Raw genomic sequence first — 110,163 nt, 5'->3', positions numbered from 1 at the left:
GCCTTGTTCATCGCTACCGGGCCGGCGTTCGTGCGCGGCAAGCGGATCGGCGATTTCGATAATGTCGCGGTGGCACCGCTGCTGCGCGACCTATTGGGTCTGCCCGCCGGTGCGGGGTTGGACGGCGACGATCGGCCGTTTCGTGGTGTGCTGAGGCGGTAGCAGGCTGCTGACTAAGGCAGCCGCCCGGCTTGCCGCTCACGATTGAAGACAGCGCTCGAGTTGACTGATTGGAGGTTGAGCTTGTCTGGCGACTGCTCAACCACCGCGACCACGCCGGGGACGATCGTTACCGTTCTGCATGACCGAACGCCGATGAAGCAAAGCGGTTACCCACCGCTCCGCCTTGGCCGTTCTCAGCGCGGATTGGGTCCGCGCCCACCGCGGAAGCCACCACCGCCGCCGCGTCCGCGGAAGCCGTCGCCGCGACCGCCGGGCCGGAAGGCACCTTCGGGCCGCGGGGTGCGAACGCCCTCGGCGCGGTTCTGACGGCGCAGGTCGCGATAGTCTTGGCGCACGTCGCCGCGATACTCGCGCCGCGCGTCCCGACGGCCCTGCTGGAACTGGTCGCGCGTGATCGTGCCGTTGCGATAGGCTTGGCGATTGTCGCGCATGTCGCCGCGATAATCGCGCCGCTCGTTGCGCACGTCGCGGCGGAAATCGCCCCAGTTCTGCCGCACCTGCTGGTTGCCGCGTCGGCCTTCCCAATAGCGGCGCTGGCTGTCATTCCAGCGATACGGACGGCGATAGCGGTCGTAGACGAACGCGCCGGTGCCGGGATAATAATAATTGTTGTACCAGCCGAAGTAGCTCGGGGCAAAGCCACCGCCGAACCCGCCGCCGTAATAGGGATCGCCATAGTAGCCGACGCCGCCGTAGCCGCCGTCGTAATAACCATTGCCGTAATAGCCGCTGCCGACACCGACGTTGACGCCGCTATAGCCGTATCCGTCGGTGCACGCGCCCAGTCCGAGGCCGAGGCCGCCCAGGATCGCCACCAGACCCAATCGCTTGAAGATCATCTGCTCACTCCCGTACGCAGGATAGCGGCAGGTACGCGCCGCCGTTCATCGTAGAACGGAGGCGGGACATCGAAGTTCCTTAATGGCCCGGGAACGAAACCAGCGCGTCCACCTGGATGTCCTCGGCGCGCAGCGCGTCGGCGCCGCCCAGGTCGGGCAGGTCGACCAGGAACTGCGCCTGGGTCACGCTCGCGCCGGCCTTGCGCAGCAGGCGGACGGCAGCACGCGCCGTGCCACCGGTCGCGATCAGATCGTCGACCAGCAGCACGCGCGCGCCGGGCGCGCAGGCGTCGGCGTGGATCGCGATCCGGTCCTGCCCGTATTCGAGCGCGTAATCCTCCGCGATCGTCGCGCCCGGCAGCTTGCCGTCCTTGCGGATCAGCAACACGCCCGCGTTCAGCGGCACCGCCAGTGCAGCGGCGAACAGGAACCCGCGCGCCTCGATCCCTGCAACCAGGTCGACCGGGCTGTGCGTGGCGGCGACCATCCGCTCGACCGCCGTGGCGACGCCGGTCGGCGAGAGCAGCAGCGTCGTGATGTCGCGGAACTGGATGTCGGGTTTGGGGAAGTTCGGGATGGTGCGGATCAGCGCCTTGAGGTCGTCATTTGCCATGCGCGCGCTTGTCGGCGGTGCGGCGGGTGGGTGCAAGGGGTAGCGGGGTCGAACGGATACGGAAGGTAACGGACCTTCTCCCGTTCCTGACAACCGAGGGGTCAGGGGTGGGTTGGCCTACACGGAGCGCTTCGTGCCCAGGCGGCCTAACCCCCAGCCCTTGCCTTGTCAGGGAGGGGAGCGGTTGCGCGTTCGGGTGGGTTCCGGACGTGAATTGACCTTACCCGGCCCCTTCTCGTCACCCCGGCCTTGAGCCGAGGTCCCGCTTCTTCTTGCAGCGGCCGAGATTAGCGGGGGTCCCGGGTTAAGCCCGGGATGACGGTGGTGGGAGCGTGGCGGGTGGTGTCGGGCGGTCGCGCACCACCTGCCCCACAAGCGACAACGGCCGGAGCGTTAGCGCCGGCCGTTGTTCGTTGTCTCTGCCGGGAGCGCCGCGGGCAAAGCCCGCGTCGTCGGTCGGCGCTGTAGCGCCGCCGGCCGATCGAGCGCGAGTGGCGGGCGGCAGCTATGCTGCCGACATGCCGCGCTCGATCAGTGCTCCACCCCCCTCCAAACGTTCTGATACGCACCCCAGGTCAGGAACACGAAGATCACCAGGAAGATCACCGCAGCGAGCCCTGCGGCATGGCGCGCCTCCAGATTGGGCTCGGCAGTCCAGGTCAGGAATGCCGCGACGTCGCGTGCCATCTGATCCTTCGTTGCGCGGGTGCCGTCCGAGTAGGTCACCTGCCCATCCGCGGTCAGCGGCGGCGGCATCGCGATGTTGAGGTTCGCGAAATACGGGTTGTAGTGCAGCCCCGGCGGCGTCTTGGCACCCGGGAACTCCTTCAAGAGCTCGGCCGGCTGGTTGCGGTAACCGGTCAGCAGCGCGTGGACGTAATTGTCGCCGTCCTCGCGTGCCTTGGTGATCAGCGACAGGTCGGGCGGCAGCGCGTTGTTGTTGGCGGCGCGCGCGGCGACCTCGTTCGCGAACGGCGACGGGAAGACGTCGGACGGCAGGTTCTTGCGCGTCGCAGGCTCACCTGTTTCCGGGTTCACGCTCGGCTGCTCGATCACCCACTGATTGGCGATCGCCTTCACCTCGGCCTCGGAATAGCCGATCTTCTGTAGGTCGCGGAATGCGACATACTTGAGCGAGTGGCAGGCGGCACAGACTTCCTTGTACACCGCGAAGCCGCGCTGGACCTGCTGGCGGTCGAACTTGCCGAACAGGCCGGCCGAGGGCAGCCCGATCCGCTCCGGGTGGAGGTGGAAGACGTGTTCCGCGCTCTCGGGCGCGGGATCGGTGATCGCGGTCCTCGCGGTGCCGATCAACGCGATCGCCAGCACGAAAACGAACGCCGCGCCGATCACGATCGAAATGAGACGAGCCATTGTGTTCTTTATCCCCTTTTCGTCGCTGCTCGGCTCAGCTCGCCATCGCGGTCTTGGCGGGCGAGGTACCGGCGTGCTTCTCCAGCACCGCCTCGGTGATCGAGTTCGGCAGCGGGCGCGGACGCTCCGACGCCGAGACCAGCGGCAGGATGATGAGGAAGTGCGCGAAATAATAACCCGCGGCGATCTGCCCGAGAATCACGTTGCGCGCATTCGCCTCCGCACCGCCGACGTAGCCGAGCACCAGGATGTCGAGCAGCAGCACGACCAGGAAGCAGCGATAGGTCGGACGGTAGTTGGCCGAGCGCACCGGCGACGAGTCGATCCACGGCAGGAAGAACAGCAGCAGGATCGAGCCGAACATCGCGAGCACGCCCCACAGCTTCGCCGGCAGCAGGAAGTCGGCGGTGAAGCTCTTCAGGATCGCGTAGAACGGCAGGAAGTACCATTCGGGCACGATGTGCGCCGGCGTCGAGAGCGGGTTCGCCTCGATGTAATTGTCCGGGTGGCCGAGCAGATTGGGCGAGAAGAAGATGAGTGCGGCGAAGATCAGAAAGAACACCGCGACGCCGACGCCGTCCTTGGCCGTGTAATAGGGGTGGAACGGCACCGTATCCTGCTCGCCCTTCACGTCGACGCCGGTGGGGTTGTTCGACCCCGGAATGTGCAGCGCCCAGATGTGCAGGATGATGACGCCCGCGGTCACGAACGGCAGCAGATAGTGAAGCGAGAAGAAGCGGTTGAGCGTCGCATTGTCGGGCGCGAACCCGCCGAGCAGCCACACGCGGATCGACTCGCCGACCAGCGGCAGCGCCGAGAAGAAGCCGGTGATGACCTGCGCCCCCCAGAAGCTCATCTGCCCCCAGGGAAGCACGTAGCCCATGAAGGCGGTCGCCATCATCAGCAGGAAGATCGTGACGCCCAACAGCCACACCATCTCGCGCGGCGCCTTGTACGAGCCGTAATAAAGCCCGCGACCGATGTGGATGTAGACCACCGCCAGGAACATCGACGCGCCGTTCGCGTGCGCGTAGCGCAGGAACCAGCCCGCGTTGACGTCGCGCATGATGCTCTCGACCGAGCCGAACGCGACCGCGCCGTTGGCGGCATAATGCATGGCGAGCACGACGCCCGTCACGATCTGACACACCAAGGCCGCGCCCGCGAGCACGCCGAAATTCCAGAAATAGTTGAGATTGCGCGGCACGGGATAACCCGCACCGATCGCGTTGTAGACGAGGCGCGGCAGCGGCAGCTTCTCGTCCACCCACCGCATCAGCGGCTGCTTCGGCTCATAATGCTTGGCCCAGGGAAAGCTCATCTGCTGCTACCTCAACCCACCGTCACGACGGTGTCGGAATTGAATGCATATTCGGGGACGACCAAATTCTTCGGCGCTGGACCCTGACGGATGCGACCCGCGGTGTCATAGGCCGAGCCGTGGCACGGGCAGAAATAGCCGCCGAACGGGCCCTTGTTCTCGCCCTCGCCCGCGCCCAGCGGCACGCAGCCCAGGTGCGTGCAGACGCCCAGCGTGATCAGCCAGTTCTTCTTGCCCGCCTTGGTACGCTCTTCCAGCGTCTGCGGATCGCGCAGTTCGGAGATGCCGACCGCGTCGGCGGCGGCGATCTCGGCCGGGGTCAGGTTGCGCACGAACAGCGGCTGCTTGCGGAAGCTCGCCTTGATCGCCTGTCCGGGCTCGATCTTCGAGATGTCGAGCTCGGTCGTCGACAGCGCGAGCACGTCGGCCGATGGGTTCATCTGGTTGATCAGCGGCAGCACGATCGCGAGCGCGCCGACCCCGGCGAACGAGACGGCGGCGATGTTGATGAAGTCGCGACGGCGGGGATCATGGAAGGTGTCGTCCGCGAGGAGCGCGGGGTCCTCACCCGGAGGAAGCCGATCGTCGACAGTCGCCATTCACACGCGCCCTTGCATTGCCCTGCGGGGCACGTGGCGAGCCTGACACGCCCGCGTACCCCCCTTGTCGGCCGGCCATCCCCCGACCGATCCCTTGATCGCCTGATAGCCAAGCCGCCGTCGCTTTGCCAATCCCATTTTGCAGATGCGTAACGAGCCGGTAAGGCTCCGCCCATGCGTATTGCGCTGTTTCAACCCGATATCGCGGGCAATGTCGGTACCATGTTGCGGCTGGCGGCGTGCATGGGCGTGGGCGTCGACCTGATCGAGCCGATGGGCTTTCCGTGGAGCGACCGCGCGCTGGCGCGGGCGGGCATGGATTACGCCGCGGCGGCGAGCGTGACGCGCCACGTCGACTGGGAGGCGTTCGTTGCCACCGCGAGGGGCCGGCTGGTGCTGGCGACGACCAGCGGCGCGGTGCCCTACACGCAAGCGGCGTATGCGGCGGACGACGTGCTGCTGTTCGGCTCGGAAAGCGCGGGCGTGCCGGCCGACGTGCACGCGCGCGCCGACCTGCGCGTGCGCGTGCCGATGCGTAGCGGCATGCGCTCGTTGAACGTTGCGGTGTCGTGCGCGATGATCCTGGGCGAGGCGCTCAGGCAGACGGACGCGTGGCCCTAGAGTCGAGCAACGTGAGACATTCTGCCGCCTCGACGCGGGGGCCCCTCGCCCGCTAAGCGCAGCCCCATGTTCCAGCTCGACGACCAACAGACCCAAGCCCGCTCCTGGTTCGAGCATCTGCGCGACCTGATCTGCGCCGAGTTCGAGGCGATCGAGCGCGAGGCGGGGTCGGATGCGACGTTCGACTATCTCGCCTGGGACCGCGCCGACCCGTCGGGCGATCCCGGCGGCGGGGGCGTACGCGGCGTGATGAAGGGCCGCGTGTTCGAGAAGGTCGGCGTCAACGTCTCCACAGTCGGCGGCACGTTCGAGGGCGAGTTCGGGCGCACGATCCACGGCGCGGGCGAGGACCCGCGCTTCTTCGCGACCGGCATCAGCCTCGTCGCGCACATGGCCAACCCGCACGTCCCCGCGGTGCACATGAACACGCGCTTCCTGCGTACCACCAAGCAGTGGTTCGGCGGCGGCGCGGACCTCAACCCGCCGCTGCCGGTGGCGGAGGATACCGCGGACTTCCACGCGACGCTGAGGGCCGCGTGCGAGCGCCACGACGCGGGTTACTACCCGCGGTTCAAGGAGTGGGCGGACGAATATTTCTACATCCCCCACCGCAAGGTGCATCGCGGCGTCGGCGGCATCTTCTACGATCACCTCGAGAGCGACTTCGCCCGCGATCTGGCGTTCACCAAGGATGTCGGGCGCGCGTTCCTCGACACGTATCCACGGATCGTCAGACGGCGCATGAACGACGCCTTCACCGCTGACGATCTGGCCGAGCAGCGCCGCTGGCGCGGGCGCTATGCCGAGTTCAACCTCGTCTACGATCGCGGCACGTTGTTCGGGTTGAAGACCGGCGGCAATATTGACGCGATCCTGATGAGCCTGCCCCCGGTCGCGAATTGGGACTGAGGCGAAGTGGCGCTGATCCCGGTCGCGGACGGTGAGCTGGCGACGATCGTCACCACGCTGGAGATGGTGCGGCGCCCGCCGCTGCGCCCCACGCCCTCCTCGCCGCTCCGGCTCGTGCGCTGGGCCGAGCCCGCGCCGGACAAGTATCGCGAACTGTTCCGCCGCGTCGGCGCGCGCTGGCTGTGGTTTTCGCGGCTGGTGATGGACGATGCGGCGCTCCTCGCAATTATCCATGATCCGCGCGTACAGGTGTTCGCCGCGGTGGACCCGGCGGGGATCGAGGTCGGCATGGTCGAGCTCGACTTCCGCCACGATGGTCAGTGCGAGATCGGCTATTTCGCGCTGGTGCCCGAGTTGACCAACAAGGGGCTGGGCCGCTGGCTCATGGCGGAAACGCTGGCGCGCGCCTGGGTGCCGGGCGTGGCCCGTGTCGCGCTCAACACCTGCACGCTCGACCATCCGTCGGCGCTCAACTTCTACCGCGCGCAAGGGTTCGTCGCGGTCAGGCGCACGATCGAGACCTTCACCGATCCGCGCGCGCTCGGACTGCTACCTGAGGATGCCGCGCTTCAGGTACCGCGCCTCGCCAGCCGCAGATAGGCGGCGACGCCGATCATCAGCACCGCGACGTGATACGCGCCGCCGAGCAGCGCCACCGCCGCGTTCACCAAGCTCAGCACCAGCGGATTGTCATTGCCGGGTTGGCGCAGCCACTCGTCGGCCGACAGCAGCGGCACGATCGCGAGCCATTGCAGCAGGAACACCGACACCACCGCGCCCGCTAGCGCGAAGCCTGCGCCGCGCGTCGCGCGCCAGCTGACGCGCACCGCCTGCGCGGCATTCGGCCGCGTCGCGCGCGCGAGCAGCGGGAACGCCGCCGCCAGCCGCCCTTGCACCCACAAGCCCGGCAGCACGAAGAACCACATGCCGAGCCCGACGGGGATCGCGACCAACAGACTGGCGACCGCGAAGGGCACGAACCGCCGCGCGGCGGTGCGAAGCGCGTCCGCCACCACCGGGCGATCGGGGTCGAGCAGCAGGATCGCGATCGCGGCCAGCCCGAACACGCCGATCGCGTCGGCGAGCAGGTACCAGATCGCGTTCGCCTGTCCCCACATTCCGACCTGCGCGATCCACGCTTCCAGCATCGGCTGGTCGCGCGGCGCGGGCGGCAGCGGCGGCAAGGGATCGCACAACAATTGCACCGCAAAGGCGGGGAACACGACCAAGGGCAGCGCGAGCCGCCCGATCAAATCGGCCTCGCGCCGGAACAGGGTCCAGGCGTCGGCGAGCAGGCGCGAAAAGGTGAGCGTCATGGAATGCGGATCATGTCAGGGGATGCGCGTCCGTCGCGGCACCTGCTGCCCCTATGCCAGCTGCCGGCGCCTCGCGCTCGCACGCAGCGACGTAGAAGCGGGTGTAGAACACCGACTGCACGACCGTCAGCGGCGCGGTGACCGCAGACGACGCGACGCTGGTCACGAATTTGACGCTGTTGAGCGCGCCAGGGCCGAGCAGCAGCCACGCCACGGCGCCAACTACCGTGGTCACCGCTATAACGCTTACGACCACGACGATAGCATAGAGGATGACGACGCCGACCAGCCGCAGCGCCGACCCGCGCGTCAGGCGGAAGCTGCGTGCAAAGGCGCCGATCCCGCGCCGCTCGTTGACGATCACCGCTAACAGCGGCACGAGCTTGGCGGTCAGCCACAGACCTGCGATCATTGCGAGCAGCGCAGCGATGCCGGCCAGGTTGAGCGCGTCGCCGCTCGCCCGCGCGAAGCTGAAGGTGCCGTTGGTGGGATCAACGGTCGCGCCCGCTTGCACGATCAGCAGCATGATCGGGATCAGAACGGCGAACAAGGCCACGCCGATCAGCGCGATCGCGCCCAGTGCGGGCAACAACCGCGCACCCGCAATGCGGATCGCGCGCGCGGTGTCCACCGCGGGGTCGCTCGCCACCGCAGTGATCGCCAGCACGCCCGCGATCAACAGCACGCTTGCCACGATCGACACCAGCGAGGCGACGGCGGCGAGCGGCGTGGCCGGGGTCGCGAGGCTACTGACGATGGCGCTCACCACGCCGGGGACGAACAGGAACAACGCCGCCAGTTGCGCCAGGATGCCGCCGCGTCCGCGCAGCACGTCCATCGTGCGGTCCCAAACGAGCCCCATGCGCACTATCGTCACCCCCGTTCGTTCCGACACCAGCCACCGCCCGCACGGCTGCGGACACGGTCGCTTGCCTCCGGCCTAGCCGATCCGTCGCCGGCTTGCCAATGATCTGCGGTCGCGTGCGAGCCTTGCCTGTCGTGGCGGCGGGCCGAGCTGCTGGGGTGTGGGGTTTACTGAGGGACGTTCGAGAGGTCGGCACATCCACCGCGAGAACTTGAGGTTACGTGATTCTTTCACGGGCACGTGCAACGCCCGTCGCACAAACGATTTCAGGCCTGCCTCTCACTGGCAGCCCGTGTGCGCGTGCGGCTCGTTGCAGAGCCAAGCAGGTGCGCCGGACGTGACACCCGTCCCCCGCGTCGCGCGTAGCAAGCGCCCTGATGCCGACGGTAGGCCAAGGTCGTGCACGCCCGCGCGCACCACCTGCCGCACCGGTTGCGCTTCCGCGCCGCGCGTCGCATCTGGGCCGCGTGGACGGGATCGACGATATTGAATGGCGCGTGACGCCGGGGCTGACGCCGTACGACACCGCGCTGGCCGAGATGGAGGCGCGCGCGGCGGCGGTCGCTGTGGGCACGGCGCGCGAGCTGATCTGGCTGCTCGAACATCCACCGGTCTATACCGCGGGCACCAGCGCCGACCCGGCCGAGCTGGTCGATCCGCGCTTTCCCGTCATGCCGGCGGGGCGTGGCGGGCGTTATACCTATCATGGCCCCGGGCAGCGCGTCGGTTATCTCGTGCTCGATCTGAACAAGCGTGGGCGCGACGTACGCTGCTTCGTTCACGCCGTGGAAGGCTGGGTGATCGCGGCGCTCCGCCACGTCGGGATCGAGAGCTTTCGCGCGCCTGGCCGTATCGGCATCTGGGCCCACGACCTGAACGGGCAGGAGGCCAAGATCGGCGCGATCGGGATTCGCGTGCGCCGCTGGGTGACGCTGCACGGGTTCGCGGTCAATCTGGCGCCCGACCTGTCGCATTTCGGCGGGATCGTGCCGTGCGGCATCGCCGATTATCCGGTCACGAGCGCGCAAGCGCTTCAAAAGCCGGTGGATCATGCAACTTTCGACGCGGCGCTGGCGTTCACGCGACGACCTTTTCTCCAAAGCCTTTCTTGTCCCCGTGAAATCGAGGCTTGAGGGGTGGTCGCGTACCGATTACCATCAAGCCTGATTTGGGTATTTCCATGACCCCAACGGTCTCCAAATCTACAGTCTAGGGAGCAAATTCATGCGTGCCATCATCACCAAGGTTCTGACCGGCTCGACCATCGCAGCAGCTGCGCTCGCCGTTTCGGCATGCGGTTCGAAGACCGAGACCACCACCGACAACACCATGATCACCGACATGAACGCCACCGAGGGCATGGACACGATGTCCGACAACATGACCGCCGTCGACGGCAGCATGAACGGCGGCATGATGGCCAACGACACGATGGGCGCCGGCATGGGCGGCAACGACATGATGATGTCGAACACCATGTCGACCACCACGACCACCAACGCGATGTAATCTGCCGGTCACGGCGATTATCGTGTGAAAGGCCGTCCGGGCGACCGGGCGGCCTTTTTCGTGTGCGCCGCGCCTCCTCGCCCGGTTGCTGTTGCGGAGCTAGAGCGATGTTCGACCAGTTTGGCACGCGTTGCCCGGTCGCCCCGAACTCGATCCAGGATCCCGCTTCTTGGGAACAGCAGGAGGAGGTAGCAGGGTCCGGGATGACGATAAGATGAAGCACTCTGACACCGCTCTGCTAGATCCCGGTGTTCGCTCGCGGCACTCCGCTTCTTTCGGCGTTGCAGTGCCGAGATGAATGCCAGCGAGGCGGCACGTCCGCATCCTCAGATTGGAGCAGCAGATGAGCCCGCGCGCAGCGATGATCGGGCCCGGCTGACACTTGCCACATCGTTGCGTGCACGTTCCGATCGCTTCTCGCTTTTGCGATGGAACGCAGCGGAATCGTGGCAGAAAACGCTTGGGCGCGTTAACCAACGTTGGTAAAAGCGCCGATCACGGGGCACGGTCGGGGCCGCTGCGGGCGAGGAGTTACATTCATGTCGTTGGTTCGGTTCGTCGGCCTGGGCGCCGCAACCGTTTTGGCGTTGTCTAGCGTGTCGGCGTCGGCGCAATTCTACCTGAAGCACAAGGATCTGAGCGGAGCCGCGGTGACCGGGACCGAGGCCGATATCGGCCAGTTGCTGCCCGGCGCGACAACGGCGGAACAGCGCGCCAGCGTGGCGTGGAACATGCGCGCCGCGTTGAACGTCGCGGCGCTGCAATGCCAGTTCGAGCCGACGCTGCTGACGGTCGACAACTACAATGCGCTGCTGACCGACCACAAGGACGAGCTCAAGTCGTCCTACGACACGCTCACCAAATACTTCGTCCGCGTCAACAACAAGAACCCGCGCGCCAGCCAGCAGGCGCTCGACCAGTTCGGCACGCGGACCTATTCGGGTTTCGCGACGGTCAATTCGCAGTTCAACTTCTGCCGCGTGGCGGGCGACATCGGGCGCGACGCCTTGTTCCTGCCGCGCGGGCAGTTCACGCAATTGTCGCTGGATCGGATGCGCGAGCTGCGCAACAGCCTGACGCCGTGGGGTGACCAGGCGATCGTGCGCATTGGCCAGCCCAGCCCGGCGACGCTGCCGCGGTTCGAGAAAGCGTGCTGGAAGGGCAGCGAGTATAACGTCAAGCGCTGCGGCGAGCCGCTCGTCCCCTACGCCTACGCGGCGCGCTGATCGCCGAGCCCGCGCGGGTGCATCTGCGCGGGCGTTGCGTTGCGGCGTCAATGGCTGGTCGTAGTCTGGGGCACTTCTCGACCGGTTCGCCCCTCACCCTCTCGTCGGCCTGGACTTGGTCCGGGACCCCGCTTCTCTGACGAGGTCGGAGAAGGCAGCGGGATCCCGGATCAAGTCCGGGATGACGGTGAGTGGATGTCGGTGAAATCTGCCACAGCTACGCCGCACCTACGCGAGTCGCAGGACGTGCACGGCAGGAACATAGCCGGTACACCGGTCGAAGCGCGCGCAGAACGGCCACGCCGGCGACGGTTCCGCAATCACTAGATATTGCGCTTCAATCACGCACCAACACCTAGATATCGAATTTACTCACAGAAAAAGCACCCTCGCGCGACGCATGCGGGGTGGCAGCGGCTGCGCCATTCCCGTAATATGCGTCGGTGTCGAACGACGTCCACCGGACGTGTGTCGGCGCATGATCGGGAGCCGCAGGTGGTCAGCATGGACGGACGAGCGAGGGGATCGGGCACGCACGCGCCGCGTCGCCGCACGCCTTTCGCTTGCCTACGCCGGACATGGAAAGCCCCGGCGCATGCACCCGCCGGGGATGCACGAACCGGGGCTCGCTCGCGTTACCGCCTGGGCGGTGCGCGCTTACTCGGTTTCTTCGAACTGCACCGCTTCCGCGCCGTTCGCCGACAGGCGGACCTTGCCGTCCTCGACGTCGGCCACCAGGCCGAGCGAGATGTAATGGTGCTTCGCGCCCTGCCCGTCCTCGGTCTGCGGCGAGTCGTTCTTGGTCAGCTTGATACGGTCACCCTCGACCTTGTCGACGGTGCCGACATGCGTGCCGTCTGCGCCGATGATTTCGGCATGTTCCTGGATCTGGCTGGCGTCGACCATCGTGTCACTCCTTGGTTGATGGGGTCGGGTGCCGAACGCACGATCGCGCGGTTGGTCGCATCGCCCGTGGTCGAAGCGTCGTCGGTCGCACGGCCACGCGCGGCATGAGCTGGTCGGTCATCATCATGTACGCGGTCGCCGCCGTGCTCGCGCTGATCGGCGCCGGGCTGCTGCTCGCGCTCACGCGGCCGAGCGGCCCGGCCAAGGTCTATGTGTTCCGCATGGTCGGCATCATGCTGCTGGCGGGCGGCATCGTGCTGGCGATGAGCGCGACCGCGATGCGCGAGTGGAGCGCAGAAGACTCGTTAACCGCGAACGTGCAGGGCGTGGGCCGATGAGGCATCCGCTCGCCCTGTTCGCCACGGTCGCGCTGCTGGTCGCGGGCGCGCTGCTGTTCGCGCTCGGCCTCGTGCAGCTTCGCCGCCGCCACCTGCCGCGCGCGGCCCCCACCCGTGCCGCGCTCGCGGGTGCGCGCGATTGTTTCCTCGGCGCGCTGACGCTCGGCGTCGCCGGCCACCACCTCAACACCATCATCTCGGAGTAACCCCCATGTCCCTCCTTCACGCCTCCAAGCAGTACAAGCCGTTCGAATACCCCTGGGCGTTCGAGTTCTGGAAGCGCCAGCAACAGCTTCACTGGCTGCCCGAGGAAGTGCCGTTGGGCGAGGATTGCCGCGACTGGGCGCAGAAGCTGACCGATCACGAGCGCAACCTGCTGACGCAGATCTTCCGCTTCTTCACCCAGGCCGACGTCGAGGTGCAGGATTGCTACCACGAGAAATACGGCCGCGTGTTCAAGCCGACCGAGATCAAGATGATGCTGACCGCATTCAGCAACATGGAGACGGTCCACATCGCGGCGTACAGCCACCTGCTCGACACGATCGGCATGCCCGAGAGCGAGTATGGCGCGTTCCTCGAATATGCCGAGATGAAGGACAAGCATGATTACATGCAGAACTTCGGCGTCGACAGCGACGAGGATATCGCCCGCACGCTCGCGATGTTCGGCGGCTTTACCGAAGGCGTCCAGCTCTTCGCCAGCTTCGCGATGCTGATGAACTTCCCACGCTTCAACAAGATGAAGGGCATGGGGCAGATCGTCAGCTGGTCGGTGCGCGACGAGAGCCTGCACTGCGAGGGCATCATCCGCATGTTCCACGCCTTCTGCGCCGAGCGTCAGTGCCTGACCAAGGCGGTCAAGGACGACATCGCCGACGTGTGCCAGACGACGATCCGGCTGGAGGACAATTTCATCGACCTCGCGTTCGAGATGGGTCCGGTCGAGGGGATGAAGCCCAAGGACATCAAGAAGTACATCCGCTACATCGCTGACTGGCGCATGGGGCAATTGGGGCTGAAGCCGATCTACATGATCGACGAGCACCCGATCCCCTGGCTGACCCCGCTGCTGAACGGTGTCGAGCACGCCAACTTCTTCGAAACCCGCGCGACCGAATATTCGAAGGCCGCGACCAAGGGCCAGTGGAACGACGTCTGGGACGCGTTCGACAAGCGCAAGAAGGCGAAGGACGCCAAGCCCGCGAACGAGGATGTGGTGGCTGAGGCGGATATGTTTGGGGCGACGGTGGCTGCTGAATAAGGAGCCAATAAGTGCCTTGGCTCTTCGACCCTGCCAACTCGGCTGCTGTTGGAGCGTATGGACTTATACTAGGCATTATCGGCTTACCACTCACTTTGTGGGGCCTATATATTACCTTCAAACAGGCTCGGCTGGCGACTACGTCAGCCGACCTAGCCATTAATGCCGTGAAGGAATTTAAAGCGAGAGTTTCTGAGCAGGATACCTCTCGCGATATTTCAGAAGCCCTCTACGCACTAGATATCACCAAGCGTCATATCGGCAATAATGCATGGAGGGATGCGCTAGATAGCTACGAAGATGCTAGAAGAGCGTTCATCCGGATCAACTTGGCCAACGTGCCTCTTGCAAACCAAAGCCGTATAGATTTGCAAAAGGCAATAAATCAAATGAATGCTTTTTGTGACAAAGTAGAGGCTGCTCTTTCGGGGAAGTCTGATTACCCCGAGACGGTGAAGGTTTCCGCAATAATAAGAAGGAACTATGAGTTACTACTTACGGTTCAAAACGGTTTAACCGAAGGACCTGCAAATGGCTGACCACATAACTAAATATGCTACCTTGGCTCGGAAGCTATACGAGAATACTTCCAATGGTATGGTGCATTGGCAACTTACAGGCTGGCAAGAAAGCCTGCCCACCGCTCATTTGGGCGGATATATCGTTAAACTTAGTAAAAGTGAAAATGAGTTAGGTGGTCCAGTGGTGAGCGTTTCACTATTCGACAACGCGGATGAGTATGTCGATGGTTTCACCGATGAGACTTTAGTAGATCAAGAAACCAGCATATTTGGTGTTCCTAACTTTTGGCAGCTTCTAAATCAATTGTACAACGCAGCATGGCGCTACGCTAAAGGTGCTGATAAGGCATTAGACGCCGTTTTAAAGGACTTAGACGACACACCTTTTTAGCACCTGTCCTACACGCCCCTTCCCCGCATACCTCCTCGCGCTCCTCTCACACGGAGCACACACATGGCCGCCCGCCGATCCGCCGCCGCTCGTTCGCCCGAACACGACCGAACCCACGACAACGTCACCGACCTGCCGCTGCCCCCGCCCGTTCCCGTCCGCGTGCGCGCCGATGGCTGGACCGCTGAGCGGCAGCGGACCTTTCTGGTCGTACTGGCAGAGACGGGTTCGGTCAGCGCGGCGTGTCAGGAGGCGGGCGTCTCGTCGCGCTCCGCTTATCGCCTGCGCGCGCGGCCCGATGCGGAGGGCTTTGCGCGTACCTGGGATCAGGCGCTCAAGATCGCGACGGTGCGGCTGACGACACTCGCGTTCGAGCGCGCGACGCGCGGTACTGTCCGCGAGGTGTGGAAGGACGGCCAACTCGTCCAGACGACGCGCGAGCCGAGCGATCGCCTGCTCGTCTTCCTGCTCCAGCATCTATTGCCCGCGGGCAAGCCGGGCGACCGCTGGGACGGGTTCGAGGCGATGACCGATGCCGCGCGCGGCACGTTCCAACGCTCGCTCGGCACGCTCGGCGATCACGCGTGCGAGATGGTGCCGGTGATGGTGGAGGACTTCTTTCCCGAGGAGCCGAGGGACGATCGGGACGCGACGTGAGGCACCGCCGTGAAACCCGCGTCGCAGGCGACCGCCCGGAACGTCCTCGCGCGCGCGCACATGCGTAGGGGTGTGACTTTCGTGACCTTCCGCCCTGCGCCGATACCGCGAACAGGCGATGCAACCCGCGCACCGCACCGCGCGTCTGTCTCGGCAGCATCAGGGAGGATCGGTGGCGGGACGGGTGAAGCGCAAGGCGGGGTTGGCGGAGGCCGAGGCGCTGGTCGCCCGCGCGGCACCGCCGCCAGCGTGCGCCTTGTGCGGCCGGCCGCTGGGCGTGAAGGTCGAGTGGCACCATGTCGTCCCCAAGAGCGAGGGCGGCACGCATACCGAGCCGGTGCACCCGATCTGCCACCGCGCGATCCACGCCGCCGCCGACAATCGCGCGCTGGCGGTCGCGGGGACGCTGGATGCGATACGCGAGCTGCCGGTGATGCAGCGCTTCCTACGCTGGATCGCGGACAAGCCGCCCGACTTCCACGCGCCGACCAGGCGCGCGCGCTGACCCACAGCGGCGGCGCGATGGGGGTCAGCGAACAGGGTCGCCATCGACACCGCGGCGGGCACGACTGCGCTTTGACTGCGGGTGTGGGTGCGGAATCGACTCGGGTGCGGCCGCATCGCTGCCTCTCACCGCACGTTGGCGAGCAAGGCGGAACATGGCGCGGTGCGGCGGCTTTGTGGCACGGCCTCGACGGTGCGGCAGCTTTGTGGCAGCCTCGTTCATCCTCTCGCAAGAAAGCGTGTCGTTCCGGCCACAGTCGCGATTTAGTCGGCGGCGAGCGGTCGATTTGCGCAACCCTGTTCACATCCGCCGGTTACGTGGACCTCGGGTACGCTGCTGATCGGGCGGCGACCCCCGATAAACAGATAAAACTATACCGAGGTTCATCATGCGTAAGCTCGTTCTTGCGACGGCCGTTGCCGTGTCCGCTCTCGTCGCCGCCCCCGCCTTCGCGCAGGACGCGTCCTACCCGTCGACCACCGACACCACCTACGGTCAGACGACCACCACCGACACGGCGACCGCGCCCGACGGCACCAAGGCGTTCGGCTTTGACCCGTATTTCGCGATCCGCGGCGGTTGGGAGCAGTTCGACAGCGAGAGCAACTCGGCCGGCATCCCGCAGGTCGATCGTCGCAACAAGCTGAACGGTTCGCTGGTCGAGGGTCTGGTCGGCTTCAACGTGCCGCTGAACGCTTTCTTCATCGGCGCTGAGGGCAACGTCGCCAAGGGCGTGTCGGGCGACATCGATTGGCAGTACGGCGCCGCCGGCCGCTTCGGCTTCCGCGCGGGTGAGAGCGGCCTGTTCTACGGCAAGGTCGGCTACCAGTGGGTCAACTTCGACAAGCGCGTGAACACGGACCGCGACTTCGACGACGTCACCTACGGCGTCGGCTTCGAAGTCGGCCCGAAGGACATCGGCCTGGGCGGCCTGACCGGCAACGCGGGCTTCCGCCTGCGCGGCGAAGTGTCGTCGTTCGGCTGGGTGCACAGCTTCCGCCCGACGCTGGGCATCGTGACGCACTTCTGATCACCTGATCGAAGACCCGCGCCGGTTGTGTAGCGCGCGAACATAAGGGGGAGCGGAGCCATTAGGGTCCGCTCCCCCTCGTCGTATCCGGCGCCCCGCTCCTCCTGCTTTCGGGTCAAGAAAGCGGGATCCCGGATCAGGTTCGGGATGACGAGGGATGCGCTCAGGCGCGCGGCAGCCAGTCGGCGAGGATCGCGTTGACCGCCTCGGGCGCTTCCTGCTGCACCCAATGCGACACGCCGGGCAACCGTCGGATCGTCAGGTCGGATACGAACCGCTCGGTGCCGTTCAGCGTCTCCAGCCCGAGTGCGCTGTCCTCCTCACCCCAGACGATCAGCGTGGGCACCTCGACCCGCCCGCCGTTGCGCAGCTTCATCGCGTCGCGGTGGCGCGCGGCGGCACGGTACCAGTTGATCATCGCGGTGGCAGCACCCGGGGCTTGCGCCGCCGCCGCATAGACGTCGAGCACCTCGTCGGGAAAGCGCGCCTTGTCGACCGCCATGCCGCGAAACGCGTGCCGAACCGCGGCGGCATCTTTGGCGGTCATCGCTCGTTCGGGCAGCCACGGCAGCTGAAACGCCGCCATGTACCAGCTGCGCCGCCGCTGCGGCCAATGCTTCAACGCTTCGGCAAAGCAGATCGGGTGCGGCAGGTTCATTACCACCAATCGCTCCACCGGCCGCACCCGATTGATCGCGAACATCCAAGCGATCGCCCCACCCCAGTCATGCGCCACCAGCGTCAGCTTGGCCGCGCCGCTCGCGTCGAACAGCGCGGCGGCGTCGGCGACGATGCGATCGGCGCTGTACTGCTCGACACCTTCCAGTCGCGACGACGCGCCATAGCCGCGCTGGTTGGGTGCCCAGACGCGGTAGCCCATCTCTGCCAAGAGCGGCATCTGGTAGCGCCACGAGAAGTTGAGCTCGGGAAAGCCGTGGAGGCAGAGCGCGAGGTGATCGCCCTCGCCCGCCTCCGCCACTTCGAACGTCAGCCCATTCGCGGCGACGTCGTGGACCGTGATCCCGCTATCGGCGGGTGGCGACCATGCGGGGATCACGCCCGACGGCTGAGCTGGAATGTCGGTGTCACGCCGCAGAAGTTCGGGATGTCGGCGTTGACCTCGGCCGAGCGCGGGTTCGCCATCGCCTGCTGGAACGCTTCCATCGACGCGAACTCGACCTGCGCGATGGTCGAAAAGGCCGGCTCGCCCGACAGCCCGGCAAGCGCGTGATAGACGGTGGTGCCCGTCACCGCGTCGCCCCAGATCTCCTTCACCAGCGGCATGTGGTGGCTGGCGTAATAGGCCTCGTCGAACGGCTTGTCGGCGTCATAGGGATAGACGACGGTCATGGTCACCATATAGCGCGCTCCTTTGGCTGGCCGATCATCTACGCGCTCGGCGGCGTGACGGCTCCGAGCGGTGTCGTAACCTTTTGGAGGCGCAAGCGGCAAGGGAGCGCGAACGGGCCATGATGCTCGCGCGCCCTTACGTCATCCCGGCCTTGAGCCAGAATTCCGCTATTTATCTACCGGCACAAGGAAGCGGGACCCCGGATCAAGTCCGGGGTGACGTGGAGGTGTCCTATCCGCGGCGACGGCGCTTGGCCGGCGGCACCTGCTCCTGCAACGCCGCGAGCAGGGCGGCGGCGGCGGCGGTCTCCGCCTCCTGCTTGCTCGCGCCAACCGCGCTGGTCTCGTCCTTGCCGACCGCGACGCGCACGGTGAAGCGCGGCGCGTGGCCTGGACCCGAGCGGTCGGTCACCTCGTACGCCGGGGTCGCACGGCGGTTGGCGGCGGCCCATTCCTGCAGCGCGGACTTGGGATGCTGCGGCGCGGCGGCACCGGCGTGGATGCGGTCGGCCCAGAGACGGCGGACGACGTCGCGCGCGGCATCCAGCCCGCGCTCGCGGTAGAGCGCGCCGAGCAGCGCCTCCATCACGTCGCCCAGCACATTGTCGCTGCCCGCCGCGCCGTCGTCGCGCGCCTGCTTGCCGAGCCGCAGGTAGGGCGCGACACCCAGGTCGCGCACCACCGCGGCGCAGACCGAGCCGGTGACGAGCGCGTTGAACCGCTTCGACAAATTACCCTCGGGCTCGTCGGGGAACGTTTCGTACAGCCACTCCGCCATGATCAGGCCGAGCACGCGGTCGCCGAGGAATTCCTGCCGCTCGTAACTGTCGCCGGCGTGGCTCGAGTGCGTCAGCGCTCGCTCAAATGGCGCGATCTCGAGCGGGCGATAGCCGAGCCGCGCCTCGATCCAATCGGCGAGGTCGCTCAAAAGCCCTCCCCGATGCGGCTCCACCGCGCCGCCGACACCCAGGTCCACGGCTTGATCCACTCGGCCGAGCCGTCGGTCGACCAGAAATTGACGATCGCCTTGCCCTCGATCCGCTCCATCGGAATGTAGCCCATCCCCTCGGGTGGCGCGAAGCGGCTGTCGGCGCTGTCGTCGCGGTTGTCGCCCATCAGGAACACGTTGCCCGCGGGTACGCGGTAAACCGGCGTGTCGTCGGCGATCGCGATATATTCCTGGTCGAGCACGCGGTAGCTGCGGCCGCCGGGCAGCGTTTCACGGAACTGCGGGTAGCGGCAGATCGGCTGATTGTCCGCGCTGACGTCCTGGAATTGCGTGCCGCACTTGTCCTCGGTGAAATTGGGCGTGATCGGCACGATGAAATCGGCGATGCGCTGTTTCGGGATGGCCTTGCCGTTGAGAAACAGCTGCCCGCGGCGCATCTGGATCGTGTCGCCAGGCAGGCCGATCACGCGCTTGATCACGTCGTGGTCGTCGGGCTCCATGCTGCGAAACACCACCGTATCGCCGCGCGTCGGGTCGGACGCGAAGATGCGCCCCGGGATCAAGGGCAAACCGAACGGCAGCGACCAGCGCGAATAGCCGTAATTCCACTTTGACACGAACAGGTAATCGCCAATCAGCAGGCGTGGCAGCATCGATTCCGAGGGAATCGAGAAAGGCGCGAAGATGAACGAGCGCAGGATGAAGACGAACAACGCGAGCTTGAGCAGGAAGCGTAGCGTTTCCTTGGTCTCGGACGCTGCGGTCTTGCCCGCGGGGGTGCTGGTGGCCATGACTGCCCGGTCGCGCAAGCGGCGGTGCGCGTCAAGCGGCGGTTTCGGGACGACTGTTCCAGGCGCCGGACCCTTGGCGCGGCTCGCCCGTTCGGGCGCACGACGGATGATCGAAGTGGGATGAGAGACAATGGCTGACTGGTCAACGATCGAGGCACTGCCGCAGGAACGGCTGGAGGCGCTATTCGCCGCCGATCCGGCGCGGTTGAAGCGGCTGACGCTCGACGTCGCGGGCATCCACTTCGACTGGGCGAAGACGCATCTGACGCCCGAGATGATCGCCGCTTTCGAGCAGCTCGCCAAGGAGAGCGATCTGGCGGGCAAGCGCGAGGCGATGTTCTCCGGCGCGCACGTCAACGTGACCGAGGACCGCCCGGTCGAGCACACCGCAGAGCGCGGTGAGGGCAACCCGGACTCGGTCGCGCGCGCCGGCGCCTATCACGCGCGGATGCGCGCGCTGATCGACGCGATCGAGGCGGAAGCGTTCGGGCCGGTCAACCACATCCTTCACGTCGGGATCGGCGGATCGGCGCTGGGGCCGCACCTGCTGGTCGACGCGCTCGGGCGCGACTTCGATCGCTACGACGTGGCGATCGTCTCGAACGTCGATGGCATGGCGCTCGACGACGTGTTCGAGCGCTTCGATCCGGCGACGACGCTGCTGGTGGTCGCGTCCAAGACCTTCACTACCACCGAGACGATGATGAACGCAGAGAGCGTCATCGCCTGGATGGAGGGCGCGGGCGTCGAGGATCCGTACGGCCGCGTCGTCGCGGTCACCGCCGCGCCCGACAAGGCGATCGAATGGGGCGTCGACGAGACGCGCGTGGTGCCGTTCGGCGAGGGGGTCGGCGGGCGCTATTCGCTGTGGTCGTCGATCGGCTTTCCCGCCGCGATCAAGCTCGGCTGGGACCAGTTCGAGGAACTGCTGGAAGGCGCGGCCGAGATGGACCGCCATTTCCGCCTGTCCGCGCTGCACGAGAACGCGCCCGCGCTCGGCGCCTTCGCCGACCTTTACTACACGCAGGTGCGCCACGCCGAGACGCGCGCGCCCTTCGCCTATGACGAGCGGCTGCGGCTGCTGCCGAGCTACCTCCAGCAGCTAGAGATGGAGTCGAACGGCAAGGGTGTGACGATCGACGGCAAGCCGGTCGGGCGCCCGACCGCGCCGATCACCTGGGGCGGCGTCGGCACCGACGCGCAGCACGCGGTATTCCAGCTGCTTCACCAGGGCACGCATCTGGTACCCGTCGAGTTCCTGGCGGTGATCGAGGCGGGCGATACCTTGCCGGAGGATCATCACAAGAACCTGCTGCTCAACGCCTTCGCGCAGGGTGCCGCGCTGATGAAGGGGCGCGCCAACCCCGACGATCCCGCGCGCGCCTATCCCGGCGATCGGCCGTCGTCGACGTTGCTGCTCGACCGGTTGGATGCACGTACGCTCGGCGCGCTGATCGCCTTCTACGAGCACCGCGTGTTCGTGAACGGTGTGCTGCTGGGCATCAACTCGTTCGACCAGTTCGGCGTCGAGCTGGGCAAGGAAATGGCCAAGGCGGCGGCGAAGGGTGGCGGGGACTTCGACCCCTCAACCGACGATCTGATCAAGCGCGCGTTCGGCGGCGACGACGACGAGGCATGATCGTCGCGCTCGCCGTGGCGGCCGCGGGCGTGCCGAGCGTTGCCGAGATGAAGTGGCAGCGCCGGGTGCTCGTGGTCGCCGCGCCGAGTGGGGGCGATCCGGCGTTGGCGGCACAGCGCAACGCGCTGCGTGGCTGGCCGCGCGGCGCGGAGGATCGCGACGTGCAGGTGGTCGAGGTGATCGGCGACCGCGTGACGGGTGCGCGCGACGCGGCAACGGCGTTGCGTGCTCGATTGCGCCTGCCTGCGACACGCTTCGCGCTGGTGCTGATCGGCAAGGACGGTCACGTCGCGCTGCGCTCGGGCGAGCCGGTGCTCGCCGAGACGCTGCAAGGCCGGATCGATGCGATGCCGATGCGGCGTGCGGGGCAGCGCTGATTGCGGCAAGGCTGCCGCAACGCTATGTGTAATTTCTGACGGAGCTATACACATGCGCACCAACATCGAGATCGACGACGCGTTGATGGCCGAGGCGATGGAAGCGCTCGGCGTGACCACCAAGCGCGAGGCGGTGGACAAGGCGCTGCGGCGGATCGTTCGCACCACGCGCCAGTTGAAGGCGCTCGACGGACTGCGCGGCAGTGGCTGGGACGGTGACCTCGACGCGATGCGGACCGACAAGCCACTGCCTAGCCACGGATGATCCTGCCTGACTCGAGTGTGTGGATCGACCTGCTGGCCGGGCGCGATACGCCGCAGGCTAATCTTCTACGACGATTGCTCGATGACAATTTCGTGATTGCAGTCGGCGACCTGATCTTGACTGAGGTGCTGCAAGGGACGCGCAGCGAGCGGCATTATCAGGAAACCTTGGCAGTGCTGTCGGCCTTCGAGCAGGTCACGCTCGTCAATCGCGACATCGCCATCGAAGCCGCACGCAATTACCAGCACCTGCGCGGCCTCGGCATCACCATACGCAAGACGATTGATACGCTGATCGCCACGCGATGCATCCACGACGCGATCCCGCTGCTGTATAGCGACCGCGATTACGATCCCTTCGTCCAGTACCTCGGCCTCAGGTCGGCGATGGACCTCGACCTCGGAGTAGCATGATGGCCGAATACGATTACGACCTGTTCGTCATTGGCGCAGGGTCCGGCGGCACACGCGCGGCGCGCGTGGCGGCGGCGCACGGCGCGCGCGTCGCGGTGGCGGAGGAGTACCGCGTGGGTGGCACCTGCGTGATCCGCGGCTGCGTGCCCAAGAAGCTGCTTGTCTATGGCGCGCATTTCGCCGAGGATCTGAAGGACGCGCAGCGCTTCGGCTGGAAGGTGCCCGACGCGCCCGAGTTCGACTGGAAGTGCCTAACCACCAACGTCTTCGCCGAGGTCGACCGGATCAACCAGGCGTACACGACGACGATCGGCAATGCCGGCGGTGAGATCATCCACCAGCGCGCGACCGTGTCGGGGCCGAACGAGGTGACGCTCGCTGATGGGACGAAGAAGACTGCGAGCACGATCCTGATCGCGGTCGGCGCGCATCCGGTGGTGCCTGAGTGTCCGGGACACGAGCATGGTATCACCTCGAACGAGGCGTTCCACCTCGACGCGGTGCCGCGCCGCATCCTGATCGCGGGCGCCGGCTATATTGCCAACGAGTTCGCGGGCATCTTCCACCAGCTCGGCAGCCACGTCATCCTGATGAACCGCAGCAAGGAGATATTGCGCGGCTACGACCTGCAGATCCGCGATCGGCTGCTCCAGATCAGCATGATGAAGGGGCTGGAGTTCCGCTTCGACGCGACGTTCCAGGGGATCGAGCGCGGCGAGGACGGCTGCCTGACCGTCAGCATGTCGAACCACGAGCCCGTCACGGTCGACACGGTGATGTTCGCGACCGGGCGGCTGCCCAACACGCGCGGGCTCGGGCTGGAGAGCGCGGGCGTCGAGGTCGACGAGCTCGGCGCGATCAAGGTCGACGCCGACAATCGCTCGACCTGCCCGTCGATCTACGCGGTGGGTGACGTCACCAACCGCATTCAGCTGACCCCGATTGCGATCCGCGAGGGACAGGCGTTCGCCGACAATCTGTACGGCGGCAAGGCGACGCGGGTCGATTACGACTGCGTGCCTTCGGCGGTGTTCAGCCACCCGCCGATCGGCGCGGTGGGCATGACCGAGGCGGAGGCGCGGCAGAAGCTCGGCTCGGTACGCGTCTATTCCTCCGATTTTCGCCCGATGAAGAACGTGCTCGCCAACCGTGACGAGCGCGCGCTGTACAAGATGGTGTGCGACGGCGAGACCGACCGCGTCGTCGGTATCCACATGATCGGCCCCGACTGCCCCGAGATCATCCAGGCGGCGGCGGTGGCGGTGAAGGCCGGGTTGACTAAGGCGCAATTCGACGCCTGCGTCGCGCTCCACCCGACGATGGCGGAGGAGCTGGTGTTGTTGAAGTGACGGGCGGAGGCGGATTGCGCCAGCAATCCGCACACACGCCACGTCGGGCAGCGGGTGAGCGCAGCTCGTCCGTCTGACGGCGTGGCGGGCAGTAAGAGGGTATGGCTCGTCAGTCCGACTATGTGGCGCGGAGATGGCACACCGTACGGCACGGTCGTCCGGACTCGGCCCGGCATCAAGCGCCTCGCCATCGCTCACGTAAACGTCGCACCTCGCATCACACCCAGCATGACGCGGCCGCACAGCCTGTCACACGCCTCATCACCGCGAAGAAAACATCCTGATCTGCATCAATTTGGCCGTTTCGAGCGTATCTGTGCGGGCTCGATGGTCGAGCCGGAGATGGATCATGCTACGCAACAAGATGCTCGGCGCGATGGCCGCCGCCACCCTGATCGTCGGAGCGCCCGCGATCGCCAAAACCAACCCGCGCGTCGGCGGCGCGGCGATGCTGCCCACCAAGACGATCGTCGAGAATGCCTCGGCCGCGAACAACCTGACGACGCTGGTCACCGCGGTGAAGGCCGCCGACCTGGTCGACACGCTGAGCGGTCCGGGTCCGTTCACCGTGTTCGCGCCCACTAACGCCGCCTTCGCGAAGCTGCCCGCGGGTACGCTCGACACGCTGACCCGGCCGGAGAACAAGTCGCAGCTGTCGAACATCCTGACCTACCACGTCGTGTCGGGCCGCATGACCGCGAAGGACATTGCGGCGGCGATCAAGGCGGGCCGCGGCACCGCGACGCTGACCACGGTGCAGGGCGAGCCGCTGACCGCGAAGATGACCGGCGGTCGCCTGATGCTGACCGATGCCAAGGGTGGCACGTCGATGGTGTCGACCAAGGACGTGATGCAGTCGAACGGCGTCGTGCACGTCATCGACACGGTGTTGATGCCCTGAACCGGTATGCGGGTGGGGGCGGCATGCCTCCCCTGCCCGCCCATATTACATCACGCCGCCACTGCGCCGCGATCGCGCGCGATCACCGCGAGCGTGAAACGCGAGATGCACACCAGCTTGCCCGCCTCGTCCTCGATCCGGATCGACCACACCTGCGTCGTGCGGCCACGCGCCTCCGGCCGAGCGGTGGCGTAGACGAAACCGTCTCCCGCGGGTCGGACGTGGTTGGCGTTGATCTCCAAACCCACAGCGCCAAACTGCGCCGGATCGACCGTCATCGCACCCGCGATCGAGCCGAGCGTCTCCGCCAGCACCACCGACGCGCCGCCGTGCAGCCGACCGTACGGCTGCTTGGTGCGATCGTTCACCGGCATCCGCGCGCGGATCCAGTCGTCGCCGACCGCGACGAACTCGATGCCGAGAAAGCCCGGCATGCTATCGGCACCTAGTGCGGTCAGTTGAGCGAGGTCGGGAAGTCCGTTGTGCCAGATCATCGCGTCTTCTCCCCGGTGCCGAACGGCAGGATCGTTTCATATTGCACCAGCGGCGGCGCGCCCGCCACCCGCGCCCCGCGACGCAGCAGGAAGGCGTGGCGGACGATCTCCGCCTGCTGCTCTAACCCGTAGCGCGCGAGCGGCCAGCCGGGCCGGACGGTGTAATCATAGCGGCAGAACGGATGCCGCGCGAGCGGGAGGTAGACCCCGCGCTGGTGCTGCCAGACGTGGCACATCTCGTGGACGAACAACCCCTGCTCGCCGAGCGGGGCGTGCGCGAAATCTTCCCGCCACAACCCGCCTTTGGGATGGAAGTGGATCGTGCCCGCGGGCGCCATCACGGTGTCGCGCGATTGAAAGAAAATCCACTTGCGGTTCGACACGCGCACCTGCGCATAGTCGATCGTATCGCCGTAGACCGAGCGCGCGAGGTTGATTTCGCCCTCGCTTAACGCGCGCGCGGCGGGATCGCCGAACATTATTCCGGCCCGCTCGCCCCCGCGCTGACTACCTTCGCCTCCGCTGCCGCGGTCTGCCCGTCGGCGAAGCGGAAGGTCATCGTCGCGGTCTTGCCCGGTGTTAGCGCAGGGGGCACGTCGAACAGCATCGCGTGCCGCCCGCCCGGCGCGAACGGCAGCGCAGCACCTGCGGGCAGGTCGACTGCCGGCGTCGCGTCCATCGTCATCATGTCGCCCACGGTCATGCGCGACAGGTGCAACTCGACCCGCGGCACGCTCGCGACGCTCACGCCCACCAGCTTCGTGTCCGCGCGGCCGCCGTGGAGCGTGAAATAACCCGCCGCCGGGCGCCCCGGCACCGCGGCCAGCCGGATCCAGGCGTCGCTCGCCGCGGGTGCCTCGACCTTCGCGCAAGCCGCCGTCGCCGCCGCGACCGCCACAACCGCCCACCAGCCCTTGCTCAAGAAATTTCTCCCCGCGTGGAACAACGCAGCCGGCCTAGTCGGCAGGAAATCTTGCGGCAAGGAGTGCGCCACCTATATCGCGGCCAGACGTAAGGGTTGCGCTGCCGTAACGGGGCGTAACTCGCATGTTTTTTCATCGTTGTAGGGGCTAGGCAAAGCACTCATGGCAAAAGTTATCGGTATCGATCTGGGCACGACCAACTCGTGCGTGTCGGTGATGGAGGGCGGCAAGCCCAAGGTGATCGAGAACGCCGAGGGCGCGCGCACCACGCCGTCGATCGTCGCCTTCGCCAAGGACGGCGAGCGGCTGGTCGGCCAGCCGGCGAAGCGCCAGGCGGTCACCAACGGCGACAACACCATTTTCGCGGTGAAGCGCCTGATCGGTCGCCGGTTCGACGATCCCGTCACCAAGAAGGACACCGAGCTGGTTCCGTACAAGATCGTGCGCGGCCAGAACGGCGACGCGTGGGTCAATGCGGGCGGCAAGGATTACTCGCCCTCGCAGATCAGCGCCTTCACGCTGCAGAAGATGAAGGAAACCGCCGAGAGCTATCTCGGTGAGACGGTGACCCAGGCGGTCATCACCGTTCCCGCCTACTTCAACGACGCGCAGCGCCAGGCGACCAAGGACGCCGGCCAGATCGCGGGCCTCGAAGTGCTGCGCATCATCAACGAGCCGACCGCCGCGGCGCTCGCTTATGGTCTCGAGAAGCAGGACGGCAAGACGATCGCGGTCTATGACCTGGGCGGCGGTACGTTCGACGTCTCGATCCTCGAGATCGGCGACGGCGTGTTCGAAGTGAAGGCCACCAACGGCGACACATTCCTGGGTGGCGAGGATTTCGATAACAAGATCGTCGATTATCTGGCGCAAGGCTTCCAGAAGGATGAGGGCATCGACCTCACCAAGGACAAGCTCGCGCTCCAGCGTCTGAAGGAAGCCGCGGAGAAGGCGAAGATCGAGCTGAGCTCGGCCGCCTCGACCGAGGTCAACCTGCCCTTCATCACCGCGGACCAGAACGGCCCGAAGCACCTGGTCAAGACGATCACGCGCGCCGATCTGGAGCGTCTGGTCGAGGATTTGATCAAGCGCACTTTGGAGCCGTGCAAGAAGGCGCTGGCCGACGCGGGCGTCAAGGCGGACGACATCAGCGAAGTCGTGCTGGTCGGCGGCATGACCCGCATGCCGCGCGTGCGCGAAGTGGTGAAGAACTTCTTCGGCAAGGACCCGCACACCGGCGTCAACCCGGACGAGGTCGTCGCGATGGGCGCTGCGATCCAGGCGGGCGTGCTGCAGGGTGACGTGAAGGACGTGCTGCTGCTCGACGTGACGCCGCTGTCGCTCGGCATCGAGACGCTGGGCGGCGTGTTCACGCGGATGATCGACCGCAACACGACGATCCCGACCAAGAAGTCGCAGACCTACTCGACCGCGGACGACAACCAGCAGGCGGTGACGATCCGCGTGTTCCAGGGCGAGCGCGAGATGGCGGCGGACAACAAGCTGCTGGGTCAGTTCGACTTGGTCGGCATCCCGTCGGCGCCGCGCGGCGTGCCGCAGATCGAGGTCACGTTCGACATCGACGCCAACGGCATCGTCAACGTCAGTGCCAAGGATAAGGGCACCGGCAAGGAGCAGCAGATCCGCATCCAGGCATCGGGCGGCCTGTCCGACGCCGACATCGACCAGATGGTGCGCGATGCGGAAAGCTTCGCGGAAGAGGACAAGAAGCGCCGTGCCGCAGCCGAGGCGAAGAACAACGCCGAGAGCCTGATCCACACGACCGAGCGCCAGTTGGCCGACAATGGCGACAAGGTCGACGCGTCGCTGAAGGGCGAGATCGAGGCGGCGATCGCCGAGGCGAAGACCGCGGTCGAGGGTAACGACCCCGACCAGATGAACGAGAAGGCGCAGGCGCTCGCTCAGGTCGCGATGAAGCTCGGCCAGGCGATCTACGAGAAGCAGGCGCAGTCCGAGGCGAGCCCGGGTGGCGACGCCGACGCGGGCGGCGCCAAGAAGGACGGCGACGACGTGGTCGACGCCGAATTCTCGGAAGTCGACGACAAGTAACCCGCGTACCCCCTCTCCCCGCTGGGGAGAGGGCCGGGGTGAGGGGTCGGTGTCTCGCAGAGCGCCCCCCTCCCTCCTCCTCTCCAAAGCGAGAGGGCCATAAGAGGCCGGCATGAGCACCACGATCGATTATTACGAACTGCTCGAATGCGAGCGCACCGCGGACGCAGGCACGATCAAGTCGTCGTACCGCAAGCTCGCGATGAAGTACCATCCCGACAAGAATGCCGGCTGCAAGGATTCCGAGGCCAAGTTCAAGGCCGTCAGCGAAGCCTATGACTGCCTCAAGGATCCGCAGAAGCGCGCGGCCTATGATCGGTTCGGCCACGCCGCGTTCCAGAACGGCGGTGGCGGCGGTGGCGCGCAGGACTTCGGCGGCTTCTCCGACATCTTCGAGAGCGTGTTCGGCGAGTTCATGGGCGGTCGCCAGCAGGGTGGACGCGCGCAGCAGCGCCGCGGCGCGGACCTGCGCTACGACATGGAGATCACGCTGGAGGAAGCGTTCCATGGCAAGCAGAGCGACATCACCGTCGACATTTCGGTCGCGTGCGACACGTGCCACGGCTCGGGCGCGAAGCCCGGCACCCACGCGCACAGTTGCAAAACCTGCGCCGGCCACGGCAAGGTTCGCGCGCAGCAGGGCTTCTTCGTGGTCGAGCGCGCCTGCCCCGCCTGCCACGGCTCGGGCGAGGTGATCGACACGCCGTGCAGCGATTGCCGCGGCGAGGGTCGCGTCGAGCAGACCAAGACGTTGAGCGTCAACGTGCCGCCCGGCGTCGACGAGGGCACGCGCGTGCGCCTGACCGGTGAGGGCGAAGCGGGTGCGCGCGGCGCGCCGCCGGGCGACCTCTACATCTTCCTGCACGTCAAACGGCACAATCTGTTTGAGCGCGAGGGCACGACGCTGTTCGCGCGCGCGCCGATCAGCTTCACCACCGCGTCGCTCGGCGGCACGATGTCGATCCCCGGCCTCGACGGCCGCGCGCACGAGATCCGCATTCCGGCGGGCATCCAGTCGGGCAAGCAACTGCGCCAGCGCGGCGCCGGAATGCCGGTGCTCCAGGGCCGCGGCCACGGCGATCTGGTGATCCAGATCGACGTCGAGACCCCGACCAAGCTGTCCACCCGACAGCGCGAGTTGCTTGAACTGTTCCGCGAAACCGAGACGGGGGAGGAATGTCCGCAATCGCAGGGCTTCTTCTCGCGCCTGAAGAATGCCATCGCCGGGGAATGAACGACATTTCGGAAGTGAGCGCGGGCAAGCAGCGCTGCGGCCTCGTCGCGGTGGTCGGCGCACCCAATGCGGGCAAGTCGACGCTGGTCAACGCGCTCGTCGGGCAGAAGGTCGCGATCGTCAGCCCCAAGGCGCAGACGACGCGCACCAAGCTGATGGGCGTTGCGATCCGTGACGAGACGCAGTTGCTGCTGGTCGACACGCCCGGCATCTTCGAGCCCAAGCGCCGCTTCGACCGCGCGATGGTGGCTGCCGCCTGGGGCGGTGCCGAAGGCGCGGACGTGATCGCGCTGGTGGTCGACGCTAAGGGCGGGCTCGGCCCCAAGGTGACCGAGATCGCCGAAGCGCTGAAAGGGCGGAGCGAACCGATCTACCTCGTACTCAACAAGGTCGACCTCGCCGACAAGCCCAAGCTGCTGCTTCACGCCGAGCGGTTGAACGCGCTGCTGCCGTTCGCCGAAACCTTCTTCATCTCCGCGCAGACCGGCGACGGGGTGCCGGAGTTCAAGAACGCGCTCGCCGCGGCCATGCCCGCGGGGCCGTGGCACTATCCGGAAGATCAGGTATCGGACGCCAGCGAGCGCGCACTCGCCGCCGAGGTGACGCGCGAGCAGCTCTACCTCCAGCTTCACGCCGAACTGCCCTATGCCAGCGTGGTCGAGACCGAGAAGTTCGAGGAACGCGAAGACGGATCGGCCGAGATCCACCAGCAGATCCTGGTCGAGCGCGTGACGCAGCGCGCGATCGTGCTCGGCAAAGGCGGCGCGCGCATCCGCGAGATTGGCGCGCGCGCGCGGGCCGAACTGGCGGTGCTGCTCGACCGCCCGGTGCACCTCTACCTTCACGTCAAGGTCAAGCCCGACTGGGACGAGGACCGCAGCGTCTACCGCGACCTGGGTCTCGACTGGGTCGACTGACTTCAAATTCGCGTCCCCGTCATCCCGGCCTCGAGCCGGGATCCCGCTCCTTCTCCTAACGACGGCCGAACGCAGCAGAACGCCGGCGCGACCGGCGGCAAAGCTCAGCCGTACCCAAGCAACTCGTCGACCCAAGCCGGCACCAGCACCCCCGCCGGCCCCAGCCGCGTTTCCTCGAACCAGTCGCTACCCGCCGATCGCTCCAGATTGAGCTCCAGCGTGCGCGCGCCGTAATGCACCGCCAATTGCACGAACCCCGCCGCCGGATAGACCGCACCCGAGGTGCCGATCGAGACGAACAGGTCGGCCTGCGCGAGCGCGCGCTCGATCCGCCCCATCTCGTACGGCATCTCGCCGAAGAACACGATGTCGGGCCTGAGCGTCGCCGCGCCGCACGCCTCGCATGTCGTGCCCGGCGGTAGCGCGCCCGCCCACGCGCGCCGCTCGCCGCACGCGGTGCAGAGCGCCGACCGCAGCTCGCCGTGCATGTGGAGCATCCGGCGCGCCCCCGCACGCTCGTGCAGGTCGTCGACGTTCTGCGTCACGATCAGCAGCTCGCCATCCCAATCCGCGTCAAGCCGTGCCAGCGCGCGGTGCGCGGCATTGGGCTCGACCCGCGCCAGTGCGGCGCGCCGCTCGTCATAGAAGCGGTGCACCAGGGCGGCATCGCGCGCTAGCGCCTCGGGCGTGCACACGTCCTCGACCCGGTGCCCTTCCCACAATCCGCCGGGTCCGCGAAAGGTCGCGATCCCGCTCTCGGCCGAGATGCCTGCGCCGGTCAGCACCACGATGTTGCGTATGTCGGTCATCGCAACAGCCTAGCGCTATTGATCGCGATGTGAACGCCTTCGTGCGCCCTCGAATCATGAACGCGACGTTGTTTCAGGTTCATGCAACCCGTGCCATCTGCATCTCGTTTCTTGATCGCAATTCAATGAAACCGGGAGAATGTAGATGCGTAACTTCATGCTCGCGCTCGGCGCCACCACGATGGTCCTGCCGACGCTGATCGCCACCACGCACGATGCCGACGCGCGCAAGCGGTCGTACCGCGAGTGGCGCGGCAACGACGGCCGCCTGCGCTGCCGCAAGCCGAACGGCACCACCGGCCTCGTCGTCGGCGGCGTCGCGGGCGCGCTGGTCGGTCGCACGATCGACACGCGCGGGGACCGCACGCTTGGCACGCTGCTCGGCGGCGCGGGCGGCGCGCTGGCTGGTCGCGAGATCGAGCGCAGCGGGGATCGCCGCTGCCGCTGATCGGTCGGTTGATCCGATAAGCGTGCAACCGAATGCGACGGGTGCGGTTCTCTCAGGCGGACCGCACCCGTTTTCTTTATCTGGATCAAGGAATCATCATGACCATTCGCTCAGCATCGGCGCGCTACGACGGCCTCGGCAAGTCGGGTAAGGGCCATGTCTCAACGCAGTCGGGCGTGTTGTCCGACAATGCGTACGGCTTCAACACCCGGTTCGAGAACGAGCCCGGCACCAATCCCGAGGAGTTGATCGCCGCCGCGCACGCGAGCTGCTTCACCATGGCGCTGAGCTTCGCCCTGGCGCAGGCCGGGCACGAGGACGGCGTGCTCGAGACGACCGCCAAGGTGTCGCTCGACAAGGACGGCGACGGGTTCAAGATCACCAAGTCGGCGCTCGACCTGACTGCGACCGTATCGGGCATCGACGCCGACGAGTTTGCGAAAATCGCCGAAGAGGCAAAGGCGAACTGCCCCGTGTCGAAGTTGTTGAATGCGGAAGTGTCGCTGACCCACACGCTGAAGACTGGGTGAACGCGCTGTAGTTTTCCGTTCACGCAACCCAAGCAGTGCGTGGCGGTTCTCATGGTCGTAACAAGGATGGAGTTGTTCGATGCGTATCGTTCTTGCCGCGGCCATCGCCGCCACCACGCTCGGGTCGGTACCCGCGCTCGCGCAGTCGCCCTACCAGGCCGGGCGCGAGTATAACCGCGACGTGCGTGACGCGCGCCGTGAATATCGCGAGGACCTGCGCGATGCCGACAGCCGCCGCGACGTGCGCAACGCCCGGCGCGAATATCGCGACAACGTGCGCGATGCGCGCCGTGACTATCGCGGCGACGTGCGCGACTGGCGGCAGAACAACCGCTACGACTATAACCGCTTCGAGCCGGGGCAGCGCGGCTATTACGCCGATCGCTACTACCGCGACGGGCGCTATTATCAGACGCGCTCGCTCGGTCGCAACGACCGCATCTATCGCGGAAGCGACAACCGTTATTACTGCCGCCGCAACGATGGCACCACGGGCTTGGTCGTCGGCGGCTTGGCCGGCGGCGCGCTGGGCAACGTGATCGCGGGCGGTGGTTCGCGCTTGCTCGGCACGCTGATCGGTGCGGGCGGTGGCGCGCTGCTCGGTCAGTCGGTCGATCGCGGCAACGTGCGCTGCCGCTGATCGCCCAAGCGGACACAAGAAGGGCTCGGCATCATGCCGGGCCCTTTCGCGTATCAGATCACGCCGCCGCCGAGCATCAGCCGCAACGAAAAGATCACGATCAGGACCAGATTGAGGTTGCGGCCTGCGTTGGACGACGACAGCGCACCGAACGCCGCGCCGACGATCGCGATCGGGATCACGAACCAGTAACCCCAGGCGAAGAACGGCAGGAACGGCACGATGCCGAACACCAATGCGACGAGGCCGATCAGGATCGAGAGGATGTTGAACATGACATCGATGTGGTCGGTGAGCAGGTGTCTTGCAAGAGTGACACACATTTTGTCACACGCTTCCTTAACTGCCCGCACGGCATGATGCGCGCCTCGTTCGTGACCCGGTGGATGTGATGACGCGGCTTCTGTTTTCCTCGCTGATCGCACTCGCACTCGCCGGTTGCGGCGACGCTTCGCCGGACGACACGATACCTGCGACCGCCACGCCGGTCGTCAGCACCGCGGCCTCCTCACCCGCCGCCGATCCGGCGCTCACCGCCGCGCTGCGCGACCAGATCATGGTCGACCCCGCGTTGGTGCAACAGGCCAATGCCGATGTGGTCCGCCCACCCACGCAACCGCAGAGCGGTGCCGTGCCGCCGAGCGACATCGCCGCGGCGGCCCACGCGCAGCCCGCCGCGCTCTCCGCTACGTCGGGTGAGACGCTGCGCAGCGCCCCTGCCGCGACCGGCAATTGTCGCCAATGCGCGATCGCGCGCCAGGCGCTCACCCTCGGCGCGCTCGCCGCGGCGCAGGGTGGTCGCGCGGGTCAATGCGCCGCCAACGTCGACTATTCCGCGGGTTGGGCCAACCGCCTGCCGCGCGGGGTGCCGCTCTACCCCGACGCACGCGTTGCCGAGGCGGCGGGAGCGGACGGCGCGGGTTGCGCACTCCGCGTCGTCAGCTTCGCCAGCGCAGCGCCGATGCAGCGCCTGCTCGACTATTATTACACCAAGGCGTCGGACGCGGGCTACACCGCGGAACACCATGCTGCGGGCACCGAGCACGTGCTGGCGGGCAATCGACGCGGCGGCGGCACCTTCATGGCAACGATGCGGGCGCGAGCCGATGGCGGCACCGACGTCGACCTGATGGCGGACGGCGGCTGATCGGCCTGCGTCCGCCAGACTAATCAATAGCGACCCTAACTCGTCACCCCGGACTTGATCCAGGGCCCCGCTTCTTTCCGTCCCGCGAGAAGAAGCGGGATCCCGGGTCAAACCCGTAATGACGGGACGAGTGCAGCTCACCCGCCACGCATTCCTTTCGCGGGCATTTCGCGATAGGGCGCGGTGATGAATGCGCTTTTCCTCGTCATGGCAGGCGGCGCGCTCGGCTCGGCCGGGCGTTACCTGACCGGACGTTCCATGCTTTCGCTGCTCGGCCCCGACTGGCCGTGGGGCACGATGACCGTCAATCTGCTCGGCGGATTGCTGATGGGGTTGCTAACCGGCGTGCTGGCGCGCGTCGCCGCGCCGGAGGGCTGGCGATTGTTCGTCGCGGTCGGCGTGCTCGGCGGCTTCACGACCTTTTCCTCCTTCTCGCTCGACACGGTGTCGATGATCGAGCGCGGCGCGCTGTTGCCCGCATTCGGTTACGTCGCGGTGTCGGTAATCGGCTCGATCGCGGCATTGTTCGCCGGCCTCTCAATCGTGCGGGTGGCGGCATGAACAAGGTCGTCGAGAACGTCCGCCAGTTCGTCATCGCGCCCGACGACGACGGCATCCGCGTCGACCGCTGGTTCAAGCGGCATCTGGACGCGACCAGCTTCACCACGGTCGCCAAATGGGCGCGCACCGGGCAATTGCGGCTCGACGGCGCGCGCGTCGGACCGGGCGACCGCGTCCAGGCCGGGCAGACGCTGCGCATCCCGCCGGTAGAGGCGGTGCGCACCACCGCGCGTCCGCAGCGCGAGCGCACGCCGCTCACCCCCGACGAGCAGGCGTTCGCACAGGAAATGGTGATCCACCGCGACGCGCAGGCGCTGGTGCTCAACAAGCCGCCGGGCCTCGCAACACAGGGCGGCACCAAGACCACCGCGCATGTCGACGGCCTGCTCGACGCGTTGCAGGACGACGCCGACGGCCGGCCCAAGCTGGTCCACCGGCTCGACAAGGATACGTCGGGCGCGCTGCTGGTCGCCCGCACCTCGCGCGCGGCGGCCTTCTTCGCCAAGACCTTCTCCGGCCGCACCGCCAAGAAGGTCTATTGGGCGCTGGTCGTCGGCGTTCCCTCGATCGACGACGGCATGATCGAGCTGCCGATCGCCAAGCAGCCCGGCACCGGCGGCGAGAAGATGCACGTCGACGAGGCGGAGGGTCAGGCCGCGCGCAGCCGCTACCGCGTGATCGAGCGCGCGGGCAACCGCACCTGCTGGGTCGAGCTGCAACCCCTGACCGGGCGCACGCACCAGTTGCGCGTCCACATGGCGGCGATCGGCCACCCGATCGTCGGCGACGGCAAGTACGGCGGCCCAGCCGCCTTCCTGACCGGCGGGATCAGCCGCAAGATGCACCTCCACGCGCGCCGCATCCGCGTCGACCATCCCGATGGCGGCGAGATCGACGTGACCGCGGAGCTGCCGCAGCATTTCGCCGAGAGCCTGGCGAGCCTGGGGTTCGAGGAGATGCTCGGCAATTCGATGCCGATCAACGATTTCGTGCCACCCACGCGCGAGGAGCAGAAGGCGAAGGCGCGCGCGCATGCCAAGGGGGTTCGCAAGGCACGACGCGGCGAGCGGCGCGGACGCGGCTCACGCGACGACTGACGCGGCGAGCGCCCGTCGGTGCATCCCGATCCTGCCTTTCGCCTCGATGACGCGGCGTGCCGCGCGGTGGCGCGGGACGCAGCGTTCGCGCACATCTTCGTCCACGGCACGAACGGCGCAGGGGTGATCCACGCGCCGTGTACGCTCGATGACGCGGGCGACCTGCGCTTCCACTGCTCGGCGCGCAACCGCGTCGCGTCGCTGCCGGCGGGTGCGCGCGCGATCGCCTCGTTCAGTCCGGTCAACGGCTACATCAGCCCCGACTGGTACGACACCGCCGAACAGGTGCCGACGTGGAACTACGTCGCGGTCGAGGCGGAGGGCCGGCTCGAACGATTGTCGCGCAACGCGCTGATCGCACAGATCGACGCGCTCGGCGACGAGCACGAGGCGCGGCTCGCGCCCAAGCCGGCGTGGACGCGCGACAAGGTGCCCGCCGCTGCCTACGAGCGGATGCTCGCGGCGATCGAGGGTTACGTCATCCGCGTCGAGGCGTGGCGCGGCACCGCCAAATTGTCGCAGAACAAACCCGCCGTCGACCGCGCCGGCGTGGCGGAAGCGCTGAACGCTTCAGGCCGCGATGACCTCGCAGCGGCGGTGCGCGCCGAGCTCTGACCTATCTCTTCCCGTCGCCCCGGACTTCTGACCTGTCGCCCGCCACCCTCAGACCGCGCCGCCCAGATACGTCCACCCGGCATAGCCGAACAGCACCAGCGACGCGCCGCCGGTAAGCCCCACCAGCAGGTAACCGATCGCGCTCAGCATCATCGGATTGGGGCGACACAGCCGCGCGTTGCGCGACACGCCCGACATGACGAAGGTCATCAGCAAGCCGTAGGTGAAGGCAACCGCACCAAACATCCGAACTCATCCGCTATTCCGCCGCCCGACGCGGCCAAGCGTGGTAAACCATATCCATGTTAACGCAGCCATCCCGCCTCACTTGCTTGGTCGCGCGGCCGGCACGCTTCGCCGATCGCAGCGGATCGTTGGCGTCCCAGCGCTGTTGTGGACGCCCCACACGGGGTCGGCTCGCTGGACCGGTTCGCGCAGTCCACTAGCGTGGCCAGCACGCATCGTTGCTGCTAGGGCGCGGCGCATGCCCACCCCGCCCGTCCGCCTCGCGATCTTCGACTGCGACGGCACCCTCGTCGACAGCCACGCCAACATCTGCCGCGCGATGGAGGCGGCCTTCGCCGGGGTCCGCGTCGATCCGCCGTCACGCGCGGCGATCCGCGGCATCGTCGGCCTGAGCCTGGTTGAGGCGGTGGCCGCACTCGCGCCCCACGCCGAGCCCGCGTTCCACACAGCGGTTGCCGCCGACTACAAGGCCGCGTTTCAGCGGATGCGTGCCGAGGGTGCGCTGGAGGCGGAGCCGCTCTACGACGGGCTGGTCGATGCGCTCGATGTGCTGGCCGACGATGGCTGGATGTTCGGCGTGGCGACGGGCAAGTCCGATCGCGGGCTGGCGCACGTGCTCGCGCATCACGGCCTTGCCCACCGCTTCGTCACGCTCCAGACCGCCGACCGCCACCCGTCCAAGCCGCACCCGTCGATGATCCACGCCGCGCTGGAACAGGCGGATGCCGATCCCCATCTGGCGGTCATGATCGGCGACACGAGCTACGACATGGCGATGGCGCGCGCGGCGGGCGTCCGCGCGGTGGGCGTCACCTGGGGCTATCACGACGCGGCGCTGTTGCACGATGCCGGCGCGCACGCGGTGATCCACCGCTACGGCGATCTTCCCGCGGCAATGGTATGGGAGGCGGCGGCGTGAGCGATCCCGCACTACCACGCTGGGCCGCGCTGTCGGCGGTGCGCGTCATCGGCAGTTTCGGCGCGGTGCTCGGCGTCGTCCTGGTCGGCCGTGCGGAGACGACCGCGCCCAAGCTGCTCGGCATCGCGATCGTGATCTCGGCGCTGTGGATGCTGGCCGCGGTGCCGCGCGCGCTCGCCGCGCGCTGGCGGAGCCCGCGATGAAGCGCTTCTGGAGCGATGTCGCGATCGACGGCGAGCGCGTCGTCAGGCTCGACGACCGCCCGGTGCGCACCCCCGGTCGCGTGCCGCTCGCGCTGCCGACGCCCGCACTCGCGGAGGCGGTCGCCGAGGAGTGGCGCGCGGTTGCCGAGACGATCGATCCACGCGCGATGCCGCTGACCGGCCTCGCCAACGCCGCGATCGATCGCGTCGCCCCCGACCCTGCCGCCTTCGCGCACGGGCTCGCCGCTTACGCCGACAGCGACCTGCTCTACTACCGCGCCGATCAACCGCCCGAACTCGCCGCGCGCCAGGCGGCGCTGTGGGACCCGCTGCTCGACTGGGCACGGAAACGCTACGACGTGCATTTCGAGCCGGTCGCCGGCATCGTCCACCACCCGCAACCCACCGCCACCCTGCAGCGCTTGTCCGACGCGGTCGCCGCGCAGCCTGCCTTCGCGCTCGCGCCGATGTCGCCGTTGGTGACGATCACCGGTACCTTGGTCGGCGCGCTCGCGCTCGCGGAGGGTGCGGTCGACGCCGACACCCTGTGGAACGCCGCGCATGTCGACGAGGATTGGCAGGCCGAGCAATGGGGCGAGGACAGCCTGGCGACGCAGACCCGCGCCTATCACCGCCGCGACTTCGACGCCGCAGTGCGCTTCCTGTCGTTGCTGTAGATCGTCGTCCCGGACCGGTCCGGAGTGACCGGCCCCTCAGGCCGGCGTGCGAAGCTTCCGGATGAAGCCGATCAACCCGGTCTGACGCGATCGCTTCAACCGCTCCGCCGCCAGGATCGTGCGGACGTGCGCGTAGCATTGCTCGACGTCGTCGTTCACCAGCACGTAATCGTAACCGTCCCAGTGGCTGACCTCGTTCGACGCGCGCGCCATGCGGCGGTCGATCACCTCGATTGCATCGGTGTTGCGGTTGAGCAGCCGCTTGTGCAGCTCTTCCATCGACGGCGGCAGGATGAACACGCGCACCACGTCGCCGCCCGCGATCTGGTGCAATTGCTGCGCGCCCTGCCAATCGATGTCGAACAGCACGTCCTTGCCCGCGGCCAGCATTTCCTCGACCGGCGCGCGCGGTGTGCCGTAACGCTGGTCGAACACGTGCGCCCATTCGAGGAACTCGTGCGCGCTCACCATCTCGCGGAAACGATCGAGCGAGACGAAGTGATAGTCGCGCCCATCCTCTTCACCCGGCCGGATCGCGCGCGTCGTCGCCGACACCGACAGCGACAATTCGGGCTCGCTCGCCAGCAATTTGCGCGCGATCGTCGACTTGCCCGCGCCCGACGGCGAGGACAGCACGAACAGCACGCCGCGGCGCTTGAAATTGTGGGTGTCGGGGTGGGGGGTGCCGTCCATGCGCGCCTCTGGCCCGCGCGCCGCCGTTACGTCAAGTCACGCAGGCACACCGACGCATGGTTCGGCCACCACCGTTGCCGCGCGAACACGGCCGCGATCCTCGTCGGCGCCTCAGCCGATGCCGACCGCTACCCCAGCCGTGCCGCGTGCCAGGCGACATGATCGGCCATGAAGGTCGACACGAACAGATAGCTGTGATCGTACCCTTGCTGCATCCTGAGCTCGAGCGCGATGCCTGCGTCGGCGCACGCGCGCGCCAGCAGTTCGGGGCGCAATTGCTCGACCAGGAAATTGTCCGCCTCACCCTGATCGACCAGCAACTCGCGCACCCGCGCGCCGTCCTCAATCAGCGCCACCGCGTCGTGCCGCCGCTTCGCCGCAACATCGTCGCCCAGGTAGCGGTCGAGCGCCCTGCCCCACGGCACCTGTGTCGGCGCGACGATCGGTGCGAAGGCGGAGACCGAGCGGAAGCGATCGGGATGGGTCAGCCCGACCGTCAGCGCGCCGTGCCCGCCCATCGAGTGACCGGTGATCCCCTGCCGCGCCATGTCGACCGGAAACGCCGACGCAACAAGCGCGGGCAGCTCCTCGGTCACGTAGCTCCACATGCGGTAGTTGGCGGACCACGGCGCCTCGGTCGCATCAACGTAGAAGCCCGCGCTCTGCGCGAAATCCCACCTGTCCTCGTCGGGCACGCCGTCCCCGCGCGGGCTGGTGTCGGGCGCGACGAAGATCACGCGGTGCTCGGCGCAGGCAGCGCGAAACTCGCCCTTGTCGGTGACGTTAGCGTGGGTGCAGGTCAGCCCCGACAGATACCAGAGCACCGGCAGCCGCTCGCCGGCCGCGTGCTCGGGCACGAAGACCGAGAAGGTCATGTCCGTGCCCGTCGCGGCGGAGGCGTGGCGGTACACGCCCTGCACCCCGCCGTGCGACTTGGCGGTCGAGACCGTCTCCAGCCCCGCCACGGCTGCCGCGCCCTCGCTCACGCCGCGGCGGGCGTCTGGGCCGCCGGCATCCGGTGCAGCGCGCACAGCTTGTTGCCGTCGGGATCGCGCAAATAGGCGAGGTACAGGCTCATGCCACTGCCGCTGCGCACGCCCGGCGCGTCCTCGATCGCGGTGCCGCCCGCCTCGACACCCGCCTTGTGCCACGCATCGGCCTGTTCGGGACCGTTGACCGCGAAGCCGATCGTGCTGCCGTTGCCGTGCGTCGCCGCCTCGCCGTCGATCGGCTTGGTCACCAGGAACAGGCTGCCGTTGTGGCTGTAGATCAGCCGGCCCTTCGGGTCCTGGAACCCGGGCTTGCCGCCGATCGACGCGAACAGGTGATCGTAGAACTTCTTGGCGCGATCCAGGTCGTTCGACCCGACCATCATGTGGCTGAACATCGTCACTCTCCCTTATATAACCGCTCGGATCGGCGGCGTTAGTAGATCACCACGCTGCGGATCGATTCGCCCGCGTGCATCAGGTCGAAGCCCTTGTTGATCTCGTCCAGCGTCAGCCGGTGCGTGATCATCGGGTCGATCTCGATCAACCCGTTCATGTACCAGTCGACGATCTTCGGCGTGTCTGTGCGCCCGCGCGCGCCGCCGAACGCGGTGCCACGCCAGTTGCGTCCGGTGACGAGCTGGAACGGGCGCGTGCTGATCTCCTTGCCCGCTTCCGCCACGCCGATGATGATCGACGTGCCCCAGCCGCGGTGGCACGCCTCCAGCGCGGTGCGCATCACCTCGGTGTTGCCGGTCGCGTCAAAGGTGTAGTCCGCGCCGCCATCGGTCAGCTCCAGGAGCTTGGCGATCGTATCCTCGCGCGACAGGCCGCGGGAATTGAGGAAGTGCGTCATGCCGAACCGGCGACCCCATTCCTCGCGGTCGGGGTTGATGTCGACGCCGATGATCCGCGACGCACCCGCCAGTTTCGCACCCTGGATGACGTTCAGCCCGATTCCGCCCAGCCCGAACACGACGATATTCTCGCCCGGCTGCACCTTGGCGGTGTTGACCACCGCGCCGACGCCCGTGGTCACCCCGCACCCGACGTAGCAGCTGGTGTCGAACGGCGCGTCGGGGCGGATCTTGGCAACCGCGATCTCGGGCAGCACGGTGAAGTTCGAGAAGGTCGAGCAGCCCATGTAATGGAAGATCGGCTGCCCCTTGTAGCTGAACCGCGTCGTCCCGTCGGGCATCAAGCCTTTCCCTTGCGTCGCACGGATCGCGGTGCACAGGTTGGTCTTGCCCGATAGGCACGACTTACACTGGCGGCATTCGGGCGTGTAGAGCGGGATCACGTGGTCGCCGACCGCGACGCTAGTCACCCCCGCGCCAACCTCGCGCACGATGCCGGCACCCTCATGCCCCAGCACGCTCGGGAACAGCCCCTCGCTGTCCAGCCCGTCGAGCGTGTAAGCGTCGGTGTGGCAGATGCCCGTCGCCATGATCTCGACCAGCACCTCGCCGGCCTTCGGCCCTTCGAGGTCGAGCTCGACGATCTCCAGCGGCTTCTTCGCCTCGAACGCGACGGCTGCACGGGTTTTCATGGGCATTCCTTCAATCTCGGGCAGCGCAGCCTCAGGCCTCGCTTACCAGCAATTTGTCGATGCGCCGGCCATCGAGGTCGACGACCTCGAAGCGCCAGCCCTGTTCCTCGAAATGCTCGCCCTCGCCCGGCAGCTTGCGGAATGCAGCGAGCGCGAGGCCTGCGACCGTGGCATAATCGCGGTCGTCGGGCAGCTCGATCCCCAACCGCTCGGCCAGTGCATCCGCCGCCATCGTGCCCGCGACCAGCAGCGATCCGTCGTCGCGCTCGACCACATTGGGTGCCTCGTCCGGGTCGGCATCCGACGCGAACTCGCCCGCGATCGCCGCCAGCAGGTCGGTCGGCGTCACGATCCCCTCGAAGTGACCGTATTCGTCATGGATCAGCGCCATCGGTACGTCGGCCCGGCGCAGCGCGTCGAGCGCGTCCATCGCGTCGATCTGATCCACCACCACCGGCGCCTTGCGCACCAGCGTCGCCAGGTCGAGCGTCTCACCGCGGAACAGCGCCGCCGCGACGTCGCGCGCCTGCACCACGCCGATCACCGCGTCGATCGAGCCTTCACCCACCGGCAACCGGCTGTGCGACGATTCGAGCAATCGCGCGCGGATCGCCGCATCGTCCAGCTTGGCGTCGATCCAGTCGACCTCGGTGCGCGGCGTCATCACCTCGCGCACCGGCCGGTCGGCGAGCCGCACCACGCCCGAGATGATCGAGCGTTCATGCTCCTCGATCACGCCCGACTTGCTCGCCTCGGCGACCATCATGTGCAGCTCCTCGGCCGTCACCTGATCCTCGTTCTCGCGGTTCAGCCGCAACAGCTTGAAGATCAGCGCGCTGCTCTGGTCGAGCACCCAGCCGAGCGGCTTGGTCGCGACCGCGATATAGGTCATCGGCAGCGCGACGACGCTTGCGATCGCCTCGGGCGCGCGCAGTGCGAATTGCTTGGGCACCAATTCGCCGATGATCAGCGACGCATAGGTGGTCAGCCCGATCACCAGCGCGAAGCCGACCGTCTCGGCGGTGTGATGCGACAGGCCCAGCAGCTCCAGCCGCGCCGCGGTCGGCGTGCCCAGGCTCGCGCCCGAATAGGCACCCGCCAGGATGCCGATCAGCGTGATGCCGATCTGCACCGTGGACAGGAACTTGCCGGGATCGGACGCCAGCTTGATCGCCGCCGCCGCGCCGCGCCGGCCGCTGCGCGCCATCGCTTCCAGCCGCGCCTTGCGCGCGGACACGATCGCGAGCTCGCTCATCGCGAAGACGCCATTCAGCGCGACCAGCGCGAGAATGATCAGGACGTCGAACCAGGGGAACGGCGGTAACATGGCTGCGGCACCATTGGGGGCAAACGGCGTCGCGAACAATCCGCTTTCTCTTGGCCGCGCGATCGACGGCCCGCGCCTGCCCGTTTCGTCAGCCGGCGTTCAGCCCGGCGGTATCAGTGCACAACCGGAACAATCACCGGCATCGTCCCGTTTCGGGCGAATGGTTTGTGTGAAAGGGAGAAGAATGAAGCTGCCGTCCAAGTTCCTCGCCGCCGCGGCGACGCTGTCGCTCGTCACCACCGCCGCCTGCACCACCGATCCGGAAACCGGCGAGCGCCGCATCAGCAAGACCGCGATCGGCGGCATCGGCGGCGCGCTCGGCGGTTACCTGCTCGGCGACCTGGTCGGCGGACGTCGCGACCGGACCGAGAAAATCTTGGGCGCAGGTATCGGCGGCATCGCGGGCGCCGGCATCGGCGCGTACATGGACAAGCAGGAGCGCGAGATGCGCGCGCGCACCGCGGGCACCGACGTCGAGGTCGTGCGCCAGGGCGACGACCTGCTGCTCAACATCCCCTCGGGCATCAACTTCGCGTACAATTCGGCCAACGTGCAGCCGCAGTTCCGCTCGACGCTCGACAAGGTCGCCTCGGTGCTCGCCGACTATCCGCAGACCTATATCGACGTCTACGGCCACACCGATTCGACCGGCAGCGACGCCTACAACCAGGATTTGTCGGAGCGCCGCGCGGTGTCCGTCGCCGATTACCTGTCGGGCCACGGCGTTCAGGCCGCGCGCATCGCCACCAAGGGCTACGGCGAGACGCAGCCGATCGAGTCGAACGAAACCGAGCAAGGCCGCGCCGCCAACCGCCGCGTCGAGATCAAGGTCGTCCCCATCTCGCAGAACGACCTGCCCCCGCGCTGACGCAGCGCTGTCCTACAGCGGCCATCAGGCATAACGGAGCGGCATGGCACCAGCCACGCCGCTCCTTCTCATTTGCGAGCCTGCATCACGTCCGCTGGCCTGCACCGTTCGTTGCGCGCACGTCGCGGCTCCTGCGACCATTCACCCCGCACACCCGCCGCCAACCTGCAACACTCCATCGCACCCCGAGGGAGAGTGCGACATTGCGCGGAACAGAGCCTCCCGCATCAGCGCACATCAGAATGGTCATCACCGACTTCGCCTAACTGTCATCCCGGACTTGATCCGGGATCCCGCTGCCTTCTCCTACCTCGCTCAAAAAGCGGGACCCCGGATCAAGTCCGGGGCGACGAAGATGATCGCGAGGCGCTCCACCGTGAGTTTGCAATCATCAGCCCGGTCGCAAATCGCTCCGCCCCCACCAACACGACGCAGGCGGTAAGGCAATCAACCCCAATGCACGGCGCTCTGCCAACACACGCAACCGCGCTCGTTGGTGTGACCTTAGCGTGACCTTCCGCATCTCGGACCGACCGCAGATTGCTTAGCCGCGAGACGCCGGACACCCAAAACGTGAAGACCAACCGCCATCACGCGCCGCTCCGCCACTGCGCGCCAAGGGCAACCTCACAGCAGTTCCAACCAACCCCACTCGCCGTCATTCCGGACTTGATCCGGGATTCCGCTGCCTTCTCCTACTTTGCCCACGACGTGTGACCCGGGATCAAGTCCGAGGCAACGAAAGGATGCGCACCAAAGGAGCCGGAAAAATGCACCAGCGTGACCTTTCGCATCTCGGCCAACGTGAATGCTCCTACCCGCCGAGCGCGAAGCCGAAGCCGGGACGACCAACCCGCATGACGTGCCGCTCGACAACCCTGAACCGCCTGTTCGTTGGTGTGACCTTCGCGTGACCTTCCGCTCTCGGACGCCTGCTCGCCCGGCTTGAAGGCTAACGCAACTGCCGAACTGCCCCGCTCTCCACCCTCGTCATTGGTGTGACCTTCGTGTGATCTTCCGCTCGGCGCCAGCGGCCCGCTCGAGATATCAAGCAACCACCACCAGACAGCGCCAGATTACCGGCTGAACGACTCGCATTGTGGCGCCGCCTTCTGTCACCGCCGCGCGGCGAAGAAGTCGCGCAGCAGCGCCGACGCCTCGCGCTCGCCGATGCCGCCGAACACCTCCGGCCGGTGATGGCACGTCGGCTGCCCGAAGAAACGCACACCGTGCTCGACCGCGCCACCCTTGGCGTCGGCTGCGCCGTAGAACAGCCGCGCAAGCCGCGCATGCGCGATCGCACCCGCGCACATCGCGCACGGCTCCAGCGTCACCCACAAGTCGCAATTACCCAGCCGATCGGCCTGCAATACCTGCGCCGCCGCGCGGATCGCCAGTATCTCGGCATGCGCCGTCGGATCGCGCAGCGCGCGCGGCGCATTCGCTGCCACTGCGATCACCGCGCCGGCGCGCACCACCACCGCGCCGACCGGCACCTCGCCCGCCAGCGCCGCATCGCGTGCGGCGTCCAACGCGATGCGCATCGGTTGAGGCAGCGGAAACATCCGCGCGGCCTAGCCGCAATCGCTAGGTGCGCAAATGGCGCAGCGACTACTGCGCGGCGGGCTCACCCGGCTTCTGCACGCGCACCTGCGGCACCGCGACTGTCTTATTCTCGGTGCCGACCGAGATGTCGGCGACATCGGCGTTGAACTTCGGCGCCTGCCCGCCTTCCAGCCGCGGCAGTTGCGCGGTCTGCGTTTGATCGAAGCGGAGGAAACCGGTCAGCAATGCGGCCAGCACCAGCAGCGCCACGATGCCCAGCATCACCAGAAAAGCGCGCATCACTACATTCTCCCCATTTCGGCTGCGCAACCAACGCCGCAGGCGGCGGCTTGTTGCAGCGACCAAGCGAGGCTGGCGACTTGACGTGCTCGCCGTTCACCACTATCGGCACCGGCTTTCCGGGCAACCGTATTTCAGGATCACAACCATGTCGCGCATCTGCGAGCTGACCGGCAAGGGCCGGCAGGTGGGTAACAACGTTTCCCACGCCAACAACAAGACCAAGCGCACGTTCCTGCCCAACCTGCAGAACGTCACCCTCTTGTCCGATTCGCTCGACCGCTCGGTGCGGCTGCGCGTGTCGACCAACGGCTTGCGCTCGGTTGAGCACAACGGCGGGCTCGACAACTGGCTGGTCAAGACCAACGACGAGAAGCTGTCGCTGAAGGCACGTCGCCTCAAGCGCGAAGTCGTCAAGAAGCGCGCTGCGGAACCTGCCGCCGCCTGACGCTCGACACGTTTGCGCGTTGAACGGCCTGCCATTCTCTGAGGTGGCGGGCCGCTTCGCGTTGGGTGTCAGTTCAACCGGAACTTGACCAGCAGCGTCGGGCGGTACCAGGCGAGATCGTTGTCGGTCACGATCCAGACCATCGTCGCGCCTTTCTCCTGCGTGACCGCCAGCCCCTCGCAATTCTCGCCGACCAGCGGCGGTCCCCACGCGGCAATCACCGTTCCGCCCACCGTGGCATCCGCGCGCAAGCTGCTTGCCGGCACACGAACCAATGCGGCGTAGAAACGGAACTTACTGAAACGGCGATTGAGCACCAGCAGGTCGCCGTTCGGCAACACTGCCGCGTCGCTCGGGCTGAATCCGCGCGGCGGTTGGTAGCGGAAGCGCGCGACCTTCGTGGCACTCGCGGTCGGATCGCCGCTGAAGATCAATGCCTGACGCGCCGACCCGGCGCGCGCCTGCTCCGCGATTACGACGAAGCGGCCGTCGTTCAATCTTGCCAGCGACTCGGCACCGCCGTTCATCGGCCAGCGTCGCATCGCCGCCGGCGCAACGTGCCCCTCGGCGCGTCGCAGATCCGCCGAATAGCGCCAGATCGCATTGGCGCGCTCATACCCGACCCAGGCATGCCCGCTGCGCGGATCGACCGCCAGCGACTCGGTATCGCGGCTCTCCTTCGCCCACCCCGTACCCGGCCCCTGCGGCAGCGATCCAGCGGCAAGCGTGGTCAGCCGGTTGCCGCGAATGGCGAGGCGCACGTAATTGCCGCCGTCGCTCAACAACGTCGCCGCTCCGCCACGTACCGATAAGGCGGAAAAGCCGCCGAACGCGGGATCGGCGGCACGCAACCGCATCGCACCGATCGGGGTCAGCGCACCGATGCGCCGCGGCCAGCCGCCTTTCGGCACGTAGGCGGCGGCGTGGACGGTCGTATCGGGTGACAAGAGCGGCAGGCGATCGATCCCGGTCCAGTCGGGTACGAGGACAAGGATCAGCAGGATCGACAAGGGCCATTTCACCCAGCCGTCTTAGAGGTGTGTCGGGCGCGTCGATACCCGCGCCGCCCCGCCGACCAGCATGAACGAACGATAACGAGCGCATTCAGGCACGGCTCAATGCAAATCGCCCATAAGCATCTCAACGACGGGACGATCCCGCCGGCACAATCACAGAAGAACGGGAGACCGTACCGTGTTCAAGAACCTGACCCTGGCCGTTTCCGCCCTCGCGATGGGCACCGCCGCGCTCGCCCCTGTGGCCGCGGATGCACAACGCTACGGCAGCCGGTACGAGCGCCACTACCGTGACGGCTACCGCGACTATGATCGTCGCGACGATCGCCGCCGCTACAATTACAACCGTCGCTGCTCGGGTGGCACGACCGGCACCATCGTCGGCGCGATCGCGGGGGGCCTGCTCGGCCGCACGATCGACAGCCGCGGCGACCGGACGCTCGGCACGGTGCTCGGCGGCGTCGGCGGCGCGGTTGCCGGTAACGCGATCGAGAAGTCGAACAACCCGCGTTACTGCCGCTAACCTTTTGGCCGGCGCGGCGATGAACCTTCAGCGGTTCGCCCCGCGCCGCCCTCCCTTACTCGCGTAGCGTATCGAGTTCCCTCGCGTAGCGTACCGGGGGCGCGGGCCGGTTGCCGAAAGGCGACCGGCCCGTTGTGTTCGTGCGCAGGCCCGCTCGCGGGCCGTCGCGCACAGCGCGGCGCACGAACCGGCCGGCGGGTCGGCGAGAGCCGATCCCGTCCGACGTCACGGCGGCGGCTTTGCCGTCGCTCCGGTGCGAGGGATAGCTTTGCGACTTGGCGCGTCGCCACGATCATCAAGCGTCGCTGACTTGTAACGCCGCTGACGTTCGGCTCAGCCCAGCCGCGGCGACGGCGAAGCCGCCGCCATGACGTCGAACGGGATCGCTGGCGCGACCCGCCGGCCGTGCCGGGCGCTGCGCGTCGGCTGCGCCGCGCGCACCGGCGCCGTCGCTACGCCGACGCGCCTGCGCCCGTCAGTACATATGCTGTCCGCCGTTGATGCTCAGCGTCGACCCAGTCACGAACCCTGCATCCTCGGAACACAGGAACGCCACGCCACGTGCGATCTCCTGCGCCTGACCGAGGCGGCCGACCGGGATCTTCGCGACGATCTTCTCCAGCACGTCGGCCGGCACCGCGGCGACCATGTCGGTGTCGATATAACCGGGCGCGATCGCGTTCACGGTGATGCCGGCGCGCGCACCTTCCTGCGACAAGGCCTTGGTGAACCCATGAATGCCGCTCTTGGCCGCGGCATAATTCACCTGCCCGTATTGCCCGGCCTGGCCGTTGATCGAGCCGATGTTGACGATCCGTCCCCATTTGCGGTCGCGCATGCCGGGGAACACCGCCTTCGCCATGTTAAAACAGCCGCCTAGATTGGTGTCGATCACCTCGCGCCACATTTCGTAGCTGAGCTTCATGATCGTGCCGTCGCGCGTGATCCCGGCGTTGTTGACCAGCGCGTCGACCGGGCCCAATTCGTCGGCGACGCGCGCCACACCGTCCTGACAGGCGTCGTAATCCGCCACGTTCCACTTAAAGGCGGCGATCCCCGTCCGCTCGGTAAAGTCGCGCGCGCGTTCGTCGTTGCCGGCGTAATTGGCCGCGACCGTCACCCCTTGGTCGCGCAGCGCGACGCTGATCGCCTCACCGATGCCACGTGTTCCGCCCGTCACAATCGCTACGCGTGCCATCGACCGTCCTCTCCATGTTCGAGGCGCAGGCTAAGGGCGCGGCGTCCAGCCTTCAAGCTCGCGCGCGATGACGCTACGTAACATTTCGATGCCGCGCGCGCTGTCGTTCAGGCACGGCAGATAGGCGAAGTGGGTGCCGCCTGCTTCCTCGAACGTCTCGCGCCCGCGGATAGTGAGTTCCTCCAACGTCTCGACACAGTCGGCCGAGAAGCCGGGTGCGACGATCGCGACCTTCTTGACGCCCCTGCCCGGCATCGCCGCGAGCACGGTGTCGGTGGCGGGTTCGAGCCACTTTGCGCGGCCGAAGCGAGACTGAAAGGTGATCGTCAGCGGCATGTTCAGCGCCTCGCCGAGCAGTCGCGCGGTTTTCTGGCAATGGCAGTGGTATGGGTCGCCGAGTTCGAGCGTCCGTTGCGGCATGCCGTGGAAGCTCGCCATCACGACGTCTGGCGTAAAATCGAGCGCGGCAAGGCCCTCGCGCACGCTGTTCGCAAGTGCGTCTATATAAGCGGGATCGTCGTAATAGGGCGGCAGCGTCCGGATCGCGGGTTGCCAGCGCATCGTCGCGAGCTTGGCGAACGCCTTGTCGTTGGCGGTCGCGGTCGTCGCGGCGCAATATTGCGGGTAGAGCGGCGCCAGCAGGACGCGCTCGCACCCGGCGTCCTTCATCGCCTGCAGCCGATCGGCGATCGCAGGACGACCGTAACGCATCGCCCAATCGACCATCACGCGGTCACCGAACGCGTCCTTCAGCGCGAGTGCCTGCGCACGGGTGATAGCGGCGAGCGGCGAACCATCCTCGCGCCATACCTGGCCGTAAGCGTGCGCCGATTTCTTCGGACGCGTGGTCAGGATCACCCCGCGCAGGATCGGCTGCCACGCAATCGGCGGCAGTTCGACTACCCGGCGGTCGGACAGGAACTCGGCCAGATAGCGTTTCACCGACTTCGGGTCGGGACCGTCAGGCGTGCCGAGGTTCATCAACAGCACGCCGATGCGCGGTGCGGGAATGGCAGGATGGCCGGCAGGAATCATGAAGCGGGTCTCAGATACGAGGGCGTAGAGGGATCGAGCGGAGGCGCGCGCCGGTCGCGGCACGCAGTGCGTTGGCAACGGCCGGAGCGACCGCCGGTATCCCGAGGTCCGACACGCCGCCGGGATCGGCGTCGCTGGCGATCACCTCCAGCGTGATCTCGGGCGCGGTGGACAGCGTCGGCAGGTCGAAGTCGCCGAACAGGCGCGTGGTCGCGAGATTGCGCTCGATCTGCGTCCCGCACCCGGTCGCGAGCACGACGCCCAAGATCAGCCCGCCCTCGATCTGCTGGCGCACGACGTCGGGGTTGATCACGCGACCGCAATCGACCGCCGCGACCAGCCGGTCGACACGCACGCGACCGGCATCGTCGACCCGCGCCTCCGCCATTACCGCGATGAAGCTGCCCGCGACCGCGTGGCAGGCGATCCCCTGCCCACTCGCAACTCCGCTGGCTGGCACGCCGCCGCCCCAGCCGCCGAGCGCCGACACCGTCGTCAGACAGCGCGCGAGCCGGACGTTGTCGCCGAGCATGCCGATGCGGTAGCTCATCGGCTCGTTCCCCGCGGCGTGCGCGAGCTCGTCGATGAAGCATTCGGTGAAGAATGCATTGAAGCCATCCGCGAGCCCGCGCATGTGCCCGACCGGTATCCGGATGTCGGCGGGATGATGGTCGATCGCGAATGCGGGCAAGCGGTACGGCGGCACCGCACCCGACATGGCGTAACCATCCGCACCGCCCGGCAGACCTGCCGCCGCACGCCGCATCGGATCGTGAGGCAGCAAGCGCGCGGCAAGTTCGGCACCAATCGCGGGCGCCGCAATCTTCGCCTGCCATCCGACGATTGCGCCGTTGGCGGCGAGCCGCGCGCTCATTCGTGCACGTGCGGGCGCACGAAAGGTGTCGCGCAACGCCGCCTCGCCGCGAGACCATGTTAATTGCACCGGCCGCTTCAACTCGAGCGCGAGCTCCGCTGCCTGCGCCGCGACTTCGGGTTCGAGTGCCGCGCCGAACGAACCGCCGACGAGCATCGGGTGGACGATGACCCGCTCCGCCGACACCCCGATCGTGGTGGCGGCGGCCTCGCGTGCGATCGTCGGCGCCTGGGTGGCGATCCAGAGTTCGAGCCGATCGTTTCGCCAATGCGCCGTGGCGCTGGGCGTCTCCAGCGCGGGGTGCAGCGCGAGATCGGCGTGATAATCGGCGCTATAGATGCGCGCGCCGCGAAACACCGCGGACAAGTCGCCAACCTCGGCAACGCGGAAGCCATCACCCTCCAGCGCCTGGTCCAGCGCGTGGTGCATCGACGCCGAGTCGATAATGGGGCCGGTCGTCTCGAAGCGGGGATCCAGTTTGCCGAGTGCGTGATTAGCGGCCCACCAACTGTTGGCAGCAACCGCAATCCACCGTTCGCGCGCGACGATGGCGGTCACACCGCGCACGCGCTCCGCCGCTGCCCGGTTGAACGATCGCAGCCGCGACGCGCCGATCGGACCTTGGCGGATGCTGGCGAAGACCATGTCGGGCAAGCGGATGTCGGCGGCGAAATTGGCCGAGCCGTCGACCTTTGCCGGCGTATCGAGCCGCGGCAGCGATTGCCCGCTCAATCGCCCGTTGTCGCCAAAACGCAGCGGCAGCTCATCGGGTAGCGTCTCGCCCGCTGCGGCTTCGGCCAACTCTCCGAAGCGCAGCCGACGATCGCCGAAGATGACGAACCCGTCGGCAGTGTCGCACTGCTGCCAATCCGCGTCCCAGCGCGCCGCCGCGGCCTTGCACAACAGCAGCCGTGCCGCAGCGCCGGCTTCGCGAAGCGGTTGTTCGAAGCGGCGGACCGACGTCGACCCGGCGGTGAGCATCAGCGCGTCGCGTGTCCAATGCTCGTCGCGCAAACGCTCTGGCACATGATAAAACGCGCCGGCGAACAGGACATCGGCGGCGAGCGGATTGGCGTAAAGCGGGTTCGCGGGCGCGGCCTCGACCGACACGGTGCGCCAGTCGGCACCCAGTTCGTCGGCCACGATCTGCGGCAAGGTGGTGAAAACGCCCTGCCCGTGCTCCACCTGCGGCACGGCGACGATCACGCGGCCATCGCGCGCGATCTTGAGGTATGGCCCGAACAACGTCTCGTCGTCGGCGACCGCCAGGTTGGGCACGTAACGGCGCGGCCACGCGGCCCAGCCGACCACCAGCCCGATCCCGGCACCACCGGCGACGAGGACATTGCGGCGGGTAAGCGAGGCCATCCCGCGTCTGTAGAACCGTTTTTGACCGAACCAAACTACCAGCGTTCCACATTCTCCCGAAAGTCGCCGCCGGCTGGATGTAGCCGAAAGGCGGCTTTCGACGGAGCCCCAGCGCTACACGCTCTCCGTCACCGCCAACGCACGATACTTCTGGCGCAGCGACACCTTGTCGATCTTCTCGGTGCCGAGCCGCGGCAGCGGATCGTCCGCGATCCAGATCTTCTGCGGCACCTTGAACGCGGCGATGTGCGGCGTGAGGAAGGCGACCAGATCTTCCGATTCGATCACGCCCGGATGCGCCAGATGGACCACCGCGCCGGGCACCTCGCCATAGCGTTCGTCCGGAAGCCCGAAAACCGCGGCCTCGGCAACCTCGGGATGTTCGTACAATGCGGCCTCGACCTCCTGGCAGCTGATGTTCTCGCCGCCGCGGATGATGATGTCCTTCTTGCGATCGACGATGAAAAGGTAACCGTCCTCGTCGAGATAGCCGATGTCACCGGTGCGGAAGTAACCGTCGCTGGTGAACGCGTCGGCGGTCGCCTGCGGGTTGTTCCAATATTCCTCGAAGCAGGCCGCCGAGCGGATGCACACCTCGCCGCGCTCGCCCTGCGCAACCGGATGGCCGGCATCGTCGAGGATCGCGAGGTCGACCAGCGGCGGCGACGCGCGGCCCGCCGAATTAGGTTTGGCGATGTAATTGCCGCGCCAATTGCCGGTGCCGATGCCGTTGGTCTCAGTCAGGCCATAACCGATCAGCGGCGCGCCCTCCATCTCGGCGTCGATCCGCTTCACGTGCTCGACGGGGCGCGGGGCGCCGCCCGCGGCGATGTCGGCGAGCGTCGACAGGTCGTATTTGGCGCGATTCGGATGCGTCAGCATCTCGAAGCTCATCAGCGGCACGCCGACGAAATAGGTGACCTGTTCACGCTCGATCAGCCGCATCGCTTCCTCCGCGTCCCATTTCGGCATCAGCACGAGCTTGCGCCCGATCGCCATGCTTTGCAGGAATACCGGCACCTCGGCAGTGACGTGGAACAAGGGCACGTTGAGCAGCGTCGCGGGCTGAAGCGTGCTGGCGGTGCCGTCCTGCGTGGCGAGCCCCAGCATCATCAGCGCGGAAGCGAGATAGTTGAAGATGCCCTGCACCACCTGAAAGTGGGTGGAGAGCGCCCCCTTCGACTTGCCCGTGGAGCCCGAGGTGAACAGGATGGTCGCCCGATCATCGCCGGCGAGCGTCGGCAACATCGCCCCCGACGCGTGCGCCACGATGCCCGCGATCGCCTCGCTCAGCGGCCGCAGATCGTCGAACGTCTCCACGCGAGCCGACACGCCCTCGATGCCGGCCAGCCGCTTGGCGCGCGGCAGATCGGCGAAGATTAGGCTGACACCGACGTCGCGGATCGCCGATTCGAACTCCTCGGCCTGCCACCAGCCGTTGAGCAGCGTCGCGGTGCCGCCCGCCATCAGGATACCCATGTAGAGCACGATCCACGACGGCGAATTGCGCGCGGCGATGCCGACGCGGTCACCCTTGGCAACGCCGTAATGCCCGACCAGCGCGTCGGCGACCTGCCGGGCTGCGGCATGCACCTGCCCGAAGGTCAGCCGCTCCTCACCCGCGATCAGGAACTCGGCCTCGGCGTGCTGGGTACAGAAATGCGCGAAATAAGCGGTGAGTGTCGGCGGAGCGGCGGCGATGTAGGGCAAGGATCGACCAAAGCGCTCGACCTGGCCGAGCGGCAACTGGCCGCCAGGGCCGGTCATCGCGCCCATCACCGCATCCATCCGCTGGTCGAGCTCGGTTCGCATCATTCTCTCCGCTTTGATCCAGGCCTTGGGCTTGGTCTTGTGCTTGCGGCTCCTTATGGAGGCGGCGATGCTGAGGGGAAAGCCTTGATCCTGTCCATGCTCGCCGATGCCGCCTATTCGGGCACCGGCCATATCCGCTTCGCCGATCTGGGCCTGCACCCCGACGTGTTCACGCTCGGCTTCTTCACGCTGCGCTGGTACAGCCTCGCCTATATCGCGGGCATCGTCGTCGGCTGGTTGTACCTGCTGAAACTGCTCGCTCAGCCCGGCGCACCGATGGCGCGGCGCCACGCCGACGATCTGGTCTTCTATGCGACGCTCGGCATCATCCTGGGCGGGCGGATCGGCTATGTGCTGTTCTACGCGCCCGAGATGCTGTCATCTCCCTTGCGCATCCTCAGGCTCTGGGACGGCGGCATGTCGTTCCATGGCGGGGTGATCGGCACGTCGCTCGGGATCATCTGGTTCGCGCGCAAGCACGGGCTCAATTGGCTGCGCATCCACGATTACGTTGCCTGCGTGGTGCCGTTCGGGCTGTTCTTCGGGCGCCTCGCCAACTTCGTGAACGGCGAATTGTGGGGCAAGCCCGCCGACGTGCCCTGGGCGATCGTGTTCGAGCGTACGGTGCCGACCGGGTTCGTCGAACCGGCGCGTCACCCGAGCCAGCTGTACGAAGCTGGGCTGGAGGGCATCTGCCTGTTCCTGCTGCTGTGGTTCTTCTTCTGGCGTACCAAGGCGCGGTACCAGCCGGGCAAGCTCGTCGGGCTGTTCCTGCTCGGCTATGGCATCGCGCGGTTCATCGTCGAATTCTTCCGCGAACCCGACGCGCAGTTCGCCGGCACCTTCTTCGCCAACACGATCCACATGGGTCAGGTGCTGTGCATTCCGATGATCCTGGGCGGCGCGTTCCTGATCGCGACGGCACCCGGCCGGCGGCAGCGGATCGAGCCCACGGTCGGCCTGGAGAGCGTCGCCTGAGCAATCATCCGCTGGTGCCGCCGCCAGGCGCTCCGACCGGCGAGCCGCTGCTCGCTGAGCGGCTGGCGCGCGCGATTACGCTCGGCGGGCCGATCCCTGTCAGCCAGTTCATGGCCGCCGCCAACGCGCATTATTACGCGACGCGCGATCCGATCGGCGCCGCAGGCGATTTCACCACCGCGCCTGAGATCAGCCAGATGTTCGGCGAGCTGATCGGGCTGTGGGCGGCCGACCTGTGGGATCGCGCCGGGCGACCCGAAGTCGCATGGGTCGAGCTCGGCCCCGGACGCGGCACGCTGACCGCCGATGCGCTGCGGGCGATGCGCGCGGCGGGGCTGACGCCGCCGGTCCACTTCGTCGAGAACAGTCCGGCGTTGCGCGGCGTTCAGGCGCGTGCCGTGCCCGACGCGACGTGGCACGACGACGTGTCGACCCTGCCGGGTGACCGCGCGCTGATCGTCGTCGCCAACGAATTCTTCGACGCGCTGCCGATCCGCCAATTGGTGCGCGGACCCGATGGCTGGCGCGAGCGACTGGTCGCGTGTCAGGACACCTTGTTCCTGCCGATCGCGGGCGGTGCGATGCCGCCGGGGATCATGCCCGACGCGCTCGACGCCGCCGCGCCCGGATCGGTGGTCGAGACATCACCCGCCAGCGTTGCGATCATGGCCGGGCTCGCCGCGCTGATCGAGGCGCAGGGCGGCGCGATGCTGGTGGTCGATTACGGTTACGAGGGCCCGGCGATCGGCGACACGTTGCAGTCGGTGCGCGGCCACGCCTACGCCAATCCATTCGAGGCGCCGGGCGAGCAGGATCTGACCGCACACGTCGATTTCGCGACGCTCGGACTGGCGGCGGAGGCATCCGGCTGCGTGCGATCGGGTCCGGTCGGGCAAGGCGCGTTCCTGTCCGCGCTCGGCATCGACACGCGCGCCGCCGCATTGGGCCCGCGCGTCGCAGAGGATCGCCGCCGGTTGGTCCAGGAGATGGGCGAGTTGTTCCGCGTGATGGCGGTCACGCATCGCAATTGGCCCGAGCCGGCGGGTTTTCGATGATCGTCTACCGTGACGCCGTCCCCGACGACGGTCCCGCCATCGATGCGATGGCGCGGCGCATGTGGCTCGCCACGTTCGGCCATTGCGCACCACCGGCTGATATCGAGCGCTATCTCGCCGAGGCGTTTGGCGAAGTCGGCGCGCTGATCCGCGACCTGCCCGATCCGGCGTTCGACTACCGCGTGGCGCTGAGCGACGGTCGCGTGATCGGTTATGCCAAGATGAGTGCGCCGATCTTCTCGGGCGAGGTGGACGCGCGCGGCGCGCATCAATTGCGGCAGCTCTACGTCGACGCGGATTTCCACGGCCACGGTGTCGCGCAGGCGTTGCTCGACTGGTCGCGCCGGATCGCGCAATCTCGCGGCGCGTCGAGTCTGCTGCTGACCGTATGGGAGGAGAATGCGCGCGCGCGCCGCTTCTACGAGAAGCACGGCTTCGTTCACGTCGGCGACTATGCCTTTCAAACCGGTACGCAGATCGACCGCGACCTGATCATGCGGCTGGCGCTGTGAGCACATCCGACCACGACGGCGTCGAGGTGATCCGCGCGGGCGTGCTGGCGGGCGTGCCGCACGGTTTCCTCGGACGGCGCGGCGGGGCGTCGGAAGGCATGTTCGCCGGGCTGAACGTTGGGGCTGGGTCGAGCGACGACGGGGGCGCGGTCGCCACCAACCGCGCGCGGGCGCTGGCGGCGGTCAGGCCGGGCGCGACGTTGTTGACGCCCTACCAGATACACTCCGCCGATTGCGTCACCGTACGCGCGCCGTTCGCGGGCGGCGTCCGCCCGCACGCCGACGCGCTGGTGAGCGACAATCCCGCCCTGGCGCTCGGCATCGTCACCGCGGACTGCGCGCCGGTGCTGCTGGCGGACGTGGCGGCCGGCGTGATCGGCGCGGCGCATGCCGGGTGGAAGGGCGCGCTCGGCGGCGTCACCGACTCGACGATCGACGCGATGGAAGCACTCGGCGCGCAGCGGGCGCGGATCACCGCGGCGATCGGGCCGTGCATCGCGCGCGCCAGCTACGAGGTCGACGCGGGCTTCCGGCGGCGCTTCGAGGAAGCGGACGCGGCGAACGAGCGCTTCTTCGCCGACGGTCAAGCGGACCATGCGCAGTTCGATCTCGAAGGCTATGTCGCGTACCGCCTGGCCGCGGCGGGGGTGCGGCGGATCGAGGCGCTGGGGCTAGACACATACGCCGATGAGCGGCGGTTCTTCAGCTATCGCCGCGCGACGCACCGCGGCGAGCCCGATTACGGACGGCAGATCGCGATCATCGGGCTACCGGGCTGACGCGCGGTCAGCCCGGCCATCCAACCTACAGGACGAAGCGGCTGAGATCGGCGTTGCGCGCGACAGTGGCGAGCTGCTGCTCGACATAGGCGGCGTCGACGACAAGGCTCTCGCCGCGGCGATCCTCGGCGTCGAAGCTGACTTCCTCCAGCAGCTTTTCCATTACCGTCTGCAATCGGCGTGCGCCGATGTTCTCGATCTCGCCGTTCACTTCCGCCGCGATGCGGGCGACCGCGCGGATGCCGTCGTCGGTGAAGCTGACCTCGACCCCTTCCGTGGCGATCAGCGCCTTATACTGCGCGGGCAGCGACGCCTTGGTGTCGGACAGGATTGCGACGAAATCGTCCTCGCTCAACCCCTTCAGTTCGACGCGGATCGGCAGGCGCCCCTGGAGTTCGGGCAGCAGGTCGCTCGGCTTGGCGACGTGGAAGGCGCCGCTGGCGATGAAGAGGATGTGATCGGTCTTCATCGGCCCGTATTTGGTCGACACGGTGGTGCCCTCAATCAGCGGCAGCAGGTCGCGCTGCACGCCCTCGCGGCTGACCGAGCCACCGCGCACGTCCGAGACCGCAATCTTGTCGATCTCGTCGAGGAAGACGATCCCGTTCGCCTCCGCGTCGGCGAGCGCGACGCGGCTGACCTCGTCCTGGTCGAGGCGCTTATCCGCCTCTTCCTCCACCAACTTCTCCCACGCGGCAGGGACCAGCAATTTGCGGCGCTGCTTGGGACCGTTGTTGCCGAACGCCTTGCCCATCATCTCGGACAGGTTGATCATGCCGACCGAGCCGCCGCCGGGGATATCGAACGGCATCTGCGGGGTCTGGCTCAGCTCCAGCTCGATCTCGGTCTGGTCGAGATGCCCGTCGCGGAAGCGCTGGCGGAAGCTCTCGCGCGTTGCCTGGCTCGAATCCTTTCCGACGAGCGCGTCGAGCAGGCGGTTCATCGCCGCTTCCTCGGCCTTGTCCTTCACCGCGAGACGCCGGCGTTCCTTCTCTAACCGCACCGCTTCCTCAACCAGGTCGCGCGCGATCTGCTCGACGTCGCGACCGACATAGCCGACCTCGGTGAACTTGGTCGCCTCGACCTTCACGAACGGTGCGTCGGCGAGCTTCGCCAGGCGGCGGCTGATCTCGGTCTTGCCGCACCCCGTTGGCCCGATCATCAGGATGTTCTTGGGCGTCACCTCGTCGCGCAGATCGGCGCCAAGCCGCTGGCGGCGCCAGCGATTGCGCAGCGCGACCGCGACCGCACGCTTCGCGTCGCGCTGTCCGATGATGTGCGCGTCGAGCGCGGCGACGATCGCCTTGGGCGTCAGATTGTCTTGCATGGGGAAACTCAGTTGGCCGAGTCGAGGGTTTCGACGACGAGGCGATCGTTGGTGTAAACGCAGACGTCGGCGGCAATCTTCATCGCCCGCCTGGCGATCGTCTCGGCATCCTGTTCGTAGTCGACCAGCGCGCGCGCGGCGGCGAGCGCGAAATTGCCGCCCGAACCGATCGCGGCGACGCCAGCCTCGGGTTCGAGCACGTCGCCGTTGCCGGTCAGGATCAGGGTCACGTCGCGGTCGGCGACGATCATCATCGCCTCCAGGTTGCGCAGGTACTTGTCGGTGCGCCAATCCTTGGCGAGTTCGACCGCGGCGCGCATCAACTGGCCGTTGTGGCGCTCCAGCTTCGCCTCCAACCGCTCGAACAGCGTGAAGGCGTCGGCAGTCGCGCCGGCGAAGCCGCCGATGACCTTTCCGTCCTTGCCCAAGGTGCGGACCTTGCGCGCATTGGGCTTCATGACGGTCTGCCCCATCGAGACCTGGCCATCGCCCGCGACGACGACCTTGCCGCCGCGGCGTACCGACAGAATGGTGGTGCCGTGCCAGACCGGCATGGCGTGTGGATCGTTCCCGCTCATGCCGCGCCATGTAGGTAGCGGTGCGGGATTGTGCCAACCCTGCGCGCACGCCTGACGTGGCACAAAGCTACCGTCGCGGATGATGCAGAAAACCGGCGTATGATTTCCTATGTTGTAGCAAAGCGGGGGAAACATGCGCATGCGACATCCTCCTCCAAGGAGAGAATGCGTGCGTACCGACGACGATCGCGAATATTTCAACCGCCGCGCGGAGGCCGAGATCGAGGCTGCGAGCGCGACCGAGAACCCGGCGGCGTGTCGCGCGCATTATCAGATGGCCGAACTCTATCTCGAACGCGCCTTCTCGGACGAGGAAGACGCGGCGAGCGAGGACGCGCCCGCCGCCTGACATCAGCGCGCGCGCTTTCCCCATTCACGCGCAACCGTGTAGCCGAGATAGCCGGTGCCGAAGAGCGCGTAGAGCGGTTCGGGCAAAGCGTTGAGATAAACGGTCATGCCGCGCGCGATCGCTTGCGCCGCAGCAGGGCGCACCGCGGCGATCAGCCCCATCGGAATGCTCCACAAAAGCAGCGCGTACATGACGTAAAGAAAGGACGGGCGCGCACGCGCGGTCCAACGATCGGCGGCGTTCGCCTCGGCGACGAGCGCGGCCATCTGTGCGCGCACCGCGTCGAGTTCGTTGTCGCGCTCCAGCCGGAGCAGTTCGAGCTTGGCGGCGTCACGGGTCTGCGGATCGGGAATGACGCGGTCGAGCAGTTGCGCAAGCGGCGCGACGAGCCTGTCGATCAGCGGGGCGGTGGTGAAGGGCATGTTGGTTCCTTCATGGATGAGAAACGGCGGAAAACCGCGCGGTTCGAACGATTGCAGAAATGCGAAGTGGAGGAAGTGGAGGTTCAAACGCGTTTTCGCGCCCGCCTCCACTTCGCCCGTCTGGACCAGTCAGGGTCCGTCGGACGCGATGCGGTGCGCACTCAGCCCAGCCGGTTGGCCAGCCAGCCGTAGAGGAACGCCTCGTTCGCGGGGCGCTGCTCGGCAAGCGCCATGTAGCATTCGCCCTGCATCGCCTCGATCGCCTTCACGAGCACCGTTTCGCCGCTCGTCCGGCGAGTGAGGAGGAAGCGGTCAAGCGCGGCCAGCGTCTGCGCGCCGACGCGGCCATCCAAGACGACATCGGGATAGTCGCTCGCGCCGCGGTTCAGCGCGTTCAGCGCGCGCTGCAGGAAGGTGACCGCGACCGCCGGCCCCATGTTGACGCCGGTGTCGAACAGCTCGGCGGCGAGCGTGGGCGCGCGGGTCGCAACCTGATCGAAGGCCGGGCGCGTCCAGTAGATGCGGCGATAGATGGCGACCGCGGCGGCGCGCGAGAAATGCCGCATGTCGCCGGCATAGCCGTTGGCGCGCGCGACGGCCTCGGTGATGCCGAAGCGCGTCGCACCGCCGCGATCGGCGGGATGGTCGGAATAGCCGCCTTCGCGATCGATGACGGCATCAATGAGTTGGTCGATCATGGTCTATAACTCCCCCAGTGTTGCGGGAGAACATTGGGGGAACGCGGGCGTGTAGGACAGGGGTGGGGTCGGTTACGTGAGGTTGAGCACGGCCGAGCGCTGTGATTGGAGATGCGAAATGCCCGTGCGACCGGCTGGTCGCTCTGCGACACGTCACGGTCCGTGCGCACCCTACCCACCCCCGGCCCCTCCCTTCCAGGGAGGGGGTAGTGCGGCATCGCTTCGGCGTTGCTTGGTGGAGAGCGTCACGTTGCGGCGGAGCGGCAGCGCGCTTCTCAACTCCCCGCATCGAGGAAAGCTGCGCGCGGCAGCGAGGCGCGAAAACGTCGCGGCTGGCACTAGCGTACGATGCTGTTGATTGGTCGGGGCGACAGGATTCGAACCTGCGACCCCCACACCCCCAGTGTGATGCGCTACCAGGCTGCGCTACGCCCCGACCGAGCGGCGGCCATTACGCGCGTGGGCGCAGCGATGCAAGCGAATGTGTCGCGCGCTGGGTGGTGCGGGTGGGTGCGTTCTTCAAACGAAGGAAGAAGCGAGACCCCGGATCAAGTCCGGGGTAACGGTGATGATGATTGGCTCGCCCCTTTTCGCTTCCTTTATCACGGACTCGACCAGGAGGCCCGATCAGACGTGACCGGGCGTCATTTCCCGACGAGCTTGCGCCAGTGCTGACCGTTTCACGCGTTGCTGTTGATCGCGAACGGCGCGTGCGGCTTTGGCGCGCCTTCGCTCCGCTTGATCGTGCCATCACTGGGATCGTCATCGCATGCGCTGATCTTCCCCAACCGGCTTCGCGACAGCACGCCGGTTGCGCCAATCCTTGCGCGATGGTAGCGCCCCGGACTTCCTGCGCGTGGGGTTCCCTCGCGTGCGCTTCCGTTTTGCGTGGACACGATGCTCATCTCCCCAGCTTATGCGCAGGCCGCCGGCGGCGCCGCACCCGCGAGCGGCGCGCTCGGCGGTATTCTCGGTCTCGCGCCGCTGTTTCTCATCTTCATCGTCTTCTATTTTCTGATGATCCGGCCGCAGCAGGCGCGCGTGCGCAAGCTGCAGAACGCGGTCGCGGCGGCGAAAAAGGGTGATTCGGTGGTCACCGCCGGCGGGCTGGTCGGCAAGATCACGCGCGTCGAGGATGCGTTCGTCGAGGTCGAGATCGCGCCCAACACCCGCGTGCGCGTGGTAAAGGCGACGCTGGCGGAGATCACCCCGCTCGGCTCCAAGCCCGCCAACGACTGAGCGGACGCGAAACGATGCTCGATTTCCCGCGCTGGAAGGTCGTATCGATCTGGGCGTTCCTGGCCGTGCTGGTCGCACTCGCGATCCCGAGCGTGGTGCCCGGCCTCGCCGCGCGCCTGCCGTTCAAGGCGCCGACGATCAACCTGGGGCTCGACCTGGCGGGCGGCAGCTACCTGCTGCTCGAGGCCGACACCAACGACGTGGCGGCGAGCCGGATCGAGGTGATGCGCGAGCAGGTGCAGACCGAAATGCGCCGCCAGAACCCGCGGATCGAGATCGGTGAGATTTCCAGCCGCGGCGGGCAATTGTCGTTCCTGCTGCGCGATCCGTCGAAGGTCGACGCCGCACGCGAGCGGTTGCTGGCGATCACCGGCGGCGGCGCGGGCATGACCGGGCAGCGCGAGTGGGACATCCAGGTCGTCGACACCAGCCGCTTCGTGCTGACGCCGACGCAGGCGGGCCTGGCGCAGGCGGTCGACACCGCGATGCAGGACGCGACCGAGGTCGTGCGCCGCCGCATCGACGAGCTCGGCACGCGCGAGCCGACGATCATCCGCCAGGGATCGAACCGCATCGTCGTGCAGGTGCCGGGGTTGCAGAACCCGCAGGCGCTGAAGGACCTGCTGGGCAAGACCGCCAAGCTCGAGTTCAAGCTGGTCGACCAGAACGCCGATCCGGCGCAGCTCGCCAAGGGGCAGGCCCCGGCGGGCAGCCAAGTGCTGCCTTATCCGGGCAATCCGCAGGGCATCCCCTTCATCGCGGTGAAGCGTTCGGCGATCATCACCGGCGACATGCTGTCCGACGCGCGGCAGGAGTTCGACCAGCAGACCAACGCGCCGCAGGTGTCGATCACGTTCGACGCGCAGGGCGGTCGCCGCTTCGCGCGCACGACGCAGGAGAACGTCAACAAGCCGTTCGCCATCATCCTCGACAACAGCGTGATCTCCGCGCCCAACATCAACGAGCCGATCCTTGGCGGCCGTGCGTCGATCAACGGCGGGTTCACGACCGAGAGCGCCAACGCGCTGGCGATCGCGCTGCGCTCGGGCAAGCTGCCGGTCGCGTTGAAGGTGGTGGAGGAATCGACGGTCGGGCCGGATCTCGGCGCCGACTCGATCCGTGCGGGCATTCTCGCCAGCGCGGTGGCGGTCGCGCTGGTGGTCGCGTTCATGCTGGTGACCTATGGTCGGTTCGGCGCGTACGCGAATCTGGCGGTCGTCATCAACGTGTTCGTCATCCTGGGTGTGCTGGCGCTGATCAACGGTACGTTGACGCTGCCGGGCATCGCGGGCTTCGTGCTGACGATCGGCACCGCGGTCGACGCCAACGTGCTGATCAACGAGCGCATCCGCGAAGAATTCCACCGCGGGCGCAGCGTCGTCCAATCGGTCGAGCTCGGCTACAAGGAAGCGAGCCGGACGATCTTCGAAGCGAACGTGACCCACGCCATCTCGGGCATCATCATGTTCCTGCTGGGATCGGGGCCGGTGAAGGGGTTCGCGGTGGTGCTGCTGATCGGCATCGCGACCAGCGTGTTCACCGCCGTCACCTTTACCCGCATGCTCGTCGCCGGTTGGGTGCGCCGCACCAAGCCCAAGACGATCAACATCTGAGCCGGGCACGCACCACATGAAACTTCTCAAGCTCGTCCCCGACAACACCAACATCGACTTCGTGCGGCTGCGCGGGATCGCGTTCGCGCTGACGCTGCTGCTCAGCCTGCTGGCGGTCGGGATCACCGTGTACAAGGGGCTCAACTTCGGCGTCGATTTCGAGGGCGGGTTGATGATCGAGGAGCGGTTCGCGTCGCAGCCGCCGATCGACCAGGTTCGCGGCGTCATCGAAGAGCAGAACGTCGGCGAGGCGAACATCCAGCCGATCGGTGACGGCACCACGCTGACGATCCGCCTGCCGGTCCAGAAAGGCGGCGATGAGGGCGCGACCAACGCCGCGGTGAAGAAGGTCGAGACCGCGCTCGCAGCCCGCTTCCCCGGCGCGACGTTCCTGCGTTACTCGACTGTGTCGGGCAAGGTGTCGGGCGAGCTGGTGCGCAACGGCGCGATCGCGATCGTGCTCGCGATCCTGGGCATCGGCCTATTCGCGATCTTCCGCTTCGAATGGCAGTTCGGCGTGTCGACGATCGTCGCGATCGTCCACGATCTGCTGATGACGCTCGGTTTCTTCGCGTTGACGCAGTTCGAGTTCGACCTGAACATCGTCGCGGCGGTGCTGACGATCATCGGTTACTCGATCAACGACAAGATCGTGATCGACGACCGCATCCGCGAGAATATGCGCCGCTATCGCAAGATGGAGATGCGCGAGATCATCAACCTCTCGGTGAACGAGACGCTGCCGCGCACCGTGATGACCTCGGTCACGATCCTGCTCGCGCTCGCCGCCTTGCTGTTCCTGGGCGGTCACGTGCTGCGCGGGTTCACCGCGGCGATGATCCTGGGCATTTTCGTCGGCACTTATTCGTCGATCTACGTGTCGTCGTCGCTGCTGATCTCGCTGGGTCTGCGCGCAGAGCCCGAGGGTGGCGCGGCACGGCCGGGGCGCGGCGGCATGGAAAACGCCGAGCGCGTCGGACCGCGGAACTGAGCCGATGGTGACGCGCGGCGGCGGATCGATGCGGATGGACCGCGCGGGCGCGGCGGGGCCGCTGATCCGCGGGTTGGGGCCGAGCGGGTTCCGGGTCGACGAGAACGTCTACACCGCGCTGACGCTCACGCCGACGCGCGCCGACGCCTGGACGCCGCCGCCGCTCGCCGAACTGAGCGAGCGCGATCTGGCGGGGCTGCTGGAGGGTACGCCGGAGTTCGTGCTGCTGGGGACTGGCGCGAACTTGGCGCGGCCGCCGCGCGCGTTGGTGGCGGCGCTGGAGGCACGCGGGATCGGGGTCGAGGCGATGGACAGCCGCGCCGCCGCGCGCGCCTGGGGCGTGCTGCGCGCCGAGGACCGGCAGGTGGTGGCGGCGCTTTACCCCATCGACGCCTGACCTGTTTGTCGGACGCACTGCATCGCCGAGGCGGGTGTGGTCAGGTGATGAAAGCGGGCTGAGACGCTTCTGTCTGTGTGTGCTGGTCGTTGGCCGCCATGATCGACACAGCAACGACGATGTTCCCAAAGCGACTTCCCTCCGCCGTTAAAGGCGGAGTGCGATGCGAAGAGGAGCGGGTGCGTGAGCACGGCCGCAAGACTGCGCGGATGATCGCCTCAACACAGAGATGACGCCGGGAAGATCGGGTTTGACCGCCCCTCTCACATGCGGGTCGCAGCGCTCAACACCCGTGGAAGCTATCGGCCGCGGCGCTGACGTCGAGCGGGACTAGGTCTAATGCCCTCTCCAACGAGGGAAAGCGAAATTCCAGATCAGGTTAGCGATGGCGTTGGTTGCGATGACGTCGAAGCGGCTCGTGCGACCAGCGCCGCGAGGTGGTCGTGGAGCGCGGTGGTGTTCGCGGCCCAGGTGAAGCGCTCGGCGTGGCGGCGGGTGTCGGTTGGCGCTGGCGGATCGGTGAGCAGCGATCGCAGCGCATCGGCGAAGGCAGCGGGCGTGCGCGCGACGATGTGGCCTGCCGCGGCGTCGGTCACGACCTCGGGCGCGCCGCCTGCGTCGGGGATGACGATCGGCGTGCCGCAGGCGAGCGACTCGATCCAGGCGTTGGCGAGCCCTTCCGACGTGGAGGCGAGCGCGGTCGCGTCGGCCGCGGCGAGCAAGCGCGGCAGGTCCGCGTGCGGCACGCTGCCGAGCAGGCGGACGCGCTGTTCAAGCGAACGCTCGGCGATCAGGCGTTCGAGCCGTGCGCGCTCCGGCCCCTCCCCCGCGATCGCGAGCGTGACGTGCGGCAGGTCGGCGAGCGCCTCGGTCACCACGTCGTGACCCTTGCGCGGGATCAGCGCGCCGACCGAGACGACCAGCGAGCCTGTCACGCCGAGGTCGCGTTTGAGCGTGGCGCGGTCGCCGGGGGCGAAACGATCGAGATCGACGCCGGTGTGATGGACGCGGATGCGTGACGCCGGCAGGCCGAGTGCCGCCATGTCGTCTCGCATCGCGCCGCTGACGGCGAGGAGGCCGTCTGCCGCCTGCCCTGCAAGACGGACTTGCGCCGCCGTCGCAGGCGCGCGGCCCCAATGGTGGATATCGGCACCGCGCGCCTTGATCGAGACGGGCACGCCGTAGCGTCGGCCCAGCGCGACCGCGGCTGGACCGTCGGGGAAGAAGAAACTCGCGTCGATCACGTCGAAGGCGAAGTCGTCGCGCAGGCAATCGAGCACGGGACGCAACGCGCGCGTGAGCGCGGCGGCGTGGAAGCGGCCCGACGTGCCCGGCAGCGTGGCGAAACGCGGGCGCTCGACCCGCAGCCCGCGCCATTGCTCCTGCCGCGGCAGGGCGGCGAGTGCATGATAGTGCGCGTGACGCGATAGCGGCCATGGTGGAAGACCGATCGGTGCGACGACACGCAGGTCGACATTCGGATGAGCGGCGAGGCTCAGTGTCTGCTGCTCGACGAAGACGCCAAAATTGGGCCGCGTCGCGTCGGGGAACAGGGTGGAGAGCGTGAGCACGCGCATGCGGCGCGGGTATAGGTGGTGAGCGTTAACGAACAGCGGCGGGCGGGCGAGCGGGTTGGGTTATGTCAGTCTTGATCAGTGCAGCATGAGAGTCACGCTGTGCCGACCGAAGCATTGCTGAGCGAACCTGACGCAGCCTGTTCCGTCGCTTCGCACCTGATCCTTGGTTTTGCTGTTCGTTCAATGCTCGGAAAATGTAGCGGGATCCCGGATCAAGTCCGGGATGACGCTCGCTGGGGGGATGCGCTCCGGGCGGATCGTAAATCTGCGCGATTGCGTGTCGCTCGTGATCGACGCGATAACGCGAGAATGAGCCCGTTCGAATTGGTGTTCGTCGTTTTCGGTCTGCTGCTCGGCCTCGCGCTGTCGGAGGTGCTGGCAGGCTTCTCGCGCGCGTTGAAGGTAGCACGCGGGCCGCAGTCGGTGCGGATCGGGTGGCTGGTGCCGCTGCTCGGCCTGGTCGTGATGCTGGACCTGTCGACCTTCTGGTTGCTGGCGTGGAACATGCGCGATCAGGTTGACGCCAATTACCCGACGCTGGTCGGCGTGCTGGTCGTCGTAGGCGGCTATTATCTAGCCGCGACGCTGATCTTCCCCGATGCGATCGAGGAGTGGCCCGATCTCGACGCGTGGTACCTACGCCAGCGGCGACTGGTGCTCGGCGGATTGCTGGGCGCCAATGTGGCGAGCTGGCTCGGTCAGATCGCGCTGACCCTGACGCACGCCGCGCGCCCCAGTACCGCGCCGCCGGCCGAGCCGCTGCGCGAGGCGATCTCCGACATTACGGGGGTTGCGATCATCCCGGTTCTGATCACCCTGCTATTCGTTCGCTCGACCCGCTGGAACGTCGCGCTGCTGATCCTTCTGTCGGCGCTGCTGCTTGTGTCGGGGTCGACCGAGGTGCCCGGCTGACGGGTAACACATGCGAAGAGGCCCGGACGTTTCCGCCCGGGCCTTTTCTGTTACCTACAGCTTGCGCTTACTTGTTCTGGTAGGTGCCCGAGAAGCTGCTGTTCAGGTCGGTGCCGCCCGAGACCGACGACGAGGAGGCGCTGCTGCCGGTCGTGCTGCTGCTGCCGGTCGCAGCGGTGCCGCTCTGGCCCGACGTGCTCTCGCCGCTGCCGTAGCCGGTGGCGTTCGAGGACGTGCCCTGCTGGCCGTAGCCCTGCTGGCCCGACGAACGCTGACCGGTCCGGTCGCTGGTGCGATCGCCGTAGCCGAACATCGCCTGCTTGTTTTCCTCGTCGCGCCACTGCTTCTTCGCTTCGTCGGCGGTGTTGGACAAAGTCACCTTCTTGTCCTCGACCGACTGGATCCAGCTCGACGGGATCGAGTGGTGCTGGCCGCCCGCATCGACGTCGTTCTTGGTCAACAGGATGCGGTCGCCGCGTACCTTGTCGACGGTGCCGACGTGGCTGCCGTCCGAGCCGACGACCTCGGCATGTTCCTTTACCTTGTCGAGCGAGGCGCGCTGCGTCTGGCGGTTGGTGCGCCACGAGCCGAACTCGTTCTGGAACTTGGTCCGGTTCTCGCTGCGATATTCATCGTAATCGCGGTCGAGCGCGGCGATCTGGCCCGAGCGCCAGTGATGATAATCGGAGTCGCGGTCGTGACGGTCGCGCTGGTTATACTCGCGCTCGTCGTAGCGATTGTCCATCTCGCGGCGACGCTCGGCCTCGTCGTCGCCGAACCACGAACGGACCTCGTCGCCAGCGCGCGCGAAGAAGCCGCGATCCTGATAGTCGTAGCCCTGCGGCGCACGGCCGTAATTGCCGCCGCGCTGTGAATCGCCGCGGTCGTTGCCACCGTAGCGGTTCTGGTCGCTGCCGTAGCGGCTGCGCTCGTCGCGGTTCCCGCCGCGGTAATTGTCATCGTCCCAGTGCTTGCGATCGCCGACGTCGACGAAGCGACGACCGTCGGAGCCGTAGCTGCCGTGATATTCGCTGCTGCTGCCGCCCGCGCCGTACTGGCTGTAACGGTCCGAACCGTCGTTCGAGCGGCCGTAATCACGCTCGCCGCGGTTGTAATCGCGGGCGTAACCGGCGTTGCCGTAATCGCGCTGGCCATTGCCCTGCTGTCCGTAGGATTGCGAGCCATAGCCCTGCGAACCCGAACGCTGTGAGCCGTAATCGCGCGAGCCATAATCCTGCGAGCGACCGTAATTCTGCGAGCCGTAGCGATCGCCGCCGCGTCCGCGGTCGTCGCGATCATCGTCGCGGTTCAGCCGACCTGCCGACTGGTAGTCGCGTGCGCTGGAATAGCTGTGCTGTCGGCCGGAGCCGTAATCCTGGCCGTAATCCTGCTGCTCGTCGCGATTATAATAATCGCCCTGCGGATTGGTGCCGCGCGGGTAACGTTCGTAGCCCATTAGGTCCTCCTTGCTGGACAGCAACGCGCCGGTTCTCTGCGTCGTATGCGGGGAGGAAATACGCGAGAACGACGCTTCGTTCCTGTCGTTACGCTGCGGCAACGGGGTCTTGTCGTACCCTATGCATGGTTGATCTGCATCATAGGAGGCGGCACGAAGCGCGGTCTTGCGCCGGATGCGCGGCGTGGTGATGATGAGGGCCGAGGAGAAGGTGATGGTCGACGGCACGCATCCGACAAGGGCCGGCATGAATACGGCGACGCATACGCCCGACGCGCCACTCGCCGTGACAGCCGCTGACGCACCCCGCGCGCAGGTGGCCGACGCCAACGCCCCCGATTTGCCCGCCGCGATCCCCGCCGCGACGCTGGTGGTTTTTCGCGAGCACGCCGGACATGCGCCCGAGTTGCTGATGGTCGAGCGCGCGCAGAAGATGGCATTTGCCGCGGGCGCGATGGTGTTTCCGGGCGGGCGGATCGATCCGGGCGACCATGAGCTCGCCGAGACGCTGGCACCGGTGGACGCGGACGACGCCGCCGCGCGGATCGCGGCGATCCGCGAGACGATCGAGGAAGCGGGGCTGCCGGTCGGGCTGGCCGAGATGCCGTCTCCGGAGGTGATCGCGCAGATGCGGCGTGCGCTGCACGCGAGGCAGCCGTTCGAGGCGGCGTTGCGCGCGGCCGGCGCCCGGCTCGACCTCGACGCATTGGTACCGTTCGCGCGCTGGCGCCCGGCGCACCGGCACATGCGCATCTTCGACACGCGCTTCTACCTGGCGCACCTGCCCGCCGATGCGCCATGCGCGAGCGTCGACCGGACCGAGAATGTGCGGCTGACGTGGGCGAGCGCGCAGGCCGTGCTGGACGAGGCCGACGCGGGGCGGATGTCGATCATCTTTCCGACGCGGCGCAACCTGGAGCGGTTGGCGCAGTTTCCCTCGTTCGAGGCGACGGTGGCAGATGCGCGCGTCACGCCGCAGCGCGTTGTCACCCCCTGGGCCGAGACGCGCGACGGAGAGGAATGGCTCTGCATACCCCAGGACCTGGGTTACCCGGTGACGGCGGAACCGATCAACACCGCGCTGCGGGGGTGACGCGCGGCGCACGCGCGATCCGGCGGCTGCGCCGGTCGGCGCGTGCCCTGGTGATCCTGAGCGTGCTGGGCGCGGTGGCATTGGTGGCGTGGGGAAGCTTGCGTGGTCGACCGCAGGATCTGCCGTGGACGCCGCTCGACCTGTCGCAACCGATCGGGGCATTCACCGGGCGCAAGCTGACCGCGCTGGGCGACGATTTCGGCGCGTGTCGCGGCGTGCTCGACCGCGCAGGCGTGCGATATACCGCGCTGCCGCCGCGCAACGGCGGCGGGCGATGCGGATACCGCGACGCGGTGCGCTTTGCGGAGGGCGGCGCACGGCGGATCTCCTACGCGCCTGCCGGGCTGGGCGTCGCCTGCCCGGTCGCAGCGGCGTTGGCGAAATGGGAGTGGGACGTGGTGCAGCCCGCGGCCGACCGTTACCTCAAGTCCCGGGTCGCGACGATCGAGCATTTCGGCAGCTATTCGTGCCGGCGGATGTACGGGCGCGATGCCGGCAATTGGAGCGAGCATTCCACCGCCGACGCGGTCGACATCGCGGGCTTCCGACTAGCAGATGGACGCCGCGTGACGGTGGTGCGTGATTGGACGGGCGGCGACGGCGAGCCCGCGCGGTCGGAGGCGGCGTTCCTGCGCGCGGTGAGGGATGGCGCGTGCGATCTGTTCGCGACGGTGCTGTCGCCCGACTATAATGCCGCGCACCGCGACCATTTTCATCTCGATCAGGCGAGCCGCGGCGCGATGGGATGGCGGGCGTGCCGGTGAGCGATATGCAAGGGCGATGTGGCGTGGGTGCCGCTCGGCGAGGTCGCGGTCGATGACCGCGCGGGAGATCACGCTTGATGCCGCGGCGTGGCGCGAGTTCCGCGACATCTACGCGGCGATGCTGCCGGCGCTGGGCGCGCTCGACTGGCACGGACCGAACCTGGATGCGGTGTACGACGCGTTGGTGGCGAGGCATTACCGGGTGATGTCGGGATCAGCGGCTATTCCGAATGACGGTGCAGCGGAAGTATCAGGGGATGACGCGGGCATTGAGCAGGCGCGCCCGCTGCGCGTGACGGTGATCAATACGGGTGCGGCGAGCGCGGCGGTTCGCGCCTATCTCGCGCGGCTAGTCACCGTGTTCGACGACGCGCGCGCGAAATATGGCGTGGATGCGAGGCTGCGGCTAGCGTGACGATCAGTGCAGCGGCGTGCCGATCTCGACCTTCTCGACCCAGTGTGGGAAGAAGGCGGGTTGGCGCGACGACCAGCCCGATGCGGTGGCGGCGGCCTCGCTGATCGATTGCAGCAGCTTGCGGCGCAGCTCCGGGTGAAGATGCGGCAGCGCGGCGGCCGAGCAGAAGGCGGCGGGCAGCCACGGCCGCACGCGCGCGCCGATCAGCCGCTCGTAGAGGAAGCGATAGGCCGAGAAGCTGAGCAGCCGCCCCTGCCCCAGATCGAACGCCGAGGTGACGACCAGCGGCGACAGGAACGGTTCCACCGCGTCGAGGCCGCTGTCGTCGGGCACGTTGGCGCGCAGATCGTCGAGCCGGCGGTAATGGCGTGCTTGCGCACGGATCGACGCGGCCTCGACCACGTCGCGCGACCAGCGCAGCATCGCGTCCTGCCGGTCGAGCCCAACGTCGAGGCTGCGGCGGATATAACGCTGCGTCGCGGCCGGGAAGCTCGCGAACTCCTTCATCTCTGCCAGGGTCATCGCCCCTTCCGCCGGCTTCATCCTCGCGCTCATCGCTCACCCCGCCCGATCAATGCCTGTGCGAAGCATCATGCGCCAGGATGGTTAACGCCAGCCTTAACGGATGCGTGCGCCGCGTCATCAATGCATCACGAACCATGCCGCAGCGCAACATCTATGCGGTGGAGTGAGTGCTGGTAGCCCTTTTGTTGCAAGCCGCTGTGTTTGCCGGGCAACAATCGCTGCGCCGTCACTGTGCCACTAACGAGAAAGGGGCCGGGGCACGACCGGCCCCTTTTGCTGTAACGACGATGGCGCAGCCTCAGGCGTCGCGCTGACGCTCTGCTTCTTCCGCGGCGTCGAAGCCCGACGAGGCGGGCGGCTCGTCCTTGCGGCCCGGGATCGTCGACGAGATTGGGTCGGACGCGTCCATCGACTCGTCGAGCCCTTCGTCGAGCTTGGCGTCCTCGTTCGACGGATCCTTTTGCAGCCGCTTGTTGATCATCTTGTCCTGGCCGGCATCCTGGCGCTCGTTCTTGGATCCACCAGCGTTGCCGGCCTGCGTGCCGCCTTCCGGTGCGACCGACATGCTGTCGAGCGCGCGATCGTCGATCGGGTTATTGTCGGACACCTGAACCTCCATCCATGTTTCGCAACACTAACGACCCGTCGACGCGCCTGTTCCTACAGGCGCGTCACCGTCACGCGCTGCTGCTGGAGCCAGGCGCTGCCGAAGATGGTCATGAAGGCGATGTCTGTGGCGTCGCGGCCGACGCAGACGCGCGCGATCTCGTCCGGATGCGCCATGCCGGTCGGGTCGACAAGGTGCCATTCGCCACCGAGCCACAATTCGACCACGGCATGAAAATCCGGCGGATCGACGCCGGGCGCGTAGGCGGCGACGCAGCGCGCCGGGATCTCGCCCGCGCGCGCGAGTGCGACGAGCAGGTGCGCATAGTCGCGGCACACGCCGCGCCGCTCAGCAAAGGTATCGAGCGCGCTGCTGCGCCCGTCGCTGCCCGCGCCATCATAGTCGAGATTGGTGCGCACCCAGTCGGTCAGTGCCACCGCGAGGCTGCCGCCGCGCAAGCCGCCGAAGGTGCGGCGCAGGAAATGGTCGAAGCGGTGCGACTCGCAGTAGCGGCTGGGCAACAGGTAGGGGATCGTCTGCGGCGGCAGCAGGCCGGCTGGGGTATGCGGCAAGGTCGCGAGCGGCGGTGTCGCGCGGTTGATCGCGACCACGGCACGGTAATGCGCAACGAGGCGGTGCTCGGCCGTTGCCCAGGTGCGCTGTCCGATCCCCTCCTCACCCGCGACCGCGCGGATCGGATTGTCGCTCTCGATCACAAGTGATTGCTGTTCGAGCCGCTGGTCGGGCAACGCCGCCGCCTCGATCTGAAGCAGCACGTCGGCGCGCTCGGCGAAACCGTAATCGAGGAAGGCGTCGATCGAAAGGCGCAAGCGGTGAATCTTTCAAAGATGGGCGCATAACAAACGGGCCCGGCGGTTGGCCGCCGAGCCCGTATGCTTTTATTCCGGTGCCGTAGCTGGATCAGTCGCGGCCGGAGCCGAACAGACGCAGGATGAACAGGAACATGTTGATGAAGTCGAGGTACAGCGTCAGCGCGGCGAGCACCACTGCCTTCGACACCAGTTCACCGTGACCGGCGACCTGAAAATACATGCTCTTGGTCCGCTGCGTGTCATAGGCGGTCAGACCTGCGAACAGCAGCACGCCGACCAGCGAGATGACGAGGCCGAGCGGGCCCGAGTTGACGAACATGTTGATCACGCTCGCGACGATCAGACCGACCAGACCGATGATCAGGAAGGTGCCGAATGCCGACAAGTCACGCTTGGTGGTGTAACCGTAGAGGCTGAGCGCCGCGAAGCCGGCAGCCGTCGCGAAGAACGCCTGCGCGATCGCGACCGGCGAGTAGACCAGGAAGATCGTCGACAGCGACAGACCCATCGCCACCGCGAAGCCCCAGAACATCGCGCGCAGCTGACCCGAGCTGAAACGGTTCTGCCCGAAGCTCATCGCGAACACGAAGGCGAGCGGCGCGAGCACGATCACCCATTTGAGCGGGGTCTGGAAGACGGCGGCGGCATAGCCCGACAGCGCGAACGCCAGCGCGACGATGCCTGTCAGCAGCACGCCCGACGTCATGTAATTGTAAACAGACAGCATGTACGACCGGAGACCCGCGTCGTGGGCGGCGTCCCGCGTACCGGCCTGCTCCGCACCGAAGCGTGCGGTGGAGGACCGAGGGTCCGACCAGTTTGCCATTGTCAAATTGCTCCTTCGTCCGGCATGGAACGCCGGATCACTAACGAATATCGCGCGCAGGCGATCCCTTTTCAAGCGAGCCGGATGGTTAGCGCGCGGCCAAGCAATTGTTCGTTACACGGGTGGTCGCGCCCGTGTTCCCCGCGTCCGTGGAGGGTTGATGCACCGCCTGTTCGTCGCCCTGCGCCCCCCACCCGATATCCGCGACGCCTTGGTCGACGCGATGGACGAACTTCCGGGCGCACGCTGGCAAGACGAGGAACAGTTGCACGTCACTTTGCGCTTCATCGGTGAGGTCGAGCGGCACCAGGCGGAAGATATCGCCGCCGCGTTGGCGACGGTGTCGGCACCCGTGATCGAAGCGCGCGTCGACGGTGTCGGCACGTTCGATCGGCGTGGGCGCGTCGACACTTTATGGGCGCGGATCGTGCCGGCGGAACCGCTCGCCGCGCTGCACCGCAAGGTGGATCAGGCGCTGGCGCGCGCGGGGGTGGCGCGCGACACGCGGCGCTACCTGCCGCACCTGACGCTGGCGCGGTTCGGGCGGTCGAGCAGCGACGCGGGCGCGATCGCGCGTTGGGTCGCGGACCATGCGGCGCTGTCGACGCCCACATTCACGCTGCCGCACCTGATCCTGTACGAGAGCCATCTGGGGCACGAGGGCGCGCAGTATGAGCCGGTCGCGCGCTGGCCGCTGGCGTGAGCCGATCGGTCGCGCGCAGGGCGCTGGCGTAGCGCTCCCCTGCCCGCTAGGCTTGCCGGCAAAGAGGCAAAGGGGACGGGGATGGCGGGACCAGAAGGAACGGGGCCGCAGATGGCCGGCGAGGTGCCGCAGAGCGAGGCGCGCGCGAGCGGTTACGCCTGGTACGTGCTGGCGCTGCTGTTCGTGGTCTACATCCTGAACTTCGTCGACCGGCAGGTGATCTCAATCCTGGCCGAGGACATCAAGCGCGACCTGCACCTCAAGGACGAGGACCTCGGCTTCCTCTACGGTACGGCGTTCGGCGTGTTCTACTCGCTGTTCGGCATCCCGCTCGGGCGGTTGGCGGACAGTTGGTCACGCGTGCGGTTGATGACGATCGGGCTCGGGCTGTGGTCGACGATGACCGCGCTGTCGGGCTTCTCGTTATCGGGCGCGCAACTGACCGCGGCGCGGATCGGCGTCGGTGTCGGCGAGGCGACCGCGTCCCCCTCAGCTTATTCGCTGATCTCTGACTATTTCCCCAAGAAGCTGCGCGCGACCGCGCTGTCGATCTACTCGGCGGGTATCTACGTCGGTGGGGGCTGCTCGCTGTTCATCGGCGGCGCGATCGTGCAGCGCTGGAACGCGGCCTATCCTGGTGGCGGCCCACTCGGGCTGGTCGGCTGGCAGGCGGCGTTCCTGGCGGTCGGGCTGCCCGGGCTGGTGCTCGCCTTGTGGATTGCGACCTTGCGCGAGCCGATCCGCGGCGCGGTTGAAGGACTGCCTGAGCCAGAGCGGCATCCAGCACCCTTCCGCGCGTTCTTCGACGAACTGATCACGATCCTGCCGCCGCTGACGCTGATCGGCGCGCTGCGCGGGGGCACGCGCGCGCTGCTGGTCAACCTGGCGGGGCTCGGTGTCGTCGTCGCGGCGGTGGCGGTGCTGCTGGCGGCGGGTGAGCCCGCGCCGCAATGGCTGGCGGTCGGCACCGGATGCTACGCGGTCTTCTCCTGGGCGTGTGCGCTGAAGCGGCGCGATCCGGCGACCTTCGCGCTGATCGTCGGCACGCCCGCGTTCGTCTGCACCGTCGTTGCCTACGGCTTGAATGCGTTTCTGAGCTACGCCGCGAGTTTCTGGGCCGCGCCCTACGCGATGCGTGTGCTGGGCGTGGAGCCGGCAACGGCGGGGCTGATCCTGGGCGGGGTCGGCGCGCTGTCGGGGTTCCTGGGCGTGACCGTCGGCGGGGTCGTCGGCGACCGATTGCGGCAGCGCAACCCGGCCGGGCGGCTGGTAATGGTGATCGCGGGCGCGATCCTGCCCGTGCCGTTCCTGGCGATCGGGTTCACCGCCGCTTCGCCTGCGCTCCTTTATCCATGCCTGTTCGCAGCGCAGTTCCTCGCCAGCATGGCGCTCGGGTCCGCAGCGGCGACGACGCAGGATTTGGTGCTGCCGCGGATGCGCGGTGCGGCAACCGCGACCTTCTTTATCGGCACGACGCTGCTCGGCCTTGCACTCGGACCGTATCTTGCCGGGCGGGTGTCGACGCTGACGGGAAGCCTGTCGACGGGCATGCTGTCGCTGCTGCTGACAGTGCCGATCACGCTCGGCGCCGCGATCGCCGCCTATCAGCTGGTCCCCGCCGCCGAGCGGACGCGCGAGGAGCGCGCGCGCGCGGCGGGCGAGGTGATCTGAGCGTCAGGCGGGCTGGAACACGCCGCAGGCGATCCGGTCGCCCGAATTGCCCGACGGGTCGGTCATCAGGTCGTCCGCCTTGGCATGAACGATGAACGCCGCGCCGTCGGCGTCCATCAGCCCGGCCATGGTCGCGCCCGGAATCGTCGCGCCGACGGTGCCGCGGCCGCCTGAGTCGATCACGAGATTGGGCAGGTCGCCCTCGTGCGGGCCCTGCGGATTCATCGTGCCGTGCTTGCGCTGCGTCGGGTTCCAGTGGCCGCCCGCGGTGGTGAAGGCGGGTGCGTCGCAGCGGCCGGTCATGTGGACGTGCGCGCCGTGCGTGCCGACCGGCATCGACATCGCATCGACGGTGAAGCGCAAGCCACCTGCTACTTCGGTTGCGGTGGCGCGGCCGACATCGGCACCGTCCGCGGTACGCAGGCTCGCCACTGCCTTCGCGCCGCCCGCCATCGGGGTGCCCGTCGGCATCTCCTCGCGCGCGCAGGCGCCGAGCGCGAGTGCCGTGCCCGCTGCCACTATCACTGCCAACCGCATGATCTTCTCCCTGTATCCAACCGGAATGTTCAACCGGATCGGGAGCGAAACGGACCGATTGGCGGCGCGTTCCGTGAGTGGCCTCAGGCGCCGCGTGCGACCAGTGCGGCGATGCGGCGCGCGCTGGCGGCACCTTGTGCGATCGCGAATACCAGCACCGCGTTGAGCAGCACGACTTCGATCAGGAAGAACCAGATCGGCGACCCCGCAATTATGCTGAGCCCTAGCAGGATCGTGCGCGGGTTGGCGCCGAGCGCTGCCAGCACCGGCAGCGTGCGCGTGCCCGCAGCGCGCGCGATCTCGGCAATGCGCGCGCGCTGTACGCGGTCGTGCTCTGCACTGAGGACCAGGGCATCGACGCGCTGCGTCGCGCCCGACATCCTGTTCCACGCCCACAGGTAAGCGCGCGACAGGGCACCGCCGAGGCCGGGTTGCGGCGCGCGCTGGTTCTGCAACCACGGCACGTCATAGACCCACCATTGATAGCTGCGCCGCGCGCTCTCGGCATAGACCGACTGCACCGCGCGCGAGATGCCGGCGGCGAGCGCCAGCGCACAGGCGACCCAGCCGATCCGGTCGTCCAGTTGCGCGGCGAGCAGCGCGTAGAGGATGCCGTGACCGAAATAATCGCACATGCCGTCGACCACCTCGCCCGACGGCGACGCGCGCCCTGAAAGCCGCGCGAGCATGCCGTCCGCACCGTCGACGACGTGCCACGACAGGTGCAGCAGGAAACCGGTCGCGATGCCCCAGGCGCCGCCGACCAGCGTGTAGAAGATGCCCGCGGACACCACCATCAGCGCGCCGAACACCGACACCATGTTGGGCGTGACCGGCGTCGGCACCAGCGCGCGGGCGAGCGCGCCGGCGATCGGATGGTAGAGCCAGGCGTTCAGAAACCCTTGCAGTTCCCGCGGCTTTCCCGCCACAGTGGGGTTGGAATCGTTCACGTTTTCCCTCGTGCAGGAATTGTCGGGATCGGCTAGGGAGATCGCTTCGCTTGACAGCCGCAACGGTTCTGTCACGGAGCGGCAAACTTTCTGTCTTGTGCCGGGCGCGCCCGGCGAGTGGGGATCAATGAACACCATCAAGGTCGCGGTTATCGGTGTCGGCAATTGCGCCAGCAGTCTGGTGCAGGGCAAGTACCATTATACCGGCAGCAACACCGCGGCTGGCCTGATCCACGAGGATATCGGCGGCTACAAGGTGTCCGACATGGAATTCGTGGCGGCATTCGACGTCGACTCGCGCAAGGTCGGGCTCGACCTGGGCGAAGCGATCTTCGCCAAGCCGAACTGCACCAAGGTGTTCCACGCCGACGTGCCCAAGACCGGCACGATTGTGAAGATGGGCGCGAAGCTCGACGGCGTCGCGCCGCACATGCTAACCGCCGCCAACGACCGCGGGTTCGAGATCAACGACACGCGCGACGCGGAGAAGGCGGAGATCATCGCCGAGCTGAAGAGCTCGGGCGCGGAGATCCTGGTCAACTTTCTGCCCGTCGGCAGCCAGGAAGCGACCGAATTCTACATGGAATGCGCGCTTGAGGCGGGCCTCGGCGTCGTTAACTGCATGCCGGTGTTCATCGCCAGCCGCCCTGAGTGGGAGAAGAAGTTCGCCGACGCAGGCCTGCCGATCATCGGCGACGACGTGAAGGCGCAGGTCGGCGCGACGATCGTCCACCGCGTGCTCTCCAACCTGTTCGGCCAGCGCGGCGTGACGATCGATCACACCTACCAGCTCAACACCGGCGGCAACACCGACTTCATGAACATGCTCGACCGCAACCGGTTGGCGAGCAAGAAGGAGTCGAAGACGGAAGCCGTGCAGGCGGTGATCGCCGAGCGGCTGGCGGACGAGAACATCCACGTCGGCCCATCGGACTATATTCCGTGGCTGGGTGACAACAAGCTGTGCTTCCTGCGCCTCGAAGGCGACCTGTTCGGCGGCGTGCCGATGAACCTGGAACTGCGCCTGTCGGTCGAGGATTCGCCCAACAGCGCGGCGGTGGTCGTGGACGCGATCCGTTGCGTGAAGCTGGGTCTCGACCGCAAGGTCGGCGGCGCGCTCGCCGGCCCGTCGGCATTCTTCTGCAAGCACCCGCCCGAGCAGGTGACCGACGATGTCGCGGCGCAGATGACCGACGAGTTCATCGCCGGCCACGAAGCGCGCATCGCCGCCGAATAACGGCCACGGTCGCGCGGGACTGATCCGATGCACGCCGTGATCGTCGCGGCCGGCTATGGCAGCCGGCTGCGCGCGGTGTCGCCGTCGAAACCGCTGACCCCAGTCGCGGGCGTCGCGCTGATCGACCGCGTCATCCTGGCGGCGCGTGACGGCGGCGCGAGTGCGTTTACCGTCGTGACAGGTCACGAGGGCGAGGCGCTGGAGGCGCATCTGGCGCAGGCGGCGCGGGCTTATCGCATCAAGGTCACCTGCGTGCGCACCGACGACTGGTCGCGGCCGAACGGGCATTCGGTGCTGACCGGTGCCGCGGCGGTCGGGCGCGAGCGGCATCTGCTCATGATGGCGGACCACCTGTTCGATCCCGCGCTGGTCGCCGCGGTCATCGCCGCGCCCGCCGCCGCGCTGGTGCTCGGCGTCGATCGGCGGTTGAACAATCCGCTGGTCGATCTCGATGACGTGACGCGGGTGCGCACCGATGGCGAGCGGATCGTTTCGATCGGCAAGCACCTGCCTGATTATGATTGCTACGATACCGGTGTGTTCGCGGTTGACGGTCGCTTCCATGACGCGTTGCGCGCCTCGATCGCCGAGGGCGGCGCGGGGTCGATCTCGGCCGGAGTCGAGACGCTGGCGGTCGCGGGTGAGGCGCGCGTGGTTGACGTGGGCGATGCGTGGTGGCTCGACGTCGACGATCCGCGCGCGTTGACGCAGGCGGAGGACGCGCTCGCGGCGGGCGCGCACGGGCTGGCGGCTTGATCTGCTCAGACTGACTCGCTTAGACTGACCCCCTGCGTCGGATCAGCAAGAATATGTAACCGTTGCGGCCGGAACGCGGCGGTGGCGATGGCGATTGGGGTGGCTGATCCATGTTGAGGCCACCGACGATGAACCGACGTTCCGCCACCTCGCGCACCTTCTCCGGTTGGCCCGTGCTGGCCGTGCTCGCGATCCTGATCGCGGGCGTACTCTATCTGACGCTGGCGCGGCGGGAGCCGGCGGTGCGGGCCAAGCCGGCGACCGGATCGGCGCAGGCGATGGCGCTTGCCGCCGCGCGCGACGATGCCGCGTCCAAGCAAGCGGGTGATGTGTCCAAGCAATAGCGCGCGCGCGTGATTGCGGCCGGCCGGCGCGCGATCTAGGCAGGGGCAAACCATAGGAGAGCCCCATGCGCGAAGCCGCTATCGTATCCACCGCCCGCACCGCGATCGGCAAGGCGTATCGCGGTGCGTTCAACGCGACCGAGGCGCCGGTACTCGCCGGGCACGTGATGAACGCCGCGGTGGAGCGCGCCGGCATCGATCCCGCTCGAATAGACGACGTGTTCTGGGGCGTCGGCAATCAATGGGGCACGCAGGGCGGCAACGCCGGGCGGATGGCGATCTTCGCCGGCGCGTTGCCGCATTCGGTGCCGGCGTTCACGCTCGATCGCAAATGCGGCTCCGGGTTGACCGCGGTGGCGCTCGCCGCGCGCTCGATCATCGCGGGCGACATCGATGTCGCGCTCGCGGGCGGCATGGAGTCGATCAGCTACACGGTGACCAAGGACGCGCCGCGCTTCGTCAACGAAAGCGTCACGCGCAAGGTGCCCGCCGCCTACATTCCGATGATCGAGACGGCCGAGATCGTCGCCGAGCGCTACGGCATCACGCGCGCCGCCCAGGACGAATATGGCGCGATGAGCCAACAGCGCGCCGCGCGCGGGCTGGAGACGGGCGCCTTCGCTGAGGAGATCGTGCCGATCACGGTCGAGAAGGCGATTTTTGACAAGGCAGGCAACAGGACCGGCAGCGAGACGGTCACCGTCAGCCAAGACGAGGGCATTCGCGCCGGCACGACCGCCGAGGCGCTCGGCAACCTCAAGACCGTGTGGGCGGGTGGCGAGTTCACCGGGCCGGGCAGCAACGTGACCGCGGGCAATGCCAGCCAGTTGTCGGACGGCGCCGCCGCGCAGATCGTGATGGACCGCGCGACCGCGGAGGCCGAGGGCAAGAACGTGCTGGGCATCTATCGCGGCTTCAAGGCGGCGGGGTGCGGGCCCGACGAGATGGGGATCGGCCCCGTCTTCGCGATCCCCAAGCTGCTCGAGCGCGCCGGGCTGTCGGTCGGTGACATCGGGCTATGGGAGTTGAACGAGGCGTTCGCGTCGCAATGCCTGTATTGCCGCGACCACCTCGGCATCGATCCCGAGAAGTATAACGTCAACGGCGGCGCGATCGCGGTCGGGCATCCGTTCGGGATGACGGGCAGCCGGCTGGTCGGCCACGCACTGATCGAGGGGCGCAAGCGCGGCGTGCGCTACGTGGTCGTCTCGATGTGCACCGCGGGCGGCATGGGTGCTGCGGGATTGTTCGAGATCGTTTGAGCGCGGATCACTGATGCCGCTCCGCGCGTTGGGGCGGCATGAGTGACAAGATGCGCAACACCGACGAACGCGGTCCCAATACCCCGTTCGACCATGCCGAGGTCGATCCCGAGCGGTCGCACGAGCCCGCGCCGTTTAATCGCGCGTCGGGCTATACCGGCGAGGGTTATAACGAGGCGGACGAGCGTGCGCTGGGTGCGCGGGTGCCGTCGGGCACGGTCGCCGCGCGGCCGGGCGAGGGCGTGCGCGACGATGCGCCGGTGCCGCCCGACAATGGCCAGCGCGCCTCGTTCGACCCCGCGACCGGCGCGGTCCACGGCAGCGGCAGCGGCGCTGGCGGCGGCAATCCGGGCGAAGGCTTCGACGAGGACAGCACGGGCGAGAATGCTGATTTGTCCGGTGGTGCGGCGGCAGGGCAGCCGGAGCAACGGTAACGTGCGCACCTCCGGGTCGGCGGCTGGACTGCGTGGCTGACGCGTGAGCGCGTTACAGGCCTATCGTCCAAGATTGAAACTGCCAGCCAGTTACACGGGCGCAGTCTGTTTTAGTGCTCTCTTGCTCTAGCGCCGGGGTTATCGACAGTTGAGGACCGGTGACACCGTGCGGGTCGCTACCTGAGGTTGATACCGAGGTCGTGGCGAGCATGACGGTGTCGATGATGGCTTTGGCTCGACCAAGGAGCGAGCCGGGCAATGTCTGCGCGCGTGGATGATTCCGATGGCGCACTCATCAAATACTACACGTCTCGCGCCCGATCCGAGTAGTTTCGCACCCATCGCGAACAGCGCGATGCGGAACCGTGCTTCGCCTCCAGCCGTTCGCGCGGCTCACTTCCTGCGGAAAACCAAACAGCTATGCCCGACGACGCGCCCGACGCCCCTTCGCTGATCGGCAGCGCACCCGCCGCGCCCACGCTTGAGACGGGCGAGATCGCGGCGGCGGCGGCCGAGTTGCTCGGCAAGCGCGACGTGCTGATCGCAGCGGTCGACGAAGCGCGGGGGATCGCGATCGCGCACGCGCTAGCGGCCGCCGCGCCCGATGCGTGCATATTGTTCTGTCCGGGCAGCGACGCGTTGCCGGGTGATGATGCTCCCGCCTCCCCTGCCAACGTCGGGCAGCGCGTGTCGGCGCTGCGTCAGATGCGCATGCTAACCGCGGCCAAGAAGCGCGCGCGGGTAGCGTGCGTGACGACGGGCGAGGCGCTGGCGCGTGCCTATCCGCCGCCCGTCGAGTTCGAGGCGACGCCGCCGGTGGTCGAGGTCGGCGCGGCGCTCGACCTGACCGACCTTTACGCGCGGCTGATCGAACTGGGCTATCTCGCCGACGAGCGCGTCGACGAGCCGGGCGAAGTGGCATTGCGCGGGCAAGTGCTCGACGTGTTCCCGGCCGATGCCGATCTGCCGCTTCGCATCGAGGTCAACGACGGCGTGGTCGCGGGCGTGCGGTGCTACGATCCCGCCGACCAGCGCACGGTGGGCGAGATCGAGCGGCGCGAGTTGGGGCGCGTGTCCGAGCCCGCGCTGGGCAGGGAACGCGCTACGTTGCTCGACCACCTGCCGGGCGCGCGCGTCGTCATCGGCGCGGCGGCCGACGAGCGGCGGCGGCGCTTTCTCGCGCTGTCGGCGGACGTGGCGAAGCGTCAGCCCAAGCGGGCGGTACGCGACGTGGTCGACGAACGCGCCTGGGCCGCCGCGATTGAGGCCGCCGATCAGGTGACGATCGAGCGCACGGGCGACCTGCCGCCGCGCTTCGTTGAGTCGAAGGCGCCGTTGCGCGCGTTCGCCAAGGAAGCACGCGTGGCCTTGGAGGCGGGCGAGCGCGTCGTGCTGCTAGGGAGCGCGCGCGACCTGCGTTTTCTGCGGCGGCGCGTGGCGAAGGCGATGAAGCAGGAGCCGGTCGCGGTCGCGTCATGGGCCGAGGTGGCAGCGGCCAAGCCGGGCGCGTTCCTGATGCTCGAACTCGCGACCGATCGCGGGTTCCGCCGCGAGGGCGTGCTGGCGATCGCCGCCGCCGACCTGCTCGGCAGCCGCGCGGAGCGCGACACGACCTCGACCGGCCCCGCCGACACCGCGCTGTTCGACTTCGGCGAGATCCGCATCGGCGACGTGGTGGTGCACGAGGAGCACGGCATCGGCGTGGTCGCCGGGCTGGAGCGGATGACCGCGGACGAGGGCAGCACGACTGGCGACGCGATCAAGCTGACCTACGCCAATGACGCGACGCGGCTGGTGCCGGTGGTCGAGGCCGACCGCATCTGGCGCTACGGCGCGGAGGCCGATGCGGTGACGCTCGACAAGCTCGACGGATCGAGCTGGCAGAAGCGCCGCGGCGAGATCGAGGAAACGATTGCCAAAGACGCGGCGGCGCTGACCGAGTTGGCGAAGGAGCGCGGATCGCGCGATGCGCCGGTGCTCGCGCCCGAGACGGCGGCGTATGAGCGGTTCGCGGCGGGCTTCCCGTTCACCGAGACGGCAGACCAGGCGCGCGCGATTGAGGCGGTGCGCGCCGACCTGTCCGCGGGCAGGCCGATGGACCGACTGGTGATCGGCGACGTCGGTTACGGCAAGACCGAGGTCGCGCTGCGCGCCGCCGCGCTCGCCGCATTGGCGGGCGGGCAGGTCGCGATCGCCGCACCGACGACGGTGCTCGCGCGCCAGCATCTGGAGAGTTTCGCCAGCCGGTTCGAGGGCACCGACGTGGTGGTCGCGGGGCTATCACGACTGTCGAGCGCCGCGGAGAAGAAGAAGGTCAAGGCGGGGCTGGCCGACGGGTCGGTCCATGTCGTCGTCGGCACCGGCGCGGTCGCGGGCAAGGGCGTGGAATACGCGAACCTCGCGCTCGTCATCATCGACGAGGAGCAGCGGTTCGGCGCGGCGGACAAGCAGCGCTTGCGCGACCTGTCGGCCGGACACGTGCTGTCGCTGTCGGCGACGCCGATTCCACGCACGCTGCAATCGGCGCTGGTCGGGTTGCAGCAGATGTCGGTGATCGCGACGCCGCCTGCCCGCCGCCAGCCGATCCGCACCGCGGTCGCCAGCTTCGACCCCGAGGTGATGCGCGCGGCGCTGCTGCGCGAGAAGGCGCGCGGCGGGCAGAGCTTCGTCGTGGTTCCGCGGATCGAGGACATGGCACCGCTCGCGGAGAAGCTCGAACGGCTGGTGCCCGAACTCGACCTGCTCCAAGCGCACGGCAAGATGGCGGCGGGCGAGATCGACGACGCGATGGTCGCGTTTGGGCGCGGCGACGGTGACGTCCTGCTCGCAACCAACATCATCGAGGCGGGGCTGGACGTGCCGCGTGCGAACACGATGGTGATCTGGCGCGCCGATCGCTTCGGGCTGTCGCAGTTGCACCAGCTGCGCGGGCGGGTCGGGCGCGGCAGCCGGCGTGGTCAGGTGCTGCTCTTTACCGAACCCGACCACAAGATCGCGCCGCGGACGCTCAAGCGGCTGCGCACGCTAGAGGCGTTCGACCGGCTGGGTGCGGGCTTCGCGATCAGCGCGCGCGATCTCGATATGCGCGGTGCGGGCGACCTGTTGGGCGAGACTCAGGCCGGGCACATGAAGCTGATCGGGATCGATCTGTACCAGCAATTGCTCGAGGACGCGTTGCGTCGCGCACGCGGCGAGGAGGCCGACCGTTGGACCCCCGAGTTGCAGTTGGGGGTCGAAGGGTGCCTGCCCGAGGCGTGGATCCCGGACGAGGAGCTGCGCGTGTCGATCTATGGCCGGATCGCGCGGCTGTACGACGCCGAAGCGCTCGATGCGCTGGAGGAGGAACTGGAGGACCGCTTCGGTGCGATGCCCGATGAGGCACGCACGCTGATCGCGGTTGCGCGGTTGCGGGCGGAGGCGCGTGCGGCGCAGATCCAGCGTATCGTCGCGGGCCCGGCGGCGATCGCGCTGGAGCCGCGACCGCGGGTCACGCTGTCGGCGGAGGCGCTGGAGGAGAAGAACGGGCGCTACCTGCTGCGCGAGCGGATCGAGGACGCCGACGCGCGGTTGGCGAAGGTGCAGGAAGTGGTAGCGGCGCTGGTCGGGTGAGGTGGTGGATGGAAGGTCACGCTAAGGTCACGCCAACGCGTTGCCGCCTCGCGTGGTGAATGGTCACTGTGGAGCGTTTTCCGACCAGCTTCACGTGTCGTCATCTCGGACTTGATCCGGGGTCCCGCTTCTTAGGGACCGTAGAGAAGGCAGCGGGATCCCGGATCAAGTCCGGGATGACGGTAGTGACTGCCTCACATGCCCTCGGATCTGGCACGATGGGCTGTTATGGAGAGCCCGCGATGTAATGGCCGATCGTAACCGACAGGGCCGGTCCCGGCGTCACAGATTGGCCTGCTCTTCCTCCGGCAGGTCTGCGTCCGGGCCGTAGTAGAGGTCGGCGCACTCTCTGCGCAGGCAGCCGCCCTCGATCGTAATGTCGCCGCGGTAGGCGTGGGTGACGAACGACAGCGTGTCGATGCCGTGCGCCTCGAAATACATCGGGTGCACGTCCGCGCCTTCGGCGCCATAGACGACGCGGGTCACCTTGGACCAGATCGAGGCCATGGTGCACATGCCGCAGGGTTGCAGCGTCGAGTAGAGCGTCGCGCCGCGCAGTTCCATGTCGCCGAGGCTCTCGCAGGCGCGGCGGATCGCCATCATCTCGGCGTGGGCGGTCGCGTCGGGCAGTTCGTGCGTCTGGTTGCGCTCGGCGGCGAGGACCTGTCCGTCGCGGACGATCACGCAACCGAGCGGCGAGGTCGAAGGGTCGGAGCCCTTCGAGCGCGCGACGTCTAGCGCCATGCGCATCCAGCGTTCGTCTTCTTGGGTCATCGGTCTTTCCCTTCGCACGGCGTAACGTGTCGGGGTGGCGAAAGACGCGTCTGCCGCGAGGCTTGGGTGCAACGATGCGACCGTGGCGTGGGGGTGAGAAATGGACCCGGAAACGAGTTCAGGGTGACTGCTAGACCGGTACAAACGCAAACGCGCTCCTGCCGGGGGGCGGCAGGAGCGCGTCGCGTTCGGTCCGTTGCTGACGCGTAAGGGGGGCTCAGGCGAGCGTCAGACCGACATCCACATTGCCGCGGGTGGCATTCGAATAAGGGCAGATCTGATGCGCGGCGTCGACGAGCTTCTGCGCCTCGTCGCGATCAAGACCGGGCAGATCGACGACTAGGTCGGTGGTGATGCCGAAGCCGCCTTCCGAACGCGGGCCGATGCCGACGGTCGCCGTTACCTTCGTGTCGGCGGGCACCTTGACCTTCATTTGCGCACCGGCGGCCTTCAGCGCGCCGATGAAGCAGGCGGAATAGCCGGCCGCGAACAATTGCTCGGGGTTTCCACCCTCGCCGCCTGCGCCGCCCAACTCCTTCGGGGTCGACAGCTTGAGATCGACTGCGCCGTCTTCGCTGCGCGCGTGACCGTCGCGGCCGCCGGTGGCCGTCGCCTTGGTGGTGTATTTGACGTCCACTGCCATGTTCGTGCTCCGCTTTGATGTCTGCGATATTCCATATCGCGATAACTGCTAAATAGGTATGCGGCTCGGACTTGTCCAGCGGTTTAGTTATCACGATATCTATTCTGCGTGCCGACCGATTTGACGCGTATTCCTCGGTCACCCGGACTGGTCCGGGGTCCTGCCCTAGAAGAAGGCAGCGGGATCCCGGATCAAGTCCGGGATGACGGGCGTCAGGTTGGTTGTGCTTCTATCCAACAGGCCGGCGGAACCGTCGGCGCCGGAGTTTAGCCGATGTCTGCCCCCCTGCCGCTCGATCACCAGCTCTGCTTCTCGCTCTACGCAACGTCGATGGCGATCAATCGCGCGTACAAGCCGCAGCTCGACGCGCTGGGTATCACCTATCCGCAATATCTGGTGCTGCACGCATTGTGGGAGGAGGACGGGCGTACGATCGGTGCGATCGCCGAGCGCCTGGCGCTGGAATCGAGCACGGTGACGCCGCTGGTGAAGCGGATGGAGGCGGCGGGATTGATGACACGGACGCGCAACCCGGCGGACGAGCGGCAGGTGCAGGTGCGGCTGAGCGAGCGTGGGCGCGCGCTGCGCGAGGATTGCGGATGCCTCGGCGAGACGCTGGTGGCGCGGTCGGGCATGACGCTGGACCAGCTCGACGCGCTCAACCGGCAGGTGCAGGCGATGCGCGACGCGCTGGCCGCGGCGGCGAAATGATGGAGTGACGGGCGAGGTGTCCCCTCGCCCGCCGTCGTCAGCTCAGCGGCAGACGCGGACCTGGCGGTTGTAGCGCCACGTCACGTAGCAATTGCCGCGACCGTAGCGGTTTCCGTAGCCGTAACGGTTCCCGTAGCCATAGCCGTTGCCGTAACGATAAGCGTAGGCGCGGCGGTCGCGGCGATATTGGCGCAGGTTGCGGCGATAGGCGCGGCGATCCTGCCGATAAGCGCGGCGGTCGGCGCGGTAGCCGCGGCGGCCGTCGCGAAAGTCACGGCGATCACCGCGGAAGTCGCGGCCGTCGTCCCAGCGGCCGACGTGGCGGTCGTTCCAGCGCCCCTGCGCATCGGCGGTGGCGGACACGCCCAAGCTGGCGATCATCAGCCCGGCGGCGGCGAACATCTGTGCGATCTTCATGATAATGGTCCTCTCGCAGTGATCGATGACGCAACGTCTAGGCGCGGCGATCGGCATCCAAGCTGAACCGGATTGTAGTCTGGCGTACAGGTTTACGCGCGAACACCCGCGCCGGTTGCCCGACGCGGGTGAAGCGCTGCCTGTTGGAGTGGGGGTCAGGCGGCGAACTGGTTCCCCAAGCCGCGGTCAGGCGGCGAATTGATTCATCGTGTTGTGTGCGCCGCCGGCTTTCAGCGCGGCCTCGCCGGCGAAATATTCCTTGTGATCGTCGCCGATGTCGGAGCCCGACATGTTCTGATGCTTGACGCAGGCGATGCCCTCGCGGATCTCGCGGCGCTGCACGCCCTTGACGTAGCCGAGCATACCCGCCTCGCCGAAATATTCCTTCGCCAGATTGTCGGTCGACAGCGCCGCAGTGTGGTAAGTCGGCAGCGTGATCAGGTGGTGGAAGATGCCGGCACGCGCCGCCGCATCCTTCTGGAAGGTGCGGATGCGCTCGTCCGCCTGCGCGGCGAGTTCGGTGTCGTCATAATCGACGCTCATCAACCGCGCGCGGTCGTAGGCAGAGACGTCGCGGCCGGCATCGACCCAGGCGTCGAACACCTGCTGGCGGAAGTTGAGCGTCCAGTTGAAGCTGGGTGAATTGTTGTACACGAGCTTCGCGTTGGGAATCACTTCGCGGATGCGGTCGACCATCGAGGCGATCTGCTCGATGTGCGGCTTCTCCGTCTCGATCCAGAGCAGGTCGGCGCCGTGCTGGAGCGAGGTGATGCAGTCGAGCACGCAACGGTCGGCCCCCGTCCCCTCGCGGAACTGGAACAGGTTGGAGGGCAGCCGCTTCGGCCGCATCAGCTTGCCGTCACGGTTGATGATGACGTCGCCGTTGATCGTCGACAGGTCGGTGATCTCTTCCGCGTCGAGGAAGCTGTTATACTGGTCGCCGATGTCGCCCGGCTCCTTCGAGAAGGCGATCTGCTTGGTGAGACCGGCGCCGAGCGAGTCGGTGCGTGTGACGATGATCCCGTCCTCTACGCCCAGTTCGAGGAAGGCGTAGCGGCAGGCGCGGACCTTCGCCAGGAAGTCGTCGTGGGGCACGGTGACCTTGCCGTCCTGGTGGCCGCACTGCTTCTCGTCGCTGACCTGGTTCTCGATCTGGAGCGCGCAGGCGCCGGCCTCGATCATCTTCTTCGCGAGCAGGTAGGTCGCCTCGGCATTGCCGAACCCGGCGTCGATGTCGGCGATGATCGGCACGACATGCGTCTCGTAGTTGTCGATGGCGTGGATCAGGCGCTGTGCCTCGATCTCGTTGCCGCCCTCGCGCGCCTTGTCCAATTCGCGGAACATCATGCCCAGTTCACGCGCATCGGCCTGCTTGAGGAAGGTGTAGAGCTCCTCGATCAGCGCGGGCACGCTGGTCTTCTCGTGCATCGACTGGTCGGGCAGCGGTCCGAAATCGGAGCGGAGCGCGGCGACCATCCAGCCGGAGAGATAGAGGTAGCGGCCCTTGGTGGAGCCGAAATGCTTTTTGATGCTGATGAGCTTCTGCTGCCCGATGAAGCCGTGCCAGCACCCCAACGACTGGGTGTAGTTCGCCGGATCGGCGTCATAGGCGGCCATGTCGCGGCGCATGATGCCGGCAGTGTATTTCGCGATGTCGAGTCCGGTGTTGAAGCGGTTCTGGAGCCGCATCCGCGCGACAGCCTCGGCGTCGATGCCATCCCAAGTGCCGTTCTGGCGGCCGATCAGCTGGGTGATCTGATTGGTGTGATCCTGGTAGGTCATGGTGGTCCCCTCGAATGCGTGTGTGAAACGGGGCGCGTGAAAATGGTCGCCGACGCGGGAGCCCCGCGCCGGCGAACCACCTTTCCTCCCCAGGAACTTGGTGCTGCCCGCGTGCGCGCGGGCGGGTCGCGTCAGCCGAGCCGGCCGAGGCGGTGGTAGAGGTTCGAGAATTTGGCCGAGCGGGGGTCGTCCGCGATCTGGCGGACGTAATTTGCGACGGCTTCCTTCATCAGTCCGAAGTCTTCGGTCGAGAAGACGGCACGGCTGCGCTGCGGTTCGTTCGGCATGGACGTTCTCCTCTGGTGTTGATCTGCCCGGCTGGTTGGTTGCCGTTGAGAAGGTAATAAGCTCTCGACTCGGTGCGCGTGAACAAGGATTGACAGAGTTTCGTGTCGCGCGGTGCGTGAAAGCCGCGTAGAAGCTGTCGTGTTGTAAATCCGTTTACAGGTTGGACGATGGCGCGCGAAAAGGTGATGGGGGGCCACGCGGTCAGGCGGCTGCGGCGGCGCACTGGCCTGACGCAGGCGGCGATGGCGGAGATGCTGGGCGTGTCGCCGAGCTATCTCAATCTTATCGAGCGCAACCAGCGCGCGCTGCCGACCGGGCTGTTGGTCAAGATGGCGGAGGTGTTCGACTTCGATCCGCGCGCGCTGGTGGCGGGCGAACCCGGCGGTGGCGCGGAGGCGATCCGGCGGCGGCTGGCCGATCCGCTGTTCGCCGATTTGGAGATTGACCGCAGCGAGGTGGAGGAGTGGCTCGCTGCTGCGCCTGGCGGGGCGGAGGCGTTCGCGCGCGCGTTCGACCGCGGCGGCGTGGCGAGTGCCGTGACGGCGAGCGACGGCGACGATCCGACGATCGCGGTCAGGCGCGAGATCGACCGCTGGCGCAACCACTTTCCCGATCTCGATGCGCTGGCGGAAGGGGTCGCCGATGAGCTGAGGCTGGCGGGCGCGGACCTGTACGGCGCGCTGACCGAGCGGTTGCGGGTGCGCCACGGCCTCGCGATCCGCATCCTGCCCGCCGAGGTGATGCCCGACCATTTGCGCCGGCTCGACCTGCACGCGCGGCAGTTGCAGCTGGGCGAGATGCTGTCGCCCGCCAGTCGGACCTTCGCGCTGGCGTTTCAGTTGGCGCAGTTAGAGGCGCGGACCGAGATCGATGCCTTGGCACGCGGGGCGGCGTTCGCTAGCCGGGTTGCGGAGCGATTGTTTCGGCGGCACCTCGCCGGGTATTTCGCCGCGGCGGTGATGATGCCGTATGCGCGGTTCGTGCGCGCGTGTGAGGGGAGCGGGTATGATCTCGCCACCTTGCAGCATCGCTTCGGCGCGAGTGTCGAGCAGGTTGTGCACCGGCTGACCACCCTCTCCCGCGTCGGTGCGCGCGGGTTGCCGTTCTTCCTGCTGCGGATCGATCGCGCGGGTCAGGTGTCAAAACGCTACACCGGGGCGAGCGGCGCGGCGCTGGTCGCGGCCGACGCGCGCTGTCCGCTGTGGCGGGTGCATCACGTGTTCGACCGGCCGGGGACGTGGCAGGCGCAACTGGTCGAGTTGGAGGACCATGCGCGCTGGTTCACGCTGCAGGTAGCGGTGCCGGGGACGCGCTCGGTCGGGGTCGGCACGGGTGCGGTCGCGGCGGAGTTCGCGCTGTCGATCGGTGTGCCGGCCGAGCAGGCGGCGGCGCTGGCGGCGGCGCGCGGGCTCGACATGGGCGGCGCGGCGACGCCGATCGGACTCGGGTGCCGCGCGTGCTTGCGTGAGGCATGTCCGCAGCGTTCGCTACCGCGCGGGCGCTGGTGGTGAACGAGCGCGAGCGGCGGGTCTCGGCGCTGAGCTTCGCCGGCGATTAAGTGGGGTGATTGAGTGGGTGAGCGCACGCGGGTAACGTATCGTCAATGGCAGCGCTCGATTACTTCACCGGAGCCGCGCGCGGGTGGCGTGACAAAGCGGGCGAGCGGCTCGACGTGCTGATCGCACGGCGCGGGATGGGCGCGGAGCGCTACATCGCCAAGCGGCTGGAGCGCACCACCTGGGGCTCCTTCGAGCGGCGGCGCTGGACCTACATCGCGGCATTGCTCAGCAAGCGCGAGCGCAGCGTCGAGGCACCGCGGCTGGGGCGCAGCTTCATCGATCTGGGGTTGGCGGGAACCGCGGGTGACGATCCCCGTTCCGAAAGCGATGGCAAGACAGACACCTAGCTTGGGCGTACGCGCCTGATGTCGGCGGACCGCTGGCCCGCGCGATTGTGGATCGTGCGCCATGGCGAAAGCGCGGGCAATGTTGCGCGCGACGCGGCGATGGCAGCGGGCGCGGACCGGATCACGCTGAACGTCCGCGACGTCGACGTGGCGCTGTCGGAGCGCGGGCGCGAGCAGGCGCGTGGCCTGGGGCGCTGGTTCGCCGCTGGTGAGGCGGACGGGCGGCCGGATGTGCTGCTCGCCTCGCCCTATCTGCGCGCGCTGGAGACGGCACGGCTGTTCCGCGAGCATGGCGGGTGCGACGCGGACGAGCCGATCTGCCTCGACGAGCGGCTGCGCGAGAAGGAGTTCGGGGTGCTCGACGGGCTCACCACCGACGGGGTGATGATCCACGAGCCGCAGCAGGCCGAGTTCCGGCGATTGCTCGGCAAATTCTACCATCGCCCGCCCGGCGGTGAGAGCTGGTGCGACGTGATCTTCCGGTTGCGCTCGCTGCTCGACACGGTGGCGCTGCATTACGCGGGGAAGCGCGTGATGATCGTCGCGCATCAGGTGGTGGTGCTGTGCCTGCGCTACGTAATCGAGAACATGGACGAGGCGCAGATTCTGGCGATCGACCGGGCGGGCGACGTCGCGAACTGCTCCGTGACCGAATATGCGTTCGATCCCGAGGCGGGGAAGAGCGGCGCGCTGTCGCTGGTGCGCTACAACGAGACCGCGCCGGTCAGCGAGCGCAGCGACGCCGCGGTGACCGCCGCGCCCGACGCGATGGTGGGTGCGCGCGGATGACGCCGATCGACGCCGCGTGGCGCGCCACCCATCCGCTGCCGACGCTGACCGGCGAGGTGACCAAGGACAGTCGCGGCACCGTGCTGGTAGTCGGCGGCAGTCGGTCGGTGCCGGGCGCGGTGCTGCTGACCGGCGAAGCGGCGTTGCGCAGCGGTGCGGGCAAGGTGCGGATCGCGACCGCGCGGTCGGTGGCGGCGATGATCGGCGTCGCCTTTCCCGAGGCGGGCAGCGTGCCGCTCGACGAGGATGACGATGGCGAGGTGATCGTGGGCGCGGCGCTGGAAGAGTCGGTCGGGCGCGCACACGCGATCGCGCTTGGCCCTGGCATCAGCGACAAGGGTGCTGCGGTGGCGGCGCTGGAGTGGATCGCGCCGCGGATTGATGAAGGCGCGCTGGTGCTCGACGCGGTCGGAGTCGCGTGCGCGGGCAAGCATGCCGATCTGTTGTGCGGGCTGAACGGGCGACTGGTGCTGACGCCGCACCACGGTGAGATGGCGAGCCTGCTCGACTGCGACGTGGATGCGGTGGGTGTCGACCCGCGCGAGAAGGCGGTCGTGGCGGCTAAGCGGTTCAATGCGGTGGTGGTGCTGAAGGGCGTGGCGACGTTTGTCGCGACGCCGGTGGGTGCGCTGCTCCACTATGAAGGTGGCGGGCCGGGGCTGGCGACGGGCGGGTCGGGTGACGTGCTGGCGGGCGTGATCGCGGGATTGCTGTCACGCGGCGCCGCCCCGGAGATTGCGGCGGGTTGGGCGGTTTGGCTGCACGGCGAGGCGGGCGCGACGCTGGCGCGGACGGTCGGACCGATCGGGTTTTTGGGGCGCGAGTTGTTGCCGGTGCTGCCGGGGTTGTTGCCTCGGTAGGGGCGGCGCGGTCTCGCCCGCTCCTTAAAGGTAGAAAGCCAGGTCACTCGCGGACGTATCTTGCGCAACCGACCCACCCCCGACCCCTCCCTTTCAGGGAGGGGGAGTTCGGTTGCGGGTTGGTTGAGCGTCTCGGGCGATCTTGCCGTTGCGTGAAGAAGCGGGACCCCGGATCACCTCCGGGGTGACGAGGTGGCGTTAGGGGCGGCGGCCCTGCGGTTTGCGGGGGTTGGTCGGGCGAACACGGTGCATCGGCGCGCCGCGTGATGCGCCGCCGGTGCGTGGTGCGCCGCCACTGCGCGGGGCACCATTGCCGCCGGGTGCGGGGCCATTACCCGGCACGATGCGGATGCCGCTCTCATCCTCGCCGTCCTCGCTGGCGGTGCGCTGAACCGCGGCGTTGAACTTCGCCGCGATCGCGCTCGGCACCTGGAACCACGTCTCGTTCGGACCGATGCGGATCGCGCCGATCTCGTTGCGGGTGATGTGGCCGCGGCGGCAGAGCAAAGGCAGGATCCAGCGCGGATCGGCATTCTGGCGGCGGCCGATATCCATCGCGAACCATTGCGTGTCGTCGAAGCCGGGGCGGTGGCGGTCGGCCTGCGCGGCGCGCTGCGCCTCGGGCGTGGCGGCGACCAGCTCCTCGGGCTCGGGCAGGCGCGCGCGGTGCGCCTGGACCAGCATCGCGGCAATGTCCTCGGGCGACTTTTCGGCGATCAGGCGCTGTGCGAGGACGCGATCCTCCTCATCGATCTCGACCGGCTCAAGCAGCGTTGTGACCAGCCGCTCGCGGTCGCTGGCGCGGATGTCGTCGGCAGTCGGCGGATTGGTCCACTCGACGTTGATCTTGGCACCGCGCAACATCATCTCGACGCGGCGACGACGCGGATAGGGCACGAGCAGGACGGCGGTGCCCTTCTTGCCCGCGCGGCCGGTCCGGCCCGAACGGTGCTGGAGTGTCTCAGCGTCGCGGGGCAGCTCGACGTGGATCACGAGGCTCAAGCTCGGCAGGTCGATGCCGCGCGCGGCGACGTCGGTCGCGACGCAGACGCGTGCGCGCTTGTCGCGCAGCGCCTGGAGCGCGGCGTTGCGCTCGTTCTGGCTGTGCTCGCCCGACAAGGCGACCGCGGCGAACCCGCGTTCCTGCAAGCTGGCGTGCAGGCGGCGGACGTTGTCTCGCGTGGCGCAGAACAGCATCGCGGTTTCCGCCTCGTGCAGGCGCAGCAGGTTGATCGCGGCGTGTTCGATGTCGGCGGGCGATACGGTCACCGCGACGTAGGAGATGTCGCCGTGGCCGCGATCCTCGCCCTTGGTCTCGATGCGCAGCGCGTCCTTCTGGTAGCGCTTGGCGAGCGCGACGATCGGTCGCGGCATCGTTGCGGAGAACAGCAGGGTGCGACGCTCGTCGGGGGTCGCATCGAGGATCTCCTCCAGATCCTCGCGGAAGCCCATGTCGAGCATCTCGTCCGCTTCGTCGAGCACGACCGCGCGCATCGCCGACAGGTCGAGTGCGCCGCGCTCAAGGTGATCGCGGAGACGTCCGGGCGTGCCGACGACGATGTGCGCACCGCCGTTCAGCGCGCGCCGCTCACGCGAGGCGTCCATGCCGCCGACGCAGGTGGCGATGCGCGCGTGCGCGGGAGCGTAGAGCCATTGCAGCTCGCGGCTGACCTGCAGCGCGAGTTCGCGCGTCGGCGCAATGATGAGCGCGAGCGGGGCGGCGGCGGGGGGCAGATTACCCTCCGGCATCAGTTCGCCCGACATGGCGAGGCCGAAGGCAACGGTCTTGCCCGAGCCGGTCTGCGCCGAGACGATCAGGTCGCGGCCGAGCGCGTCGGGCTCGATCACCGCCGCCTGGACCGGGGTGGGAGCGGCGTAACCGCGCGCGGACAACGCCTCGGCGAGAGGCTGGGGAAGGTTCGGGAAGGTCATGAGGCTTTCAAAATTGGGTCGGTGCGCGTTGGCTGCAAGGGCAGCACGCCTGTTCGGCGCTCGCGCATCTTCGTTCAGGACAAGTTCGGGCTGGTAGCGGTAAGAGACCGCGGTGTCGAGCAGGAACCCAGTGTCTAGCAGCCGAGTGTGGCGCAGGAACGGTCGCGAGCGGCGGATGGATGCAATGGTGGTGGCGCTGTGGACGGCGGCAGCGCCGATCGCGAGCGCGGCGCAGGTCGCGGGCGCGCCGCCGGCGAGCGCGGTTGCGCCATCGCCCACGGCCAGCCCTACATCGCCACCCTCCCCGTCCGCGATCCTCTCGCCAGCGCGGCAGAGCGCATCGGACGCGATCGCGCAGGATGCGGGCGAATATGCGCGGGCCTACGACGTGACGCTCGCTGAGGCGCGCGCGCGCTTGCTGGCGCAGGAGGAAACGGTGGCGGTCACCGACGCCATCGCGATCGAACTGGCCGACCGGCTGGCGGGGATCGCGATCGAGCACCGCCCGGCTTATCGCATCGTCGTGCTGCTGACCGGCGACGCGCCGGTGCCGGCCCGCGTGGTGATGGCGGGCGGGATGACGGTACCGATCGTGTTCCGCACCGGCGCGGCGGCGACACGCGGGGCATTGGAGCTCGCGCTCGCCTCGCACCAGGCCAAACTTGCCGCGGCGGTGGCGCATCCGCCCGGGATGGGGATCGACCTGTCGAGCGGCGAGCTGGTGGTGATCGTCAATCCGAGCGATGCCGACCGCGAAGGCGTGGGGGCGTTGACCAGTCGCCTGTCGGGAATAGCGGGCGTGCCGGTCCGCGTGCGGATTGATCGCGTGGTGGCGAGCGCGAACATGGCGGCAGAGGGCGGCGCGCGCGTCGTCGGCGTCAATCCCGGGGACGGACGCCGCTACGCCTGCACCACCGGCTTCGTCGTGACCGACGGCGCGCGGACCGGCATCGCGACCGCGGCGCACTGCCCCGACGAGCTGAGCTATGTCGGGCCGAACGGCGAGCGGCAGGCGCTGCCATTCGTCGGGCAATGGGGTTGGGGCTATCAGGACGTGCAGGTCAATGCGAGCGACGTGGCGCTGTCGCCCAGCTTCTTCGCCGACACTGCCAAGACGGTGTCGCGCGGGGTCGCGGGGCGGCGTGCGCTGCCGAGCACGCGGGCGGGTGACGTGGTGTGCCACCGCGGCGAGCGGACCGGCTATAGCTGCGCGCCCGTCGAGTTGGTGTCGTTCGCGCCGGCGGGGCAACTCTGCGGCGGCGCGTGCCTGCCGACCTGGGTGACGGTCGCGGGGCCGAAATGCCAAAGCGGCGACAGCGGCGCGCCGGTGTTCCTGGGCAACCGCGCGTTCGGGCTGGTCAAGGGCGGCAGCTACCGCAGCGATCGTCGCTGTGCGTTCTATTTCTACATGTCGACCGATTATCTGCCGGTCGGGTGGCGGTTGCTGGAGGATGCGTCCGCCGCGCCGATCACGCCGGCACCGCCGCCCGCCCCTGCCCCGTCGCCTTATTACCCGTCGGTACGGCCGTAGGTGCGATGCGCCGATACTGATTTTTTCAGCTGGCAGGAAGTGACCATCGCCTCGGCCTCGCTGTCAGGAACGTAGCCAAGGATTGTTTCGACGTCGTGGACGATCGCTGTCGTCCTGCTGGTTTCGTGGCTGCTCGGCTTCACGTCACGAGTGGGATCCACATCCTGCTGGTTACCGCGATCATCGTCGTGCTGGCGCAATCGTTCAGCGGGCAGAGGTTGCAGCGTGCCTCGGTCGATTGTCGGGGTGACTGCCGACGATTGACATGCCCCGTTAGCGGATCGGGGTAGCAGCCTCGGGACCGACGACGGTCTTCCATTCGATGACGTGCCAGCCGGTGACCAGCCCTTGGGTAACGTACGGATCGCGGACGGCGAATGCTTCGGCTGCTGCGGCGGAGGTGAACAACAGCATGGCGTGGGTCGGTGCATCGCCGACCGCGCCGCCGAGCAACAGGTCACCCGCGTCGCTCGCCGCCCAGGCGAGTGCCAGATGAGCGGCGCGAAGACCCGCGCGCCGATCGAGGTAATCGGGCGCGAGTTGGTAGCGGAGCAGCCAGTGGCTCACCTCGCCGACGCTCAATCGGCGAACAGCAGGACCGGGGTTTCGAGCAGCTTCTTGAGCGCCTGAACGTAGCTCGCCGCGTCCCAGCCATCGACGACGCGGTGGTCGCAGCTGATCGACAGGTTCATCAGCTTGGCGCGGATCACCTCGTCGCTACCGGTGCGGAAGACGGGGCGCTCGACGATCTTGTTCGGGCCGATGATCGCCACTTCGGGACGGTTGATGACCGGCGTCGTCGCGATGCCGCCGAGCGGCCCCAGCGAAGTGACGGTGATCGTGCCGTTGCCGAGTTCGTCAGGCTTGAGCTTGTTCGCGCGCGCCGCCTCGGCCAGCCGCGTGATCTCGGCGGCGAGTTGCCAGACGTTCTTGTCCTGCGCGTCGCGGATGACGGGCACGGTCAGCCCCGCATCGGTCTGCGCCGCCATGCCGAGATGGACGCGGCCCGAACGCGTCACGACGCCCGCCTCGTCGTCGTAGCGCGCGTTGAGCATCGGGAAGTCGGGCAAGGTGCGACAGATCGCAACGATCATCAGCGGCAGCATGGTCAGCTTGGACCGGCTGCCGCGGTTGGCGTTCAGGTCGGCGCGAACCCGCTCCAGCTCGGTCACGTCGATCTCGTCGACGTAGGTGAAGTGCGGGATGTGACGCTTCGACGCGGCCATGTTCTCGGCGATACGGCGGCGCATGCCGATGACGCGGATCTGTTCGTCCTCGCGCGCGCGGCTGGTGTGCGGGGCATGGTAGCCTTGGCCCGCGCCGTAGCGGAGATAGGCATCGAGGTCCGAGTGGCGCAGGCGGTCGCCCTCAGCCTTCACCTCGGCGAGGTCGATGCCGAGGTCGCGCGCGCGGGCGCGGACCGCGGGGGATGCGAGGACGGCGCGCGCCTGCTCCTTCTCCCCTGCGGGGCGAGGGGCTGAGCTGGACGTAGTGCTTCCGGGCTGCCCCTCACCCAAACCCTCTCCCCGGAGGGGAGAGGGCTTTTGCGCCGCCGCTTCCTCGACGCCGGGGTTTTCGGCTTCCAGCGTGGCTTCGTCGGTCGCGGGAGACGCGGGTTCGACGTCAGGCTGCGCCTTGGCGGGCGACAGGTCGCTACCCGTCTCGTCGGTCGGCTGCGCGACCGCTTCGGTCTCTCCGCTCTCGGCTGCGTCGGTCTCGATCACCACCAGCGCGGCACCGATCGACACCTGGTCGCCGACCTCGCCCGCGAGTTCGACGACAATGCCCGACACCGGCGATTCCATCTCAACGGTCGCCTTGTCGGTCATCATGTCGGCGAGCTGCTGATCCTCCTCGACGCGGTCGCCGACGGCGACGTGCCACGCGACGATCTCGGCCTCGGAGATGCCTTCGCCGATGTCCGGCAGCTTGAAGGTGAAACGCGCCATCGCCCTTAGTCCTTCAGAATCTTCTTGAGTGCCTGGCCGATGCGGACCGGCCCCGGGAAATATGCCCATTCGAGGCTGTGGGGGTACGGCGTGTCGAACCCGGTCACGCGCTCCACCGGCGCTTCGAGGTGATAGAAACACCGCTCCTGCACCAGCGCCGACAGTTCCGCGCCGAACCCGCCGGTGCGCGTCGCCTCGTGGACGATCAGGCAGCGGCCGGTCTTCTTCACCGACGCCTCGATCGTCTCGATGTCGAGCGGGACGAGCGTGCGCAGGTCGATGATCTCCGCGTCCACACCGGTGTCGGCGACGACCTGCGCGCAGACGTGGACCATCGTGCCGTAAGCGAGCATTGTCACCGCCTCGCCCTCGCGCACGACGTTCGCCTTGCCGAGCGGGATTTTATAGTAACCCTCAGGCACCGCGCCCGCCGGATGTTTCGACCAGTTTTCTGCCGGGCGATCCCAATGACCGTTGAAGGGTCCGTTGTAGATGCGCTTGGGCTCGAAGAAGATCGTCGGATCATTGTCCTCGATCGCGGCGATCAGCAGACCCTTGGCGTCATAGGGCGTCGATGGGATCACCGTCTTGATCCCCGACATGTGGGTGAACAGCCCTTCGGGCGATTGCGAGTGCGTCTGCCCACCAAAGATGCCGCCGCCGAACGGCGAGCGCACCGTGATCGGCGCGGTGAACTCGCCGCCCGAGCGGTAGCGCAGCCGTGCCGCCTCGCTGACCAGCTGGTCGAGTGCCGGGTAGATGTAATCGGCGAACTGGATTTCGGGCACCGGGCGCAGGCCGTAGGCGCCCATGCCGATCGACACGCCGATGATCCCGATCTCGGTGATCGGCGTATCGAAGACGCGCGTCTTGCCGAACTTCTTCTGCAAGCCGGCGGTGGCGCGAAACACGCCGCCGAAATAACCGACGTCCTCGCCCATGACGACGATCGAGGAATCGCGCTCCATCATCACGTCCATCGCGGAGTTGATCGCCTGGATCATGTTCATGCGGACGGTGTCGCCCGACGTGTCCGCTCCGGCGTCGGTCGACGCGTCACTTGCTCGCGTGTCAGTCATTACTTGCGATCCCACGGCCGGCCACTGGCAGTTTCCTCGTCGATCATCTGCTGGCGCTGTTCCTGGAGGTGCCAGGGCATCTCCTCGAACACGCCGTCGAACAGCGTGTCGAGCGGCTGGTGCAGGCCGTGACCAAGGATGCCGTTCTTCTCGGCCTCCTTCTGCGCCGCCTTCACCTGTTCGGCCACCTCGCGGTCCATCGCCGCCTGCTGCTCGTCGTCCCACTCGCCGATGGCGATCAGATGGTCCTTCAACCGCGTGATCGGATCGCCGAGCGGCCAGGCGGTCGGCTCGCCGGCCGAGCGGTATTGCGTGGGGTCGTCGGAGGTCGAGTGCCCCTCGGTACGATAGGTGAAATGCTCGATCAGCGTCGGGCCGGCATTGGTGCGCGCGCGCTCCGCCGCCCAGGCGGTCGCGGCATAGACCGCGAGCGCGTCGTTGCCGTCGACGCGAAGCCCGGCGATCCCGTAGCCGACCGCGCGCGCCGCGAACGTCGTCGCCTCCGCACCCGCGAAGCCGGAGAAGCTGGAAATCGCCCATTGGTTGTTGACGACGTTGAAGATGACGGGCGCGCGGTAGACGGTCGCGAAGGTCAGCGCGGAGTGGAAATCGCCCTCCGCGGTGCTCCCCTCGCCGCACCAGGTCGCCGCGATCTTGGTATCGCCCTTCGATGCCGAGGCCATCGCCCAGCCGACCGCCTGCGGATATTGCGTCGTCAGATTGCCCGAGATCGAGAAGAAGCCGAAGCGCTTCTCCGAATACATGATCGGCAGCTGCTTGCCTTGCAGCTTGTCGCCCTTGTTCGAGTAGATCTGGTTCATCATGTCGACCATCGGGCAGCCGCGCGCGATGAGCAGTCCCTGCTGGCGATATGACGGGAAGCACATGTCCTCGGCGTCGAGCGCGTGCGCGGCGGACACCGCCACCGCCTCCTCGCCGAGCGACTTCATGTAGAAGCTGGTTTTGCCCTGCCGCTGCGCGCGAAACATGCGTTCGTCGAACGCGCGCACGGTCGCCATGTGGCGCAGCATCCGCCGCATCTTGTCGGGCGAGAGTTGCGGGTTCCACGGGCCTACTGCTTGGTTGTCCTCATCGAGAACGCGCACCAGCGTGTAGGCGAGATCGGTGAACTGGCTCGCGGCCTCCGCCGTATCGGGGCGGCGCGCCGAGCCAGCGGGGGGCACGTCGACGTCGGCGAAATCGACCGCGTCGCCGGGGCGGAACTTCGGCTCCGGCACGTGGAGCGAGAGGCGGGGCATGTTCTGGCCCGACACCGCGGTCGCGTCTGGGGCCGGCATATCGGTGCGCGCGTCGCTCGCCACGTAACTCTCCATCATGCATCCGCCATCGTGCATCGACGGCTGAACGCTCGAGATCGTCTTAATCGCATTTGTAATTATGTTTCAAGGGCGGCGCATGCCTGTCGGGGGGCGGCACAGCGGCGCTGCGGCGTGGCACAATCGTGAAACATCGTGGCGAGCGCAAACGCGTGCGCAATGGCGCGCACCAGTCGCGAGCATGTCGGCGGCAACAAAGCTGCGATCGACAGCCTGCCGTGTCGCAGCGCAGTCGTCACGTGCCCGAAAAATTATCCACAGCCAATGTTCGCGTCAGGACGGCCGCACCGTCGACGGTGGATTGACAGGGTCAGGCTGAAAAGAACAAAATAGGAACAACTAACGCAGCGAGTCGTATCACCACCGTGTCCCCATCGGTCGAACCACAGTTGGATACGCAATCGGGCGTGCTCGCGCAGTTACGCGAAACGCTGCGCGCGATCGAGGGCGACGGGCATCGCCGGCGCGAGACATTGCCGTTCGGCATCGGCGGTGTGGACTCGAAACTGGCCGACAGCGGGCTCCGGCTCGACGCGCTGCACGAGGTGACGGCGGCGACGCCGTCGATGGGCGACGACGCCAGCGCTACCTTGTTCATGGCCGGCATCGCCGCGCGCGCCTGGGGGCCGGTGCTGTGGGTGGTCAGGCGCCGCGACCTGTTCGCGCCCGCACTCTACCAAGTGGGCCTGGCGCCCGAGCGCGTGCTCTACGCCGAGGCGGTCGACGATGCCGAGGTGCTGGCGTTGATGGAGGAAGGCTTGCGCCACCGTGCGCTCGGCGCAGTGATCGGCGAAGCGCGCCGCGTCGGCATGCCCGCGACGCGCCGATTGCAGCTCGCCGCCGAGGGCGGGCGCACGATCGCGCTGCTGATGAAGCGACACGCGCGCGAGGGCGCGGACCCGCTCGGCGCGCCGTCCGCCGCGGTGACGCGCTGGCGCATCGGCTCCGCGCCCAGCACCCCGCTCCCCACCCCCGGCATCGGGCGCGCGCGCTGGCACCTGTCACTCGTGCGCCAGCGCGGCGGCGAACCTTTTCAACTCACAGTGGAGGCCAGCGATGAAACGGGTCGCATCGCTCTACCTGCCAAATTGGTCCATCGACCGCGTGCGGCGGGCGGAACGGCAGCACACGCCGCCTGAGCGGGCGCCCGGCGGTGGCCTGGACGCGCGCATCGACGAGGAACTCGCTGCGCTGAAACGCGCCGGTGCCGCCGAACAGGGCGGAACGCAATGCGACGCGCCGCGCAACAGCGGCTGGCGCCCCGGTGCGCGCTGGGCACGCAGCGAGGTGGCGGCGAGCCAGAGCAAACAGGGCGTCGAACGTGGGGGCAAGCATCACGCGCACGATGCCCGCGCCGACGTCGAGCAGCGCATCGCGCAGATGAACGCGCACCAACGACCGCCGATGCGCGAGATGGGACGCCGCAGCGAGGCGGCGGACCACGCCTTCAAGCGATTACCGGCCGACGATGGCGGCACGGCGTCGCGCGGGCCGGGGTCGCATGGGCTGAGGTCGCGCGGGTTGCGCAGTGACCCAGCGCCGATGAGTGCGCCGGGAACGGCCGCGGGCATGGTCGCGGTGCGCTTCGGTGGCGAGGGCGTGCGCCCGACCTCGGGACAGCGGCGATGCGGCGGAAGCGGGGCGGAGCAAGCGCAGACTCGCTATTCGCACGACCGGCCGCGTGACGTCCGCGCACCTTCGCCGACGGCGGTCGTAGCGGGGACGGTCGATCGCGCCATCGCGGCGGCGACGCTCGCACCGCCGGGGACAGACGTGCCCGCAGCGGAGCGGCGTTCGAGTAATACGAACCGTCCCGATCCGACATCCCACCTCGCTGTTCCGCACGAAGCGAGTGGAACCCCGCACCAAGCGCGGGGTGGTGGATCGAGCGGGTCGAGCCGGTCGAACACGCACCCGGCAACGCCGGCTCGCGATTGCCCGCCGCTGGTGATCCTCGCCACGCACGATCATGCCACCGCGCCCGTATGCGACCACCGATCGGGTGTCCTCACGCGCTCGGAAGACAGGCCGGCGGCGGCGCTGAGCCTGACGCCGCAACTCGGCGATCGCGCGCGTGCAACCAGCACCGCGATGCGTGACGCCACCGCATCGCCATCGGCGCACGATCATGCGTCCTGCGTTACAACCCTCGACTTGGGTACGCCGCTTCTCGCATCCGCGGTGGGCGAAGCACCGTTGCTGGTCGCGTCGCAGGTCGAGCGCGCCGATCCGCGAGTTGGCCTGTCACCGGCAGGTGACGGGGCCGCCGATCACGCGGCAGCGAGTATGACCATGGCAGCGTACCGATCTGCGTCGCCGGCCTTGCGCCTCGTAGCGGAACCGGTGGTGCTGGTCAGCAATGTGACCGATCGATCGTCGAGCGCGACCCAGGCCGCAAGCGTGACGGAGACGCGACACCAGGACCAGTTCGCGAGCGGCAAGAGCATGAGCGGCCCGGACAGCGTCAGGCGACATGCCGGTGGGCGGGTCGGCTCCAACGATGCGGGCGCGCGCGTGCGGCCGGTTGAGCCGTTCTTCGACACCGGGCGCAGCACCGCGGGCACGGTGGCGCGCGTCTGCCCGGCGGAGACCGCGCGCCCTGCCCGCGCATTGCCGGTTAGCGCCGCGGCGCACGCGCCGCTCGTCACCGTTCACAAGATCGGCAGCCGCGTCGAAGTCGCCGCTGCCTGCCCGGCGGCACGCGCGTGCGGGATAGAACCGGGCATGGCGCTGACGCAGGTGCGCGCCGCCAGCCCCGGCATCGCGGTGCGCGACGCCGATCCGGTGGGCGACCGCGCCGCGCTCGACCGGCTGGCGACGACGCTGGCGCGACGCTGGTCACCGTGCGTCGCGATCTCGGACGCCGACGGGTTGTTCATCGACCTGACCGGCGTGGCGCATCTGCACGGCGGCGAGGCGCGCATGGCGCGGCGGATCGTGCGGCTGTTGGCAAGGCTGGGGTTCGCCGCGCGCGTCGGGGTGGCCGACACGCCCGCGGCGGCCTGGGCGCTCGCGCGGTACGGCGAAACCGGCACGCCAGAGGCAGCGATCGCACTGCTGCCGCCCGGCCACGGTTTGGCGCCGTTCGCCGATCATCCGGTCGCAGCGCTGCGGCTGGAGGCACCCGCGATCGAGCTGATGCGGCGGCTGGGCATCGACCGCGTCGCGCAGCTCGCCGCGCTGCCGCGCGCGCCGATGACGCGGCGGTTCGGGCGCGCGGTGGCGGCGCGGCTCGACCAGGTGACCGGCGCGGTCGCCGAACCGCTCGACCCGGTGATCCCCGAAGAACCGGTAATGGTCGAGCAGCGCTTCGCCGAGCCGATCATGACCGCCGAGCCGATCGCGCATTGGATGGCGCACCTGACCGCGGGGCTGGCGCAGGCATTGCGAGCGCAGGGGCGCGGCGCGCGCATGCTGGCGCTGGCGCTGACGCGCGTCGACGGCGAGGTGCAGGTGGTGCGCGTCGGCTTCGCGCGCGCGACGCGCGATCCGGCGCACGTGCTGCGGCTGCTCGCCCGGCGGATCGAGTTGATCGACCCCGGCTTCGGGATCGAGATCATGGCGCTCCACGTCACCCGCGGCGAGCCGCTCGGGCCGGAAGCGCTGGCGGGCGACCTGGAGCGGGCGGTGCCCGATCTGGCGGCGCTGGTCGATGCGATCGTCAATCGCATTGGGGCCGAAAAGCTGTGGCGCGCGCGCGTGGTCGAGAGCGACGTGCCCGAACGCTCGGTCGCGTCGACCGCGCCGCTCGACCAGACGTCAGGTGCGGGGGCGCGGTTGACCGATAACGACGTGCGGCACCTCGACACGCGCGAGGTCGCGCATCCGTGGCACCCGCGCTGGCCGCGCCCGGCGCGGCTGCTGCGCCGGCCCGAGCCAATCGACCATGTGATGGCGGAACTGCCCGATTCCTATCCACGCCGGTTCCGCTGGCGCGGGCAGATGCACCAGGTGGTGTGCGGCGACGGGCCGGAGCGGATCACCGGCGAATGGTGGCGCCGCGTCGCCGAGCGCCAGGCGGTGCGCGATTATTTCCAGGTCGAGGATGAGGCGGGCCAGCGTTTCTGGCTGTTCCGCCGCGGCGACGGCCAGCGCGTCGAGACGGGCGACATGACGTGGTTCATCCACGGCACGTTCGCGTGAGTGGTCGGGGTGGGAACTACTTCTGCGTGCCCGCCCTGATCGCGTATGGGTGAAGAAGAGAAGCGGGATCCCGGATCAAGTCCGGGATGACGAGATGGACCACGGGCGAGCGTTGATCCGGGTTCAGTGCTGTTCGATCGTTGCCGCGCCGTCATCCAGGTCTTTGTACTCCACGAACGGTTTCCGACCGACTTGATCCACCGTCATTCCGGACTTGATCCGGGATCCCGCTGCCTTCTCCTGCCCTGTTCCGGAAGCGAACTTCCGAATCACATCCGGGGAGCTGGTCGGAAACCGCACCAGTACGGCAGAACTCACCCGCGTCAGTGGAAGTCGTGGCTGCGGATCGGGATCACGTCCTCGGGGTCGCAGCCGTTGCGGAATGGGGGGTGGTAGTCGCTGCGCACGCGTGCCTTCCAGCCGGCGTCGCCGCGGTCGGGGGAGCCGGGGTGGGTCGCACCATCGCTGGGGCTGGTCAGCCGCGGCATGTCGATGTCGCCGACCTGGCGCAGCATCGCGGTGCGATCATGGATGCGGTCGGCGATGACGTGGATCACCGCATTCTCCCCCATGCCGTCGCGCTGCACCACGCCGGTGACGCCGATCATCGCCGACGACATCACGACGGTGCGCTGCGCCTCAAACCGGTCGGGCCACAGGATGATGTTGGCGACCCCGGTTTCGTCCTCGATCGTGATGAACAGCACGCCCTTGGCCGAGCCGGGTTTCTGCCGCACCAGGATGATGCCCGCGATCTCGACGCGGCGGCCGTCGCGAACGTCGCGCAGGCCCGCGCACGGGATCACGCGCTGCCGCGCCAGGTCCGAGCGCAGGAAGAACAGCGGATGCTGGCGTAGCGTCAGCTGCGTCGCGCGGTAATCCTCCACCACCTCGCGCCCGGCGGTGAGCGGCACGAGGCTGACCGGCGGCTCGTGCCGCTCGGCCGCTTCCAACAGCGGCAGCGGCTTCTCGCCCAGGCCGCGGATTGCCCAGAGCGCCTGTCGCCGGTCGAGCCCGAGCGCGTGAAAGGCGTCGGCCTTGGCCAGTTTCTCCAGCGTGGCGAGCGGCACGCCCGAGCGGCGCCACAGATCCTCGACCGAGCGGAACGGCTTCTCCGCGCGCGCGGCGATGATGCGCGCCGCGTCGAGCACCGCGACGCCGTGGACGATCCGCATGCCGAGCCTGAGCGGCAACCGCGTGTGCGCCGCCTCACCCGTCTCCTCACCCTGGCCGACCAGCCGGGTGTCCCACTGGCTGTCGATGACGCACACCGGCCTGATCTCGACCGCATGGTCGCGCGCGTCGCGCACGATCTGCGCGGGCGCGTAGAAGCCCATCGGCTGCGCGTTGAGCAGCGCGGCACAGAAGACGTCGGGGTGGTGGCATTTCATCCAGCTCGAGGCGTAGGCGATCTTGGCGAAGGAGGCGGCGTGGCTCTCGGGAAAGCCGTAGGAGCCGAAGCCCTCGATCTGCTTGACCAGCCGTTCGGCGAACTCGGGGCCGATTCCGCGCGCGGCCATGCCCTCGATCAGTTCGGTTTTGAACTGGCCGACGCCCTGCGTGTACTTGAACGTCGCCATTGCCTTGCGCAGCTCGTCGGCGCGCGCGGGCGTGAAGCCTGCGCCCTCGATCGCGACCTTCATTGCCTGTTCCTGGAACAACGGCACGCCCAGCGTCTTGCCCAGCACTGCTTTCAGCGCCGGGCTGGGATAATCGAATTCGATATCGGGATTGCGCCGACGCTGCTCGCGGCGTTTCAGATATGGGTGGACCATGTCGCCCTGGATCGGCCCCGGCCGCACGATCGCGACCTGAATCGCGATGTCGTAGAAGTTGGTAGGCAGCATGCGCGGCAGCATCGCCATCTGCGCGCGGCTCTCGATCTGGAACACGCCCAATGTGTCGGCGCGCTGGATCATGTTGAACGTGGCCGGGTCGTTGGTCTGCAACGCGGGATGATGGAGCGTGAGGTCGACCTGCTTGTGCTCGGCCAGCAGGTCGAACGCGCGGCGCATGCAGCCGAGCATGCCGAGGCCGAGGATGTCGACCTTCATCATGCCGACTTCCTCGACGTCCTCCTTCTCCCACTCGATGACGTAGCGGTTGGCCATCGCGGCGGGCTCGATCGGTACCAGTCGGTCGAGCCGGTCGCGGGTGAGGACGAACCCACCGGGATGTTGCGACAGGTGACGCGGCGTGCCGATCAGCTCGCGCGCGAGCTCCAGCGTGAGCGCGAGCCGCAGGTCGCCGCGATCGAGGTTGAGCGCGTCGACGTGGCGGTCGGCGACGCCTTCCTCCGACCAGCCCCACACCTGTCCGGCGAGCGCAGCGGTCATGTCCTCCGACAATCCCAGCGCCTTGCCGACCTCGCGCACCGCGCCGCGCGCACGGAAACGACTAACAACTGCGGTCAGCGCGGCATGGTCGTGGCCGTAGGTTTCGTAGATCCACTGGATCACTTCCTCGCGGCGCTCGTGCTCGAAGTCGATGTCGATGTCGGGCGGCTCGGCGCGGTTCTCCGACAGGAAACGCTCGAACAGCAATTGGTGAACGACGGGATCGATCGAGGTGATGCCCAGCACGAAGCAGATCACCGAATTGGCCGCAGATCCACGCCCCTGGCACAAGATGTCCTGGCTGCGCGCGAACTCGACGATCGAGTGGACGGTCAGGAAATAAGCGGCGTAGTTGAGTTTCGCGACCAGCCCCAGTTCCTTGGCCAGCAGGTCGCGATAGGCGCGCGGCGGATGGCCGTCGAAGCGCAGGTCGAGCGCGCGGGTGCTGAGCTTCTCCAGCGCTTGCTGCGGCGTGTGCCCCGCCATTACGGCTTCTTCGGGATAGAGATACTGGTCGCGCAGGTCGCGCGGTGAGAAGGTGCAGCGCTCCGCCACCGCGAGCGTCGCGGCGAGCGCATCGGGGAAGCGTGCGAAGCGGCGCGCCATCTCGTGCGGCGGGTGGAGGCAACGGTCGGCCGACCGCTCACGACGCTGGCCGAGGTCGTCGATCGTGCGTTTCTCGCGGATCGCGGTGACGACGTCCTGCAACAAACGCCGGTCGGGGTGGTGGTAAAGCACGTCACCGGTCACCAGCGGCGTCAATCCGTAGCGCCGTGACACCTCGGCGATATGATGAAGCCGATAGCCGTCGTCGGGCCGGCGCTGCTGTGTCAGGCAGACGTGACCGCGCGGATCGCCTGAGCCGGAACCGAACAGGTCGGCCATCCAGCGCACCTCGCCCTCCGCCAACCCGGCGATTGGGGGGACGAGCGCGGCGACCAGACCGGCGGCATGGTCGGCCACGTCCTCCCAATGGAGAAAGCACTGCCCCTTCTCGCCGTGCTGCGGGCGGGCGCGCGCCTTGCCGATCGTCAGCAGGCGGGTCAGCCGGCTCCACGCGGCGAGATCTTCGGGCCAGACGAGCAAGGACGCGCCAGTGACGAGGTCGAGCCGACAGCCGGCGACGAGGCGGACGGCATTGCCCTGCCGTGATACCTTCTCCGCCGCCACCATCGCACGGACGACGCCCGCGACCGAGTTGCGGTCGGTGACGCCCAGCGCTGGCATCTCCATCTCGGAGGCGGTGGCGAACAATTGCTCGCACGACGACACGCCGCGAAGAAAGCAGAAGTGGGTGGATACCTGGAGCTCGGCGTAGCTCACGTCAGGCCCGCCGTGGTGAATGGCGTTAGATCGAGGGGGTACGATGTCGTACGCCGGACGCTCTGACCTATAACCGGATCATGGAGCGAGCCCGTGTTCGACACGGATTGAGCACCTCGCCGATGTGCGTCGAACGGACGAGGCGACGTGTATGGCAGGCCAATGCGTGCCGCGCGATCCGGCGTATCGGCACGAAATAGGCTAGCGCTCATCATATGTTCGTGTTTTGTTCTCACAGGAAGCGCGCGTCAAGAACGTTGTCGAGGCGATGTCGAACTGATTATGGCTGAGCTCGATCTTGCTGTCATCGACGCGACGTAAGTGGACGCGCCAGCGCAAATATTCGTTCAGATGGGCGGCAAAGCGCATTGTAGGGTGATTATGCGGTAAATAGAAGTCGTTGGTTTGGGCCTAATAACGCAGCCGCGAAGGAACCCAGTTGCGCAAAGACGCGAAGCTCCGCCGCGAGGCACTGATCGCCGCTGCGGCTGAACTCTTCCTGGAACGTGGCTTTACCGTTGCGCTCGAGGAGATCGCCGCGCGTGCCGGTGTGGGACGCGGCACGCTGTATCGCAATTTCGCGGATCGGGAGACGCTCGCCATCGCCGTATTCGAGCAGAGTCTCGCCTCGATTGAGGAGATCGTCGCACGTGAGCGGATCGGCTTGCGCGAAGCAATGTCGGCGCTGGTGCATACCGGAGCGACGTCGCGCGCCGTCTATGCTCGCATCGCCGAGGAACTTGTGGATCGGCGTGGAAAAAGGACCCCGGTAGCGGGGTGATCGGCGTCGAAAAGGGACCCCTCATCCCGGTGGTCTA

General features: G+C 67.6%; 121 protein-coding genes, 1 tRNA gene and 1 pseudogene (1 of these 123 only partly in view). 68 read left to right on the top strand and 55 right to left on the bottom strand.

Translation table 11 applies throughout. The features are described from left to right. Positions 1–162, top strand: the end of a protein-coding gene (locus HRV97_RS00605) for an alkaline phosphatase family protein (protein ID WP_174191773.1). Its footprint begins 1,176 nt before the window's first position; the window shows 162 of its 1,338 coding nt (coding positions 1,177–1,338); its start codon lies beyond the left edge, outside the window; the stop codon is at positions 160–162. Between the two features lie 194 nt (positions 163–356). Here HRV97_RS00605 and HRV97_RS00600 read toward each other — a convergent pair whose 3' ends face one another. The 5 genes from HRV97_RS00600 to petA all read right to left on the bottom strand — a co-directional run bounded on the left by HRV97_RS00600 (position 357) and on the right by petA (position 4,929). Next, positions 357–1,022 (bottom strand): hypothetical protein, encoded by a 666-nt coding sequence (locus tag HRV97_RS00600; RefSeq protein ID WP_174191772.1) that lies wholly within the window; start codon positions 1,020–1,022, stop codon positions 357–359. Positions 1,023–1,101: 79 nt separating this feature from the next. Continuing rightward, complete coding sequence (locus HRV97_RS00595; protein ID WP_174191771.1) at positions 1,102–1,635, bottom strand: adenine phosphoribosyltransferase; 534 nt, start codon at positions 1,633–1,635, stop codon at positions 1,102–1,104. 531 nt (positions 1,636–2,166) lie between these two features. Continuing rightward, on the bottom strand, positions 2,167–3,009 hold the full coding sequence (locus tag HRV97_RS00590) for a cytochrome c1 (RefSeq protein WP_174191770.1): 843 nt from the start codon (positions 3,007–3,009) through the stop codon (positions 2,167–2,169). 34 nt (positions 3,010–3,043) lie between these two features. After that, entirely contained in the window at positions 3,044–4,330 is a 1,287-nt protein-coding gene (locus HRV97_RS00585) for a cytochrome b (protein ID WP_174191769.1), read from the bottom strand. A gap of 11 nt (positions 4,331–4,341) precedes the next feature. After that, positions 4,342–4,929: a ubiquinol-cytochrome c reductase iron-sulfur subunit gene (petA, locus tag HRV97_RS00580; RefSeq protein WP_174191768.1), complete on the bottom strand. Its 588-nt coding sequence runs from the start codon at positions 4,927–4,929 to the stop codon at positions 4,342–4,344. Between the two features lie 174 nt (positions 4,930–5,103). Here petA and HRV97_RS00575 point away from each other — a divergent pair, with 174 nt between their 5' ends. The 3 genes from HRV97_RS00575 to HRV97_RS00565 all read left to right on the top strand — a co-directional run bounded on the left by HRV97_RS00575 (position 5,104) and on the right by HRV97_RS00565 (position 7,059). Further along, the gene (locus HRV97_RS00575; protein ID WP_174191767.1) at positions 5,104–5,550 is read left to right on the top strand and encodes a tRNA (cytidine(34)-2'-O)-methyltransferase; all 447 of its coding nucleotides are present in this window, start codon (positions 5,104–5,106) and stop codon (positions 5,548–5,550) included. A gap of 66 nt (positions 5,551–5,616) precedes the next feature. Beyond that, on the top strand, positions 5,617–6,459 hold the full coding sequence (gene hemF, locus HRV97_RS00570) for an oxygen-dependent coproporphyrinogen oxidase (RefSeq protein ID WP_174191766.1): 843 nt from the start codon (positions 5,617–5,619) through the stop codon (positions 6,457–6,459). 6 nt (positions 6,460–6,465) lie between these two features. Continuing rightward, complete coding sequence (locus HRV97_RS00565; protein WP_174191765.1) at positions 6,466–7,059, top strand: GNAT family N-acetyltransferase; 594 nt, start codon at positions 6,466–6,468, stop codon at positions 7,057–7,059. On the opposite strand, the gene HRV97_RS00560 is transcribed toward HRV97_RS00565, so the two are convergent. Both HRV97_RS00560 and HRV97_RS00555 read right to left on the bottom strand, forming a co-directional pair. Beyond that, the gene (locus HRV97_RS00560) at positions 7,029–7,775 is read right to left on the bottom strand and encodes a hypothetical protein (protein WP_174191764.1); all 747 of its coding nucleotides are present in this window, start codon (positions 7,773–7,775) and stop codon (positions 7,029–7,031) included. The genes HRV97_RS00565 and HRV97_RS00560 overlap by 31 nt on opposite strands. Before the next feature lie 10 nt (positions 7,776–7,785). Next, positions 7,786–8,637, bottom strand: a complete 852-nt coding sequence (locus HRV97_RS00555; protein ID WP_174191763.1) for a hypothetical protein — start codon at positions 8,635–8,637, stop codon at positions 7,786–7,788. A 380-nt stretch (positions 8,638–9,017) separates the two neighbouring features. Here HRV97_RS00555 and lipB point away from each other — a divergent pair, with 380 nt between their 5' ends. The 3 genes from lipB (at position 9,018) to HRV97_RS00540 (ending at position 11,375) form a co-directional block, all read left to right on the top strand. Further along, positions 9,018–9,773, top strand: a complete 756-nt coding sequence (gene lipB, locus HRV97_RS00550) for a lipoyl(octanoyl) transferase LipB (RefSeq protein WP_246248471.1) — start codon at positions 9,018–9,020, stop codon at positions 9,771–9,773. A 91-nt stretch (positions 9,774–9,864) separates the two neighbouring features. After that, a complete protein-coding gene (locus HRV97_RS00545) occupies positions 9,865–10,149 on the top strand; it encodes a hypothetical protein (RefSeq protein ID WP_174191762.1) in 285 nt (94 codons plus the stop codon). Positions 10,150–10,688: 539 nt separating this feature from the next. Beyond that, on the top strand, positions 10,689–11,375 hold the full coding sequence (locus tag HRV97_RS00540; protein WP_174191761.1) for a hypothetical protein: 687 nt from the start codon (positions 10,689–10,691) through the stop codon (positions 11,373–11,375). Between the two features lie 657 nt (positions 11,376–12,032). On the opposite strand, the gene HRV97_RS00535 is transcribed toward HRV97_RS00540, so the two are convergent. Next, entirely contained in the window at positions 12,033–12,281 is a 249-nt protein-coding gene (locus tag HRV97_RS00535; protein WP_174191760.1) for a DUF2171 domain-containing protein, read from the bottom strand. 104 nt (positions 12,282–12,385) lie between these two features. Between HRV97_RS00535 and HRV97_RS00530 the strand changes: the two genes are divergently transcribed. The 8 genes from HRV97_RS00530 (at position 12,386) to HRV97_RS00495 (ending at position 16,987) form a co-directional block, all read left to right on the top strand. Beyond that, positions 12,386–12,619 (top strand): hypothetical protein, encoded by a 234-nt coding sequence (locus HRV97_RS00530; RefSeq protein ID WP_174191759.1) that lies wholly within the window; start codon positions 12,386–12,388, stop codon positions 12,617–12,619. Further along, positions 12,616–12,825 (top strand): hypothetical protein, encoded by a 210-nt coding sequence (locus HRV97_RS00525; RefSeq protein ID WP_174191758.1) that lies wholly within the window; start codon positions 12,616–12,618, stop codon positions 12,823–12,825. The genes HRV97_RS00530 and HRV97_RS00525 overlap by 4 nt, the downstream gene beginning before the upstream one ends. Positions 12,826–12,830: 5 nt before the next feature. Next, the gene (locus tag HRV97_RS00520; protein ID WP_174191757.1) at positions 12,831–13,883 is read left to right on the top strand and encodes a ribonucleotide-diphosphate reductase subunit beta; all 1,053 of its coding nucleotides are present in this window, start codon (positions 12,831–12,833) and stop codon (positions 13,881–13,883) included. Between the two features lie 11 nt (positions 13,884–13,894). Continuing rightward, positions 13,895–14,422 (top strand): BAR domain-containing protein, encoded by a 528-nt coding sequence (locus HRV97_RS00515; protein ID WP_174191756.1) that lies wholly within the window; start codon positions 13,895–13,897, stop codon positions 14,420–14,422. After that, positions 14,415–14,795 (top strand): hypothetical protein, encoded by a 381-nt coding sequence (locus tag HRV97_RS00510; RefSeq protein ID WP_174191755.1) that lies wholly within the window; start codon positions 14,415–14,417, stop codon positions 14,793–14,795. The genes HRV97_RS00515 and HRV97_RS00510 overlap by 8 nt, the downstream gene beginning before the upstream one ends. 63 nt (positions 14,796–14,858) lie before the next feature. Further along, complete coding sequence (locus tag HRV97_RS00505; RefSeq protein WP_174191754.1) at positions 14,859–15,452, top strand: hypothetical protein; 594 nt, start codon at positions 14,859–14,861, stop codon at positions 15,450–15,452. Between the two features lie 184 nt (positions 15,453–15,636). Continuing rightward, entirely contained in the window at positions 15,637–15,957 is a 321-nt protein-coding gene (locus HRV97_RS00500; RefSeq protein WP_425505723.1) for an HNH endonuclease, read from the top strand. A gap of 388 nt (positions 15,958–16,345) precedes the next feature. After that, positions 16,346–16,987, top strand: coding sequence for an opacity protein (locus HRV97_RS00495; RefSeq protein ID WP_174191753.1), 642 nt, complete (start codon positions 16,346–16,348; stop codon positions 16,985–16,987). 163 nt (positions 16,988–17,150) lie between these two features. On the opposite strand, the gene HRV97_RS00490 is transcribed toward HRV97_RS00495, so the two are convergent. The 4 genes from HRV97_RS00490 to lepB form a co-directional block, all read right to left on the bottom strand. Then, the gene (locus tag HRV97_RS00490) at positions 17,151–18,044 is read right to left on the bottom strand and encodes an alpha/beta fold hydrolase (protein ID WP_174191752.1); all 894 of its coding nucleotides are present in this window, start codon (positions 18,042–18,044) and stop codon (positions 17,151–17,153) included. After that, entirely contained in the window at positions 18,041–18,346 is a 306-nt protein-coding gene (locus HRV97_RS00485) for an EthD family reductase (protein WP_174191751.1), read from the bottom strand. The genes HRV97_RS00490 and HRV97_RS00485 overlap by 4 nt, the downstream gene beginning before the upstream one ends. Positions 18,347–18,569: 223 nt before the next feature. Continuing rightward, on the bottom strand, positions 18,570–19,265 hold the full coding sequence (gene rnc, locus HRV97_RS00480) for a ribonuclease III (RefSeq protein WP_174191750.1): 696 nt from the start codon (positions 19,263–19,265) through the stop codon (positions 18,570–18,572). Then, positions 19,262–20,077, bottom strand: coding sequence for a signal peptidase I (lepB, locus tag HRV97_RS00475; protein WP_174191749.1), 816 nt, complete (start codon positions 20,075–20,077; stop codon positions 19,262–19,264). The genes rnc and lepB overlap by 4 nt, the downstream gene beginning before the upstream one ends. Before the next feature lie 130 nt (positions 20,078–20,207). Between lepB and pgi the strand changes: the two genes are divergently transcribed. From pgi to HRV97_RS00445, 6 genes are all read left to right on the top strand, one after another. Further along, a complete protein-coding gene (gene pgi / locus HRV97_RS00470) occupies positions 20,208–21,716 on the top strand; it encodes a glucose-6-phosphate isomerase (protein ID WP_174191748.1) in 1,509 nt (502 codons plus the stop codon). Then, a complete protein-coding gene (locus HRV97_RS00465; RefSeq protein ID WP_174191747.1) occupies positions 21,713–22,093 on the top strand; it encodes a DUF4174 domain-containing protein in 381 nt (126 codons plus the stop codon). Before pgi ends, HRV97_RS00465 begins: the two co-directional genes overlap by 4 nt. A 52-nt stretch (positions 22,094–22,145) precedes the next feature. Next, a complete protein-coding gene (locus HRV97_RS00460; protein ID WP_174191746.1) occupies positions 22,146–22,358 on the top strand; it encodes a type II toxin-antitoxin system VapB family antitoxin in 213 nt (70 codons plus the stop codon). After that, a complete protein-coding gene (gene vapC / locus HRV97_RS00455) occupies positions 22,355–22,771 on the top strand; it encodes a type II toxin-antitoxin system VapC family toxin (RefSeq protein WP_174191745.1) in 417 nt (138 codons plus the stop codon). The genes HRV97_RS00460 and vapC overlap by 4 nt, the downstream gene beginning before the upstream one ends. Further along, on the top strand, positions 22,771–24,120 hold the full coding sequence (gene gorA / locus HRV97_RS00450) for a glutathione-disulfide reductase (RefSeq protein WP_174192553.1): 1,350 nt from the start codon (positions 22,771–22,773) through the stop codon (positions 24,118–24,120). The genes vapC and gorA overlap by 1 nt, the downstream gene beginning before the upstream one ends. 349 nt (positions 24,121–24,469) lie before the next feature. Next, positions 24,470–25,021 carry a fasciclin domain-containing protein gene (locus HRV97_RS00445; RefSeq protein WP_174191744.1) on the top strand — a complete coding sequence of 184 codons (552 nt, stop codon included), beginning with the start codon at positions 24,470–24,472 and terminating at the stop codon, positions 25,019–25,021. Between the two features lie 50 nt (positions 25,022–25,071). Here HRV97_RS00445 and HRV97_RS00440 read toward each other — a convergent pair whose 3' ends face one another. From HRV97_RS00440 to HRV97_RS00430, 3 genes are read right to left on the bottom strand one after another with little or no spacing between them, the layout of a single operon-like run. Beyond that, positions 25,072–25,515, bottom strand: coding sequence for a hotdog fold thioesterase (locus HRV97_RS00440; protein WP_174191743.1), 444 nt, complete (start codon positions 25,513–25,515; stop codon positions 25,072–25,074). Continuing rightward, positions 25,512–25,994 (bottom strand): vgr related protein, encoded by a 483-nt coding sequence (locus HRV97_RS00435; RefSeq protein ID WP_174191742.1) that lies wholly within the window; start codon positions 25,992–25,994, stop codon positions 25,512–25,514. The genes HRV97_RS00440 and HRV97_RS00435 overlap by 4 nt, the downstream gene beginning before the upstream one ends. Continuing rightward, positions 25,994–26,437, bottom strand: coding sequence for a copper chaperone PCu(A)C (locus HRV97_RS00430; protein WP_174191741.1), 444 nt, complete (start codon positions 26,435–26,437; stop codon positions 25,994–25,996). The genes HRV97_RS00435 and HRV97_RS00430 overlap by 1 nt, the downstream gene beginning before the upstream one ends. Before the next feature lie 163 nt (positions 26,438–26,600). On the opposite strand from HRV97_RS00430, the gene dnaK reads away from it, so the two are divergent. From dnaK to era, 3 genes are all read left to right on the top strand, one after another. Continuing rightward, on the top strand, positions 26,601–28,508 hold the full coding sequence (gene dnaK, locus HRV97_RS00425) for a molecular chaperone DnaK (protein ID WP_174191740.1): 1,908 nt from the start codon (positions 26,601–26,603) through the stop codon (positions 28,506–28,508). Between the two features lie 112 nt (positions 28,509–28,620). Further along, positions 28,621–29,742, top strand: coding sequence for a molecular chaperone DnaJ (dnaJ, locus tag HRV97_RS00420; protein WP_174191739.1), 1,122 nt, complete (start codon positions 28,621–28,623; stop codon positions 29,740–29,742). Continuing rightward, positions 29,739–30,659 (top strand): GTPase Era, encoded by a 921-nt coding sequence (gene era, locus HRV97_RS00415; RefSeq protein ID WP_174191738.1) that lies wholly within the window; start codon positions 29,739–29,741, stop codon positions 30,657–30,659. The genes dnaJ and era overlap by 4 nt, the downstream gene beginning before the upstream one ends. A gap of 104 nt (positions 30,660–30,763) precedes the next feature. On the opposite strand, the gene HRV97_RS00410 is transcribed toward era, so the two are convergent. Continuing rightward, on the bottom strand, positions 30,764–31,468 hold the full coding sequence (locus HRV97_RS00410) for an NAD-dependent deacylase (RefSeq protein ID WP_174191737.1): 705 nt from the start codon (positions 31,466–31,468) through the stop codon (positions 30,764–30,766). A gap of 145 nt (positions 31,469–31,613) precedes the next feature. Here HRV97_RS00410 and HRV97_RS00405 point away from each other — a divergent pair, with 145 nt between their 5' ends. The 3 genes from HRV97_RS00405 (at position 31,614) to HRV97_RS00395 (ending at position 33,086) form a co-directional block, all read left to right on the top strand. After that, positions 31,614–31,916: a glycine zipper 2TM domain-containing protein gene (locus HRV97_RS00405; protein ID WP_174191736.1), complete on the top strand. Its 303-nt coding sequence runs from the start codon at positions 31,614–31,616 to the stop codon at positions 31,914–31,916. Positions 31,917–32,014: 98 nt separating this feature from the next. After that, positions 32,015–32,446 carry an OsmC family protein gene (locus tag HRV97_RS00400; RefSeq protein WP_174191735.1) on the top strand — a complete coding sequence of 144 codons (432 nt, stop codon included), beginning with the start codon at positions 32,015–32,017 and terminating at the stop codon, positions 32,444–32,446. 79 nt (positions 32,447–32,525) lie between these two features. After that, entirely contained in the window at positions 32,526–33,086 is a 561-nt protein-coding gene (locus HRV97_RS00395) for a glycine zipper 2TM domain-containing protein (RefSeq protein ID WP_174191734.1), read from the top strand. A 53-nt stretch (positions 33,087–33,139) separates the two neighbouring features. On the opposite strand, the gene HRV97_RS00390 is transcribed toward HRV97_RS00395, so the two are convergent. Beyond that, complete coding sequence (locus HRV97_RS00390) at positions 33,140–33,361, bottom strand: hypothetical protein (RefSeq protein ID WP_174191733.1); 222 nt, start codon at positions 33,359–33,361, stop codon at positions 33,140–33,142. A gap of 116 nt (positions 33,362–33,477) precedes the next feature. Between HRV97_RS00390 and HRV97_RS00385 the strand changes: the two genes are divergently transcribed. From HRV97_RS00385 to HRV97_RS00370, 4 genes are all read left to right on the top strand, one after another. Continuing rightward, entirely contained in the window at positions 33,478–34,233 is a 756-nt protein-coding gene (locus HRV97_RS00385; protein ID WP_174191732.1) for a hypothetical protein, read from the top strand. 186 nt (positions 34,234–34,419) lie between these two features. Next, the gene (gene crcB, locus HRV97_RS00380; protein WP_174191731.1) at positions 34,420–34,794 is read left to right on the top strand and encodes a fluoride efflux transporter CrcB; all 375 of its coding nucleotides are present in this window, start codon (positions 34,420–34,422) and stop codon (positions 34,792–34,794) included. Next, positions 34,791–35,891, top strand: coding sequence for an RluA family pseudouridine synthase (locus HRV97_RS00375; RefSeq protein ID WP_174191730.1), 1,101 nt, complete (start codon positions 34,791–34,793; stop codon positions 35,889–35,891). Before crcB ends, HRV97_RS00375 begins: the two co-directional genes overlap by 4 nt. Before the next feature lie 18 nt (positions 35,892–35,909). Beyond that, positions 35,910–36,506, top strand: a complete 597-nt coding sequence (locus HRV97_RS00370; protein ID WP_174191729.1) for an FMN-binding negative transcriptional regulator — start codon at positions 35,910–35,912, stop codon at positions 36,504–36,506. 48 nt (positions 36,507–36,554) lie between these two features. Here the strand turns inward: HRV97_RS00370 and HRV97_RS00365 are convergent, their stop codons facing one another. Continuing rightward, positions 36,555–36,752 carry a hypothetical protein gene (locus HRV97_RS00365; protein ID WP_174191728.1) on the bottom strand — a complete coding sequence of 66 codons (198 nt, stop codon included), beginning with the start codon at positions 36,750–36,752 and terminating at the stop codon, positions 36,555–36,557. Between the two features lie 238 nt (positions 36,753–36,990). On the opposite strand from HRV97_RS00365, the gene HRV97_RS00360 reads away from it, so the two are divergent. Genes HRV97_RS00360 through HRV97_RS00350 form a run of 3 tightly spaced genes read left to right on the top strand, consistent with a single transcriptional unit; the run spans position 36,991 to position 38,551 of the window. Then, entirely contained in the window at positions 36,991–37,671 is a 681-nt protein-coding gene (locus HRV97_RS00360; protein WP_174191727.1) for an HAD-IA family hydrolase, read from the top strand. Beyond that, the gene (locus HRV97_RS00355) at positions 37,668–37,874 is read left to right on the top strand and encodes a hypothetical protein (protein WP_174191726.1); all 207 of its coding nucleotides are present in this window, start codon (positions 37,668–37,670) and stop codon (positions 37,872–37,874) included. The genes HRV97_RS00360 and HRV97_RS00355 overlap by 4 nt, the downstream gene beginning before the upstream one ends. Further along, positions 37,871–38,551, top strand: a complete 681-nt coding sequence (locus tag HRV97_RS00350) for an ATP12 family chaperone protein (RefSeq protein WP_174191725.1) — start codon at positions 37,871–37,873, stop codon at positions 38,549–38,551. Before HRV97_RS00355 ends, HRV97_RS00350 begins: the two co-directional genes overlap by 4 nt. 36 nt (positions 38,552–38,587) lie before the next feature. Here the strand turns inward: HRV97_RS00350 and gmk are convergent, their stop codons facing one another. From gmk to HRV97_RS00325, 5 genes are all read right to left on the bottom strand, one after another. Next, positions 38,588–39,244 (bottom strand): guanylate kinase, encoded by a 657-nt coding sequence (gene gmk / locus HRV97_RS00345; protein WP_174191724.1) that lies wholly within the window; start codon positions 39,242–39,244, stop codon positions 38,588–38,590. Positions 39,245–39,372: 128 nt separating this feature from the next. Beyond that, positions 39,373–40,209, bottom strand: a complete 837-nt coding sequence (gene fghA / locus HRV97_RS00340; protein ID WP_343044433.1) for an S-formylglutathione hydrolase — start codon at positions 40,207–40,209, stop codon at positions 39,373–39,375. Between the two features lie 17 nt (positions 40,210–40,226). After that, positions 40,227–40,631 carry a VOC family protein gene (locus HRV97_RS00335; RefSeq protein WP_174191723.1) on the bottom strand — a complete coding sequence of 135 codons (405 nt, stop codon included), beginning with the start codon at positions 40,629–40,631 and terminating at the stop codon, positions 40,227–40,229. A 38-nt stretch (positions 40,632–40,669) separates the two neighbouring features. Further along, the gene (locus tag HRV97_RS00330) at positions 40,670–41,782 is read right to left on the bottom strand and encodes an S-(hydroxymethyl)glutathione dehydrogenase/class III alcohol dehydrogenase (protein WP_174191722.1); all 1,113 of its coding nucleotides are present in this window, start codon (positions 41,780–41,782) and stop codon (positions 40,670–40,672) included. Positions 41,783–41,813: 31 nt separating this feature from the next. Further along, positions 41,814–43,109 carry a hemolysin family protein gene (locus HRV97_RS00325; RefSeq protein ID WP_174191721.1) on the bottom strand — a complete coding sequence of 432 codons (1,296 nt, stop codon included), beginning with the start codon at positions 43,107–43,109 and terminating at the stop codon, positions 41,814–41,816. 184 nt (positions 43,110–43,293) lie between these two features. On the opposite strand from HRV97_RS00325, the gene HRV97_RS00320 reads away from it, so the two are divergent. Continuing rightward, entirely contained in the window at positions 43,294–43,977 is a 684-nt protein-coding gene (locus tag HRV97_RS00320; protein WP_174191720.1) for a YiaD family glycine zipper/OmpA-like lipoprotein, read from the top strand. A gap of 1,115 nt (positions 43,978–45,092) precedes the next feature. Here HRV97_RS00320 and HRV97_RS00315 read toward each other — a convergent pair. Further along, positions 45,093–45,521, bottom strand: a complete 429-nt coding sequence (locus tag HRV97_RS00315) for a nucleoside deaminase (RefSeq protein WP_174191719.1) — start codon at positions 45,519–45,521, stop codon at positions 45,093–45,095. 67 nt (positions 45,522–45,588) lie between these two features. Continuing rightward, complete coding sequence (locus HRV97_RS00310; protein WP_174191718.1) at positions 45,589–45,822, bottom strand: hypothetical protein; 234 nt, start codon at positions 45,820–45,822, stop codon at positions 45,589–45,591. A 148-nt stretch (positions 45,823–45,970) separates the two neighbouring features. On the opposite strand from HRV97_RS00310, the gene rpmB reads away from it, so the two are divergent. Continuing rightward, positions 45,971–46,270, top strand: coding sequence for a 50S ribosomal protein L28 (rpmB, locus tag HRV97_RS00305; protein ID WP_174192551.1), 300 nt, complete (start codon positions 45,971–45,973; stop codon positions 46,268–46,270). A gap of 68 nt (positions 46,271–46,338) precedes the next feature. Here rpmB and HRV97_RS00300 read toward each other — a convergent pair whose 3' ends face one another. Further along, a complete protein-coding gene (locus HRV97_RS00300; protein WP_174191717.1) occupies positions 46,339–47,292 on the bottom strand; it encodes an esterase-like activity of phytase family protein in 954 nt (317 codons plus the stop codon). Positions 47,293–47,464: 172 nt separating this feature from the next. Here HRV97_RS00300 and HRV97_RS00295 point away from each other — a divergent pair, with 172 nt between their 5' ends. Beyond that, positions 47,465–47,809 carry a glycine zipper 2TM domain-containing protein gene (locus HRV97_RS00295; protein ID WP_174191716.1) on the top strand — a complete coding sequence of 115 codons (345 nt, stop codon included), beginning with the start codon at positions 47,465–47,467 and terminating at the stop codon, positions 47,807–47,809. Between the two features lie 475 nt (positions 47,810–48,284). Here HRV97_RS00295 and phbB read toward each other — a convergent pair whose 3' ends face one another. The 4 genes from phbB to HRV97_RS00275 all read right to left on the bottom strand — a co-directional run bounded on the left by phbB (position 48,285) and on the right by HRV97_RS00275 (position 54,096). Further along, on the bottom strand, positions 48,285–49,007 hold the full coding sequence (gene phbB / locus HRV97_RS00290) for an acetoacetyl-CoA reductase (RefSeq protein WP_174191715.1): 723 nt from the start codon (positions 49,005–49,007) through the stop codon (positions 48,285–48,287). A gap of 30 nt (positions 49,008–49,037) precedes the next feature. Further along, complete coding sequence (hemH, locus tag HRV97_RS00285) at positions 49,038–50,042, bottom strand: ferrochelatase (protein WP_174191714.1); 1,005 nt, start codon at positions 50,040–50,042, stop codon at positions 49,038–49,040. Positions 50,043–50,052: 10 nt separating this feature from the next. Then, a complete protein-coding gene (locus tag HRV97_RS00280) occupies positions 50,053–52,284 on the bottom strand; it encodes a xanthine dehydrogenase family protein molybdopterin-binding subunit (RefSeq protein WP_174191713.1) in 2,232 nt (743 codons plus the stop codon). A 114-nt stretch (positions 52,285–52,398) separates the two neighbouring features. Further along, positions 52,399–54,096 (bottom strand): class I adenylate-forming enzyme family protein, encoded by a 1,698-nt coding sequence (locus tag HRV97_RS00275; RefSeq protein WP_174192550.1) that lies wholly within the window; start codon positions 54,094–54,096, stop codon positions 52,399–52,401. A gap of 84 nt (positions 54,097–54,180) precedes the next feature. Between HRV97_RS00275 and lgt the strand changes: the two genes are divergently transcribed. The 4 genes from lgt to pgeF are packed head-to-tail and all read left to right on the top strand — an operon-like array spanning position 54,181 to position 57,420. Continuing rightward, entirely contained in the window at positions 54,181–55,074 is an 894-nt protein-coding gene (lgt, locus tag HRV97_RS00270) for a prolipoprotein diacylglyceryl transferase (protein ID WP_174191712.1), read from the top strand. A gap of 14 nt (positions 55,075–55,088) precedes the next feature. After that, the gene (locus tag HRV97_RS00265; RefSeq protein ID WP_174191711.1) at positions 55,089–56,129 is read left to right on the top strand and encodes a class I SAM-dependent methyltransferase; all 1,041 of its coding nucleotides are present in this window, start codon (positions 55,089–55,091) and stop codon (positions 56,127–56,129) included. Beyond that, the gene (locus HRV97_RS17310) at positions 56,126–56,641 is read left to right on the top strand and encodes a GNAT family N-acetyltransferase (RefSeq protein ID WP_246248470.1); all 516 of its coding nucleotides are present in this window, start codon (positions 56,126–56,128) and stop codon (positions 56,639–56,641) included. The genes HRV97_RS00265 and HRV97_RS17310 overlap by 4 nt, the downstream gene beginning before the upstream one ends. After that, the gene (pgeF, locus tag HRV97_RS00260; protein WP_343044400.1) at positions 56,638–57,420 is read left to right on the top strand and encodes a peptidoglycan editing factor PgeF; all 783 of its coding nucleotides are present in this window, start codon (positions 56,638–56,640) and stop codon (positions 57,418–57,420) included. The genes HRV97_RS17310 and pgeF overlap by 4 nt, the downstream gene beginning before the upstream one ends. Positions 57,421–57,445: 25 nt before the next feature. Here pgeF and hslU read toward each other — a convergent pair whose 3' ends face one another. Further along, positions 57,446–58,747 carry an ATP-dependent protease ATPase subunit HslU gene (gene hslU / locus HRV97_RS00255; protein ID WP_174191709.1) on the bottom strand — a complete coding sequence of 434 codons (1,302 nt, stop codon included), beginning with the start codon at positions 58,745–58,747 and terminating at the stop codon, positions 57,446–57,448. Between the two features lie 8 nt (positions 58,748–58,755). After that, positions 58,756–59,301 (bottom strand): ATP-dependent protease subunit HslV, encoded by a 546-nt coding sequence (gene hslV, locus HRV97_RS00250; protein ID WP_174192549.1) that lies wholly within the window; start codon positions 59,299–59,301, stop codon positions 58,756–58,758. A gap of 193 nt (positions 59,302–59,494) precedes the next feature. Here hslV and HRV97_RS00245 point away from each other — a divergent pair, with 193 nt between their 5' ends. Beyond that, entirely contained in the window at positions 59,495–59,674 is a 180-nt protein-coding gene (locus tag HRV97_RS00245; protein ID WP_246248469.1) for a hypothetical protein, read from the top strand. Between the two features lie 2 nt (positions 59,675–59,676). On the opposite strand, the gene HRV97_RS00240 is transcribed toward HRV97_RS00245, so the two are convergent. The 4 genes from HRV97_RS00240 to HRV97_RS00225 all read right to left on the bottom strand — a co-directional run bounded on the left by HRV97_RS00240 (position 59,677) and on the right by HRV97_RS00225 (position 61,699). Continuing rightward, positions 59,677–60,096: a 3TM-type holin gene (locus HRV97_RS00240; protein WP_174191707.1), complete on the bottom strand. Its 420-nt coding sequence runs from the start codon at positions 60,094–60,096 to the stop codon at positions 59,677–59,679. Between the two features lie 161 nt (positions 60,097–60,257). Then, positions 60,258–60,794 (bottom strand): glycoside hydrolase family 108 protein, encoded by a 537-nt coding sequence (locus tag HRV97_RS00235; RefSeq protein WP_174191706.1) that lies wholly within the window; start codon positions 60,792–60,794, stop codon positions 60,258–60,260. A gap of 359 nt (positions 60,795–61,153) precedes the next feature. After that, positions 61,154–61,230 (bottom strand) — tRNA-Pro (locus HRV97_RS00230). Between the two features lie 244 nt (positions 61,231–61,474). Next, the gene (locus tag HRV97_RS00225; protein ID WP_174191705.1) at positions 61,475–61,699 is read right to left on the bottom strand and encodes a hypothetical protein; all 225 of its coding nucleotides are present in this window, start codon (positions 61,697–61,699) and stop codon (positions 61,475–61,477) included. Here HRV97_RS00225 and yajC point away from each other — a divergent pair. Genes yajC through HRV97_RS00205 form a run of 4 tightly spaced genes read left to right on the top strand, consistent with a single transcriptional unit; the run spans position 61,692 to position 65,034 of the window. Beyond that, positions 61,692–62,033 (top strand): preprotein translocase subunit YajC, encoded by a 342-nt coding sequence (yajC, locus tag HRV97_RS00220; RefSeq protein ID WP_174191704.1) that lies wholly within the window; start codon positions 61,692–61,694, stop codon positions 62,031–62,033. The genes HRV97_RS00225 and yajC overlap by 8 nt on opposite strands. Positions 62,034–62,047: 14 nt before the next feature. Beyond that, positions 62,048–63,646, top strand: coding sequence for a protein translocase subunit SecD (gene secD, locus HRV97_RS00215; protein ID WP_174191703.1), 1,599 nt, complete (start codon positions 62,048–62,050; stop codon positions 63,644–63,646). Positions 63,647–63,662: 16 nt separating this feature from the next. Further along, positions 63,663–64,637 (top strand): protein translocase subunit SecF, encoded by a 975-nt coding sequence (secF, locus tag HRV97_RS00210; protein WP_174191702.1) that lies wholly within the window; start codon positions 63,663–63,665, stop codon positions 64,635–64,637. Positions 64,638–64,641: 4 nt separating this feature from the next. Then, entirely contained in the window at positions 64,642–65,034 is a 393-nt protein-coding gene (locus HRV97_RS00205) for an Mth938-like domain-containing protein (RefSeq protein WP_246248468.1), read from the top strand. Positions 65,035–65,408: 374 nt separating this feature from the next. Here HRV97_RS00205 and HRV97_RS00200 read toward each other — a convergent pair whose 3' ends face one another. Next, entirely contained in the window at positions 65,409–66,611 is a 1,203-nt protein-coding gene (locus HRV97_RS00200) for a glycosyltransferase (RefSeq protein ID WP_174191701.1), read from the bottom strand. A 309-nt stretch (positions 66,612–66,920) separates the two neighbouring features. On the opposite strand from HRV97_RS00200, the gene HRV97_RS00195 reads away from it, so the two are divergent. Continuing rightward, a complete protein-coding gene (locus HRV97_RS00195; RefSeq protein ID WP_174191700.1) occupies positions 66,921–67,523 on the top strand; it encodes a hypothetical protein in 603 nt (200 codons plus the stop codon). A gap of 67 nt (positions 67,524–67,590) precedes the next feature. Here HRV97_RS00195 and HRV97_RS00190 read toward each other — a convergent pair whose 3' ends face one another. Beyond that, complete coding sequence (locus HRV97_RS00190) at positions 67,591–68,979, bottom strand: DUF2171 domain-containing protein (protein WP_174191699.1); 1,389 nt, start codon at positions 68,977–68,979, stop codon at positions 67,591–67,593. Positions 68,980–69,145: 166 nt separating this feature from the next. Here HRV97_RS00190 and HRV97_RS00185 point away from each other — a divergent pair, with 166 nt between their 5' ends. Genes HRV97_RS00185 through HRV97_RS00175 form a run of 3 tightly spaced genes read left to right on the top strand, consistent with a single transcriptional unit; the run spans position 69,146 to position 71,251 of the window. Then, positions 69,146–70,072 carry an NUDIX hydrolase gene (locus HRV97_RS00185; protein WP_246248467.1) on the top strand — a complete coding sequence of 309 codons (927 nt, stop codon included), beginning with the start codon at positions 69,146–69,148 and terminating at the stop codon, positions 70,070–70,072. Positions 70,073–70,089: 17 nt separating this feature from the next. Further along, complete coding sequence (locus HRV97_RS00180; protein ID WP_343044432.1) at positions 70,090–70,836, top strand: extensin-like domain-containing protein; 747 nt, start codon at positions 70,090–70,092, stop codon at positions 70,834–70,836. 52 nt (positions 70,837–70,888) lie between these two features. After that, a complete protein-coding gene (locus HRV97_RS00175; RefSeq protein WP_174191697.1) occupies positions 70,889–71,251 on the top strand; it encodes a barstar family protein in 363 nt (120 codons plus the stop codon). A gap of 3 nt (positions 71,252–71,254) precedes the next feature. Here HRV97_RS00175 and HRV97_RS00170 read toward each other — a convergent pair whose 3' ends face one another. The 4 genes from HRV97_RS00170 to HRV97_RS00155 all read right to left on the bottom strand — a co-directional run bounded on the left by HRV97_RS00170 (position 71,255) and on the right by HRV97_RS00155 (position 74,042). After that, entirely contained in the window at positions 71,255–71,806 is a 552-nt protein-coding gene (locus HRV97_RS00170) for a hypothetical protein (protein WP_174191696.1), read from the bottom strand. Between the two features lie 268 nt (positions 71,807–72,074). Then, positions 72,075–72,383 carry a hypothetical protein gene (locus HRV97_RS00165; RefSeq protein ID WP_343044399.1) on the bottom strand — a complete coding sequence of 103 codons (309 nt, stop codon included), beginning with the start codon at positions 72,381–72,383 and terminating at the stop codon, positions 72,075–72,077. Positions 72,384–72,436: 53 nt separating this feature from the next. Further along, positions 72,437–73,213 (bottom strand): transglutaminase-like domain-containing protein, encoded by a 777-nt coding sequence (locus tag HRV97_RS00160; RefSeq protein ID WP_174191694.1) that lies wholly within the window; start codon positions 73,211–73,213, stop codon positions 72,437–72,439. Positions 73,214–73,304: 91 nt separating this feature from the next. Further along, on the bottom strand, positions 73,305–74,042 hold the full coding sequence (locus tag HRV97_RS00155) for a Bax inhibitor-1/YccA family protein (protein WP_174191693.1): 738 nt from the start codon (positions 74,040–74,042) through the stop codon (positions 73,305–73,307). A 160-nt stretch (positions 74,043–74,202) separates the two neighbouring features. On the opposite strand from HRV97_RS00155, the gene thpR reads away from it, so the two are divergent. Together thpR and HRV97_RS00145 are read left to right on the top strand one after the other, a co-directional pair. Then, on the top strand, positions 74,203–74,745 hold the full coding sequence (gene thpR, locus HRV97_RS00150; protein ID WP_174191692.1) for an RNA 2',3'-cyclic phosphodiesterase: 543 nt from the start codon (positions 74,203–74,205) through the stop codon (positions 74,743–74,745). Between the two features lie 81 nt (positions 74,746–74,826). Next, positions 74,827–76,416 (top strand): spinster family MFS transporter, encoded by a 1,590-nt coding sequence (locus HRV97_RS00145; protein WP_425505702.1) that lies wholly within the window; start codon positions 74,827–74,829, stop codon positions 76,414–76,416. 3 nt (positions 76,417–76,419) lie between these two features. Here the strand turns inward: HRV97_RS00145 and HRV97_RS00140 are convergent, their stop codons facing one another. After that, on the bottom strand, positions 76,420–76,953 hold the full coding sequence (locus HRV97_RS00140; RefSeq protein ID WP_174191691.1) for a superoxide dismutase family protein: 534 nt from the start codon (positions 76,951–76,953) through the stop codon (positions 76,420–76,422). Positions 76,954–77,036: 83 nt separating this feature from the next. Continuing rightward, positions 77,037–77,903 (bottom strand): CDP-alcohol phosphatidyltransferase family protein, encoded by an 867-nt coding sequence (locus tag HRV97_RS00135; protein ID WP_174191690.1) that lies wholly within the window; start codon positions 77,901–77,903, stop codon positions 77,037–77,039. Between the two features lie 127 nt (positions 77,904–78,030). Here HRV97_RS00135 and HRV97_RS00130 point away from each other — a divergent pair, with 127 nt between their 5' ends. The 6 genes from HRV97_RS00130 to HRV97_RS00105 all read left to right on the top strand — a co-directional run bounded on the left by HRV97_RS00130 (position 78,031) and on the right by HRV97_RS00105 (position 85,545). Continuing rightward, positions 78,031–79,140, top strand: coding sequence for an inositol-3-phosphate synthase (locus HRV97_RS00130; protein ID WP_174191689.1), 1,110 nt, complete (start codon positions 78,031–78,033; stop codon positions 79,138–79,140). A gap of 27 nt (positions 79,141–79,167) precedes the next feature. Then, complete coding sequence (locus HRV97_RS00125; protein WP_174191688.1) at positions 79,168–79,896, top strand: NTP transferase domain-containing protein; 729 nt, start codon at positions 79,168–79,170, stop codon at positions 79,894–79,896. Positions 79,897–80,024: 128 nt separating this feature from the next. Then, positions 80,025–80,240 (top strand): hypothetical protein, encoded by a 216-nt coding sequence (locus HRV97_RS00120; RefSeq protein WP_174191687.1) that lies wholly within the window; start codon positions 80,025–80,027, stop codon positions 80,238–80,240. A 65-nt stretch (positions 80,241–80,305) separates the two neighbouring features. After that, the gene (locus HRV97_RS00115) at positions 80,306–81,502 is read left to right on the top strand and encodes an acetyl-CoA C-acyltransferase (RefSeq protein ID WP_174191686.1); all 1,197 of its coding nucleotides are present in this window, start codon (positions 80,306–80,308) and stop codon (positions 81,500–81,502) included. Positions 81,503–81,540: 38 nt separating this feature from the next. Further along, positions 81,541–81,936, top strand: a complete 396-nt coding sequence (locus HRV97_RS00110) for a hypothetical protein (protein WP_174191685.1) — start codon at positions 81,541–81,543, stop codon at positions 81,934–81,936. A gap of 420 nt (positions 81,937–82,356) precedes the next feature. Continuing rightward, complete coding sequence (locus HRV97_RS00105; RefSeq protein WP_174191684.1) at positions 82,357–85,545, top strand: TRCF domain-containing protein; 3,189 nt, start codon at positions 82,357–82,359, stop codon at positions 85,543–85,545. A 282-nt stretch (positions 85,546–85,827) separates the two neighbouring features. Here the strand turns inward: HRV97_RS00105 and HRV97_RS00100 are convergent, their stop codons facing one another. Together HRV97_RS00100 and HRV97_RS00095 are read right to left on the bottom strand one after the other, a co-directional pair. Continuing rightward, positions 85,828–86,319: a nucleoside deaminase gene (locus HRV97_RS00100; RefSeq protein ID WP_174191683.1), complete on the bottom strand. Its 492-nt coding sequence runs from the start codon at positions 86,317–86,319 to the stop codon at positions 85,828–85,830. 217 nt (positions 86,320–86,536) lie between these two features. Continuing rightward, positions 86,537–86,962 (bottom strand): organic hydroperoxide resistance protein, encoded by a 426-nt coding sequence (locus tag HRV97_RS00095; RefSeq protein ID WP_174191682.1) that lies wholly within the window; start codon positions 86,960–86,962, stop codon positions 86,537–86,539. Between the two features lie 273 nt (positions 86,963–87,235). Between HRV97_RS00095 and HRV97_RS00090 the strand changes: the two genes are divergently transcribed. Beyond that, positions 87,236–87,673 (top strand): MarR family winged helix-turn-helix transcriptional regulator, encoded by a 438-nt coding sequence (locus HRV97_RS00090; protein WP_174191681.1) that lies wholly within the window; start codon positions 87,236–87,238, stop codon positions 87,671–87,673. A 42-nt stretch (positions 87,674–87,715) separates the two neighbouring features. Here HRV97_RS00090 and HRV97_RS00085 read toward each other — a convergent pair whose 3' ends face one another. From HRV97_RS00085 to HRV97_RS00075, 3 genes are all read right to left on the bottom strand, one after another. Then, the gene (locus HRV97_RS00085) at positions 87,716–88,090 is read right to left on the bottom strand and encodes a hypothetical protein (protein WP_174191680.1); all 375 of its coding nucleotides are present in this window, start codon (positions 88,088–88,090) and stop codon (positions 87,716–87,718) included. A 186-nt stretch (positions 88,091–88,276) separates the two neighbouring features. Next, positions 88,277–89,872, bottom strand: coding sequence for an isocitrate lyase (locus tag HRV97_RS00080; protein ID WP_174191679.1), 1,596 nt, complete (start codon positions 89,870–89,872; stop codon positions 88,277–88,279). Between the two features lie 131 nt (positions 89,873–90,003). Further along, a complete protein-coding gene (locus tag HRV97_RS00075) occupies positions 90,004–90,159 on the bottom strand; it encodes a hypothetical protein (protein ID WP_174191678.1) in 156 nt (51 codons plus the stop codon). A gap of 168 nt (positions 90,160–90,327) precedes the next feature. Here HRV97_RS00075 and HRV97_RS00070 point away from each other — a divergent pair. The 4 genes and pseudogenes from HRV97_RS00070 (at position 90,328) to HRV97_RS00055 (ending at position 93,715) form a co-directional block, all read left to right on the top strand. Beyond that, positions 90,328–91,718 (top strand): annotated as a pseudogene (locus tag HRV97_RS00070) (helix-turn-helix domain-containing protein). 45 nt (positions 91,719–91,763) lie between these two features. Next, positions 91,764–92,066: a hypothetical protein gene (locus tag HRV97_RS00065; protein ID WP_174191677.1), complete on the top strand. Its 303-nt coding sequence runs from the start codon at positions 91,764–91,766 to the stop codon at positions 92,064–92,066. A gap of 18 nt (positions 92,067–92,084) precedes the next feature. Continuing rightward, positions 92,085–92,855: a histidine phosphatase family protein gene (locus HRV97_RS00060; RefSeq protein WP_174191676.1), complete on the top strand. Its 771-nt coding sequence runs from the start codon at positions 92,085–92,087 to the stop codon at positions 92,853–92,855. Further along, complete coding sequence (locus HRV97_RS00055) at positions 92,852–93,715, top strand: NAD(P)H-hydrate dehydratase (protein ID WP_174191675.1); 864 nt, start codon at positions 92,852–92,854, stop codon at positions 93,713–93,715. The genes HRV97_RS00060 and HRV97_RS00055 overlap by 4 nt, the downstream gene beginning before the upstream one ends. A 198-nt stretch (positions 93,716–93,913) precedes the next feature. On the opposite strand, the gene HRV97_RS00050 is transcribed toward HRV97_RS00055, so the two are convergent. Continuing rightward, positions 93,914–95,647, bottom strand: a complete 1,734-nt coding sequence (locus HRV97_RS00050) for a DEAD/DEAH box helicase (protein WP_246248466.1) — start codon at positions 95,645–95,647, stop codon at positions 93,914–93,916. A gap of 130 nt (positions 95,648–95,777) precedes the next feature. On the opposite strand from HRV97_RS00050, the gene HRV97_RS00045 reads away from it, so the two are divergent. Together HRV97_RS00045 and HRV97_RS17840 are read left to right on the top strand one after the other, a co-directional pair. Continuing rightward, entirely contained in the window at positions 95,778–97,178 is a 1,401-nt protein-coding gene (locus tag HRV97_RS00045) for a chymotrypsin family serine protease (protein ID WP_343044398.1), read from the top strand. An 81-nt stretch (positions 97,179–97,259) separates the two neighbouring features. Beyond that, entirely contained in the window at positions 97,260–97,442 is a 183-nt protein-coding gene (locus HRV97_RS17840) for a DUF5670 family protein (RefSeq protein ID WP_425505722.1), read from the top strand. 9 nt (positions 97,443–97,451) lie between these two features. Here HRV97_RS17840 and HRV97_RS00040 read toward each other — a convergent pair whose 3' ends face one another. The 4 genes from HRV97_RS00040 to HRV97_RS00025 all read right to left on the bottom strand — a co-directional run bounded on the left by HRV97_RS00040 (position 97,452) and on the right by HRV97_RS00025 (position 101,504). After that, positions 97,452–97,745, bottom strand: a complete 294-nt coding sequence (locus tag HRV97_RS00040; protein ID WP_174191674.1) for a YciI-like protein — start codon at positions 97,743–97,745, stop codon at positions 97,452–97,454. Between the two features lie 11 nt (positions 97,746–97,756). Then, positions 97,757–99,127, bottom strand: a complete 1,371-nt coding sequence (locus HRV97_RS00035) for a dihydrolipoamide acetyltransferase family protein (RefSeq protein WP_174191673.1) — start codon at positions 99,125–99,127, stop codon at positions 97,757–97,759. A 5-nt stretch (positions 99,128–99,132) separates the two neighbouring features. Continuing rightward, positions 99,133–100,137 (bottom strand): alpha-ketoacid dehydrogenase subunit beta, encoded by a 1,005-nt coding sequence (locus tag HRV97_RS00030; protein WP_174192543.1) that lies wholly within the window; start codon positions 100,135–100,137, stop codon positions 99,133–99,135. Positions 100,138–100,205: 68 nt separating this feature from the next. After that, complete coding sequence (locus HRV97_RS00025; protein WP_174192542.1) at positions 100,206–101,504, bottom strand: 3-methyl-2-oxobutanoate dehydrogenase (2-methylpropanoyl-transferring) subunit alpha; 1,299 nt, start codon at positions 101,502–101,504, stop codon at positions 100,206–100,208. 428 nt (positions 101,505–101,932) lie between these two features. On the opposite strand from HRV97_RS00025, the gene HRV97_RS00020 reads away from it, so the two are divergent. Further along, the gene (locus HRV97_RS00020) at positions 101,933–102,682 is read left to right on the top strand and encodes an ImuA family protein (RefSeq protein ID WP_174191672.1); all 750 of its coding nucleotides are present in this window, start codon (positions 101,933–101,935) and stop codon (positions 102,680–102,682) included. Further along, positions 102,600–105,686 (top strand): Y-family DNA polymerase, encoded by a 3,087-nt coding sequence (locus tag HRV97_RS17305; protein WP_246248465.1) that lies wholly within the window; start codon positions 102,600–102,602, stop codon positions 105,684–105,686. The genes HRV97_RS00020 and HRV97_RS17305 overlap by 83 nt, the downstream gene beginning before the upstream one ends. Positions 105,687–106,009: 323 nt before the next feature. Here HRV97_RS17305 and HRV97_RS00010 read toward each other — a convergent pair whose 3' ends face one another. Then, positions 106,010–109,345, bottom strand: coding sequence for an error-prone DNA polymerase (locus HRV97_RS00010; protein WP_174191671.1), 3,336 nt, complete (start codon positions 109,343–109,345; stop codon positions 106,010–106,012). Positions 109,346–109,784: 439 nt separating this feature from the next. On the opposite strand from HRV97_RS00010, the gene HRV97_RS00005 reads away from it, so the two are divergent. Beyond that, a complete protein-coding gene (locus tag HRV97_RS00005) occupies positions 109,785–110,126 on the top strand; it encodes a helix-turn-helix domain-containing protein (protein WP_174191670.1) in 342 nt (113 codons plus the stop codon). The last annotated feature ends 37 nt before the right edge of the window (positions 110,127–110,163 follow it).

The organism is Sphingomonas hominis, assembly GCF_013328205.1.
Lineage (GTDB): Bacteria > Pseudomonadota > Alphaproteobacteria > Sphingomonadales > Sphingomonadaceae > Sphingomonas > Sphingomonas hominis.
This window is presented reverse-complemented; position numbering and strand designations above follow the sequence as displayed.

Coding starts and splice junctions, on each gene's coding strand:
- HRV97_RS00140 (WP_174191691.1), bottom strand. CDS start 76,953: ATGCGGTTGGCAGTGATAGTGGCAGCGGGCACGGCACTCGCGCTCGGC.
- HRV97_RS00170 (WP_174191696.1), bottom strand. CDS start 71,806: ATGAGCGCGAGGATGAAGCCGGCGGAAGGGGCGATGACCCTGGCAGAG.
- secD (WP_174191703.1), top strand. CDS start 62,048: ATGCTCGATTTCCCGCGCTGGAAGGTCGTATCGATCTGGGCGTTCCTG.
- HRV97_RS00175 (WP_174191697.1), top strand. CDS start 70,889: ATGACCGCGCGGGAGATCACGCTTGATGCCGCGGCGTGGCGCGAGTTC.
- HRV97_RS00100 (WP_174191683.1), bottom strand. CDS start 86,319: ATGACCCAAGAAGACGAACGCTGGATGCGCATGGCGCTAGACGTCGCG.
- HRV97_RS00075 (WP_174191678.1), bottom strand. CDS start 90,159: ATGCCGAACGAACCGCAGCGCAGCCGTGCCGTCTTCTCGACCGAAGAC.
- HRV97_RS00375 (WP_174191730.1), top strand. CDS start 34,791: ATGAACAAGGTCGTCGAGAACGTCCGCCAGTTCGTCATCGCGCCCGAC.
- HRV97_RS00315 (WP_174191719.1), bottom strand. CDS start 45,521: ATGCGCATCGCGTTGGACGCCGCACGCGATGCGGCGCTGGCGGGCGAG.
- HRV97_RS00335 (WP_174191723.1), bottom strand. CDS start 40,631: ATGTTCAGCCACATGATGGTCGGGTCGAACGACCTGGATCGCGCCAAG.
- HRV97_RS00385 (WP_174191732.1), top strand. CDS start 33,478: ATGACGCGGCTTCTGTTTTCCTCGCTGATCGCACTCGCACTCGCCGGT.
- thpR (WP_174191692.1), top strand. CDS start 74,203: ATGCACCGCCTGTTCGTCGCCCTGCGCCCCCCACCCGATATCCGCGAC.
- HRV97_RS00590 (WP_174191770.1), bottom strand. CDS start 3,009: ATGGCTCGTCTCATTTCGATCGTGATCGGCGCGGCGTTCGTTTTCGTG.
- HRV97_RS00530 (WP_174191759.1), top strand. CDS start 12,386: ATGAGCTGGTCGGTCATCATCATGTACGCGGTCGCCGCCGTGCTCGCG.
- HRV97_RS00080 (WP_174191679.1), bottom strand. CDS start 89,872: ATGACCTACCAGGATCACACCAATCAGATCACCCAGCTGATCGGCCGC.
- HRV97_RS17305 (WP_246248465.1), top strand. CDS start 102,600: ATGAAACGGGTCGCATCGCTCTACCTGCCAAATTGGTCCATCGACCGC.
- lipB (WP_246248471.1), top strand. CDS start 9,018: ATGCCGACGGTAGGCCAAGGTCGTGCACGCCCGCGCGCACCACCTGCC.
- dnaJ (WP_174191739.1), top strand. CDS start 28,621: ATGAGCACCACGATCGATTATTACGAACTGCTCGAATGCGAGCGCACC.
- HRV97_RS00600 (WP_174191772.1), bottom strand. CDS start 1,022: ATGATCTTCAAGCGATTGGGTCTGGTGGCGATCCTGGGCGGCCTCGGC.
- HRV97_RS00520 (WP_174191757.1), top strand. CDS start 12,831: ATGTCCCTCCTTCACGCCTCCAAGCAGTACAAGCCGTTCGAATACCCC.
- HRV97_RS00360 (WP_174191727.1), top strand. CDS start 36,991: ATGCCCACCCCGCCCGTCCGCCTCGCGATCTTCGACTGCGACGGCACC.
- yajC (WP_174191704.1), top strand. CDS start 61,692: ATGCTCATCTCCCCAGCTTATGCGCAGGCCGCCGGCGGCGCCGCACCC.
- hemH (WP_174191714.1), bottom strand. CDS start 50,042: ATGATTCCTGCCGGCCATCCTGCCATTCCCGCACCGCGCATCGGCGTG.
- HRV97_RS00235 (WP_174191706.1), bottom strand. CDS start 60,794: ATGATCGACCAACTCATTGATGCCGTCATCGATCGCGAAGGCGGCTAT.
- hslV (WP_174192549.1), bottom strand. CDS start 59,301: ATGCCGGTCTGGCACGGCACCACCATTCTGTCGGTACGCCGCGGCGGC.
- HRV97_RS00030 (WP_174192543.1), bottom strand. CDS start 100,137: ATGAACATGATCCAGGCGATCAACTCCGCGATGGACGTGATGATGGAG.
- HRV97_RS00130 (WP_174191689.1), top strand. CDS start 78,031: ATGAACACCATCAAGGTCGCGGTTATCGGTGTCGGCAATTGCGCCAGC.
- HRV97_RS00195 (WP_174191700.1), top strand. CDS start 66,921: ATGAGCCCGTTCGAATTGGTGTTCGTCGTTTTCGGTCTGCTGCTCGGC.
- HRV97_RS00110 (WP_174191685.1), top strand. CDS start 81,541: ATGAGTGACAAGATGCGCAACACCGACGAACGCGGTCCCAATACCCCG.
- HRV97_RS00465 (WP_174191747.1), top strand. CDS start 21,713: ATGATCGTCGCGCTCGCCGTGGCGGCCGCGGGCGTGCCGAGCGTTGCC.
- HRV97_RS00445 (WP_174191744.1), top strand. CDS start 24,470: ATGCTACGCAACAAGATGCTCGGCGCGATGGCCGCCGCCACCCTGATC.
- HRV97_RS00510 (WP_174191755.1), top strand. CDS start 14,415: ATGGCTGACCACATAACTAAATATGCTACCTTGGCTCGGAAGCTATAC.
- HRV97_RS00460 (WP_174191746.1), top strand. CDS start 22,146: ATGCGCACCAACATCGAGATCGACGACGCGTTGATGGCCGAGGCGATG.
- HRV97_RS17310 (WP_246248470.1), top strand. CDS start 56,126: ATGATCGTCTACCGTGACGCCGTCCCCGACGACGGTCCCGCCATCGAT.
- HRV97_RS00395 (WP_174191734.1), top strand. CDS start 32,526: ATGCGTATCGTTCTTGCCGCGGCCATCGCCGCCACCACGCTCGGGTCG.
- vapC (WP_174191745.1), top strand. CDS start 22,355: ATGATCCTGCCTGACTCGAGTGTGTGGATCGACCTGCTGGCCGGGCGC.
- HRV97_RS00405 (WP_174191736.1), top strand. CDS start 31,614: ATGCGTAACTTCATGCTCGCGCTCGGCGCCACCACGATGGTCCTGCCG.
- gorA (WP_174192553.1), top strand. CDS start 22,771: ATGGCCGAATACGATTACGACCTGTTCGTCATTGGCGCAGGGTCCGGC.
- HRV97_RS00200 (WP_174191701.1), bottom strand. CDS start 66,611: ATGCGCGTGCTCACGCTCTCCACCCTGTTCCCCGACGCGACGCGGCCC.
- HRV97_RS00440 (WP_174191743.1), bottom strand. CDS start 25,515: ATGATCTGGCACAACGGACTTCCCGACCTCGCTCAACTGACCGCACTA.
- HRV97_RS00585 (WP_174191769.1), bottom strand. CDS start 4,330: ATGAGCTTTCCCTGGGCCAAGCATTATGAGCCGAAGCAGCCGCTGATG.
- HRV97_RS00035 (WP_174191673.1), bottom strand. CDS start 99,127: ATGGCGCGTTTCACCTTCAAGCTGCCGGACATCGGCGAAGGCATCTCC.
- HRV97_RS00310 (WP_174191718.1), bottom strand. CDS start 45,822: ATGCGCGCTTTTCTGGTGATGCTGGGCATCGTGGCGCTGCTGGTGCTG.
- HRV97_RS00365 (WP_174191728.1), bottom strand. CDS start 36,752: ATGTTTGGTGCGGTTGCCTTCACCTACGGCTTGCTGATGACCTTCGTC.
- HRV97_RS00065 (WP_174191677.1), top strand. CDS start 91,764: ATGGCAGCGCTCGATTACTTCACCGGAGCCGCGCGCGGGTGGCGTGAC.
- crcB (WP_174191731.1), top strand. CDS start 34,420: ATGAATGCGCTTTTCCTCGTCATGGCAGGCGGCGCGCTCGGCTCGGCC.
- HRV97_RS00055 (WP_174191675.1), top strand. CDS start 92,852: ATGACGCCGATCGACGCCGCGTGGCGCGCCACCCATCCGCTGCCGACG.
- gmk (WP_174191724.1), bottom strand. CDS start 39,244: ATGGACGGCACCCCCCACCCCGACACCCACAATTTCAAGCGCCGCGGC.
- HRV97_RS00225 (WP_174191705.1), bottom strand. CDS start 61,699: ATGAGCATCGTGTCCACGCAAAACGGAAGCGCACGCGAGGGAACCCCA.
- HRV97_RS00495 (WP_174191753.1), top strand. CDS start 16,346: ATGCGTAAGCTCGTTCTTGCGACGGCCGTTGCCGTGTCCGCTCTCGTC.
- lepB (WP_174191749.1), bottom strand. CDS start 20,077: ATGGCCACCAGCACCCCCGCGGGCAAGACCGCAGCGTCCGAGACCAAG.
- HRV97_RS00330 (WP_174191722.1), bottom strand. CDS start 41,782: ATGAAAACCCGTGCAGCCGTCGCGTTCGAGGCGAAGAAGCCGCTGGAG.
- HRV97_RS00525 (WP_174191758.1), top strand. CDS start 12,616: ATGAGGCATCCGCTCGCCCTGTTCGCCACGGTCGCGCTGCTGGTCGCG.
- HRV97_RS00050 (WP_246248466.1), bottom strand. CDS start 95,647: ATGACCTTCCCGAACCTTCCCCAGCCTCTCGCCGAGGCGTTGTCCGCG.
- HRV97_RS00545 (WP_174191762.1), top strand. CDS start 9,865: ATGCGTGCCATCATCACCAAGGTTCTGACCGGCTCGACCATCGCAGCA.
- HRV97_RS00410 (WP_174191737.1), bottom strand. CDS start 31,468: ATGACCGACATACGCAACATCGTGGTGCTGACCGGCGCAGGCATCTCG.
- HRV97_RS00540 (WP_174191761.1), top strand. CDS start 10,689: ATGTCGTTGGTTCGGTTCGTCGGCCTGGGCGCCGCAACCGTTTTGGCG.
- HRV97_RS00555 (WP_174191763.1), bottom strand. CDS start 8,637: ATGGGGCTCGTTTGGGACCGCACGATGGACGTGCTGCGCGGACGCGGC.
- HRV97_RS00240 (WP_174191707.1), bottom strand. CDS start 60,096: ATGCCCTTCACCACCGCCCCGCTGATCGACAGGCTCGTCGCGCCGCTT.
- HRV97_RS00115 (WP_174191686.1), top strand. CDS start 80,306: ATGCGCGAAGCCGCTATCGTATCCACCGCCCGCACCGCGATCGGCAAG.
- HRV97_RS00560 (WP_174191764.1), bottom strand. CDS start 7,775: ATGACGCTCACCTTTTCGCGCCTGCTCGCCGACGCCTGGACCCTGTTC.
- HRV97_RS00435 (WP_174191742.1), bottom strand. CDS start 25,994: ATGTTCGGCGATCCCGCCGCGCGCGCGTTAAGCGAGGGCGAAATCAAC.
- petA (WP_174191768.1), bottom strand. CDS start 4,929: ATGGCGACTGTCGACGATCGGCTTCCTCCGGGTGAGGACCCCGCGCTC.
- HRV97_RS00275 (WP_174192550.1), bottom strand. CDS start 54,096: ATGCGAACCGAGCTCGACCAGCGGATGGATGCGGTGATGGGCGCGATG.
- hemF (WP_174191766.1), top strand. CDS start 5,617: ATGTTCCAGCTCGACGACCAACAGACCCAAGCCCGCTCCTGGTTCGAG.
- HRV97_RS00350 (WP_174191725.1), top strand. CDS start 37,871: ATGAAGCGCTTCTGGAGCGATGTCGCGATCGACGGCGAGCGCGTCGTC.
- HRV97_RS00325 (WP_174191721.1), bottom strand. CDS start 43,109: ATGTTACCGCCGTTCCCCTGGTTCGACGTCCTGATCATTCTCGCGCTG.
- HRV97_RS00105 (WP_174191684.1), top strand. CDS start 82,357: ATGCCCGACGACGCGCCCGACGCCCCTTCGCTGATCGGCAGCGCACCC.
- HRV97_RS00390 (WP_174191733.1), bottom strand. CDS start 33,361: ATGTTCAACATCCTCTCGATCCTGATCGGCCTCGTCGCATTGGTGTTC.
- HRV97_RS00090 (WP_174191681.1), top strand. CDS start 87,236: ATGTCTGCCCCCCTGCCGCTCGATCACCAGCTCTGCTTCTCGCTCTAC.
- HRV97_RS00025 (WP_174192542.1), bottom strand. CDS start 101,504: ATGCCGGCCCCAGACGCGACCGCGGTGTCGGGCCAGAACATGCCCCGC.
- HRV97_RS00505 (WP_174191754.1), top strand. CDS start 14,859: ATGGCCGCCCGCCGATCCGCCGCCGCTCGTTCGCCCGAACACGACCGA.
- HRV97_RS00280 (WP_174191713.1), bottom strand. CDS start 52,284: ATGGCCTCGCTTACCCGCCGCAATGTCCTCGTCGCCGGTGGTGCCGGG.
- era (WP_174191738.1), top strand. CDS start 29,739: ATGAACGACATTTCGGAAGTGAGCGCGGGCAAGCAGCGCTGCGGCCTC.
- hslU (WP_174191709.1), bottom strand. CDS start 58,747: ATGCAAGACAATCTGACGCCCAAGGCGATCGTCGCCGCGCTCGACGCG.
- HRV97_RS00205 (WP_246248468.1), top strand. CDS start 64,642: ATGGTGACGCGCGGCGGCGGATCGATGCGGATGGACCGCGCGGGCGCG.
- HRV97_RS00400 (WP_174191735.1), top strand. CDS start 32,015: ATGACCATTCGCTCAGCATCGGCGCGCTACGACGGCCTCGGCAAGTCG.
- secF (WP_174191702.1), top strand. CDS start 63,663: ATGAAACTTCTCAAGCTCGTCCCCGACAACACCAACATCGACTTCGTG.
- HRV97_RS00060 (WP_174191676.1), top strand. CDS start 92,085: ATGTCGGCGGACCGCTGGCCCGCGCGATTGTGGATCGTGCGCCATGGC.
- HRV97_RS00485 (WP_174191751.1), bottom strand. CDS start 18,346: ATGGTGACCATGACCGTCGTCTATCCCTATGACGCCGACAAGCCGTTC.
- pgi (WP_174191748.1), top strand. CDS start 20,208: ATGGCTGACTGGTCAACGATCGAGGCACTGCCGCAGGAACGGCTGGAG.
- HRV97_RS00095 (WP_174191682.1), bottom strand. CDS start 86,962: ATGGCAGTGGACGTCAAATACACCACCAAGGCGACGGCCACCGGCGGC.
- HRV97_RS00085 (WP_174191680.1), bottom strand. CDS start 88,090: ATGAAGATCGCACAGATGTTCGCCGCCGCCGGGCTGATGATCGCCAGC.
- HRV97_RS00145 (WP_425505702.1), top strand. CDS start 74,827: ATGGCGGGACCAGAAGGAACGGGGCCGCAGATGGCCGGCGAGGTGCCG.
- HRV97_RS00120 (WP_174191687.1), top strand. CDS start 80,025: ATGAACCGACGTTCCGCCACCTCGCGCACCTTCTCCGGTTGGCCCGTG.
- HRV97_RS00320 (WP_174191720.1), top strand. CDS start 43,294: ATGAAGCTGCCGTCCAAGTTCCTCGCCGCCGCGGCGACGCTGTCGCTC.
- rpmB (WP_174192551.1), top strand. CDS start 45,971: ATGTCGCGCATCTGCGAGCTGACCGGCAAGGGCCGGCAGGTGGGTAAC.
- HRV97_RS00155 (WP_174191693.1), bottom strand. CDS start 74,042: ATGGCAAACTGGTCGGACCCTCGGTCCTCCACCGCACGCTTCGGTGCG.
- HRV97_RS00575 (WP_174191767.1), top strand. CDS start 5,104: ATGCGTATTGCGCTGTTTCAACCCGATATCGCGGGCAATGTCGGTACC.
- HRV97_RS00535 (WP_174191760.1), bottom strand. CDS start 12,281: ATGGTCGACGCCAGCCAGATCCAGGAACATGCCGAAATCATCGGCGCA.
- HRV97_RS00190 (WP_174191699.1), bottom strand. CDS start 68,979: ATGGGCTACGAACGTTACCCGCGCGGCACCAATCCGCAGGGCGATTAT.
- dnaK (WP_174191740.1), top strand. CDS start 26,601: ATGGCAAAAGTTATCGGTATCGATCTGGGCACGACCAACTCGTGCGTG.
- HRV97_RS00125 (WP_174191688.1), top strand. CDS start 79,168: ATGCACGCCGTGATCGTCGCGGCCGGCTATGGCAGCCGGCTGCGCGCG.
- phbB (WP_174191715.1), bottom strand. CDS start 49,007: ATGGCACGCGTAGCGATTGTGACGGGCGGAACACGTGGCATCGGTGAG.
- HRV97_RS00595 (WP_174191771.1), bottom strand. CDS start 1,635: ATGGCAAATGACGACCTCAAGGCGCTGATCCGCACCATCCCGAACTTC.